The organism is Arthrobacter sp. 10N44_2 (assembly GCF_056394385.1).
Genome location: NZ_JBFTHT010000019.1, coordinates 1 through 114,245, shown reverse-complemented (window position 1 = coordinate 114,245; position 114,245 = coordinate 1). Strand labels below are relative to the sequence as shown.

General features: G+C 67.5%; 104 protein-coding genes, 1 tRNA gene and 1 rRNA gene (1 of these 106 running past the window's edge). 40 read left to right on the top strand and 66 right to left on the bottom strand.

Annotated features, from left to right (window positions below):
• On the bottom strand, positions 1-51 hold the 5' portion of the coding sequence (gene glnA, locus AC1DBX_RS17790) for a type I glutamate--ammonia ligase (protein ID WP_028275859.1). 1,290 nt of this gene lie to the left of the window's left edge; 51 of the gene's 1,341 nt are visible here — the first part of the coding sequence; it begins with the start codon at positions 49-51; the stop codon falls past the left edge of the window.
• Between the two features lie 262 nt (positions 52-313).
• Here glnA and panB point away from each other — a divergent pair, with 262 nt between their 5' ends.
• From panB to AC1DBX_RS17775, 3 genes are all read left to right on the top strand, one after another.
• The gene (panB, locus tag AC1DBX_RS17785) at positions 314-1,279 is read left to right on the top strand and encodes a 3-methyl-2-oxobutanoate hydroxymethyltransferase (protein ID WP_476873072.1); all 966 of its coding nucleotides are present in this window, start codon (positions 314-316) and stop codon (positions 1,277-1,279) included.
• A gap of 205 nt (positions 1,280-1,484) precedes the next feature.
• Entirely contained in the window at positions 1,485-1,874 is a 390-nt protein-coding gene (locus AC1DBX_RS17780) for an SHOCT domain-containing protein (RefSeq protein ID WP_028275861.1), read from the top strand.
• 23 nt (positions 1,875-1,897) lie between these two features.
• Positions 1,898-2,656 carry an MBL fold metallo-hydrolase gene (locus AC1DBX_RS17775; protein ID WP_476932356.1) on the top strand — a complete coding sequence of 253 codons (759 nt, stop codon included), beginning with the start codon at positions 1,898-1,900 and terminating at the stop codon, positions 2,654-2,656.
• A 50-nt stretch (positions 2,657-2,706) separates the two neighbouring features.
• Here AC1DBX_RS17775 and AC1DBX_RS17770 read toward each other — a convergent pair whose 3' ends face one another.
• Both AC1DBX_RS17770 and AC1DBX_RS17765 read right to left on the bottom strand, forming a co-directional pair.
• A complete protein-coding gene (locus AC1DBX_RS17770) occupies positions 2,707-4,752 on the bottom strand; it encodes a phage holin family protein (RefSeq protein ID WP_476932355.1) in 2,046 nt (681 codons plus the stop codon).
• A gap of 145 nt (positions 4,753-4,897) precedes the next feature.
• Positions 4,898-5,062 (bottom strand): SPOR domain-containing protein, encoded by a 165-nt coding sequence (locus AC1DBX_RS17765; protein ID WP_018772367.1) that lies wholly within the window; start codon positions 5,060-5,062, stop codon positions 4,898-4,900.
• A 117-nt stretch (positions 5,063-5,179) separates the two neighbouring features.
• On the opposite strand from AC1DBX_RS17765, the gene map reads away from it, so the two are divergent.
• Positions 5,180-6,058 (top strand): type I methionyl aminopeptidase, encoded by an 879-nt coding sequence (map, locus tag AC1DBX_RS17760; RefSeq protein WP_476873069.1) that lies wholly within the window; start codon positions 5,180-5,182, stop codon positions 6,056-6,058.
• Between the two features lie 98 nt (positions 6,059-6,156).
• Positions 6,157-6,960 carry a polyphosphate--glucose phosphotransferase gene (gene ppgK, locus AC1DBX_RS17755; RefSeq protein WP_223916650.1) on the top strand — a complete coding sequence of 268 codons (804 nt, stop codon included), beginning with the start codon at positions 6,157-6,159 and terminating at the stop codon, positions 6,958-6,960.
• Between the two features lie 196 nt (positions 6,961-7,156).
• On the opposite strand, the gene nrdR is transcribed toward ppgK, so the two are convergent.
• From nrdR to AC1DBX_RS17740, 3 genes are all read right to left on the bottom strand, one after another.
• On the bottom strand, positions 7,157-7,660 hold the full coding sequence (nrdR, locus tag AC1DBX_RS17750) for a transcriptional regulator NrdR (protein ID WP_028275865.1): 504 nt from the start codon (positions 7,658-7,660) through the stop codon (positions 7,157-7,159).
• 103 nt (positions 7,661-7,763) lie between these two features.
• Entirely contained in the window at positions 7,764-9,116 is a 1,353-nt protein-coding gene (hisD, locus tag AC1DBX_RS17745) for a histidinol dehydrogenase (protein WP_476932366.1), read from the bottom strand.
• A gap of 29 nt (positions 9,117-9,145) precedes the next feature.
• Positions 9,146-9,724: a hypothetical protein gene (locus AC1DBX_RS17740; protein WP_476857740.1), complete on the bottom strand. Its 579-nt coding sequence runs from the start codon at positions 9,722-9,724 to the stop codon at positions 9,146-9,148.
• Between the two features lie 195 nt (positions 9,725-9,919).
• Between AC1DBX_RS17740 and AC1DBX_RS17735 the strand changes: the two genes are divergently transcribed.
• The 4 genes from AC1DBX_RS17735 to AC1DBX_RS17720 all read left to right on the top strand — a co-directional run bounded on the left by AC1DBX_RS17735 (position 9,920) and on the right by AC1DBX_RS17720 (position 12,834).
• Positions 9,920-10,378 (top strand): flavin reductase family protein, encoded by a 459-nt coding sequence (locus tag AC1DBX_RS17735; RefSeq protein WP_018772361.1) that lies wholly within the window; start codon positions 9,920-9,922, stop codon positions 10,376-10,378.
• A 140-nt stretch (positions 10,379-10,518) separates the two neighbouring features.
• Positions 10,519-11,235 carry a DUF4397 domain-containing protein gene (locus AC1DBX_RS17730; protein ID WP_476932354.1) on the top strand — a complete coding sequence of 239 codons (717 nt, stop codon included), beginning with the start codon at positions 10,519-10,521 and terminating at the stop codon, positions 11,233-11,235.
• A 182-nt stretch (positions 11,236-11,417) separates the two neighbouring features.
• Positions 11,418-11,990 carry an RNA polymerase sigma factor gene (locus AC1DBX_RS17725; protein ID WP_476857738.1) on the top strand — a complete coding sequence of 191 codons (573 nt, stop codon included), beginning with the start codon at positions 11,418-11,420 and terminating at the stop codon, positions 11,988-11,990.
• Positions 11,977-12,834 carry an anti-sigma factor gene (locus AC1DBX_RS17720; RefSeq protein ID WP_476932353.1) on the top strand — a complete coding sequence of 286 codons (858 nt, stop codon included), beginning with the start codon at positions 11,977-11,979 and terminating at the stop codon, positions 12,832-12,834. The genes AC1DBX_RS17725 and AC1DBX_RS17720 overlap by 14 nt, the downstream gene beginning before the upstream one ends.
• Before the next feature lie 95 nt (positions 12,835-12,929).
• Here the strand turns inward: AC1DBX_RS17720 and dnaE are convergent, their stop codons facing one another.
• From dnaE to dinB, 23 genes are all read right to left on the bottom strand, one after another.
• On the bottom strand, positions 12,930-16,487 hold the full coding sequence (gene dnaE / locus AC1DBX_RS17715) for a DNA polymerase III subunit alpha (RefSeq protein ID WP_476932352.1): 3,558 nt from the start codon (positions 16,485-16,487) through the stop codon (positions 12,930-12,932).
• A gap of 118 nt (positions 16,488-16,605) precedes the next feature.
• The gene (locus tag AC1DBX_RS17710) at positions 16,606-17,574 is read right to left on the bottom strand and encodes an RluA family pseudouridine synthase (protein ID WP_476932365.1); all 969 of its coding nucleotides are present in this window, start codon (positions 17,572-17,574) and stop codon (positions 16,606-16,608) included.
• A 25-nt stretch (positions 17,575-17,599) separates the two neighbouring features.
• Positions 17,600-18,178, bottom strand: a complete 579-nt coding sequence (lspA, locus tag AC1DBX_RS17705; RefSeq protein ID WP_223916639.1) for a signal peptidase II — start codon at positions 18,176-18,178, stop codon at positions 17,600-17,602.
• Positions 18,179-18,330: 152 nt separating this feature from the next.
• On the bottom strand, positions 18,331-19,026 hold the full coding sequence (locus AC1DBX_RS17700; RefSeq protein ID WP_028275874.1) for a DivIVA domain-containing protein: 696 nt from the start codon (positions 19,024-19,026) through the stop codon (positions 18,331-18,333).
• Between the two features lie 164 nt (positions 19,027-19,190).
• On the bottom strand, positions 19,191-19,499 hold the full coding sequence (locus AC1DBX_RS17695) for a YggT family protein (protein ID WP_476932351.1): 309 nt from the start codon (positions 19,497-19,499) through the stop codon (positions 19,191-19,193).
• A 137-nt stretch (positions 19,500-19,636) separates the two neighbouring features.
• Positions 19,637-20,167, bottom strand: a complete 531-nt coding sequence (locus tag AC1DBX_RS17690) for a cell division protein SepF (protein WP_230008814.1) — start codon at positions 20,165-20,167, stop codon at positions 19,637-19,639.
• 87 nt (positions 20,168-20,254) lie between these two features.
• Complete coding sequence (locus tag AC1DBX_RS17685) at positions 20,255-21,073, bottom strand: YggS family pyridoxal phosphate-dependent enzyme (protein ID WP_476932350.1); 819 nt, start codon at positions 21,071-21,073, stop codon at positions 20,255-20,257.
• The gene (locus tag AC1DBX_RS17680) at positions 21,066-21,851 is read right to left on the bottom strand and encodes a purine nucleoside phosphorylase YfiH/LACC1 family protein (RefSeq protein ID WP_476932349.1); all 786 of its coding nucleotides are present in this window, start codon (positions 21,849-21,851) and stop codon (positions 21,066-21,068) included. The genes AC1DBX_RS17685 and AC1DBX_RS17680 overlap by 8 nt, the downstream gene beginning before the upstream one ends.
• A 114-nt stretch (positions 21,852-21,965) precedes the next feature.
• Positions 21,966-23,183 (bottom strand): cell division protein FtsZ, encoded by a 1,218-nt coding sequence (ftsZ, locus tag AC1DBX_RS17675; protein WP_028275877.1) that lies wholly within the window; start codon positions 23,181-23,183, stop codon positions 21,966-21,968.
• Positions 23,184-23,437: 254 nt separating this feature from the next.
• Positions 23,438-24,343: a cell division protein FtsQ/DivIB gene (locus tag AC1DBX_RS17670; protein WP_476932348.1), complete on the bottom strand. Its 906-nt coding sequence runs from the start codon at positions 24,341-24,343 to the stop codon at positions 23,438-23,440.
• Complete coding sequence (gene murC / locus AC1DBX_RS17665; protein WP_476859852.1) at positions 24,336-25,736, bottom strand: UDP-N-acetylmuramate--L-alanine ligase; 1,401 nt, start codon at positions 25,734-25,736, stop codon at positions 24,336-24,338. Before murC ends, AC1DBX_RS17670 begins: the two co-directional genes overlap by 8 nt.
• Positions 25,737-25,740: 4 nt before the next feature.
• Positions 25,741-26,913 carry a UDP-N-acetylglucosamine--N-acetylmuramyl-(pentapeptide) pyrophosphoryl-undecaprenol N-acetylglucosamine transferase gene (locus tag AC1DBX_RS17660; protein WP_476932347.1) on the bottom strand — a complete coding sequence of 391 codons (1,173 nt, stop codon included), beginning with the start codon at positions 26,911-26,913 and terminating at the stop codon, positions 25,741-25,743.
• A 10-nt stretch (positions 26,914-26,923) separates the two neighbouring features.
• Positions 26,924-28,468 carry a putative lipid II flippase FtsW gene (gene ftsW, locus AC1DBX_RS17655; protein ID WP_476932346.1) on the bottom strand — a complete coding sequence of 515 codons (1,545 nt, stop codon included), beginning with the start codon at positions 28,466-28,468 and terminating at the stop codon, positions 26,924-26,926.
• A 2-nt stretch (positions 28,469-28,470) separates the two neighbouring features.
• On the bottom strand, positions 28,471-30,072 hold the full coding sequence (gene murD, locus AC1DBX_RS17650; RefSeq protein WP_476932345.1) for a UDP-N-acetylmuramoyl-L-alanine--D-glutamate ligase: 1,602 nt from the start codon (positions 30,070-30,072) through the stop codon (positions 28,471-28,473).
• Complete coding sequence (mraY, locus tag AC1DBX_RS17645) at positions 30,054-31,163, bottom strand: phospho-N-acetylmuramoyl-pentapeptide-transferase (RefSeq protein WP_028275881.1); 1,110 nt, start codon at positions 31,161-31,163, stop codon at positions 30,054-30,056. The genes murD and mraY overlap by 19 nt, the downstream gene beginning before the upstream one ends.
• A complete protein-coding gene (locus AC1DBX_RS17640; RefSeq protein WP_476932344.1) occupies positions 31,160-32,737 on the bottom strand; it encodes a UDP-N-acetylmuramoyl-tripeptide--D-alanyl-D-alanine ligase in 1,578 nt (525 codons plus the stop codon). The genes mraY and AC1DBX_RS17640 overlap by 4 nt, the downstream gene beginning before the upstream one ends.
• Before the next feature lie 6 nt (positions 32,738-32,743).
• The gene (locus AC1DBX_RS17635; RefSeq protein ID WP_476932343.1) at positions 32,744-34,405 is read right to left on the bottom strand and encodes a UDP-N-acetylmuramoyl-L-alanyl-D-glutamate--2,6-diaminopimelate ligase; all 1,662 of its coding nucleotides are present in this window, start codon (positions 34,403-34,405) and stop codon (positions 32,744-32,746) included.
• Between the two features lie 213 nt (positions 34,406-34,618).
• A complete protein-coding gene (locus AC1DBX_RS17630) occupies positions 34,619-36,421 on the bottom strand; it encodes a peptidoglycan D,D-transpeptidase FtsI family protein (protein WP_476932342.1) in 1,803 nt (600 codons plus the stop codon).
• A 41-nt stretch (positions 36,422-36,462) separates the two neighbouring features.
• Positions 36,463-37,149: a cell division protein FtsL gene (ftsL, locus tag AC1DBX_RS17625; protein ID WP_476932341.1), complete on the bottom strand. Its 687-nt coding sequence runs from the start codon at positions 37,147-37,149 to the stop codon at positions 36,463-36,465.
• Complete coding sequence (gene rsmH, locus AC1DBX_RS17620) at positions 37,146-38,144, bottom strand: 16S rRNA (cytosine(1402)-N(4))-methyltransferase RsmH (protein WP_476857725.1); 999 nt, start codon at positions 38,142-38,144, stop codon at positions 37,146-37,148. The genes ftsL and rsmH overlap by 4 nt, the downstream gene beginning before the upstream one ends.
• A 218-nt stretch (positions 38,145-38,362) precedes the next feature.
• The gene (gene mraZ / locus AC1DBX_RS17615) at positions 38,363-38,791 is read right to left on the bottom strand and encodes a division/cell wall cluster transcriptional repressor MraZ (RefSeq protein ID WP_028275887.1); all 429 of its coding nucleotides are present in this window, start codon (positions 38,789-38,791) and stop codon (positions 38,363-38,365) included.
• Between the two features lie 435 nt (positions 38,792-39,226).
• Complete coding sequence (locus tag AC1DBX_RS17610) at positions 39,227-39,598, bottom strand: DUF3040 domain-containing protein (RefSeq protein WP_028275888.1); 372 nt, start codon at positions 39,596-39,598, stop codon at positions 39,227-39,229.
• Between the two features lie 294 nt (positions 39,599-39,892).
• Positions 39,893-41,149 carry a DNA polymerase IV gene (dinB, locus tag AC1DBX_RS17605; RefSeq protein WP_476870569.1) on the bottom strand — a complete coding sequence of 419 codons (1,257 nt, stop codon included), beginning with the start codon at positions 41,147-41,149 and terminating at the stop codon, positions 39,893-39,895.
• A gap of 115 nt (positions 41,150-41,264) precedes the next feature.
• Between dinB and AC1DBX_RS17600 the strand changes: the two genes are divergently transcribed.
• Both AC1DBX_RS17600 and AC1DBX_RS17595 read left to right on the top strand, forming a co-directional pair.
• Positions 41,265-41,792: a RodZ family helix-turn-helix domain-containing protein gene (locus tag AC1DBX_RS17600; RefSeq protein WP_028275890.1), complete on the top strand. Its 528-nt coding sequence runs from the start codon at positions 41,265-41,267 to the stop codon at positions 41,790-41,792.
• A complete protein-coding gene (locus AC1DBX_RS17595) occupies positions 41,789-42,883 on the top strand; it encodes a polyprenyl synthetase family protein (protein WP_028275891.1) in 1,095 nt (364 codons plus the stop codon). The genes AC1DBX_RS17600 and AC1DBX_RS17595 overlap by 4 nt, the downstream gene beginning before the upstream one ends.
• A 136-nt stretch (positions 42,884-43,019) precedes the next feature.
• On the opposite strand, the gene AC1DBX_RS17590 is transcribed toward AC1DBX_RS17595, so the two are convergent.
• Positions 43,020-43,373, bottom strand: a complete 354-nt coding sequence (locus AC1DBX_RS17590) for an Rv2175c family DNA-binding protein (RefSeq protein ID WP_026266238.1) — start codon at positions 43,371-43,373, stop codon at positions 43,020-43,022.
• Positions 43,374-43,681: 308 nt separating this feature from the next.
• Between AC1DBX_RS17590 and AC1DBX_RS17585 the strand changes: the two genes are divergently transcribed.
• Complete coding sequence (locus AC1DBX_RS17585) at positions 43,682-45,076, top strand: LysM peptidoglycan-binding domain-containing protein (protein WP_476873059.1); 1,395 nt, start codon at positions 43,682-43,684, stop codon at positions 45,074-45,076.
• A 121-nt stretch (positions 45,077-45,197) separates the two neighbouring features.
• Entirely contained in the window at positions 45,198-47,354 is a 2,157-nt protein-coding gene (locus tag AC1DBX_RS17580; protein WP_476932340.1) for a Stk1 family PASTA domain-containing Ser/Thr kinase, read from the top strand.
• Between the two features lie 145 nt (positions 47,355-47,499).
• Here the strand turns inward: AC1DBX_RS17580 and AC1DBX_RS17575 are convergent, their stop codons facing one another.
• Complete coding sequence (locus tag AC1DBX_RS17575; protein ID WP_243179595.1) at positions 47,500-48,894, bottom strand: class II 3-deoxy-7-phosphoheptulonate synthase; 1,395 nt, start codon at positions 48,892-48,894, stop codon at positions 47,500-47,502.
• A gap of 84 nt (positions 48,895-48,978) precedes the next feature.
• Positions 48,979-49,821, bottom strand: coding sequence for a lysophospholipid acyltransferase family protein (locus tag AC1DBX_RS17570; protein ID WP_476932339.1), 843 nt, complete (start codon positions 49,819-49,821; stop codon positions 48,979-48,981).
• Positions 49,822-49,933: 112 nt separating this feature from the next.
• On the opposite strand from AC1DBX_RS17570, the gene AC1DBX_RS17565 reads away from it, so the two are divergent.
• From AC1DBX_RS17565 to AC1DBX_RS17555, 3 genes are read left to right on the top strand one after another with little or no spacing between them, the layout of a single operon-like run.
• Positions 49,934-50,734 carry an alpha/beta hydrolase gene (locus AC1DBX_RS17565; protein WP_476932338.1) on the top strand — a complete coding sequence of 267 codons (801 nt, stop codon included), beginning with the start codon at positions 49,934-49,936 and terminating at the stop codon, positions 50,732-50,734.
• On the top strand, positions 50,731-51,534 hold the full coding sequence (locus AC1DBX_RS17560; RefSeq protein ID WP_476870565.1) for an alpha/beta hydrolase: 804 nt from the start codon (positions 50,731-50,733) through the stop codon (positions 51,532-51,534). The genes AC1DBX_RS17565 and AC1DBX_RS17560 overlap by 4 nt, the downstream gene beginning before the upstream one ends.
• Positions 51,527-52,258 (top strand): hypothetical protein, encoded by a 732-nt coding sequence (locus tag AC1DBX_RS17555; protein WP_476932337.1) that lies wholly within the window; start codon positions 51,527-51,529, stop codon positions 52,256-52,258. The genes AC1DBX_RS17560 and AC1DBX_RS17555 overlap by 8 nt, the downstream gene beginning before the upstream one ends.
• A 58-nt stretch (positions 52,259-52,316) precedes the next feature.
• Here AC1DBX_RS17555 and AC1DBX_RS17550 read toward each other — a convergent pair whose 3' ends face one another.
• On the bottom strand, positions 52,317-53,411 hold the full coding sequence (locus AC1DBX_RS17550) for an ROK family glucokinase (protein WP_223916600.1): 1,095 nt from the start codon (positions 53,409-53,411) through the stop codon (positions 52,317-52,319).
• Positions 53,412-53,634: 223 nt separating this feature from the next.
• Between AC1DBX_RS17550 and AC1DBX_RS17545 the strand changes: the two genes are divergently transcribed.
• Positions 53,635-55,455: an AMP-dependent synthetase/ligase gene (locus AC1DBX_RS17545; RefSeq protein WP_223916598.1), complete on the top strand. Its 1,821-nt coding sequence runs from the start codon at positions 53,635-53,637 to the stop codon at positions 55,453-55,455.
• 79 nt (positions 55,456-55,534) lie between these two features.
• On the opposite strand, the gene AC1DBX_RS17540 is transcribed toward AC1DBX_RS17545, so the two are convergent.
• A complete protein-coding gene (locus AC1DBX_RS17540) occupies positions 55,535-58,930 on the bottom strand; it encodes a pyruvate carboxylase (protein WP_476932336.1) in 3,396 nt (1,131 codons plus the stop codon).
• Positions 58,931-59,247: 317 nt separating this feature from the next.
• On the opposite strand from AC1DBX_RS17540, the gene AC1DBX_RS17535 reads away from it, so the two are divergent.
• Positions 59,248-60,129, top strand: a complete 882-nt coding sequence (locus AC1DBX_RS17535; protein WP_476857893.1) for a ParA family protein — start codon at positions 59,248-59,250, stop codon at positions 60,127-60,129.
• 114 nt (positions 60,130-60,243) lie between these two features.
• Here the strand turns inward: AC1DBX_RS17535 and AC1DBX_RS17530 are convergent, their stop codons facing one another.
• The 5 genes from AC1DBX_RS17530 to gcvH all read right to left on the bottom strand — a co-directional run bounded on the left by AC1DBX_RS17530 (position 60,244) and on the right by gcvH (position 63,458).
• The gene (locus AC1DBX_RS17530) at positions 60,244-60,840 is read right to left on the bottom strand and encodes a MerR family transcriptional regulator (protein WP_028275903.1); all 597 of its coding nucleotides are present in this window, start codon (positions 60,838-60,840) and stop codon (positions 60,244-60,246) included.
• Between the two features lie 351 nt (positions 60,841-61,191).
• A complete protein-coding gene (locus tag AC1DBX_RS17525; protein WP_230009361.1) occupies positions 61,192-61,695 on the bottom strand; it encodes a bifunctional nuclease family protein in 504 nt (167 codons plus the stop codon).
• Complete coding sequence (gene ftsR, locus AC1DBX_RS17520; protein ID WP_026266235.1) at positions 61,695-62,417, bottom strand: transcriptional regulator FtsR; 723 nt, start codon at positions 62,415-62,417, stop codon at positions 61,695-61,697. The genes AC1DBX_RS17525 and ftsR overlap by 1 nt, the downstream gene beginning before the upstream one ends.
• Positions 62,418-62,434: 17 nt before the next feature.
• Positions 62,435-62,911, bottom strand: a complete 477-nt coding sequence (locus AC1DBX_RS17515; RefSeq protein ID WP_028275906.1) for an FHA domain-containing protein — start codon at positions 62,909-62,911, stop codon at positions 62,435-62,437.
• Positions 62,912-63,071: 160 nt separating this feature from the next.
• Positions 63,072-63,458 (bottom strand): glycine cleavage system protein GcvH, encoded by a 387-nt coding sequence (gene gcvH, locus AC1DBX_RS17510; protein WP_079553886.1) that lies wholly within the window; start codon positions 63,456-63,458, stop codon positions 63,072-63,074.
• 195 nt (positions 63,459-63,653) lie between these two features.
• Here gcvH and AC1DBX_RS17505 point away from each other — a divergent pair, with 195 nt between their 5' ends.
• Positions 63,654-64,523 (top strand): Fpg/Nei family DNA glycosylase, encoded by an 870-nt coding sequence (locus tag AC1DBX_RS17505; protein ID WP_476850403.1) that lies wholly within the window; start codon positions 63,654-63,656, stop codon positions 64,521-64,523.
• A 101-nt stretch (positions 64,524-64,624) separates the two neighbouring features.
• On the opposite strand, the gene AC1DBX_RS17500 is transcribed toward AC1DBX_RS17505, so the two are convergent.
• The 9 genes from AC1DBX_RS17500 to AC1DBX_RS17460 form a co-directional block, all read right to left on the bottom strand.
• Positions 64,625-64,701, bottom strand: a tRNA-Pro gene (locus tag AC1DBX_RS17500).
• A gap of 148 nt (positions 64,702-64,849) precedes the next feature.
• The gene (der, locus tag AC1DBX_RS17495; RefSeq protein ID WP_028275909.1) at positions 64,850-66,400 is read right to left on the bottom strand and encodes a ribosome biogenesis GTPase Der; all 1,551 of its coding nucleotides are present in this window, start codon (positions 66,398-66,400) and stop codon (positions 64,850-64,852) included.
• A complete protein-coding gene (locus AC1DBX_RS17490; protein ID WP_476850474.1) occupies positions 66,397-67,077 on the bottom strand; it encodes a lysophospholipid acyltransferase family protein in 681 nt (226 codons plus the stop codon). Before AC1DBX_RS17490 ends, der begins: the two co-directional genes overlap by 4 nt.
• A gap of 73 nt (positions 67,078-67,150) precedes the next feature.
• On the bottom strand, positions 67,151-67,894 hold the full coding sequence (cmk, locus tag AC1DBX_RS17485) for a (d)CMP kinase (protein ID WP_476887846.1): 744 nt from the start codon (positions 67,892-67,894) through the stop codon (positions 67,151-67,153).
• Positions 67,894-69,003, bottom strand: coding sequence for a prephenate dehydrogenase (locus AC1DBX_RS17480; RefSeq protein WP_476932335.1), 1,110 nt, complete (start codon positions 69,001-69,003; stop codon positions 67,894-67,896). Before AC1DBX_RS17480 ends, cmk begins: the two co-directional genes overlap by 1 nt.
• 2 nt (positions 69,004-69,005) lie before the next feature.
• Complete coding sequence (locus tag AC1DBX_RS17475) at positions 69,006-70,289, bottom strand: pseudouridine synthase (RefSeq protein WP_476850401.1); 1,284 nt, start codon at positions 70,287-70,289, stop codon at positions 69,006-69,008.
• 110 nt (positions 70,290-70,399) lie between these two features.
• A complete protein-coding gene (scpB, locus tag AC1DBX_RS17470; protein ID WP_476932364.1) occupies positions 70,400-71,008 on the bottom strand; it encodes an SMC-Scp complex subunit ScpB in 609 nt (202 codons plus the stop codon).
• Positions 71,009-71,070: 62 nt separating this feature from the next.
• Complete coding sequence (locus AC1DBX_RS17465) at positions 71,071-71,949, bottom strand: segregation and condensation protein A (RefSeq protein ID WP_476932334.1); 879 nt, start codon at positions 71,947-71,949, stop codon at positions 71,071-71,073.
• 44 nt (positions 71,950-71,993) lie between these two features.
• A complete protein-coding gene (locus AC1DBX_RS17460; protein WP_018772307.1) occupies positions 71,994-72,893 on the bottom strand; it encodes a ParA family protein in 900 nt (299 codons plus the stop codon).
• A 356-nt stretch (positions 72,894-73,249) separates the two neighbouring features.
• Here AC1DBX_RS17460 and AC1DBX_RS17455 point away from each other — a divergent pair, with 356 nt between their 5' ends.
• From AC1DBX_RS17455 to AC1DBX_RS17405, 11 genes are read left to right on the top strand one after another with little or no spacing between them, the layout of a single operon-like run.
• Entirely contained in the window at positions 73,250-73,579 is a 330-nt protein-coding gene (locus AC1DBX_RS17455; RefSeq protein ID WP_028275916.1) for a hydrogenase maturation nickel metallochaperone HypA/HybF, read from the top strand.
• Positions 73,580-73,581: 2 nt separating this feature from the next.
• Entirely contained in the window at positions 73,582-74,574 is a 993-nt protein-coding gene (gene hypB, locus AC1DBX_RS17450; protein ID WP_476932333.1) for a hydrogenase nickel incorporation protein HypB, read from the top strand.
• Positions 74,575-74,629: 55 nt separating this feature from the next.
• Positions 74,630-75,688, top strand: a complete 1,059-nt coding sequence (locus AC1DBX_RS17445) for an NADH-quinone oxidoreductase subunit B family protein (protein WP_476850398.1) — start codon at positions 74,630-74,632, stop codon at positions 75,686-75,688.
• Between the two features lie 25 nt (positions 75,689-75,713).
• A complete protein-coding gene (locus AC1DBX_RS17440) occupies positions 75,714-77,507 on the top strand; it encodes a nickel-dependent hydrogenase large subunit (protein WP_476932332.1) in 1,794 nt (597 codons plus the stop codon).
• A gap of 6 nt (positions 77,508-77,513) precedes the next feature.
• Complete coding sequence (locus AC1DBX_RS17435; RefSeq protein ID WP_476932331.1) at positions 77,514-78,488, top strand: NifU family protein; 975 nt, start codon at positions 77,514-77,516, stop codon at positions 78,486-78,488.
• A gap of 1 nt (position 78,489) precedes the next feature.
• Complete coding sequence (locus AC1DBX_RS17430; RefSeq protein WP_476932330.1) at positions 78,490-79,269, top strand: DUF5947 family protein; 780 nt, start codon at positions 78,490-78,492, stop codon at positions 79,267-79,269.
• Positions 79,262-79,903, top strand: coding sequence for a DUF6084 family protein (locus AC1DBX_RS17425; protein ID WP_476932329.1), 642 nt, complete (start codon positions 79,262-79,264; stop codon positions 79,901-79,903). The genes AC1DBX_RS17430 and AC1DBX_RS17425 overlap by 8 nt, the downstream gene beginning before the upstream one ends.
• Positions 79,900-81,408, top strand: a complete 1,509-nt coding sequence (locus AC1DBX_RS17420) for a hypothetical protein (protein ID WP_476932328.1) — start codon at positions 79,900-79,902, stop codon at positions 81,406-81,408. The genes AC1DBX_RS17425 and AC1DBX_RS17420 overlap by 4 nt, the downstream gene beginning before the upstream one ends.
• Entirely contained in the window at positions 81,405-81,524 is a 120-nt protein-coding gene (locus AC1DBX_RS17415; protein ID WP_018772298.1) for a DUF6893 family small protein, read from the top strand. The genes AC1DBX_RS17420 and AC1DBX_RS17415 overlap by 4 nt, the downstream gene beginning before the upstream one ends.
• Entirely contained in the window at positions 81,521-82,105 is a 585-nt protein-coding gene (locus AC1DBX_RS17410; protein ID WP_476873043.1) for a hydrogenase maturation protease, read from the top strand. Before AC1DBX_RS17415 ends, AC1DBX_RS17410 begins: the two co-directional genes overlap by 4 nt.
• Positions 82,106-82,118: 13 nt before the next feature.
• Positions 82,119-82,376, top strand: a complete 258-nt coding sequence (locus tag AC1DBX_RS17405; RefSeq protein ID WP_230008283.1) for a HypC/HybG/HupF family hydrogenase formation chaperone — start codon at positions 82,119-82,121, stop codon at positions 82,374-82,376.
• 69 nt (positions 82,377-82,445) lie between these two features.
• Here the strand turns inward: AC1DBX_RS17405 and AC1DBX_RS17400 are convergent, their stop codons facing one another.
• Positions 82,446-83,216: a DUF6390 family protein gene (locus AC1DBX_RS17400; RefSeq protein ID WP_230008282.1), complete on the bottom strand. Its 771-nt coding sequence runs from the start codon at positions 83,214-83,216 to the stop codon at positions 82,446-82,448.
• A 195-nt stretch (positions 83,217-83,411) separates the two neighbouring features.
• On the opposite strand from AC1DBX_RS17400, the gene AC1DBX_RS17395 reads away from it, so the two are divergent.
• The 3 genes from AC1DBX_RS17395 to AC1DBX_RS17385 all read left to right on the top strand — a co-directional run bounded on the left by AC1DBX_RS17395 (position 83,412) and on the right by AC1DBX_RS17385 (position 86,404).
• A complete protein-coding gene (locus AC1DBX_RS17395) occupies positions 83,412-84,599 on the top strand; it encodes an ABC transporter substrate-binding protein (RefSeq protein WP_476932327.1) in 1,188 nt (395 codons plus the stop codon).
• A 97-nt stretch (positions 84,600-84,696) separates the two neighbouring features.
• On the top strand, positions 84,697-85,662 hold the full coding sequence (locus AC1DBX_RS17390; RefSeq protein WP_476859873.1) for a FecCD family ABC transporter permease: 966 nt from the start codon (positions 84,697-84,699) through the stop codon (positions 85,660-85,662).
• Positions 85,655-86,404 (top strand): ABC transporter ATP-binding protein, encoded by a 750-nt coding sequence (locus AC1DBX_RS17385; protein ID WP_476859874.1) that lies wholly within the window; start codon positions 85,655-85,657, stop codon positions 86,402-86,404. The genes AC1DBX_RS17390 and AC1DBX_RS17385 overlap by 8 nt, the downstream gene beginning before the upstream one ends.
• 137 nt (positions 86,405-86,541) lie before the next feature.
• On the opposite strand, the gene AC1DBX_RS17380 is transcribed toward AC1DBX_RS17385, so the two are convergent.
• Positions 86,542-87,909: a cation:dicarboxylate symporter family transporter gene (locus AC1DBX_RS17380; protein ID WP_476850387.1), complete on the bottom strand. Its 1,368-nt coding sequence runs from the start codon at positions 87,907-87,909 to the stop codon at positions 86,542-86,544.
• Positions 87,910-88,046: 137 nt separating this feature from the next.
• On the opposite strand from AC1DBX_RS17380, the gene AC1DBX_RS17375 reads away from it, so the two are divergent.
• Together AC1DBX_RS17375 and AC1DBX_RS17370 are read left to right on the top strand one after the other, a co-directional pair.
• Complete coding sequence (locus tag AC1DBX_RS17375; RefSeq protein WP_476850386.1) at positions 88,047-89,771, top strand: sensor histidine kinase; 1,725 nt, start codon at positions 88,047-88,049, stop codon at positions 89,769-89,771.
• Positions 89,768-90,487 (top strand): response regulator, encoded by a 720-nt coding sequence (locus AC1DBX_RS17370; RefSeq protein WP_223916554.1) that lies wholly within the window; start codon positions 89,768-89,770, stop codon positions 90,485-90,487. The genes AC1DBX_RS17375 and AC1DBX_RS17370 overlap by 4 nt, the downstream gene beginning before the upstream one ends.
• Positions 90,488-90,824: 337 nt before the next feature.
• Here the strand turns inward: AC1DBX_RS17370 and AC1DBX_RS17365 are convergent, their stop codons facing one another.
• Together AC1DBX_RS17365 and AC1DBX_RS17360 are read right to left on the bottom strand one after the other, a co-directional pair.
• Positions 90,825-92,270, bottom strand: a complete 1,446-nt coding sequence (locus tag AC1DBX_RS17365; RefSeq protein WP_476932326.1) for an SLC13 family permease — start codon at positions 92,268-92,270, stop codon at positions 90,825-90,827.
• A gap of 10 nt (positions 92,271-92,280) precedes the next feature.
• Positions 92,281-93,399 carry a PrpF domain-containing protein gene (locus AC1DBX_RS17360; RefSeq protein ID WP_476932325.1) on the bottom strand — a complete coding sequence of 373 codons (1,119 nt, stop codon included), beginning with the start codon at positions 93,397-93,399 and terminating at the stop codon, positions 92,281-92,283.
• 241 nt (positions 93,400-93,640) lie between these two features.
• On the opposite strand from AC1DBX_RS17360, the gene AC1DBX_RS17355 reads away from it, so the two are divergent.
• The gene (locus AC1DBX_RS17355; protein ID WP_476850473.1) at positions 93,641-94,579 is read left to right on the top strand and encodes a LysR substrate-binding domain-containing protein; all 939 of its coding nucleotides are present in this window, start codon (positions 93,641-93,643) and stop codon (positions 94,577-94,579) included.
• Positions 94,580-94,597: 18 nt separating this feature from the next.
• Here the strand turns inward: AC1DBX_RS17355 and AC1DBX_RS17350 are convergent, their stop codons facing one another.
• Positions 94,598-96,508, bottom strand: a complete 1,911-nt coding sequence (locus tag AC1DBX_RS17350) for an AMP-binding protein (protein ID WP_476932363.1) — start codon at positions 96,506-96,508, stop codon at positions 94,598-94,600.
• A 187-nt stretch (positions 96,509-96,695) separates the two neighbouring features.
• Here AC1DBX_RS17350 and AC1DBX_RS17345 point away from each other — a divergent pair, with 187 nt between their 5' ends.
• The 4 genes from AC1DBX_RS17345 to AC1DBX_RS17330 all read left to right on the top strand — a co-directional run bounded on the left by AC1DBX_RS17345 (position 96,696) and on the right by AC1DBX_RS17330 (position 100,972).
• Complete coding sequence (locus tag AC1DBX_RS17345; protein WP_028277407.1) at positions 96,696-97,355, top strand: GntR family transcriptional regulator; 660 nt, start codon at positions 96,696-96,698, stop codon at positions 97,353-97,355.
• Complete coding sequence (locus AC1DBX_RS17340) at positions 97,348-98,868, top strand: MmgE/PrpD family protein (RefSeq protein ID WP_476857878.1); 1,521 nt, start codon at positions 97,348-97,350, stop codon at positions 98,866-98,868. Before AC1DBX_RS17345 ends, AC1DBX_RS17340 begins: the two co-directional genes overlap by 8 nt.
• Positions 98,868-99,770 (top strand): methylisocitrate lyase, encoded by a 903-nt coding sequence (gene prpB, locus AC1DBX_RS17335; protein WP_476870546.1) that lies wholly within the window; start codon positions 98,868-98,870, stop codon positions 99,768-99,770. Before AC1DBX_RS17340 ends, prpB begins: the two co-directional genes overlap by 1 nt.
• A gap of 62 nt (positions 99,771-99,832) precedes the next feature.
• The gene (locus AC1DBX_RS17330; RefSeq protein WP_476932324.1) at positions 99,833-100,972 is read left to right on the top strand and encodes a bifunctional 2-methylcitrate synthase/citrate synthase; all 1,140 of its coding nucleotides are present in this window, start codon (positions 99,833-99,835) and stop codon (positions 100,970-100,972) included.
• A gap of 93 nt (positions 100,973-101,065) precedes the next feature.
• On the opposite strand, the gene AC1DBX_RS17325 is transcribed toward AC1DBX_RS17330, so the two are convergent.
• From AC1DBX_RS17325 to rrf, 13 genes are all read right to left on the bottom strand, one after another.
• Complete coding sequence (locus AC1DBX_RS17325) at positions 101,066-101,548, bottom strand: 8-oxo-dGTP diphosphatase (protein WP_476932323.1); 483 nt, start codon at positions 101,546-101,548, stop codon at positions 101,066-101,068.
• Positions 101,549-101,583: 35 nt separating this feature from the next.
• Positions 101,584-101,952, bottom strand: a complete 369-nt coding sequence (locus AC1DBX_RS17320) for a hypothetical protein (RefSeq protein WP_476932322.1) — start codon at positions 101,950-101,952, stop codon at positions 101,584-101,586.
• A 395-nt stretch (positions 101,953-102,347) separates the two neighbouring features.
• On the bottom strand, positions 102,348-102,869 hold the full coding sequence (locus AC1DBX_RS17315) for an RNA polymerase sigma factor (protein WP_476859879.1): 522 nt from the start codon (positions 102,867-102,869) through the stop codon (positions 102,348-102,350).
• Positions 102,870-102,979: 110 nt separating this feature from the next.
• A complete protein-coding gene (gene xerD, locus AC1DBX_RS17310; protein WP_476850472.1) occupies positions 102,980-104,011 on the bottom strand; it encodes a site-specific tyrosine recombinase XerD in 1,032 nt (343 codons plus the stop codon).
• 8 nt (positions 104,012-104,019) lie between these two features.
• Positions 104,020-104,682: an NUDIX domain-containing protein gene (locus AC1DBX_RS17305; RefSeq protein WP_476850379.1), complete on the bottom strand. Its 663-nt coding sequence runs from the start codon at positions 104,680-104,682 to the stop codon at positions 104,020-104,022.
• A 27-nt stretch (positions 104,683-104,709) separates the two neighbouring features.
• On the bottom strand, positions 104,710-106,503 hold the full coding sequence (locus AC1DBX_RS17300; protein WP_476932321.1) for a CTP synthase: 1,794 nt from the start codon (positions 106,501-106,503) through the stop codon (positions 104,710-104,712).
• A 100-nt stretch (positions 106,504-106,603) separates the two neighbouring features.
• Entirely contained in the window at positions 106,604-108,340 is a 1,737-nt protein-coding gene (gene recN / locus AC1DBX_RS17295; protein ID WP_476850377.1) for a DNA repair protein RecN, read from the bottom strand.
• 3 nt (positions 108,341-108,343) lie between these two features.
• Positions 108,344-109,381 (bottom strand): NAD kinase, encoded by a 1,038-nt coding sequence (locus AC1DBX_RS17290; RefSeq protein WP_476850376.1) that lies wholly within the window; start codon positions 109,379-109,381, stop codon positions 108,344-108,346.
• 22 nt (positions 109,382-109,403) lie between these two features.
• Complete coding sequence (locus AC1DBX_RS17285; RefSeq protein ID WP_459384348.1) at positions 109,404-110,216, bottom strand: TlyA family RNA methyltransferase; 813 nt, start codon at positions 110,214-110,216, stop codon at positions 109,404-109,406.
• Positions 110,213-110,551 carry a hypothetical protein gene (locus AC1DBX_RS17280; RefSeq protein WP_230010829.1) on the bottom strand — a complete coding sequence of 113 codons (339 nt, stop codon included), beginning with the start codon at positions 110,549-110,551 and terminating at the stop codon, positions 110,213-110,215. The genes AC1DBX_RS17285 and AC1DBX_RS17280 overlap by 4 nt, the downstream gene beginning before the upstream one ends.
• A gap of 9 nt (positions 110,552-110,560) precedes the next feature.
• Complete coding sequence (locus tag AC1DBX_RS17275) at positions 110,561-111,550, bottom strand: HAD-IIA family hydrolase (protein ID WP_476932320.1); 990 nt, start codon at positions 111,548-111,550, stop codon at positions 110,561-110,563.
• A gap of 4 nt (positions 111,551-111,554) precedes the next feature.
• Positions 111,555-113,675 carry a hypothetical protein gene (locus AC1DBX_RS17270; RefSeq protein ID WP_476932319.1) on the bottom strand — a complete coding sequence of 707 codons (2,121 nt, stop codon included), beginning with the start codon at positions 113,673-113,675 and terminating at the stop codon, positions 111,555-111,557.
• 450 nt (positions 113,676-114,125) lie between these two features.
• A 5S ribosomal RNA gene (gene rrf / locus AC1DBX_RS17265) occupies positions 114,126-114,242 on the bottom strand.
• Between the last annotated feature and the right edge of the window lie 3 nt (positions 114,243-114,245).

Genomic DNA, 114,245 nt, shown 5'->3' with positions numbered 1-114,245 from the left:
CACGTCGCGCTCTTCGATCGTCCGCAGGACAAACTCTTGCTGGCGGTCCATACTGGCCTCTTTCCGGTTCTTCCATCCGCCCCGGGCCCGGCATACATGGGCCCCGCGGCTGCTCACGGTTCACTTTACTAAGCATTGCCACCGATTGCTGAAGCCGGACCCCCGCGTAACACACCGTTAACACAAAGCCGGACGAATTCGCGGCGGGAGGGGGCATTGCGCCGTCGCGCAGGCCGCCCGTGTGACGTGATTCACGCCGGGCGGGGGCAACCCGCGGTAGCTGCGGCACTTCGTCTCGCACTACGCTCGTGGCATGGCCTCAAGTAACAGCTCCGATTCCAGCACGCCCGCAGAACTCGCGGCCCCCTACGGCAGCGGCCCGGCAGCGGCTTCAGCGGCCGCCTCTTCGGGCACGTCGGCCAGTGGCACAGGCGGGACCGCCGACGGCGGCGCCGGCGGGGCTGCGGAGGCGGTCCGGAAACCGGCGGCCAGGATCCGCACGCATCATCTCCAGGCGGCCAAAGTCAACGGTGAGCGCTTCGCCATGCTCACCGCGTATGACCAGTACACCGCAGAAATCTTTGACCAGGCAGGCATCGAGGTGCTCCTGGTCGGCGATTCGGCCTCCAACAACGTCTTCGGCAACGAAACCAGCCTTCCCGTGACGGTGGACGAGCTCCTTCCGCTGTGCCGCGCCGTCGCCCGCTCCGCACGGCGGGCCCTGGTGGTCGCTGACCTGCCGTTCGGCAGCTACGAGGTCTCGGCCCAGCAGGCGGTTGCCACCGGCGTCCGGTTCCTGAAAGAGGGCCTGGCCCACGCCGTAAAGATTGAAGGCGGAAAGTTCTACGCCGAGACCGTCCGCGCCATGGTCCAGGCCGGCATCCCCGTCATGGCGCACATCGGTTTCACCCCGCAGAGCGAACACTCCCTCGGCGGCTACCGCGTCCAGGGCCGCGGCGATGACGCCCAGCGGTTGATCGACGACGCCGTCGCGCTGGCCGACGCCGGCGCGTTCAGCGTGCTCATGGAAATGGTCCCGGCCGCCACGGCAGCCGCCGTGGATGCCGCCGTCGACGTCCCCACGGTCGGCATCGGCGCCGGCAGCGCCACCACCGGACAGGTCCTGGTGTGGCAGGACATGGCCGGTTTGCGCGGCGGAAAGATGGCGAAATTCGTCAAACAGTACGCCGACCTCCGCACGTCGCTCAGTGACGCCGCAAAAGCCTACGGCGACGACGTGCGCTCAGGCCAGTTCCCCGGCCCGGAACACTCCTTCTAGTTCCGCTCCAGCGGGCCCCTGACCTTCCGGATCCGGAGACTCTTTTGCAAGACCTCATCCTTCACGGGCGATGCGTTGCGCCTCAGGTGCGGGCAGGCTGACCAATAAGGTCTGCATTAGGACCTCAAGATGTTCCGCCGGCCCGGACGGTTTCATGCGCTAAGCGTAAGGTCAGGCTCCGGCGGACACGATTCGAGGAGTATCGATGGACACGAATAGCTTCTGGGACGTTCTGCTCTGGAGTTTCTGGTTCTTCATCTGGATCGCTGCGCTGATGGTGTGGTTCCGCTGCCTGATGGACTTGTTCAGCGACCACGAGCTCAGCGGCTGGGCCAAGGCCGGCTGGGTTATCCTGCTGATCTTCGTTCCCTGGCTCGGCGCCCTCATCTACCTGATCGCCCGGGGCCGGAGCATGACCGATCGTCAGATGAAGATGCTGGCCCAGCAGCAGGCTGCCCAGCAGGAGTACATCAAGCAGGCCGCAGGCTCGACGGCCAGCCCGGCCGGCCAGATCGCCGATGCCAGGGCGCTGCTTGATTCCGGAGCCATCAACCAGACCGAGTTTGATTCCCTCAAGGCAAAGGCCTTGGCCTGACACGAAAACGGGCTACGCCCGACATGAGAATCACCTGGCTTGGTCACTCCACGGTGGTTCTGGATCTCGACGGGGTTCGGATCCTCACCGATCCGCTGCTCCGTTCCCATGCCGGGTTGCTCCGACGCCTGGCACCGCGTCCGGACCCGGTCTCGTGGGACCGACCGGACGCGGTGCTCCTCTCTCACCTGCACCACGACCACGCCGAGTTGCGTTCCCTGCGCATGCTGCGCGGGGCACCGCTGATGAGCGCGCCGGCGAACGTGGCCTGGCTGCGTCGCCGAAAGCTGGCGCACACAGTTTCCTTGGGCGACGGCTGGACCCCGGTAGGCAGCGGCGTCCAGATTCGCCAGGTGCCGGCCGAACATCGCAGCCGGCCAATGCCGCACCGGCCCAACGACGCCAATGGCCAGCTCGTCCGCGGCCAGTCGGGCATTGTGTGGATCGCGGGTGACACGGGCTTGTTCCCGGAGATGGCCGCGCTCCCCGCCATGGCCGGAGGGCCGATCGATGTCGCTCTGGTGCCGGTCTGGGGGTGGGGACCGAGGCTCTCGGCGGGACACCTGACTCCGGAGACCGCCGCCCGGGCTGTCGCGATGAGCGGCGCACGGTTCGCCCTGCCGGTGCACTGGGGGACGCTGCACCCTCCGTTCGTCACCTACTTTGCCCGGAGCTGGCTCGAGCGGCCCGGCCACCGGTTCGCCACTGCCGTGGCGGAACAGGCTCCCGGCTGCACGGCAGTCGTCCTCGCTCCCGGCCAGACCTGGATTGCGCCCTCGTAAGCCCAGGGCCTCGAATTGGACCCGCCCCGGGAAATCCCTCCGTTGGTCGCTCAGCCGCGGGACGCCGTCGTGGCGCGCTGGCCACAGGACTCAAGCATCGCCACCAGCACCCGGTGGAGTTCCCCGGCACCCTCGATCCGCTCGGGCAGCCCCGCCATGAGATCGGCCGGGCCCATCAGCACGGCGCGGTCCTGCCAACCCCCCAGTCCCCCGTGGGATCCCACGAGGCCTTCGAATGCTGCAACGTCGCCGGTCACGGGATCCACCGCGCTGTTGACATAGAGATCCGGCGCCTCGGGGTGCATCAGCGCGAGATTCAGCACCCGCGCCGCATGCGGCCCGAAACCGGCCAGCGGGTCGGTGCCCTCCACTGCCCCGCTGGTGATATTGACGCGCCCGCCGCTTCCGATCGCCCACGCCCCGCCCTCCTCATCGATGCCGGCCACGAACCCGACGCCGGGATGGCCCGCCAGGCCAGGGACCAGGGAAGGCCACCGATGCTCGAGGGCCTGGAGACTCAGGCGCCGGTCACCGCGCAGGTACACCAGGCCCAGGTTGCCCGAGCCCAACACGACCACCGGATCCTCCGCGCCGCCTGGGCCGGAAGTCTGCTGTGCCGGCGTCTCTTGTGCCTTGGTCAGTACCTCGTCGGCACGGCCGGCGAGCTTCCCGGACAATCCGCCGGAGGCAACGTCGCCGGCGATGGAGTCCGCGCGCCCGAGCCCCTCGACGGACGCGTCCACGTTCTGAACGTGTTCCTGCATCAGTTCCGCGCACAGATCACCAAGCGCCTGGCCATACCGGTCCGCGAACGGCGTGCCCTGGGACTGGCCGTGGTCCGAGAGCACCACCAGCCGGTAGCGGCGGGGAGCGGACCCGGCGAGTTCGGCCAAGGCACCGAGCGTGCGGTCCAAGCCATCCAGGGCTGCAAGCGACTCGGGGCGGAACATGCCTGCGTGGTGGGCGATCTCGTCGTAGTCAACGTAGTCGACATAGATGCACTTCGTGCCGCGACGCAGCTCCTCTGCCACCAGCGCCGTGTTCAGGTCCCGCAGCAGACCGTTGGTGACTGCCCGCAGCAGGGCGAAGGTCCAGTCCCGCCGCACCCGCGGATTGAGGTCACGTTTGACCTGTCTCCGGGCCTGCCAACGCTCCTTGAAGATCTCGGCGACGGTCCGCGTGAAGCTGCGCATGAAGCCGTTCGGGGTGGCAAAAAACCAGGCGAACGCCCGGCGGGTTTGGGTCGAGCCGCGCCGGACCTCTACCCGGCTCATCGTCAAAAACGAGCGGGGCGCGTCACCGGTGAACAGGTTCGAGATGGAGACGCCGTCGTCGCAGAGCAGTCCCTGGCCGGTGCTGTGCCTGTCCTCGATCACCCGGGCGTCTGCCGGACGGTTGGCCACCAGGACGCGTTGGAGCTCACGGTCATACCACCGGAAGGCCGGGATCCCGGCGACCGTGCCGTGCAGAATGCCCATCTGGCTCGCCGGCGTCGTGCAAGGCAGCTGGGGAGTCCATTCACGGAACTGATAATCCCCCGAGGCCAGCCAGCGGCGGAGATGGGGCACTCCCCCGGACTGGATAGCCCACTGCAGCACCGGGAAGGGGACCCCGTCGAGCTGGACGAACAGGACACCGTCCACCTCCGGATCGGTCACCGTTTCCTGCCGGCGTGCCCGTCCTGCCAGCGACGTGATGAGGCCGTCATCGGTTCCGGCTGTGGTGGCCCACGAAATGAGCGTGCCCACCACGGCACTGACCCAGGTAGCGGCGAGGGCTGTCAACGGCGTCGACTCGATGCCGGGCACCAGACGGATGGCGACGTACATGATCAGGGCCTGCCCCACCAGGGCGGTAAGAAGTACTGCCACCCAGCCCACCCTGGCCGAGATCTCCACCAGCACGGGGCGCAGGACCAGGCCGACGAGGCCGGCTGCCGCCGCCACGGCGGCGTATGACCACCAGCTGGCCGCAGAGAACCCCGGAAGCAGGGCGCCGGTGATAATGAGGGCTACAGTCGAGGCAGCCCAGGCAAGGGCCAGCCTGGCGAGGTCTGATATTCGGGCGCCGCGGGTGCGGGCAACGCGCGTCGGCATTTTCCCAGTATGGCTGTCGGCAACCGGCTCGCACCCACCCTCACAGGGTGAGAATCACGGGCCGGGAGAAAATCAGTCAGCCTGCGCGGTGTCCGGTCCGCGATCGCCGGGGGACGTTCCCGCGGGCGCAGCAGGTCCGTACGGGCTAGTCGTCCTCGTCCTTGTCCCAAGCCTCATTGCGCGCCTTGACCTTTTCCAGGGCGTGTTCGGCTTCCTCACGGGTCTTGTACGGTCCGATCAGCTGGCTCCAGTCGGACATCGCGTCTTCCTCGATCTCGTGGGTGTTGACGTTGTACCAGTATTCGGGCATCGGGGCTCCTTCATGGCCCGGAGCGTGTCCGGGTGTCTTTTCCGGGGTGTCTTTTCCGGGGTGTCTTTTCCGGGCTGTATTTTCCGGGGCGAGCCCGGGGGCTTATATGATCAATCTATGCCTTCTCTAGCCTCAACTGCACCCATCGGCACGCTGGTCCCGGGGACAGTGAGCCCGCAGCTTCCCGTGCCGCCGTCCATCCCGCGTCCGGAATATGTGGGCAAGCCGGCTCCTGCGAAGTTCACAGGCTCCGAGGTCAAGTCGGCGGAGACCATCGAGAAGATCCGGATCGCCTCCAAGATCGCCGCCCAGGCCATCGTGGAGGTCGGCAGGCACATCGAACCCGGCGTCACCACCGACCAGCTGGACCGGGTGGGCCATGAGTTCCTGCTGGACCACAACGCGTACCCCTCCACCCTCGGATACCGGGGCTTTCCGAAGTCCCTGTGTTCGTCCCTCAACGAGGTCATCTGCCACGGGATCCCGGACAGCACGGTGGTCCGGGACGGCGACATCCTCAACATCGACATCACGGCCTTCATCGGCGGCGTCCATGGCGACACCAACTACACCTTCCTGGTCGGCGACGTCGACGAGGAATCCCGCCTCCTCGTCGAGCGCACCCGGGAATCGCTGACCCGCGCCGTCCGGGCCGTGGCTCCCGGACGCGAAATCAACGTGATCGGCCGGACCATCGAGTCCTACGCAAAGCGCTTCGGCTACGGCGTGGTCCGCGACTTTACCGGGCACGGAGTTGGCGAAGCCTTCCACACCGGGCTGATCATTCCGCACTATGACGCGGCCCCGGCATACAACACCACCATGGAAACCGGTATGGTGTTCACGATCGAGCCGATGCTGACCCTGGGCACCGTTGACTGGGACATGTGGGCCGATGACTGGACCGTCGTGACCCGCGACCGCAAGCGCACCGCCCAGTTCGAGCACACCCTGCTCGTGACGGAGTCCGGTGCCGAGGTCCTCACGCTGCCCTGACCGCCTGCTCCACACGCTAGTTCCCGTAACCACCCCGCTCTCTCACCACCGGCCCTGCCCGGTCACTACAGCCCGCCCCTGCCACGAACGGAACGACATTGGCCAAGAAGGACGAAAAGTCGAAGAAGAACGCCCCCCTGATCGGCATTGACATCGGTGGGACCGGAATCAAGGGCGGGATCGTGGACCTGAAGAAGGGGAAGCTGATCGGTGACCGCGTGCGCTTCCCGACGCCGCAGCCCTCCACTCCTGAGTCGGTGGCCGAAGTCGTCGCGCAGGTTGTCGCGGAGCTCTCGGCCCGCTCCGATGCCCCCGACGCCAGCAGCCCCGTGGGCGTGACCTTCCCCGGCATCATCCAGCACGGCGTGGTCCATTCGGCCGCGAATGTGGACAAGTCGTGGCTGGAAGCCGACATCGACGCCATGCTCACGGCGCGTCTCGGCCGCCCGGTGGAGGTCATCAACGACGCCGACGCCGCGGGACTCGCCGAGGCCCGCTTCGGTGCCGGCGAGGGAGTCGCCGGCACGGTGCTGGTGATCACCCTTGGCACCGGCATCGGCTCGGCGTTCATCTTCGACGGCAAGCTGGTTCCCAACGCCGAACTCGGTCACCTGGAGATTGACGGCTTCGACGCCGAGACCAAGGCCTCGGCCGTGGCCCGTGAGCGCGAGGGCCTCAGCTGGGAACAGTACAGCGTCCTGCTGCAGCGCTACTTCTCCCACGTGGAATTCCTGTTTTCCCCCGAGCTCTTCATTGTGGGCGGCGGCATCTCCAAGCGTGCGGACGAGTACCTGCCGCACATGAAGCTGCGCACGCCGATCGTCCCGGCCGAGCTGAAGAACGACGCCGGGATCGTGGGCGCGGCCATCGAGATTGCCCTCAAGCACAAGCTGGCAAAATAACGGCCCATCGCGGGATTAAAACCAATTGAGCTATCACTCCGGGTCGTTCTGACCGCTGGGAACGACCCGGAGTGATAGCTCAATTTCTTTGTGGAGCGGTGAGGTGGAGCCGGTGGTGGCTGCGGCTTCCCCTCCGCTGCCACCACCGGAGTCTGTGGTGGATCCTGGGACGCCGTCGCCAGGACAATCAGGACATTTACGACGGCGCCTGCAGCGGCCGCTTGTCCGGGCTCTTGCCGTCCCGGCCCTTGGTCTCTGCCTCATGGCGAAGCAGGGAAATCGCCGATTCGAAGTCCTCGAGCGATTCGAAGGCCTGGTAGACGCTGGCGAACCGCAGGTAGGCGACCTCGTCGAGACGCTGCAGCGGCTCCAGGATCGCCAGCCCGACTTCGTGGGCCTCGATTTCGGCGGCGCCGGAGCCCCGGATCGCCTCCTCGACTTCCTGCGCCAGCAAGGCGAGATCGTCTTCGGTGACCGGGCGGCCCTGGCAGGCCTTGCGCACGCCGTTGATGACCTTGCTGCGGCTGAACGGCTCGCCGACCCCGGAGCGCTTGATGACGGTCAGGCTCGTGGTTTCCACGGTGGTGAACCGGCGGCCGCATTCGGGGCACTGCCGGCGGCGCCGGATGGCGGAGCCGTCGTCGGCGATCCGACTGTCCACGACGCGCGAATCAGGGTTCCGGCAGAACGGGCAATACATGTCGGTTCCTCCCCTGTCGCAATCCGCTGTGACCTCAGTTTACGACTAGATGTAGCTGAATAACAAGCCTGTAATTACTACATGTAGTGGTCTGGGTCCTGAACTACCGGGCGGCGAACCGCACCGTGACGGCCTCGCCATGCGCCGGCAGGTCCTCCGCGCCGGAGAGGCTGACGATATGGCCGCTGACCTGCTCCAACGCGGCCCGGCTGTAGTTGATGACCTGGATGGCGCGCAGGAACGTGGTCACATTCAGTCCGGAGGAGAAGGCCGCGGTGCCGCTGGTGGGCAGCACGTGGTTGGAGCCGGCGCAATAGTCCCCCAGGCTCACGGGGCTGTAGTCCCCCACGAAGATCGCACCGGCGCTGCGGATCCGGCCGGCCACCCGGGCGGCGTCGGCGGTCATGATCTCAAGGTGTTCCGCGGCGTACGCGTCGCAGGCGGCAATGCCCTGCTCCAGGTCCTCGACCAGCACCACCCCGGACTGCGGGCCCGAGAGCGCCTCGCGGACGCGGCTGGAGTGCTTGGTGGCAGCGGCCTGCCGCTCAAGCTCCACGCGGACCTCTGCGGCGAGGGCTTCGGAGTCGGTGAACAGCACCGATGCAGCCTTGGGGTCGTGCTCGGCCTGGCTGATGAGGTCCGCGGCCACAAGGGCAGGACTGGCGGTGGCGTCCGCGAGGATCGCGATCTCCGTGGTACCGGCCTCGGAATCGATCCCGACAACCCCTTTGACCAAGCGCTTGGCGGTGGCCACGAAGATATTGCCCGGACCGGTGACGACATCCACGGGGTCGATCCCGGGGAGGTGGCCGCCGTCGGACGCGTCGGCCGGGATGCCGTAGGCGAAGGCCGCAATGGCCTGTGCTCCGCCGATCGCGTAGACCTCCTCGATGCCCAGCAGGCAGGCCGCAGCCAGAATCGTGGGGTGCGGGAGGCCGCCGAAGTTCTTTTGCGGCGGCGAAGCCAGGGCAATCGATTCGACGCCGGCGGCCAGGGCCGGGACCACGTTCATGATCACCGAGGACGGGTAGACTGCCAGGCCGCCGGGGACATAGAGCCCCACGCGCGCCACCGGCACCCAGTTCTGGCTGACGACGGCGCCCTCGCCGAGTTCGACGTCGATGTTCGCCGGGCGCTGGGCGTCGGCGAAGGCGCGGGCCCGCTTGATGGACTCCTCCAGGGCCGCGCGGACGGCGGGATCCAGGTTCTCGAGGGCTGCACGCAGCGCCTCGGCCGGGACGCGGGGATGCGTCTGCTCGACGCCGTCGAAAGCCAGTGCCAGCTCCCGCAGTGCGCCGAAACCCCGCGCGCGGACGGCGGAGATGATATCCAGGACCGTGCCCTCGGCGTCGGCCATCGTCCCGGACTGTGCCCGGGGCACGGCTGCGCGGAGTCCGGCGAGAGACAGGTGCGCACCGCGCACGTCCACCGTGCGGAAGTTAAGGGCGGCGGTCATCGGGGTCACGGGGCTGTCAGGAGTTAGGCTCACCCGATCATTTTACGTGCCCCGCCGCGGCGGGGTTTGCCGCCGTTGCCCGGGAAGAGGCTGTTCAGGAAGATGGCCAGGGCGATCGCTGCCGGCCAGATGGCGAGGACCGCATAGGAGCGCAGGGAGAAGGCGACGCTGGCGCTGGCCGAAGTATCTGCCGGCGCTCCCCACCATTGGGCGCTGAGCACACCGGTTCCCCACGCGATGAGCGCACCGGCAGCGCCGGCGAGGACCACGAGGACAACAGTGCCGGGGCCGGGCTGCTGGTGCTTGTTGCCGGCGACGAACGACCCGGCAATGCACCCTGCAAGCAGGCACAGCCCCGCCAGCACAAGGTCACGGGGCAGCCAGGTGGCGGTGTTGGTGCCGGCGGCGAGGTCAGGGTTTCCGGTCAGGAGATTCAGGCCCGACGGCGCCAGAAGCCACCAAAGCAGCCCCACCGGGATGCCGGCGGCCGCGATGACCGCGGTCTTCCGCCATGTCCCCCCGGCACCGGGCTGCCCCTCGGGACGCCGCTCGGGCTGTGCGGGCTCCCCGGCGTGGTGGACGGGGCCGTCGACTGCGGACTGTGTCATGCAACAAACCGTAACAAGGATTCCCGCGGCGCATGACGCCGGCCGGCAGCACATGACGGGAGACGTAAAGAAAATGCCGCACTCGATTCCCCTGCGCAATACGCTGGCAGAGTAGAAGTACGACACGCACGTGCAGCAGGGAGTTGGATCGCAGTGGCCACAGATGAAGGTATTTTCGAGGGAACATTCAGGGAAATGTTCCGCCGGCACGCGGCGGGCGTGGCCATCATCACGGCCAATCACAACGGCGTCCCGTTCGGATTCACGGCGACCTCAGTGGCCTCTCTGTCCGCCAAGCCGCCGCGCTTTACGTTCAACATGGCCAGGACCTCCAGCTCGTGGCCGGCCGTGGCGAACACGACCTACATTGGCGTGCACATGCTCGGGCTGGAAAACCAGGAGCTCGCCGACCGTTTCGCCCGGGCCGGCAACCGGTTCGACGGCGACCACTGGGAGCTCGGACCCCACGAGGTGCCCGTGCTCAAGGGCGTCAGCGGCTGGCTGATCGGCAAGGTCCAGATGCGGCTCTCCTTCGAGAACAACGCGGTCGTGGTGGTCGAGGTGGTGGAGGGCCAGGTCGGCGACGACGGTGTTCCCCTGCTCTACCACTCCGGGGCCTACAGCCAGCCCGTTCCGCTCGACTACGAGATCTGACAGACGCCTCTACGGGCCATGGCAAATTAACACGGCACATTAAAACTTCCCCGGTGGTGCATCCGGCGACGGCCTTCGGCCGGTAATAAGGGTGTAAGCACAACCACCGCCCCCATGTGGGCCCCGATGAGGAGTTGGAAATGCGCAAGACACTCTCTGCAGCCACCGGAGCAATGACGCTGCTGGCAGCACTGGCCCTGGCCGCCCCGGCCCAGGCCGGGACCTGGCATCACCGCGACGAGGGAACGGCAAAACTGTCCGTCCTCCACGGCGTTCCGGGCCTTACCGTCGATGTCTGGGTCGACGGCAAACTCGCCCTGGACAACTTCAAACCGGGCACATTGGCCGGGCCGTTGAACGTCCCCGACGGAGACCACAAGGTCGCCATCACCGGCGCCGACGCCACCAGCGCCGACCACCCCGTGATAGGCCCGGTCACAGTGGACCTCGAAGAAGGTCGGGACTACACAGCGGTCGCACATCTGGCCGCTGACGGGACGCCCACGGCCACCCTTTTCACCAATGACACCTCCGCCAGCCCGGATGGAAAGGGCAAGCTGACCGTCCGGCACGTCGCTGCGGCGCCCGCCGTCGATGTCCTGGCCGGTGGCAACGCGGTCATTGAGGGACTCACCAACCGGCATCAAAAGACCCTCACTCTCAAGGCCGGAACCGTCCCGGCCTCGGTCGCAGCCGAGGGAACCACTGCCCCGCTGATCGGTCCGGCCGGCATCAAGGTCACTGCGGGGAAAAACACCATCGTCTACGCCTGGGGAAGCCTCGCCGACAACAACCTTGGGGCCGCCGTACAGGTAGTGGACTCCTCATCGCGCGGACACAAAGGCCACCACGAGTAAGCCAACCGGAGCTCCAGCAGGCATCCTGTTTTCTCGCCCGGTGGGGTCGCATCAACCGCGGCCCCACCGGCACGCACACAGCGACAGCCCGGAAGGCTGACCCAGTTCGACCATGGCGGAGTCCCCGCGCGAGCGGCATAATGTGGTGCAACAGGGGCCACTGCCGCTCAAAGGAGCACCTGATGGAGGCTGCCGCATCGCACGATTGGGACTCCGGTCTCGACCACGCATTTGCCGGCGGCGACGAACACGTCCTCGCGGAGGCGTACCGACGGTTCAGTCCGCTCGTCTACACGCTGGCGCTAAGATCCTTGGGAGAGCGTGCCGCTGCCGACGACGTCACCCAGGAGGTCTTCATTCGGGCCTGGAAATCACGGACCACATTTCGCCCGGAGGCGGCGCGGCTGCCGGCATGGCTGATCGGGATCGCCCGCAATGCAATCTCCGACGCCTTGTCCGCTCGCTCCCGCCAGCGCCATCTCGAACAAGCAGCCACTCTCTTGGTCGTTGACCCCGCTTCCCGCCCGGACGCCGGGGACGTAGAAGAGGTCGCCGACCGCCTGACGTTGGACGAAGAACTGGAGCATTTAGGGGATCCACAGCAAGCAATAATGCGGCTGGCGTTCTATGAAGACCTGACTCACGACCAGATCTCGTCGCGCCTCAACTTGCCGCTCGGTACTGTCAAAAGCCACATCCGGCGCAGCCTCACCCGCTTACGCACCCGCCTGGAGGTGGAACATGGAACACCTTGACGCCGAACTTCTTAGTCTGCTGGCCCTTGGCGAGCCCCTGGGCACGGACGCCGACGCCGACCACCTCGCCAGCTGCCCCACGTGCAGCGAAACCCTCCGAGGCCTGCAACATGCCGTGCACGTTGCCACCCTCGACACCGCAGGCATCGAACTCGAGCAACCCGGCAGCCAGAACTGGGCCGCCATCCATCAGGCCCTCGGCCTCTCGCCGGCCCTCGCAACGGATCCCTTGAGCCAGCCCAGCTCAGGGCACCCTGCCCCGGAGGAACCAGCCGCACCGGAGAAACCTGCCGCGGCGGAGGCGCGCCCGAACCACGGCGGCGGCACAAAGCCGGCACCGATACCACTGCGGCCCCGCGCCAAAGACAGGCGTGGCCGTCCCGGTCTGTGGGTTATCGCGGCTGCGGCCGGAATCGTTCTTGGCACGGCCGCCGGATGGACCGCTGCCGGAGTTCTCGGACACACCGGCACTCCCACACCCACCTCCACCCAGTCGGGTCCCGCTTCGACAGTCGTCGCCCAAACGTCCCTGACTCCGCTGCCCGCACATACCGGGAGCGGAGACGCCCGGGTGGAGCAACTCCCCGATGGAACCCGGCACCTGATCATCCGGCTCTCCAACGACCACATCACCGGATTCCGGGGCGTGTGGGTCGGCTCTGCCGACCTGTCCAGAATGGTCAGCCTGGGTGTCCTCGACAATGAATCCGGCATCTTCACCATCCCGGACGGCATTGATCTGGCCCAGTACCCCATCGTGGACGTCTCCAACCAGCCATACAACGGGAACCCGGCCCACTCCGCCGACAGCATCGCCCGGGGAACGCTCAACCCGAAAACATGATCCTCGGATGCTGTGCGTGAACCCTCGCGGGGCGGCGATACTCAGGGTGCCCTGGATCGCTCAGCCTTGCCTGGCCGCCAGCAACCCCCTGCATGTCAGTTATCCAAACAGGTCGGGCCGAGCAGCACCTTCAGATCGCCGAACAGTGACGGGCTCGGGTTGACGCGCAGGTGCACCGGCAGGCCCATGACCTCCACCCGGGTGTCGCCCTGCAGGTGCAGGCGGACCTCCGAATTTCCGCGGTGGGTGCGCAGCACGTCGCCCAGCTCGGTGACCACGGCCTCGGTGGCCTTGTGCGTGGCCATGGTGATCACCACGGGCCCGTTCTGGCTGTCGCTGAGGTCCGGCACGGAGAGTTCCATGCAGTTCAAGGTGACGGCGCCGTCGTCGCGCCGCTGCAGCCGGCCCTTGACCACCACGATCAGGTCCTCCGCGAGCACCGAGGCGATGGGGCCGTAGACCTGGCCGAAGAACATGACCTCCATGGAACCGGCGAGGTCCTCGATTTCGGCCCGGGCGTAGGCGTTGCCGCTGGCCTTGGCGATCCGCCGGCTGAGCGAGGTGATCATGCCGGCGATGGTCACGATCGAGCCGTCCGGCGGGCCGTCTTCGGCGATGATCGAGGTGATCGACCGGTCGGCGTGCTGGCTCAGGAGCCCTTCCAGTCCTTGCAGCGGGTGGTCGGAGACGTAGAGGCCGAGCATGTCGCGCTCGAACGCCAGTTTGTCCTTCTTCTCCCATTCCGGCAGGTCCGGGATCTCGGTGCTGAGCGACGCCTCGGGCTCCTGGTCCTCAAAGCCGGCGAAGAGGTCGAACTGGCCGATCGCCTCGTTGCGCTTGAGGGTGATGACGGAGTCGATCGCTTCTTCATGGATCATGGCCAGGGCCCGCCGGGGGTGGCCGAGCGAGTCGAAGGCGCCGGCCTTGATCAGGGATTCGATGGTGCGCTTGTTGCAGACCACTGCCGGGACCTTCAGGAGGTAGTCCTTGAAGGAGGTGTAGGCGCCTTCTTTTTCGCGCGCCGCCACCATGGCTTCGACGGCGTTCACGCCGACGTTGCGGATGGCGCCCATGCCGAAGCGGATGTCGGTGCCCACCGGGGTGAAGTTGAGGGCTGACTCGTTGACGTCGGGCGGCAGCACCGTGATGCCCATGCGCCGGCATTCGTTGAGGTAGATCGCCGACTTGTCCTTGTCGTCGCCCACTGAGGTCAGCAGGGCAGCCATGTACTCCGGCGCGTAGTGCGCCTTCAGGTACGCGGTCCAGTAGGAGATCACGCCGTAGGCGGCCGAGTGCGCCTTGTTGAAGGCGTAGTCGGAGAACGGCAGCAGGATGTCCCAGAGGGTCTTGACCGCGGCCATGGAATAGCCGTTGTCCTGCATGCCCTGGGAGAAGCCGGCGAACTGCTTGTCCAGCTCGGATTTCTTCTTCTTGCCCATGGCGCGGCGCAGGATATCGGCCTGGCCCAGGGTATAGCCGGCGAGCTTCTGCGCCACGGCCATGACCTGCTCCTGGTACACGATCAGCCCGTAGGTCCCGCCGAGGATTTCGGACAGCGGTTCCTCGAGCTCCGGGTGGATCGGGATGACTTCCTGGATCTTGTTCTTGCGCAGCGCGTAGTCGGTGTGCGCGTTGGCGCCCATGGGTCCGGGCCGGTAGAGGGCCAGTACGGCGGAGATGTCCTCGAAGTTGTCAGGCTTCATCAGCTTGAGCAGGGACCGCATGGGGCCGCCGTCGAGCTGGAAGACGCCCAGTGTGTCTCCGCGGGCGAGCAGTTCGTAGGACGCCGTGTCATCCAACTCGAGCGTCTCGAGGTCGAGTTCGATGCCGCGGTTCATTTTGATGTTTTCCAGGGCATCGGAAATGATCGTCAGGTTTCGCAGCCCGAGGAAGTCCATCTTGATCAGGCCGAGGCCTTCGGATGTCGGGTAGTCGAACTGGGTGATGACCTGGCCGTCCTGGAAGCGGCGCATGATCGGGATCACGTCGATGATGGGGTCCGAGGACATGATGACGCCGGCGGCGTGCACGCCCCATTGCCGCTTCAGGCCCTCGATGCCCAGCGCCGTCTCGAAGACCTTGGCGGCCTCCGGGTCGGTGCTGATGAGCTGGCGGAAGTCGCCGGCCTCGCTGTAGCGCTTGGACTGGGGGTTCTGAATGTCGGCCAGCGGGATGTCCTTGGCCATGACCGCCGGCGGCAGCGCCTTGGTCAGCTGCTCGCCCATGCTGAACGGGTAGCCCAGCACACGCGAAGAATCCTTGAGGGCCTGCTTGGTCTTGATGGTGCCGTAGGTGACGATCATCGCCACGCGCTCGTCGCCGTATTTGCGGGTGACGTAGTCGATCACTTCGGAACGGCGCCGGTCATCGAAGTCGACGTCGAAGTCAGGCATGGAGACGCGGTCCGGGTTGAGGAAGCGTTCGAAGATCAGGCCGTGGTGCAGCGGGTCCAGGTCGGTGATGCGCATCGCGTAGGCCACCATGGAGCCGGCGCCGGAACCACGTCCGGGACCGACCCGGATGCCGTTGTTCTTGGCCCAGTTGATGAAGTCGGCGACGACGAGGAAGTAGCCCGGGAAGCCCATCGAGGTGATGACTTCGAGCTCATAGTCGGCCTGCTTGCGGACCTTGTCCGGGATGCCCTGGGGATAGCGGTAGCGGAGTCCCTTGTCGACCTCCTTGACCAGCCACGACGTTTCGTCCTCCCCCTCCGGGCAGGGGAACCGGGGCATGTAGTTGGCGCCGGTGTTGAAGGAAACTTCGCAGCGTTCGGCGATCAGGAGCGTGTTGTCGCAAGCCTCGGGGTGGTCGCGGAACAATTCGCGCATTTCCTGCGGTGACTTCAGATAGTAGCCGCTGCCGGAGAAGGCGAAGCGCGAGCCGCCGTTGTCGTAGGTCGGCTCCAGGAGGGTGGAACCGGACTGGATGGCCAGCAGGGCCTCATGCGCCTTGGCGTCATGCTCGTGCGTGTAGTGCAGGTCGTTGGTGGCCACCAGCGGCAGGTTCAGGTCCTTGGCCAGGCGCAGGAGGTCACCGGTGACGCGCCGCTCGATGTCCAGGCCGTGGTCCATGAGCTCACAGAAGTAGTTCTCCGCCCCGAAGATGTCGCGGAACTCCGCCGCGGCCTCCAGGGCTTCGCGGTACTGGCCGAGCCGCAGCCGGGTCTGGACCTCGCCGGACGGGCAGCCGGTGGTGGCGATGAGCCCTTCCGAGTAGGTGTTCAGCAGCTCCCGGTCCAGCCGGGGCCATTTGCCGAAGACCGAGTCCAGCGAGGCGATCGAGGAGGCCCGGAAAAGGTTCCGCATGCCCACGTTGTTGTAGCTGAGCAGGGTCATGTGCGTGTACGAGCCGCCGCCGGAAATGTCGTCCTTGCGCTGGTGCTCCTCGCCCCAGCGCACACGGGTCTTGTCCGTGCGGGCGGTCCCGGGAGTCACATAGGCTTCGACGCCGATGATGGGTCTGATGCCCTGGTCTGTTGCGCGCTTCCAGAAGTCGAAGGCGCCGAACAGGTAGCCGTGGTCCGTCGTGGCGAGGGCCGGCATGCCGAGCCGTTCGGTTTCGTCGAACAGCTCACCGAGCCGGGCGGCACCGTCCAGCATCGAGTACTCGGTGTGGTTGTGGAGATGGACAAACGAGTCGTTGCTGGAAGTCACCGCACCATTCTAGTGCCGTGCCACGACGGCGGCGTGCAGCCACGGCGGTGGGCACCGAACGGCGGCAACGGGCGGCCCGGCAGAACCCCGTGGATTCAGACCGCCCGTGCCGTGCGGCTCAGGCGTTTCCGGACTCCAGGACCGTCAGCGCGTACTGCAGGTCCTGCGGGTACTCGCTGGCGACGGTAACCCGCTCCCCTGTCCGCGGGTGGTCGAAGGACAGTTCCCGGGCGTGCAGCCACTGCCGGGTGAGGCCCAGGGTGGCGGCCAGCCTCGGGTCCGCGCCGTAGGTGAGGTCACCGGCGCAGGGGTGGCGCAGGGCCGAGAAATGCACGCGGATCTGGTGGGTGCGGCCCGTCTCAAGGTGCACCTCCACGAGTGAGGCCTTCCCGAAAGCTTCCAGGACCTCATAGTGCGTCACCGAATCACGGCCGTCCTCGGTCACGGCAAACCGCCAGTCATGGCCCGGGTGCCGGCCGATGGGCGCGTCGATGGTGCCCGCCAGCGGATCGGGAAGGCCCTGGACGACGGCGTGGTAGACCTTGTCCACGGTGCGCTCCTTGAATGCGCGCTTGAGCACGGTGTAGGCATTTTCGGTCTTGGCCACCACCATGACACCGGAAGTGCCGACATCGAGCCGATGGACGATGCCGGCGCGCTCCGGGGCGCCCGACGTCGAAATCCGGTAGCCGAGCCCGGCGAGGCCACCCACCACCGTGGGTCCCACCCAGCCGGGCGAAGGGTGGGCGGCGACACCGACCGGTTTGTCGATGACCACAAATTCGTCATCGTCCAGCAGGATCAACAGGTCGTCCACTACTTCCTCCACGATTTCCAGGGGGTCCCTGCGGTCCGGCACCACGACCTCAAGCACGGTGCCCAGGGTGAGTTTGAGGGACTTTCCGACCTTCCCTGCGTTGCTGGTGACGTTGCCTTCGGCGATCAGGACTGCGGCCTGCGAGCGGGAGATGTCCATCAGCCGGGCCAGTCCGGCGTCCACACGGGCACCGGCGAGGTCCTCCGTGACGGTGAATCGGTGGTGCCCGGCGGGTGCGGTGCCGGCTTCGGCGGCCATATCGGCCGCCATATCAGCGGCGTTTCCTGAGGCAGTGTCAGACATCGTTAGCCACCGTATCCTTCGTATGGCGCGAGCCGTCCAGGGAGATTCCGCGGAGCGTGAGCAGGCAGATGATCACGACGGCGGAGACGACGGCGGAGTCGGCGATGTTGAAGATCGCGAAGTTTGGCAGCTGGATGAAGTCCACCACATGGCCCATCGCGAAGGACGGCTCGCGGAACAGCCGGTCCGTCAGGTTCCCGAGTGCGCCGCCGAGCAGCAGTCCCAGCGCCAGGGCCCACCAGAGCGAACCGAGCTTGCGCAGCTGCAGCAGGATCGCGACAGACACGGCCGCCATGATGATTGTGAACACCCAGGTGACGTTCTCGCCGATCGAGAACGCCGCCCCCGAGTTGCGGATGTAGAACCAGTGCAGCAGCGGGGGAAGCACGGGGATCCGCTCACCCTCGGTCATGGTGGTCGTGACCCAGAGCTTGGTGAGCTGGTCGAACACGTAGGCGAAGACCGCGAAGGCAGCGAAAAGGACAAACAGCTTTGCCCGCCGCGGCCGGGCGCGCACGGGCTGTGCCGCCTCGACAGGCTGCATGGCGTCTGGTGATGGTGCGTCAGTCATAGGGCTTTCGATCGGGAGCCAGTGCGGGGACCGGGTTCAGGTACCGGCAAGTGCCGGGCACCTGGGCCGGTGCCGGCACGTTGCGGGAAAAGGGAAAAGCCGGCGGCCGAGGAATCCTCAGCCACCGGCTTTCAGAATACTTGCTTTTTGCCCTAGCTGGCTTCGCCAACCTCGGGGGCCGCGACGGAGCCGCGGGCGTCCAGGTCGCGGAGCTGGCCTTCGATGTAGGCCTTCAGGCGTGAGCGGTAGTCGCGCTCGAAGCCGCGAAGCTGCTCGACCTTGCGTTCCAGGACGGAGCGCTGCTGCTCGAGGGCACCGAGGATCTTGCGGGACTTTTCCTGCGCATCGTTGACGAGGCTGCTGGCCTCGATCTGAGCTTCAGCGATGATTTTGTCCCGCTGCTGCTCGCCGTCGGCGACGTGCTTGTCGTGCATCTGCTGCGCCATGGCGAGCAGGCCGGCGGCGGACTCCGACGCCGGGGTGGCGGCGCTGCGCGCCGGCTCGACAACCTGGGCGGCCTTGGCGGCCTGCTCGGCTTCCTTCTTCTTAGCGGCTTCTGCGGCCGCCTTTGCCTTGGCCTCGGCCTCGGCCTTGGCGGTGTCTTCCTTCTCGGCCTTGACGGGTGCCGGGACCTTTTCCACCACGGGTGCGGCGGCTGCGGAGCTGGCAGGCGTGCCGGCGCCGGATTCGGCGAGCTTCTTGCGCAGCTCGTCGTTCTCCTGGTTCAGGCGCCGAAGTTCGACGACGATCTCGTCCAGGAAGTCGTCAACCTCGTCCTGGTCGTAGCCTTCGCGGAACTTGGTCGGCTGAAAGCGCTTGTTGACAACGTCTTCTGGCGTCAAAGCCATCTGGTCACCTCGTTGGTCTAGTTAGTCAGTAGGCCTTCCGGCCGTCAAACTACGGTACCTAAATATGGTCTGGTTCCTCTAATTCAACACCGCAGTGTCAAACCGGAGTTTACTTTCGGTTTGGGCCCGGGCCGGGCAGGTCGCTGCCCGGCTGCGGCTGCGGCCTATGCCGCGATCGGCTGGGCGTACACCAGGCCCTTGACGATCCACATCGCCACGCTCACGGCCACGAACAGCAGCAGGAAGCCTATGTCCAGCGACATTCCGCCCAACCGCAGCGGCGGGATGAGCCGGCRGAGCAGTTTGAGGGGCTTGTCCGTGACCGAATACACAGCATGAGCGGTCACGAGTGCCAAACCGCGCGGCCGCCAGCTTCGGGCAAACATCTGCACCCAGTCGTAGACCAGACGGATGATCAATGCCACGAAAAAAAGCAACAGAACGATATAGACGAGCCCCAAAACAATTCCCATGAGCTAACTCATATCTCCATGTTCATTCCGGATACCGAAGTGTCCTAAGGAAAGTGTCACTTCTATTTCAACACGGATAATTCCGCACGGATGCCAGGCGGGTGTCCCCGCCTGGCATCAGTACCGAATATTCGGGCCTAGCTCTGGTTGAAGAAACTTGCCTGCGTCTCGCTGACCTTCTTGTCGTCGCCAATGACTTCGACGTACGACGGCGAGAGCAGGAAGACCTTGTTCGTCACCCGTTCGATGCTGCCGCGCAGGCCGAAAACAAGACCGGCGGAGAAGTCCACGAGGCGCTTGGCGTCAGCCTCGCCCATGTCGGTGACGTTCATGATGACGGGGATCCCGTCGCGGAAGCTTTCGCCGATGAGCTTGGCGTCGTTGTACGACCGCGGATGGATGGTCGTGATTTGCCGGAGTCCGGTGGTCTCTTCGCGGCTCGATGCCGCACGCTTGATGGGTGTCACAGGTGCGCGATATTCCTCTTCAGCGGCGTGGGGCTCCTCCCGGGGGACCTCGCGGACGGGCGCCGGAGCACGTCGTTCCTCGCGGTCCTGCTCCATGGATTCGTCCTCATCCTTGTGCGGTGTGGGGTGCTCAGACTCGTAGTGTTCGTCGCCGTCGGCGAGCCCAAGATAGATCATTGTCTTGCGCAGAGCGCCAGCCATGGTCGACTCCTAATCTTGTCCGTAAGCGGGCCGCTTAGTGACTAGACAGCCTTGGAATCCCCGCCATTACCTTCCAATATGTCGAACTTACCGCAGGGCCGGACGCGGACCGAGAATATCGGAGCCAATGCGCAGGTGTGTCGCCCCGAAGCGGACGGCCTCTTCGAGGTCCTGGCTCATGCCGGCGGATATTCCCGTGGCGTAGGGAAATTGCTCGGCCAGGCGCCCGGAAATGCCCGCCAGCTTTTCGAAGGCAGCCGCCGGGTCCGCCCCGAGCGGGGCAACGGCCATGACGCCGGCGAGCCTCAGTCCGCCGGCACCGGCGACCTGTTCGGCCAGCGCGGTGACTTCGCCGGGCGCCGCGCCGCCGCGGTGGGCCGCTGCTGCGTCGCCGGCCTGCTCGGCCAGGCTGACCTGGATGAAACAGTCCAGGGGCGGGCGGCCGGTGCGGTCGGCTTCGACGGCCATCGCCTTGGCCAGGGCCGAGGCGACGGCTTCCCGGTCCACGGAGTGCACGGACGCGGCGTACTTCACCACGGATTTGGCCTTCTTGCTTTGGAGTTGACCGATGAACTGCCAGCTCAGGCCAAGGTCCTGAAGCTGCGCCGCCTTTTCCGCGGCCTCCTGGTCCCGGTTCTCCCCGACGTCGGTGACCCCCAGCGACGCCAGCCGCCGGACGTCCAGCGCAGGATGGAACTTGGTGACGACGATCAGGCGCGGCGGCGCCGCCTGCCGGCCCGCGGCGGCCACGGCGGCGTCGATCCGGCGGCGGACGGCCGCGAGGTTCGCCTCCAGCTGGGCCAGACGGGGGCCTTCCAGCGCGTCCGTTCGGTTCTCATGGTTCTCCCCCGGCGCCGTGACGGGCTCGACGGCGTGTGCGTCCGGGCGCTGCGCCGGTTCAGTCATGGCCATACTCCCTTTTCCCGTCAGTCCCGTCAGTCCCGTCAGTGCCGTCAGTCCCGTGGGTGCCGTCCGTCCACGCCAGCCCGGCGAAGCGGCCGGTGTGGCTGTTGCGGCGGTAGGAGAAGAGGGTGTCGTCCTCGAGGGTGCATCCCCCGGAGTATTCGATCGCGACGCCCGCAGCTTCCAGCTGGCTCCGCACTCCGGCTGGCAGGTCCAGACCAGGGGTGCCGGTCGAGGTGGTGCACCAGGTGGCAGGCACGGCCGCGGAAACGTCCGCGCGCAGGCTGCCGGGGACTTCATAGCAGCGCCCGCAGACCGAGGGGCCCACCCAGGCGCTGATGCGGTCCGCACCGAGCTCCCGGAGGCGGGCCACAGCGGCTGGCACCACCTCGGCGGCGACGCCTGGCCGTCCGGCGTGGACGACGCCCAGCACCGGCGCCCCGGCCGGATCCTCGCCGACCAGCACCACCGGCACGCAGTCGGCCACCAGGACGGCCAGCGGCTCAGTCAGGGAGACCATGGCATCGGCCGTGGGCGCGGCCGGACCTTCACCCGCGGAGTCCGCGGCCGGGGACCCAACGATGGTGGCGACGTCACTGCCGTGGACCTGGTTCATGTACCGGAAGGAGCGCCCGCCGAGCCCGGCGGCCGCTTCGAGCTCCGCGCGCCGGCGGCGCACCGCCACGGGGTCATCACCGACATGCAGTGCCAGGTTCCCGGCTCCGGCGTCGGTGAAAGCCACCCATACGCCCGGCCGGACTTCAGCCCGCCAGCAAAACAATCACAACACCGCCATCAACATGTCCGGAATACCTGCGTTCATACAATCCACCGTAACCCGCCGCAAAGCAGCATGGCACCGCCGGACGGCGGTGCCATGCTGGAGCGGAACTATTTACTTCAGGAAGTCCGGGACATCCAGGTCATCGGAGTGCCGGCCGGACAGGTCCGGCTCCACGACGGCCGGAAGGTCGACGTCGAAGCCCGAATCGGCCGGTACGGCAGAGGGACGCTGCTGGCCCCAGCCGCCGTAGCCGGAGGCGCCGACGGTGGCGTGCAGCGGCTGGACCGGGGCGGAGGCGGGTGCCTGCGCCGGGGCGGGGGCGGCGGACGCGGGACGCTGCGGCGCGGCCGGCAGGGACTGGTCCATGGACGGCGAGGTGGCCTTGACGTCGTCGAAGCCGGCGGCGATGACGGTGACGCGTGCCTCGTCGCCGAGGGCGTCGTCGATCACGGCGCCGAAGATGATGTTGGCCTCCGGGTGGGCGACTTCCTGGACCAGGCGGGCTGCCTCGTTGATTTCGAAGAGGCCAAGGTCCGAGCCGCCCTGGATGGACAGCAGCACGCCGTGCGCACCGTCGATCGATGCTTCCAGCAGCGGGGAGGCGATGGCCAGCTCCGCGGCCTTCACGGCGCGGTCTTCGCCGCGGGCAGAACCGATGCCCATCAGCGCGGAACCGGCACCCTGCATGACGGACTTGACGTCGGCGAAGTCGAGGTTGATCAGGCCGGGGGTGGTGATGAGGTCCGTGATGCCCTGGACACCGGAGAGCAGGACCTGGTCGGCGGAACGGAACGCGTCCAGGACGGAGACGTTGCGGTCGCTGATGGAGAGCAGGCGGTCGTTCGGGATCACGATCAGGGTGTCGACTTCATCGCGCAGGGCGTCGATGCCGGCCTCGGCGGAGCCGGCACGGCGGCGGCCTTCAAACGTGAAGGGGCGCGTCACGACGCCGATGGTCAGGGCGCCAAGGGACCGTGCGATCCGGGCGACGACGGGGGCGCCGCCGGTTCCGGTTCCGCCGCCTTCGCCGGCGGTGACGAAGACCATGTCTGCGCCCCGGATGACCTCTTCGATTTCATCGGCGTGGTCCTCCGCGGCCTGCCGGCCAACTTCAGGGTTCGCGCCAGCACCGAGTCCACGGGTCAGCTCACGCCCGACGTCGAGCTTGACGTCGGCATCGCTCATCAACAATGCCTGGGCATCGGTGTTGATGGCGATGAATTCGACGCCGCGAAGACCGACCTCGATCATGCGGTTGACTGCGTTCACGCCACCGCCGCCGATGCCGACGACCTTGATGACGGCCAAGTAATTCTGCGGAGCTGCCACGTTACGTGTCCCTTGTTCGTGTACTAATGCGAAAACTGATCGAGTCCTGCTTGAAGCTTTGAACCTTAACCTTCGACTTGAAGGTTATAGTTATGTCAAGTAACTCATGTCTGTGACGGTATTTCCTATGCAGGGGACATTCAATAACCGGCGCCGCGTGTCGCGCGATTACCGGGCAAATAGCCCCTGTAAGTAGTCCCGCGGGCAGCTGGACGTCCGCTGGACATCCGTGACGCGGCGGATCCGATTGCCGGCTACCGCGTGACTGGGTGCCGGGGCACGCTGACATCGTAGACCTTCACCGGGTTTTTGGCGTCGGCCGGGACCTTCAGGAGGGCAGAAAGGACCCGTGCCTTCAGCTCCTTCTCCCCCGCGTTGCCCCAGACGATTGTTTGCCCGTCGACGAGTTTGAGTTCGACGGCGTCGGCCGACGCGGCAGAGGCGTTGGAGAGCCGCGCCAGCACATCCGCCGGCAGGGCCCCCAGCACTGCCGTGATGGCCTGGAACAGGTCCTTCGGCAGCGTTCCGCTGCCGCCGTCGATCACCGGCAGCGATACCGAGGCCGCATCGGCGGTGGTGCTGAGCTGGACACCGTCGACGTCCACCAGCTGGAATGTCTTGCCCTGCTTGACCAGGGCCACGGGAATGCGCTCGGTGACGTGCACCTGCAAGGTGGCGGGCGGCAGCGCCTTCGCGGTGACGTCCTTGACCTGGACCAGCGGCTTGAGCAGGGCTGTGACCTCCTCCTCGCTGATCTGCGGCAGCGGCTTGCCCTGAAGGGGCGCGAGGGCGGCCTGGACCTGATCCGGGTGCAGCATCTTTGTACCCTCCACCGTGACCGTGCGCAGGGCCAGCACGGGCGAGTAGACGGCGGCCGCGACGATGCCCGCCATCAGCACGGCCACGATCCCGATGGTGCTGAGCAGGATCCGCCGGCGGCGCTTGCCCTTGGGCTCGGGGAAGGACAGCACCTTTCCGGGCCCGTTGTCCGGGGCGGCCTGCGGGTTCTGCGGATTGCGGGACCGACCGACGGCGGTGTCCTCGGCGGTGTCGGCGGCGGTCTTGGACGCAGAAATGACATCCGTGCCCGTCCCGGCGGACGGCGGCCGGGAGCCGGATCCGGATCCGCCACGATAGGTGGGGCGCCTGGTGCTAGGCACCGGCGGCCTCGGCCGTCAGGGCCTCGACAATCAACGGCCCGTAGGCCGTGACGTCACCGGCGCCGGCGGTCAGCACGATGTCCCCGGGCCCGGCGGCCGCCAGCAGTGCCTGCACAGCCTCCCCGTCGGGTCCGACAAGGCGGCCGCCTGAGCCCAGGTGTTCGGCGATCAGCCCGCTGGTGACCCCTGGAATGGGATCCTCGCGGGCAGGATAGATGTCCAGGACCAGGGCCGTGTCCGCGGTGTTGAGCGCTTCGGCGAACTCGCGGGCAAATTCCCGTGTCCGCGAAAACAGGTGCGGCTGGAAGAGCACGTGCACCTTGTGCTCCCCGGCGACGGCCCGTGCCGCGGACAGGGCGGCGCGGACCTCCGTGGGGTGGTGGGCATAGTCGTCGTAGACGCGGACGCCGCGGCCCTCCCCCTTGAACTCGAAACGGCGCGAGGCGCCGGAGAAGTGGGCCAGTGCCGCCGCGGCGGTGTCGGGCGCGACGCCGAGTTCGATCGCCACGGCGAAGGCGGCGGCAGCGTTGAGTGCGTTGTGCCGGCCCGGAACCTGGAGTTCGACGCCGAACGTGCCCGCCGTCGTCGAGATCCCCATCCGGCCGGGTCCCGCGTCGTGCAGCCGGATGGCGGCGTCGTCGGCGGTTCCGTAAAGCACCACGCGGGTGTTGCCGCGGGCCAGGGTGCGCTCGGCCAGTGCCCTGGCCCCGGGGTCGTCAGCGCACGCCACCAGGACGCCGTCCGCCGGGAGCAGGGCCGTGAAGCGGTCGAAGGAGGCATAGACAGCCTCGGCGGTGCCGTAGAAGTCCAGGTGGTCCGGCTCGACGTTGGTCACCACGGCGATCGTGGGGCGGTAGTTCAGGAAGGAGCCGTCCGATTCGTCGGCCTCGGCGACGAAGATGCCCGCCGTGCCGTGTGCCGCATTGACTCCGAGCGCCGGCACGTTGGCGCCGATCGCGAAGGACGGGTCCAGTCCGGCGCCCTGCAGCAGCACCGTGATCATGGAGGTCGTGGTGGACTTGCCGTGCGTTCCGGCGACTGCCACCACAGTGTCATCCGCCATCGTGGCGGCCAGCGCCTCGGAGCGGTGCAGCACCGGGAGTCCGGCGGCGCGGGCCGCCGCGAGCTCGGGGTTGTCGGGCCGGATCGCCGAGCCGGCGACCACCGTCTGGGCGTCTCCCAGGTTGCCGGGAGCATAGCCGACGGCGATCCGCGCCCCGGCGGCCGCGAGGTCCGCCATGACGGGCAGCGACTTGGCGTCGGAGCCGCTCACCGGGATGCCGCGGGCCACCATAATGCGGGCAACGGCGGACATGCCGACGCCGCCGATGCCGATGAAGTGGACGCGGCCGAGGGATTCCAGGGCATGCGTGCCGTGTTGGGGCTGGGTCATTGCTCTACTGCTTCCTGCCGTGCTGGTTCGTGCCCTGCTGTTTCGGACGCTGCCGGTTCCCGCTGCGCTCGTTCGAGGACGCGACGCCGAGGATGAGATCGGCCATGCGCCGGTCGGCGTCGCGGATGCCGAGCTGTTCGGAGCTGGCTGCCATCCGGTCCAGCCTGTCCGCGTCCAGCAGCAGGGGAATGATGTTCCCGCTGATCCAGTCGGCGGAGAAGGCCTTGTCATCGATTATCAATGCGCCTCCCGCGGCGACCAGGCCCGCGGCGTTCAACGCCTGCTCGCCGTTGCCGATGGGCAGGGGCACGAAAACGGCAGGCACGCCCACGGCGGCCACCTCGCAGACCGTGGCGGCTCCGGCACGGGCCAGCAGCAGGTCCGCCGCGGCGTAGACGGTTTCCATCCCGTCGACGTACTCCACCTGCCGGTAGCCTGGCGCGGCGAGCGGTTTGCCGTCGGCGTCGTGGACGGACTTGCCGCGACCGGTGATGTGCAGGGTCTGCACGCCGGCGTCGGCGAGGGCCCCGACGGCCGCGGCGAGGGACCGGTTGATGCTCTGGGCGCCCGAGGACCCGCCCGTGACGATGAGCGTCGGCCGGTCCGCGTCCAGGCCGAGCGCCTGCCGTGCACCGGCCCTGGCGGCCGCGCGGTCGAGGCCGGAAATTTCGGGGCGCATGGGCATGCCTACGTGCCGGGCGGCGCGGCCCAGTTTGGTCGCGGCGAAGGCCACTGCCACGTGGGCGCCGAGGCCTGCGCCAACGCGGTTAGCCAGACCGGGACGGGTGTTGGCCTCGTGGACCACGATTGGGATCTTCCGGCGCCGGGCAGCGAGGTACATCGGAGTGCACACGTACCCGCCGACCCCCACCAGGACGTCGGCGCCTGCCTCGTCCAGGATGGAACCCGCCTGCTTCACCGCACCGGCCATCCGGCCCGGCAGCCGGAGCAGATCCGCGGAAGGCCTGCGCGGGAGCGGGACACGGCTGATGGTGGCAAGGTCCAGGCCGGCCGCCGGGACGAGCCGCGCTTCCATTCCCCCGGGCGTCCCGACAGCCAGGAGCTGCACTCCGGGGCGGGACTGCCGGAGGGCGCCGGCAATTGCCAGCAGCGGGCTGATATGGCCGGCGGTTCCGCCGCCGGCAAGGACCACGGACAAGGGCGACTCGGTGTTCATGAAGGGCTGTTTACGCTTTCGTACGGTTCTTGGTGGCTGGGCTCTTGGCGGGGTTCTTGGTGGCGTTCTTGGTGGCGGGGCTCTTGCCCGCGGGGACCTTGGGCCGGGCGGCCGTGCGGGCGGCGGACCGGCTGGAGGCCGTGCTGGCGGCGGACCGGCTGGCGGCAGTCCTTGCAGCCCGGGCAGCGCGGGCCCTCCGGACGGAATTGGCGAAGGCGGCCGGGCCGAACCTGAGCATCTTTTTCGGCTGCATGCCGGGGTCCATCTGGGCCCGGGCCAGGGACAGGACGACGCCGATTGCGCACAGCGACATCAGCAGGGCCGAGCCGCCATAGGAAATGAAGGGCAGTGGGACACCGATCACCGGTGCCAGCCCGGTGACCACGGCCATGTTGACGCTGGCCTGGCCCAGCAGCCAGACCATGATCGTGCCGGCCAGGACGCGGTGGAAGACATCGTGCTGGGCGACGACCACCCGGTAGATGGCGGTGCCGAGGATGGCGAACAGGACCAGGACGACGATCGTGCCGACCAGTCCGAGTTCCTCGCCGATGATCGCGAAAATGAAGTCGTTGTGCGCTTCCGGGATCCAGCTGTACTTCTGCCGGCTCTGGCCCAGTCCGACGCCGAACCAGCCGCCGGACGCGAGCCCGTACAGGCCGTTGGTGGACTGGTAGTTCAGGTCCGAGCCGTCGGCGCAGGTCTGGCCCGTCCATGACAGGATGCGGCACATCCGGTTCGGGCTCGTGACGGCGAGGATCGTCGCGCCAAGGGCCAGGACCGCCCCGGCGAAGCCGAAAAGGTACAGCCGCACGCCGGCGAAGAACAGCGCGGCGGCCACGATGATCATCACGATCATGGCCGTCCCGAGGTCGTTTCCGGCCAGGATGAGGCCCAGGACCGCAATGGCGCCCGGGAGCACGACCGGAATGAGCGCGTGGCGCCATTCGTGGAGGAGCTTGGCCTTGCGGTCAAGCACGGTGGCCATCCAGAGCGCGAGGGCAAGCTTGGCGGCTTCGGAGGGCTGGAACGTGAACGGACCGACGTCGATCCAGTTCTGGTTGCCCAGCGCGCTGCGTCCCACGAGGAGCACCAGGCCCAGCAGCGCAATGGCCAGGAACATGAGCGGCCAGGCGAAGCGCCTGAGCCAGACGACGTTCACTCGGGAGAGGACAAGCATCGCGAAGACGCCAATCGCGGCGAATCCGCCCTGTTTGAGGGCGGCGGAGTACGGCGACTCCCCCGCGGCGATGGCTTCCACGCTGGAGGCCGAGAGGACCATCATGATCCCGATCGCCGTCAGCGCCAGGGTGGAGCCAAGGATTAGGTAGTACGTGGATCCGTTGCGCGACTTGCCGGTGCCTTCCAGCGCGGACCAGAATCCGCGGCTCCAGGCACGCACCCGGGCCGCGGGGGTGACGGCGGGGCCGCCGGCCGTTGGCCGTGCCGCCGAAGGGGCCGGACGGCCGGCGGGCGTGCCGCTGGTGGCCCCGCCTCTACTGGCCCCGCCGGCGGCGGGTCGTGCCGCCGTCGTACGTGTGGGCGTGCTGACCATTGTTACTCCTCGCTGGTCTGAGCCTGCCCTTCCACGAGCTCGCGGACAGCTTCGATGAAGGCATCGCCACGGTGAGCATAGGAAGAGAACTGGTCCATGGAAGCAGCCGCCGGGGCCAGCAGCACAGTGTCCCCGGAGGCGGCCAGCTGCGCCGCCGAGGCAACGGCCTGGGCCATCACAGTCTCGCCGAAAATCGGCGAAGGGCCTGCGTCGGCTTTGGCCGTACCGGCAGTCTGCACGTCTTCAGTCTCGCCCTTGCCCTGCCCGATCACGGGGACATCCGGCGCGTGTCGCTTCAGGGCGGCCTGCAGATCGCTGGAGTCCGCGCCGATCAGGACCACGGCCTTGAGCCGGCTGCCCTGTTCCTGGATCAGGGAGCCGTAATTCACGCCCTTGGACAAACCTCCCGCGATCCACACCACATTCTGGAACGCGGACAACGAGGCGGCGGCGGCGTGCGGATTGGTGGCTTTGGAATCGTTGATCCACAGCACACCCTCATGCCGGGCCACCAGCTGGATCCGGTGGTCTCCCGGAAGGTAGTTCAGCAGGCCCTGGCGCACAGCCGATGGCTCCACCCCGTAGGCCCGTACCAGGGCAGCGGCTGCCAGCGCGTTGGCCACCATGTGGCGCGGCGCCACCGGTCCGAGGTCGGCGATCGAGGCGAGTTCGGCCGCGCTGTCCTTGCGTTCGGCGATGAACGCCCGGTCAACCAGCAGCCCTTCCACGACGCCGAGCATGCTGATGGCCGGGGTCAGTGTGGTGAATCCCACGGCCCGGCAGCCTTCAACCACGTCCGCGTCCTCGACCATGCGTTCGGTCTCGATCTGCTCGGCGTTGTAGATGCAGGCCTTCTGCGTGTTGGCGTAGACCTTGGCCTTGTCGGCGAGGTAGGAGGCGTAGGAGCCGTGCCAGTCCACGTGGTCTTCAGCGACGTTGAGGCACACGCTGGCCACCGGCGACACCGAGTGGCTCCAGTGCAGCTGGAAACTGGACAGTTCCACCGCGAAGGCGTCGTAGTCCACGGGATCGCGCAGGGCGTCCAGGATCGGGGTTCCGACGTTGCCTACGGCGATCGCTTTCAGGCCGGCGGCCTGGAGCATGGATTCGGTCAGGCCGACCGTGGTGGTCTTGCCGTTGGTGCCGGTGATGGCCAGCCAGTCGGCGGTCTTGCGGCCCTCGCGTTCGCGGAGCCGCCAGGCGAGCTCGACGTCGCCCCACACCGGAATGTGCGCCCGCGCCGCTGCGGCGAGCAGGGCCTGGTCCGGGCGCCAGCCCGGGGACGTGACCACCAGGTCCGGCTTTTGCCCGTCGATCTTCGGAACGGACTCCACCGCTTCCTCGCCCAGCAGGACGTCCACGGCGCCGACGATCCGGAGTGTGTCGGCCTGGGCCAGCGCCTTGGCGCTGGTGGCGGCATCCACCACCACCACGCGGGCGCCGAGTTCAATGAGGGTGTCGGCGGCGGCGAAGCCGGAGACGCCGATGCCGGTGACCACGACGCGCAGTCCGGCCCAGTCGGAATCCCAGGTGGTGAGTCCCTGCAGCCGGGGCGAGGTGGTGAGCGGGGCGGGGATGGGACCGGTCACAGCAGCACCACCCATTCGGCGTAGAAGATGCCCAGGCCGGCGGCGACAAACAACCCGGACAGGATCCAGAACCGGACCACCACCGTGACTTCGGCCCAGCCCTTGAGTTCGAAGTGGTGCTGGAGCGGTGCCATCTTGAAGAACCGTTTGCCCTTGGTGATTTTGAAGTAGCCCACCTGGATGATGACCGAGAGCGTGATGAGGACGAAGAGCCCGCCGATGAAGGCCAGCAGCAGTTCGGTGCGGGACAGGATCGCGAAGGCTGCGACGGCGCCGCCGATGGCAAGGGAGCCGGTGTCGCCCATGAAGATCTTTGCGGGCGAGGTGTTCCACCACAGGAACCCGACCATCGCCGCGCTCAGGATGGCGGCCAGCAGGGCCAGGTCCAGGGGGTCGCGGACCGAGTAGCAGCCGCTGCCGGCCTGCCGCGGGGATCCGCAGGCCTGGTTGCTTTGCCAGATGCCCATGAGCGTGTAGGCCCCGAACACCATGACGGAAGCGCCGGCGGCCAGGCCGTCGAGGCCGTCGGTGAGGTTCACGCCGTTGGTCGCGGCCGTGACGATCAGGTTGGACCACAGCACGAACAAGATGGCGCCGAGTACGGTTCCGGCGAACGCGAGGTTAAGCCACGGAATATCGCGCACCAGCGAGATCTGGGTGGACGCCGGGGTCAGGCCCGCGGCATTCGGGAAGTTCAGCGCCAGCACGGCAAAGATGATGCCAACGGCGCCCTGGAGGATCAGCTTGGCCTTGGCGTCCAGGCCCAGGCTGCGCTGCTTGGAGATCTTGATGAAGTCATCCAGGAATCCGACCAGCCCCATGCCCACCATGAGGAAGAGCAGGAGAAGCCCGGAGGCGCTTGGCCCCGGTGAGTGCGGGTTCATCATCCACATGATCAGGTGCGTGAGCCCGTAGCTGACCAGGACCGCCACGACCACCACGGTGCCGCCCATTGTGGGCGTGCCCCGCTTGGTGTGGTGGGAGGTGGGTCCGTCGTCCCGGATGAATTGTCCGTAGCCCTTGCGGACCAGGAACCGGATGAACAGCGGGGTGCCCACAAACGCGAGGAGCAGCGCCATTCCGGCGCCCATCAGCAGTGCAATCACAGCTGTGCACTCCCTTCTGTGGCGGTTGCGGCAGTTCCCTCAGCAGGTCGCTCGGGAGAGTCTTGGGTGGCATGTGGGGGTAATGCTATCCGATCCCCCAAGTGGCGCAGCCCGATGCCGTTCGATGACTTGAACAGGACCAGGTCGCCGGGCTGGAGCTCGGCTTGGAGAAGCTCATAGGCCTCGTCCGCCGTCTCGGCGAAAACGCATTCGTCGCCCCAGGAGCCTTCGTTGACGGCGGAGACATACAGCGACCGCGCCTCCCGGCCCACCACGACGAGCCGGGAGATGTTCAGCCGCACCACCTGGGTGCCGACTGCCATGTGCTCGCGGATGGAATCCGGGCCCAGTTCCAGCATGGCGCCCAGGACCGCCCAGGTGCGGCGGCCGCGGCCCAGCTCGGCCAGCGTCCGCAGTGCTGCCCGCATGGACTCCGGGTTGGCGTTGTACGCATCGTTGATGACGGTCACGCCGTCGGGACGCTCCGTGCGTTCCATCCGCCAGCGGCTGGCGGCGGTCTGCGCGCTGAGCGAGGCGGCGATCTGCGCCCCGGGGATGCCGGCCGCGTGCGCCGCAGCCGCGGCCGCGAGGAGGTTGGCCATGTGATGGGCGCCGATCAGCTTGGCGGCGACGTGGTGCCGGGTTGGCCCTTGCTGTGCTTTCCCGTCCGTCACGTCGGCGGGCAGGTAGAGCTCAAATTCCGGGTGGCCGTCGGCGTTCAGTTCCACATCCGCGGCCCTGACCACATTGGCCTGGGCCACGTCGGCCTGGATGGTGTTGTCCTGGCCTGTGCCGGCCGCGCGTGAGGTGTAGCCGAGCACGCGGGCCCGGGTCCGGGTGGCCATCGCGGCGACGCGGGAGTCGTCCAGGTTCAGCACGGCGGTGCCCCCGGCCGGGAGCGCCTCCACGAGTTCGCCCTTGGCCACCGCGATGTTCTCGACGCCGCCGAACTCCCCGGCGTGGGCGGAGCCGACGCCGAGGACGACGCCGATCTCCGGCCGGACCATGTCCGCGAGGTATTGGATGTGGCCGATGCCCGTGGCACCCATCTCGATGACGAGGTAGCGGGTGTCGAAGTCGGCTTTGAAGACTGTGAGCGGCACGCCGATCTCGCCGTTGTAGGACCCTTGCGGCGCAACTGTGGCACCTTCGGCGCCGGCGGCCGCGAAGATTCCGGCGAGCAGGTCCTTCGTGGTGGTTTTGCCGGCGGAGCCGGTGATGCCGACCACGGTGAAAGCGGCGCCGGCCGCGGCGCGGCTGGTGCGGATCCGGCGGACGGCTTCGGCGGCCAGCGCGCCCATGGCGAGGACAGTGTCCTCAACGACGACGGCGGGATAGTCCGTTCCGGCGGCGTCGGCCACTTCGCGCTCAACGAGCGCCAATACGGCGCCCCGGTCAAAGGCTGCGCCGACGAAGTCGTGTCCGTCGGCGTTCTCCCCCGGTTTGGCCACATAGAGGGAACCCGCCGTGGCCTCGCGGGAGTCGGTCACCACGGAGGCGGGGGTAATTCCCGGTTCCGCGGCGAGCCGGCCGTCGGTTATGTCGGCGATTTCCGCCGCTGTAAATGCAATCATCTCGGTTTAGGACTCTATCCGGTGGTCTTCGAGAACGGTGAATCCCCGTGCTGTCAAGGCGTTCCGAAGCTCCACCCGGTCATCCAGTGCCAGGTTGATTCCCTTGACTTCCTGCCAGACCTCGTGACCGCGCCCGGCCACGAGGATGGTGTCCCCGGCTCCGGCGAGCTCTACGGCCTTCAGGATGGCGGCGTCGCGCGGGAAGACCTCCAGGACTGTGCAGTCCAGGCCTTCGTCGTCCTTGGCCGCGAGGGCCCCGGCAAGGACGTCCGCGCGGATGGCCGCCGCGTCCTCGTCGTGGGGATCGTCGTCGCTGACAATCACGGTGTCCGCCAGCCGCGCCGCGATGGCACCCATCGCGGGGCGTTTGCCCTGGTCCCGCTGTCCGGTGGCGCCGAAAACGATGATCACTCTGGATCCGGGTTCCGGGGACCGGACGGCTTCGAGGGCACGGGACAGTGCGTCGGGGTTGTGCGCAAAGTCCACCACGGCGGCCGGGGCCGTGGACACGAGCTGCATCCGGCCCGGCACGGCAACGGTGAAGGGATCCGCGGCGTCGAGGGCGGCCTGCACCGCGGCCGGCTCGTGGCCGCCGGCGAGGACCATCACCGTGGCCAGCGCGGCATTGGCGACGTTGAAGCCGCCCGGCAGGCCCGTGTGGACGCGCAGCTCGGCGCCGTCGCGGTGCCGGAGGACGAAGTCTGAACCGAGGCCCCGCGGAGCAGTCCGGACCACAGTCCAATCCGCGGTCCCGTCGGCGTCAGCCGGCCCGGCGCCGTCGGTCCCGGCCGTGGCCAGGGTCGTGACCGGGATTTCGGCGGTGGCCGCAAGCTTGCGGCCCCAGTCATCATCGATGGTCACGACGGCGGCGCGGGCGCGTTCCGGCGAGAACAGCCGGGCTTTGGTCTGGAAGTATTCCTCCATGGTCCCGTGCAGGTCCAGGTGGTCCTGGGTGAGGTTCGTGAAGCCGGCGACGTCGAACACCACGGCGTCGACACGGTGGAAGGACACGGCGTGCGAGGAAACCTCCATGGAGGCGGCATCGAGCCCGCGTTCGCGCATGAGCGCCAACAGTGCGTGCACATCCGTGGATTCGGGAGTGGTCAGCAGGCTCGGGATCGGCTCCCCGCCGGCCAGGATCTCAATCGTCCCGATCAGCCCGGTCCGCTTACCCAGCGCCCGCAGCAGGGCATTGATGAAATAGGTGGTGGTGGTCTTGCCGTTAGTGCCTGTCACCCCGAAGAGGGCCGGTGCCCCGGCGCCGTCGGGCCTGCTCTGGTAGATGAGCGCGGACAGCTGGCCGACCACGCTGCGCGGCTCGTGGGCCAGCAGGACCGGGACGGCGATGTCATGGCCCAGGGCCAGCAGGCGCGCCCCGGCGTCGTCTGTCAGGACCGCCACGGCGCCGGCGTCGACGGCCTGGGACACGAAGTCGGCCCCGTGCCGTGTGGCGCCCGGCAGGGCCACGTACAGGTCTCCCGGGCGGACCGACCGGGAGTTCAGGGAGATCCCGGTGACCTGGACGGAGCCGGATGCACCGGGAACGGCGATGCCGATCGCCGCGCCAATGTCTGCCAGCGGCACTGCGGCAACCGCAGTGGGCCGGAAGCCCTGGGTGGAGTCATGGCCGGACGGCGCGGAAGCATCGGGGTCGGTGAGCTCTGACAAGTGGATCTCCGTTGTGGTGCTAGTGGATCGGGCACTGAACTAATCGGGCACTGAATGAATCGGGCACTGAAAAAAATCGGGCACTGAATGAATCGGGCACTGAAAAAAATCGGGCACTGGTAGATCGGGACCTGCGCACGCGGAAATGCTCCGGCGCGCAGGCAATGGGTGTGGCGTCGGCTGGTGACTTCCGGGTGCCAGGTGGAACAGGCGCTACTTGGCGTACTGCGGCAGCCGCGCGGGTTCGCCGGTGGAGGGCTGGACGTTGAATGTGCGCAGCGTCTGGCTCATCACCGAACGGAACACCGGTCCATTGGTGATTCCGAAGATGCTTCCCTTGGGCCGTTGCAGGACCACCTCAACAATAAACCGCGGATCGTCCATGGGCGCCATTCCGATGATGGAGGCTGTATAGCCGCAGAACCCTGATTTGCCGTCGTCGCAGGGCGATTCGGATGTGCCGGTCTTGGCGCCCACCCGGTACCCGTCGATCGCGGCCTCTTTGATCTCGCCCTCGGTTACGGCGCTCTCAAGGATGTCGCGGACCTGTTTGGCGGTTTCCTTGGAGACGACCTGCTGCGGGGCTTTGGCCGGGACTTTTTCCTCGGCACCGTCCGGGTTGATGTAGCTGTCGATCAGCCGGGGCTGGAGCATCACGCCGTCGTTGGCGATGCTCTGGTAGGCCCGGACAGTCTGGAGGGTGGTTTGGGCGACGCCCTGGCCGAAGAGCACTGTGTATTGCTGACGCCCGTCCCACTGGTCGGCCGGGGTCAGGATGCCCTTGGATTCGGCCGGCAGACCGATGTCGGGGGCATCGCCGATGCCGAACTTCCGCAGCCAGTCATAGCGCTGTTGCTTGCTCAGCCGCTGGCCCACCATGACTGTGCCGGTGTTCATGGAATAGCCGACAATGCCCGCCAGCGTCCGCTGCTCGGTGCCGTGTTCGAACGCGTCACTGAAGGTCTGGCCGTCCACTGTGTAGGTCGGTGGAATGGTGAACCTGTCCAGCGGGCTGGACTTCCCTTCCTGAATCGCAGCTGCGGCCGTGATCATCTTCTCCACCGAGCCGGGTTCGTAGGCGGCGGTGACGGCCCGGACCCCGCGGTCCTCGGCGGCAACCTTGCCGGGGTCGTTCGGATCCGGGGAGTCGGTATCGGCCATGGCCACGATGTTGCCGGTCTTGACGTCCTGGACAACGATCACGCCCCACTCGGCGCTGAGCTTGTCCTTCTGGCTTTGGATCGCCTGTTGGGAGAAGTACTGCAGGTCCGAATTCAGCGTGAGTTTGATGTCCTTGCCGTTCACCGCCGGCGTCAATTGGTCCACGCCGACCGGGATGCGCAGTCCGTCGGCGCCGATTTCAAAGAGCCGCTTGCCCGGTGTGCCTTTGAGTACCTCGTCCTGGGTCTGCTCGAGGCCCGCCTGTCCGGTGCTGCCGTCCTTGAGGAAACCCACAATTCCGCCGGCCACGGAGCCGTTGGGGTAGACCCGCTTGCTGGTGCCTTCGGTGACGATGCCGGGAATCTGCAGCTTGGAGACCTTGTCCTCGACGTCCGGTTTCAGGTCCTTGGCCACGATGTAGTAGCGCTGGGTTCCGGTCAGGGCATCGCGGAGGGTGCCGCGGTCCATGCCGAGCACGGCGGCGAGTTCGGAGATGCCCTGGTCCCGGGTGACCTTGACGAGCTCGTCCTTGCCGTTGATGGTCTCGAACCGGCGGAAGGTTTCGGTCTTGGTGTTGACTGTCTGGTCCACAACGACGTTGTAGCGGATGACGCTGCTGGCCAGGACCGCGCCGGAGGAATCGAGGATGCTGCCGCGCTCCGCGGGCAGCACGGTGGGCGTGAGCCTGTTGTTGAGGGCGGCCTCAGCCAGTCCCCCGATGTCCAGGCCCTGGACCATGAACAGCTTGCCGCCGACCACCAGCAGGAGCGCCAGCATGATGCCAAGCCCCACGCGGAGCCGCCGGGTGGGGTTTGGGGCTTTCGCCTTGCTTGCCCTGCCGGAGTTCTTCGCCACGGTGAGTCCTTGCTGCTTGCCTTGCTGGTGGTCAGTGAACGTTACTGCCCCGGCGTCTTCTGTGCGGGGGCGGGAACCGAGCCGCCGTGGAGTTCCACGGCGGGGGCGGCGGGTTTCGGTGCGGGTGCGGGCTTCACAGCTGCCGGCGCCTTGTCTGTGTCCGCCGGTTTGGTGTCTGCCGGCTTGGTGTCCGCCGCCTTGCGCTGGGCGAGAGGCTCGTTCTCCGTGGCCGGCGGGACAACCGTGAGCTGCCCGGCGACGGCCGGTGCGGCGATGACGGCGCCCGGGGCATCACCCTTGACGGCCGGCTTGGCCTTGCCGGTGACATTGAGGGTGGAGAGGTCGATCTGGCCCTTGGCGACCGAAGCCACCATACCCAGCTCCGTGGCCTTGGCCGCCAGGTTCTGCGGGGCGTCGAAGTTCTGCACCTGCTGGGTGAGGTCCTGGTTCTGCTTGGTCAGTGTGGTCTGTTCACTGCGGAGCTGGACCAGCTGGTACTGGGCTGAGGAGACGGAGATGTTCAGGACCAGCACGGCCATGAGGGCAATCGCCAGGAGCCCGAAGCAGAGCACCACGAACGGTGCGCGGCGCTTGCGCGGCACGGAGCGGACCACCGACAGCGGGGTGCGTGCCTTGCGGGGCTGGTCAAGGCCGGGGCGGAGGCCGGGCAGGGCACGGGCAGTGGCGCCCTGGGCAACGGGGTAGCTGTTGACGGCGGCGGTGCTCATGCGGCTCTCCTGGCTTTGATGCGTTCGACGGCGCGCAGCCGGGCGGAAGCTGCGCGGGGGTTTTCGGCGATTTCAGCGGCGGTGGGTACCTCGGTGCCCTTTGTCAGGGTTTTGAGTTCGGCTTTGTGCTCTTCGAGCTCGACCGGGAAGCCGAGCGGCGCCGACGACTTCGATCCGGCCTGGAAGAAGCCCTTGACGATCTTGTCTTCCAGGGAGTGGTAGGACATGACCACCACACGGCCGCCGAGGGCGATGGCCTCGATCGCTGCCGGGATGGCGCGCTCGAGGACGTCCAGTTCCTCGTTGACCTCGATCCGGAGCGCCTGGAAAGTGCGCTTCGCGGGGTGGCCGCCGGATTTGGCGGCACCGGCGGGCACCACGGCCCGGATCTGGTCGACCAGTTCGCCGGTGGTGGTGAAGGGCTTTTCGGCGCGCGCGGCCACGATCCTGTTCGCGATGCGGCCGGCGAACTTCTCTTCGCCCCACTTCCGGATGATCCGGACGAGTTCTTCTTCGCTGTAGTTATTGACGACGTCGGCGGCCGTCTGGCCCCGGCTGGTGTCCATCCGCATGTCCAGGGGCGCATCGAAGGAGTAGGCGAAGCCGCGTTCCCGCTCGTCCAGCTGGAGGGACGATACGCCGAGGTCCATGAGCACTCCGTGGACTTCGGTGAAGCCCAGGTCTTCGAGGACGTCCGGGATCTCGTCGTAGACGGCGTGAACGAGGTCGGTCCGGTTCTCGAAGGGCGCCAGCCTGGACCCCGCCAGTGCCAGGGCTTCCTCGTCGCGGTCGATGCCGATCAGGTGAAGGTCCGGGAAGCGCTGCAGGAGGGCCTCCGAGTGTCCGCCCATGCCGAGCGTGGCGTCGATCACCACGGGGGTCTCGCCGCGGCTCCGTGCGGCCTCGATGCCGGGGGCCAACAAATTGATGCACCGGTCCTTGAGGACCGGTACATGGCGTTCGGACGTCGGCTTCGCCTGGTCGGGATCCGTCATGCCTTCGTCCTTTCGTTGGCCTTGTTTGTTTTGAGCTTTGCTAGTTGCGCTTTGCTAGTTGCTTGGTACTGCTCTTACGCAACGTTCCTTGGTCCAGATCCCCATCCGCGCCTATCCTGCGCCGGCCTGGCTCCGGGGAAGTGAGCCAGGACAACAACCGGATGGGCGGCTGGAGATCTCGATCAAGGAACGTTGTTTGCTGGTGGATCAGTGGGGGTTCAGAGAATCCCCGGGATGGCGTCGTCTGTTTCCGAGAAGGCGGTTTCCTTTTCGGCCAGGTACTCATTCCAGGCTTGGGCGTCCCAGATCTCTGCCCGGGATCCTGCGCCAATGACGGCGAGTTCCCGGCCAAGACCTGCATACTCCCGGAGCGCCGGCGGAATCGTCACGCGCCCCTGCTTGTCAGGTACCTCGTCCGAGGCTCCAGAGAGGAAAACACGGATGTAGTCACGTGCCTGCTTGGAGGAAATTGGAGCCTCCCGCATCTGCTCGTGAACCCGGCCGAATTCCGCCTCACTGAAGACGTAGATGCAACGCTCCTGGCCCCTTGTGAGAACCAGCCCGCTGGCAAGTTCCTCTCGGAACTTCGCGGGGAGGATAATTCGACCTTTTTCATCCAGACGCGGCGAATGTGTGCCGAGAAACACGGCCCACCGCCTGTCTGTTTTAGGAAGTCCAACGTCCCCTGTGCTGCCACTACCCTCTTACGTCCTCCACATTACTCCACATCGCTCCACAGTCAACGACACGCCCGGGATGTTTAGACAATTCTGTGGATGTTTATCCCCCTCCTTCCCAGCATTTGCAGGGAATCGGGGCTGGTGGGGGAAAGTGGAGCGATTTTTGCCTGCTTGCCTCCCACCCCGCACCGATTGACGGGGCGTACCGGCGCGGGAGCGAATAATTCGGTGCGGTTGTCCCTTTTTCGGCGCAATCGAAGCCAAATTCCAGCAAGGCTGCAGCAAAGGCGCCGGAAATTACCGCGTTAAATGGCGAAAGACCCGCCGAAGCGGGTCTCGCGCCGCTCCCCGGCGGACCGGTGGCGGGAAGTGGAGGACTTTACGGGGCCGTCACTGAGCGGTTTAGGACTCGCCCCCGTGCCGTTCGTCCCAGCGCTGCTCGAGGTTGCTCATGAACGAGCTCCTGGGCTTGCCCTGCTTGCGTCCGCCGGCTGCCCTGGCCTTGCCGACCGCAGAACTGCGCATCGTGGCGAAATAGACGCCGGCGCCCATCACAACAAATCCGAGGACCCCGACAAAGATGTTCTGCATCGACACCCCGACCAATAACAGCAGCACGCCCGCGAGAGTCGCGAGCACGCCGATGACGAGGTGGCGGGTGGACCATGAGCGTCCGGGGACCGATCCCATTGAGCTTGCAAACTTTGGGTCGTCCTCATGCAGCTGCTTCTCAAGTTGCTCCAGCAACTTCTGTTCGTGTTCCGAGAGCGGCATCACGACCTCCTCAAGTCTGCCAACGTCCGGGCATGACGTGGCCATTGCCCTAATTCCCTAACGCCCGGGATTCCGAAGTGGTTCCCCCGTCACCGCCATTGGTGAAAAGGGGGCCAATTCAGCTCTCCCGCGCCGGTCTTAGCTGGCCAGGTCGCCCTAACGGTCGATCCAGTAGTCCTAAACCTAGGTATTAATAAGGATAGATTGTTGCGGCCTGTTCTGAAAGACAGTCTTAAGGCCCTTTCGCCGCCGGAACCCTTGGGAACGGGCGGCCCGACGGGGTTCAGGCCGGGTTCACTCAAGGGCGCCCCCGGAATCCAGGAGCCGGGCCGGAAGGACGGACTTATTGCCGAACTTCCGGGTGACAGCATCGAGGGCTTGTTCGGCGGCCCGCCAGTTGTCGTCCCGTCGGTCAAGACTGAGCTGAAGCGGGGCATCGGCGGCCTCTTCCAGCTGCTCGGCGCGGATGCCGACCAGCCGGACCGTCATGGGCCGCTGACCCACCGATTCCAGGAGCTGCACTGCCACCGCGTACAGGAGTTGGGCGCTGTCGATCGGTGTGCTCACGGTGCGGCTGCGGGTAATAGTGGAAAAGTCGGCGTAGCGCAGCTTGAGCGCCACGGTGCGGGCGTGCATACCGGCACTGCGGAGGCGCTCCGCCGTCCGGTGCGAAAGGCGCAGCAGCTCCCTGTGAAGCAGCGCGTCATCCGCGGTGTCAGTGGCGAACGTCTCCTCGGCACCAATGCTCTTTTCCAGGCGGACCGGCGTCACGGGCCGCGGATCGATGCCCCAGGAGAGCCGGTAGACATGCTCCCCCGATGCGCCCAGCAGCTTGCGCAGCGAGGGCAGCGGCGACGCTGCGACGTCCGCCACCGTCCTGATGCCCCGTCGGGCCAGCACCTCCACGGTCTTGCCGCCGACTCCCCAGAGCGCACTGACGGGAAGGCTGTGTAGGTAGGGGACGGTTTCCTCCGGCCGGATCAGCAGCAGCCCGTCCGGTTTGCAGCGGGTGGACGCGATCTTGGCCACAAACTTGCTGGCGGCGATGCCCACTGATGCCGTAATGCCCAGCTCCCGGAACACGCGGGCCCGGATGAGTTCGCCAATCTCCCGTGGCGGCCCGAGCCTCCGGATGGCTCCCCCGACGTCCAGGAACGCCTCATCCACGCTGAGCGGCTCGACGAGGTCGGTGATGGAACCAAAGATTGCCATGATCTGGCCGGACACTTCGTAGTACAGCTTGTGGCGGGGCTCGATGATGACAGCCGAGGGGCACATGCGCGCCGCCACCACCATGGGCATCGCCGATCTGACGCCGAAGGCGCGGGCCTCATAGGACGCGGAGAGCACCACGGAGCGGTCCGCCGGGTAGCCCACAATCACGGGCTTTCCCTTCAGCTCGGGCCGGCTGCGCAACTCCACGGAGACAAAGAAGGCGTCCATGTCCACGTGCATGATGCTGCTGCGCCGCAGTTCCAGCAGTGAGTCCCCGCCCAGGCTGCCGGCAGGCTGGATCTGGGGCTGCGCATTCGAGGGCCCGTTGGGGTGCATATTCCTCTGCGCTCCCTGCTGATTCTCTGCGTCCGGCCCCACGTCTTCAATCCTATGCCCGGGGACTGACTAAACTGGAGGCTGATTCCGCTTCAACCCCAGGAGGAAAGTCCCTGTGAAGGTATTTGGACAGCGCAAACGTGCCGCAGCCGCCATCGCGGCGGCTGGCGCGCTATTGGCCTTGGCCGCATGCACGCCTGCCGGCACCGGGAGCCCGGCGGCGTCGCCGGCGTCGACCCCGGACGCCTCTGCGCAGTCCTCCACCACGGCTCCCCCCAGCCCTTCCGCGGAGCCCGGCACGTCAGCCACGGTCGGCGCCCTCGTACCCGGCTTCCCGCAGAAACTCCTGCCGCTGATGCCCGGAGCCCAGGTGGTCTCCAGCAGCTTCGACAAAACCACGGTGCCGGCAACCGCGGCACTGGTCGGCAGCATCACCGCCCCGGCCGCCGATGTCCTGGCTTTCTACGCCAAGGGGCTGCAGGCGCAGGGCTTCAAGCCCGTACCCGGGGAAACCGTCGGTGCCCTGCCTTCCAAGGACTTCCTGCGCGGGGACAACGAAACCGTGAACATCTCCGTCATGCAGACAACAGGGGTGTCCACGTTCACGATCGGTGCGAACGTCGCTGCCGAGTCCGTCAAGTGAGTCTCGCCGAACAGCTGCGGCTCGAGCAGGCGGATTACGTGGCCGCCGTCGCCGGCAAGCTCACCGAGTTCCTGACCAGCCGACAGGCCATCATGGCCTCGATCTCCCAGGACATCGATCCGCTCATGGGCTCGATCTCAAACCTGGTCACGGGCGGAAAGCGCCTGCGGGCGCTCATGTGCTACTGGGGGTGGCGCGGCGCCGGCGGAGAAGCCGGCGCGGCCGAGGTGGTCACCGCCGGCTCGGCCCTGGAGCTGTTCCAGGCCGCGGCCCTGATCCACGATGACATCATTGACCGCTCGGACACCCGCCGGGGCGGACCCAGCGTCCACCGCAGGTTCATTGAACTGCACGAGGCCCAGGGCTGGGCGCTGGACAGCGAGCGGTTCGGCCACGCGGCAGCGATCCTGACCGGGGATCTCTGCCTGTCCTTCAGCGAGGAATCGTTCACGGAGATCGGACACCGTGCCGCCTCCGGCAGCCCGGCACGGCTGATCTTCAACCTCATGCGTGCAGAAGTCATGGCCGGGCAGTACCTCGACATCCTGGAAGAGGTCGCCGGGCCCCGGCGGGACCGCGCCGGGGCCGTCAGCCGGGCCCAGTCCATCATCCGGTTCAAGTCGGCCAAATACTCCACCGAACACCCGCTCGCCCTCGGCGGCGCCCTGGCCGGCGCCGGCGACGAGCTGCTGCGCGGCTATTCCGCGTTCGCGCTGCCGCTCGGTGAGGCGTTCCAACTGCGGGACGATGTCCTTGGCGTCTTCGGTGACCCCGTCACCACCGGCAAACCTGCCGGGGACGATCTCCGTGAGGGCAAGCGCACGGTCCTGGTGGCCTTCGCCCTGGACCAGGCCTCCGCGGCCGAATCAGAGTTCATCGACGCCAAGCTGGGCAGCCCCGATCTCGGCGACGCGGACATCGAGGAGATCCGGCGGATCATCGTGGACTGCGGCGCACTCCAGGCCACGGAAGTGCTCATCGAGGAGTTCGGCAAGGCCGCCTTCGCCGCCCTGGACCTGCTGCCGCTTCAGGAGCTGCCCAAAACCGCGCTCCGCAGGCTGGCAGAAGCCACGGTCAGCCGCGCCGCTTAACCCGGCCCTCACGGCAGCAATGCCTTTTTAAACGGTGCCTGGAAACGCGGCGGGCCGTGCACGGCGCTTGCGCTGTGCACGGCCCGTCATGGCACGTCCGGGGGATGCTGCCGGCGCAGTTGCTGCCGGTCTGCTTTTACCAGGCCAGTGATTGCGCCCTGCGGCGAATTTCGGTCTTGCGCCCTTCCCGCAGGGCGTCAATGGGCCGGCCGCGGAGGGAATCGTCCGGCGTAAAGAGCCAGTTGATCAGTTCCTCATCCGAGTATCCGGCGTCTGAGAGAACAACAATGGTGCCTTTCAGGCTCTCCACCGCATGCCCGTCCTGGATGAAAGCCGCAGGCACGGACCGGATGCGCCGGTCGCCGATTCTCACGGCCGCCAGCGCACGCTCGTCCAGCAATGCATGGACCTTGGTGATAGATACGTTCAGAAGCTGTGCGACATCGGGCAGGGGCAGCCATTCGCCCACGAGGCTTTCTACATTACTCACGCATAAAGATTGCCACGGCCGGTGCCCCGCCGCCTAGTCGGCATCCGCAGAATTCACGCTGCGGTCATGGCCGGTCCCGCCGCGCCGGAATGCCGCCCGGCTTCACCGGGGGACTCCCCTGGAACGACTTTCGGGCGACACTCCACCGGAAACGGGTTTGCGGAATGTCAAACGGTTCTTGTGCTAATTGCCAATTCATGAGAGATTCACATAGATCACATTTGTAACAGAAATAACTTTTGTCACACTGGTAACACCAGTTCTACCGGCCTGACCGCAGCGTTGCCGCTGAGAAGAGGATCTTTCCAATGACAACCTCACGTTCGCCACAGCTCCGTCCGGGGCGCAGCCTGCCGCTCATCGCGGCGACGACGGCGGCGCTTCCCGCCGTCGTGCTTTCCTCCCTGGCGATCGCCCAGCCTGCCGCAGCCGAATCGCGGGTGCGCTCGGTCCCGGCAACGCTCGCGGCCGCCATGCGTGCCCAGGCGAAGGCTGACGCGGCGACATCCCTGAAGGCGGCAGTGATCCCGGCCGCCTCCGTCCCGGTGACGCTGCCGAGCGCCTTGCGGCCCGCGCAGACGGCCGCTCCGGCCGTCTACACGATCGCCCGCGGCGACACCATCAGTGCCATTGCCGGCCGCTACGGCCTGGACACGTTTGCCGTGCTCAAGCTGAACAACCTGCAGGCGAACACCATCATCTACCCGGGGCAGAAGATCAAGCTCACGGGCTCGACGCCGGCGCCGGCAGCGCCCAAACCGTCCGCACCGGCGAAATCGACGCCGACAACGCCCGCCTCGGGCGGCGGCAGCGTGTACGTCGTCAAGTCCGGCGACACCCTGAGCGCCATCGCCACCCGCCACGGCGTTGGCCTTTCCGAGATCTTCAAGTGGAACGGGCTCGGCATGAGCTCCGTGATCTATCCCGGCCAGAAGGTCAAGGTCGGCGGCGGTTCCAGCACGCCGGCCCCCTCCGCACCCGTGACGGCCGCCGCACCCAAGCCGTCGGCGCCCGCGCCCGCCAGTTCCGGCTCCTACACCATCAAGGCCGGCGACACCCTCTCCGGCATCGCGGCCCGCAACGGTGTCAGGCTCTCGGACGTCCTGTCGGCCAACCGGCTGACAATGTCGAGCATCATCTACCCCGGCCAGAAGCTCGTCATCCCCGGCGCGTCGACCATCGCACCGGCATCGAGCACGCCTGCCACCACCACGCCCCTCGTGCCCAGCACGTTCCTCGGGTTCAGCTACCCGGCCGCGGTGGTCAGCTCGGCCAACCAGAACAAGGCGCTGCTCAATGCCTCTCCGGTGCCCACCCGCCAGCAGATGAAGTCGATCGTCGCGGACACGGCCCGGCGCATGGGCGTGGACGCCAGCCTTGCACTGGCTTTTGCCTTCCAGGAATCCGGCTTCGACCAGCGTGCGGTGTCACCGGCCAATGCGATCGGCACCATGCAGGTCATCCCGTCCTCCGGCGAATGGGCCTCCGATCTGGTGGGCCGCCAGCTGAACCTGCTCGATCCCTACGACAACGCCACGGCAGGCATCGCGATCATCCGCCAGTTGGTCCGCACGAGCCCGGATGTGGACACCGCAATCGCCGGCTACTACCAGGGCCAGTACTCGGTGAGCCAGAACGGCATGTTCGAGGACACCAAGGGCTACGTCGCCGCCATCAAGGCCAACCGGCAGCTGTTCGGCTAAACCCGGCCGCTCGGCCAACTACAGACTCCAGCACAGGCTCCCTTTCGGCGGAGCGTGACGCTACGGGCCCGGATCGCATGTTGATTCGGGCCCGTTTCTGTCCAGCGACTACGATTGTAAGGTGCAGGAATACGTGTCGGATGCTCTCGTAGGGAACCTGGTGGACAACCGCTACCAGGTTCAATCCAGGCTTGCCCGCGGCGGGATGTCCACCGTGTACCTCGCCACGGACCAGCGCCTTGAGCGTGATGTCGCGCTGAAGGTGCTCCATCCCCATCTGGCTGACGACCCGCAGTTCCTCGATCGGCTGGGCCGCGAAGCCAAGGCTGCCGCCCGGCTCTCCCACCCACACGTCGTGGGCGTCCTGGACCAGGGCGAGGACGGCCGGCTCGCCTATCTGGTCATGGAATTCATCAAGGGCCACACGCTGCGGGATGTCCTCAATGACAAGGGCGCCCTGTCGCCGCGGCTGGCCCTGGCGCTGATCGATCCGGTCGTCGAAGGCCTCGGCGCCGCGCACGCCGCCGGAATGATCCACCGGGACATCAAGCCCGAAAACGTCCTGATCGCCGACGACGGGCGGATCAAGCTCGGCGACTTCGGCCTGGCACGCGCTATCTCGACGTCCACCAGCACGGGCGCCCTGATCGGGACCGTCGCCTACATCTCCCCCGAACTTGTCCTGGGCAAACAGGCAGATGCCCGCAGCGACATCTATTCCGTCGGGATCATGCTCTACGAAATGATCACGGGCCGGCAGCCGTTCGAAGGCGACGTGCCCATCCAGGTCGCCTACCAGCACGTCAATTCCACCGTCGCAGCGCCCTCGCTGGAGGTGCCCGGGCTGGCCGCGGAGATCGACGAACTCGTCCAGTGGTGCACGGACCGGGACCCGGACAAGCGCCCCGTCGACGGCAGCGCCCTGTTGTCCGAGCTCCGGCACATCAGGACCAACCTCAGCGACGCCGAACTCGACCTCCAGCCGCCGGCGGCTCGCAGCACCCTGCCGGCCGTGGCAGCACCGCCAACCCGGCCGCCAGGCGGTACCGGTCCGGCGTCGGACGCGCAGGAAACGGCCCACGTGCTGCCGCCCACCGGAATGCCCACGGAATTGCAGACTGAGGTATACGGCAGCCTCGCCCGGCCCACCGAGATGCTTTCCCGCACCAGCGGCAACCCGACCACTGTGATGTCCGGTGCCCCGCGGCGTCCGGCCTACGGACCGTTGTCCACCCCGGACGAGGCGGCCTACGACGGCGCTGGGTATGACGGCACGGCGGAGGGCGCGGTTGCCCCCAGCAAACGCGCCCAGCGCAAACTGGACCGGGACGAGGAGAAGGCGCGCCAGCGAGCCGCCGCCACGCCCACCAGGACCCTGCACGAGGGCAACCCCCGGCGCCGCGGCTTGCTGTGGATCGTCCTGCTCGTCGTCGCGGCGCTGCTCGCCGCCGTCGCCGGCTGGTTCTTCGGCATGGGTCCGGGGTCGCCGGGAACGATTCCCCCGGTGGCGAACAAGACCGTTGCCGAGGCCCAGGACCTGCTCCGCACCGCCGGCTTCCAATCCACGGTGAAGGATGTCTTCGACGACGACGTCTCGCCCGGGCTCGTGGTCGGCTCGGAGCCGACCGCCGGGGAGGTCATCCGCAAGTTCCAGCCCGTGTCGCTGGCCGTGTCCAAGGGCCCGGAGCTGTTCCCGCTGCCGGAACTGGCCGGCAAGAGCCTGGACGAGGCCAAGACCACGCTCAACGGCGCCCAGATGGCTTTGGGCCCGATTACCGAGACCTTCGACGAGAAGGCGCCTGCCGGAACCGTCCTTGCCCAGGCTCCGCGCAGCGGCAACCCGGTCAGGCACGGGACGCCCGTGGGCCTGACCGTCTCGAAGGGCCCGCAACCCATCCCGGTCCCGGATGTTCGCGGGCAGGCGCAGGACGCCGCTGTTAAGGCCCTGGAAGCCGCCGGCCTGAAGGCCGTGGTGGCCCCGGAGGCAGTCAACGACAGGAACGTCCCCGAGGGCGCGGTGCTGTCGCAGGACCCGGCCTCCGGCAACCTGACCAAGGGCGGCACCGTCACCTTGACCATCTCGAAGGGCCCGAAGCTCGTCGAGGTGCCCAGCTTCATCGGCAAGCAGGCCTCGGAGGCCCAGGAAGCCCTTGAGAAACTCGGCTTCAAAGTCCAGGTCGACAACATCCTCGGCGGTTTCTTCGGCACGGTCCGGGACCAGAATCCGGTGGACACGAAGGCCCCGGAAGGCTCGACCGTCACGCTCACCGTCGTCTGACCAGCACCCCGCTCCGACTCCTGCCATCGCACAAGAAAGCTCCGCCCGGCTGCAGTAGCCGGGCGGAGCTTTTTCTCAGAATGCGTTCTGTGGGAAACGTTCTGTCTGAATGCGTTCTGCCAGATACGTTCTGTCCATCAGTGCGTCAGCGCTTGGAGAGCGCTCCGGCCACCAGGAACGCCATCTCGAGCGACTGCATGTGGTTCAGGCGCGGATCGCAGACCGACTCGTAGCGGTCCAGGAAGGCTTCCTGGTCGATCGGGTCGGCTCCGCCGAGGCACTCGGCGACGTCGTCCCCCGTCATCTCCACGTGCAGGCCGCCGGGAACGGTGCCGAGCGCGTGGTGGACTTCGAAGAATCCGCGCACTTCGTCAATGACGTCGTCGAAATTGCGGGTCTTGTAGCCGTTGGGCGAGGTGACCGTGTTCCCGTGCATGGGGTCGGTGACCCAAAGGACCTGGGCCCCGGAGGCGGTGACGCGCTCGACGATCGCCGGCAGCTTCTCGCGGATGTTGCCCGCACCCATGCGGGTGATGAAGGTGAGCCGGCCGGGCTCCCGGTTCGGATCCAGCTTGTCGATCAGGCGCAGGGCGTCGTCGCCGCTGGTCGACGGGCCGAGCTTGACGCCGATCGGGTTGCGGACGCGGGAGAGGAAGTCAACGTGTGCGTGGTCCAGCTCGCGGGTCCGCTCCCCGATCCAGAGGAAGTGCGCGGAGGTGTCGTAGGGCAGCCCCGTGCGCGAGTCGATGCGGGTCAGGGCGCGCTCGTAGTCCAGCAGCAGGGCCTCGTGGCTCGCGTAGAATTCCACCCGCTTCAGGGCCTCGAAGTCGGCACCGCAGGAGGCCATGAACTTGATGGCGCGGTCGATGTCCCGGGCCAGGGACTCGTAGCGGGCGTGGGCCGGGTTCTCGGTGAAGCCCTTGTTCCACTGGTGCACCAGGCGCAGATCCGCGAAACCGCCCTGGGTGAAGGCGCGGATCAGGTTCAGCGTCGAAGCGGAGGTGTGGTAGGCCTTGAGCATCCGGCCGGCGTCGTGGGCGCGGGACTCGGGCGTGAAATCGTAGCCGTTGACGATGTCGCCCCGGTAGGCCGGCAGGGTGACGCCCTCGCGCGTTTCATCGTTGGAGGAGCGGGGCTTGGCGAACTGGCCAGCCATGCGGCCCATCTTGATGACGGGCATGGCAGCGCCGTAGGTCAGGACAACGGCCATCTGCAGGATGGTCCGGACGCGGGCGCTGATCTTGTCCGCCGTCGCGGCTTCGAAGGTCTCGGCGCAGTCGCCGCCCTGGAGCAGGAACGCCTTGCCCTGCGCGGCGGCGGCGAGCCGTTCGCGAAGAATGTCCACTTCGCCGGCGAACACGAGGGGCGGGAGGACGGAAAGTTCCTTGACGGACGCCTCGAACACAGCCGGGTCCGACCAGGTGGGCTGCTGCGAGGCCGGGAGCTCCCGCCAGTTGTCCAGTCCGGGATAGTTGGCGGCTCCGCTCTGGGCGGTGCTGGTCAGCGGGGAAACTGGTTTCTCAGATAGCTCGGTCACTATCTAAGGATAGTTGCCCCATCAAGGTTCGGGGGCCCTGCCTGTCATTGACAGCCCGGCTGCCGTCATATGGCACCCGTGGCCCGCTCATGCGGGGCCGGGAACCTCCGGCCCCGCGTCCCCGGCAGCGGCTTCATTCGGGGTTTCCGTTGGGGCCGTGTTTGGGGCTTCGTTTGGGGTATTGCCGGCGGCCGCATCCTGCACCGCGTCAGGGCCCGAAGGGGTTTTGTCCGGGGCCGCGTCCTGCGCTTTGCCCGCCAGGCGGAGCTTCACGACGGCGGCGTACTCATCCAAGTATTCCTGGCCGGAGAGGCGCATGAGTTCGTACATGATCTCGTCGGTCACTGAACGCTGGATCAGCCGATCATCCTCCATGCCGTAATAGCGGCTGAAGTCGAGCGGTTCGCCAAAGATCATGCCGATGCGGCGGATGTTGGGCACGCGCTTGCCGATCGGCTGGACTTTGTCCGTTCCGATCATTGCCACCGGGATGACCGGGACGCGGGCCTGCAGCGCAAGGCGCGCAACCCCCACCTTGCCGCGGTAGAGGCGCCCGTCGGGGCTGCGGGTCCCCTCGGGGTAGATGCCCAGGAGGGAACCCTTCTTGAGCACGTCCATGCCGGCGTTCAGCGACTGCGCGGACGCGGCGCCTCCGGACCGGTCCATGGGGAGCTGGTTGGTGAGCCGGAAGAAGGCTGCGGTCAGCCTGCCCTTGATCCCGGTGCCGGTGAAGTATTCGGATTTCGCCAGGAACGCGACCGGCCGCGGCACCATGACCGGCATGAAGATGGAATCCGAGAAGGAGAGGTGGTTCGAGGCAAGGATCGCGGAGCCCTCGGCAGGGACGTTGTCGAGGCCCTTGACCCAGGGCCGGAACAGCAGCCTGAGCACCGGCCCCAGGACAAACGTCTTCATGAACCAATAAAACACTCGGTGACCTCTCCGGAAGGCGTCTGGCCTGCGGCCCGAACCGGGTCCGGCCAGGCTTCAATGGACACCTTACTCTAGTGAGTTTTGGCGCTAAGGGTGACACGATGGGCTCATGACTGAAAGCAGCACTCCCCCTGCGCCTGCCGCTTTCAGCTACCCGGGCCACGGTCCCAACGCCCGGACCGGTGTGGCCATCTGCCACGGCTTCACAGGCAGCCCGCTCAGCGTCCTGCCGTGGGCCCGCCACCTCGCCGCCCAGGGCTTCGCCGTCTCGGTACCGCTACTGCCCGGGCACGGCACCCACTGGCGGGATCTCGCCCGGCAGGGCTGGCAGGACTGGTACAGGAGCTTTGAAACGGCGTACCTGGACCTGGCCGCCCGGACTGATGACTGCTATGTCGCGGGACTGTCCATGGGCGGCACGATCGCCCTGCGTACCGCGGCCCGCCACAGCGTGGCCGGCGTGGCCGCCGTCAACCCCGGCCTGAGCTTCTATGACCGCAGGGTCCGGATCGTGGGACTGCTCAAGTACTTCCAGCGCACCACCACGCCCGTCCAGGAGGACAATTCCACGGCGGCCACCACCGACGACGGTGACTACTCCCTGACGCCGCTGGCCGCCGTCCACCAGTTGCGCCGGCTGTTCGCCGCGACCCTCCGGGACCTGCCGTCCGTCTCCGCCCCGGCCCTGGTGTTCAAGTCGGACACCGACGCGGTGGTCCCGCCGTCGTCCCTGGCGCTGCTGCGCAGGCGGCTCGGGTCCCGGGAACTCACGGTGGTTCCCCTCCCGAAGAGCGGGCACGTTGCCACCCTGGACGCCGATGCGCCGCTACTCTTTGAAGAATCAGTGCGTTTCTTCCTGCAGCACGCCCACGCCATTTCGCCGCCCCGCGCCCCCTCGGAGTCCCCATGAGCATCCTCCCGGACCATTCGCCGTTCAGCAGCCCGTTCACCGGAACCATCCCCCGGACCGGGGTCGTGGTCTCGCACGGCTTCACCGGCAGCCCGCACGGTGTGCGGGACTGGGCGTTGTCCCTGGCCGGTGCCGGGTTCGCCGTCCGGCTGCCCCTGCTACCGGGGCACGGAACGAGCTGGCAGGAGCTGGCCAAGACCCGGTGGCAGGACTGGCATGCTGCCTTGGACGCGGCCTACCTGGAGCTTGCGGAAGAATGCGACGTCGTGGTCGTGGCGGGGCTGTCCATGGGCGGCGCCCTCGCGTTGCGGATCGCGGCCACCCGCCCCGTAGCGGGGGTGGTGGTGGTCAACCCCGGCCTGGTCATCGATGATCCCCGCGCCCCGCTGGCGGGCGTCTTGAAGTTTGTCCTCAAGAGCACCCCGGCGATCGCCAATGACATCCTCAAACCGGGCATGGATGAGTGCGCCTACCCGCGCACTCCGGTGGCCGCCGCGCACGAGCTCAACAAGATGTTCAAGGACACCGTGCGGCTGCTGCCCCGCGTCACGGCTCCGGTCCGGGCCTACCGTTCCACAGTGGACCACGTGGTGTCCGAATCCAGCATGGAGGCCCTGCGCCGCGGGTTGACCAACGCCCCGCTTGAGGTGGTCCGGCTGGAAAACAGCTACCACGTCGCTACCATGGACAACGACGCGCCCGAGATCTTCCGTGGCACGGCCGAATTTGTCCGGTCCGTTGCAGCCGCAGCCGGTCCGGGCGCCGCCCGCGCCAGCCGGAAGGACACGGCCAATGACTAAACCGGACCCCGACGTCCCTGACCCCGAGACCCCTGACCCCGACGACGCCCGGTCGCCTGGCGCTGACGCATCCGGCCTCCGGCGTCCGGGCACCACCCCGCCCCCTGAGGCGCAGGACCCGGCCGCCGCGGACGAACCGCTTGCCGATGACGACGCCGTGTGGCTGGATCTCGTCGCCAGGCTGGAAGGGGTCGGGACAGGCGGGGACGAGGCAGTTGGGGGAACTGACGGCCCGGCCGGCGAAACCAACAGCGCCGCCGTCACCGGCGCTGGCTCCGGCGCTGGCACCGGCGCTGGCTCCGATGCTGGCTCCGGTGCGAACAGGTCGTTCAGCGATTTCGACCCGCTGGGCCTCGCCGGCGTCGCGCCGATCGAACTTTCCGCCAGGGAGCGGCTCGCCTCCGCCCCGGGGAACCCGGCCGCGGGCAGCAGTGAGGCACCGGACACCGCATCCGGCCCCCGGGACTACGAGGCCGACGACGACGATGGCGTGTTCGTCCCGGAGGAGCCGCCCAGCCTGGCCGGTGCAGATCCGATGACCGTCCTTGCCTGGATTGGCGCGGTGGGCGGCCCGATTGCGCTCGTGTTCTCGGCGATGTTCTGGCGGTCGGCCCCGACGCTAGCGATCGTGGGCATGGTGGCCGCGTTCGCGGCCTCCGTGGTGTTCCTGATCATGAAGCTGCCGGGCGAGAAGGACGAGCACGACGACGGGGCGCGCATCTAGTCCACCCGGTCAGGGCGCCAGGCACCGCGCTGGCTGGTTCAGGGCCCAGGAAGGCACGCTACTGGGTGTGCATGCGGCTGCTGACCCGGGAGAGGTCGGCGGCGCCGATCAGCCCGGCGTTGGGTCCCAGGGCCGCAAGTTCGATCTCCGCCGCGGGGCGGAAGCCGCGGCCGGTGAGGTTCCGCGCGAAGGCCTTTCGGGCCGGCGCGACGAGCAGCTCGCCGGCGTCGCACAGTCCGCCGCCGATCACGAACTTGCCTGGGTCCAGTGCCGCTGCGAGGTTCGCCAGGCCAAGGCCCAGCCACTCCCCGACGTCCTCGAGGAGTTCGCGGGAGGTCTGGTCCCCGGCCTTGGCCAGCTCCGTCACGATCACGCCCGTAATGCGTGCCACGTCGCCGTCCACGGCCTTGAGCAGTTCCTGGGCAACCGGGGAATTCGCGGCGGCCAGTTCCCTGGCCTCGCGGCCGAGCGCATTGCCCGAGGCGTATTGTTCCCAGCAGCCGCGGTTGCCGCACTCGCAGCGGTGCCCGCCCGGCATGATGATCTGGTGGCCGAACTCCCCCGCCACACCGAAGCGGCCGCGTTCGAGCCGTCCGTCCATGACCATGGCCCCGCCGATTCCGGTGCCCAGGGTGATGCAGACCAGACGGTCCTGTCCCTGTCCGGCGCCGAAGCGCCATTCCGCCCAGGCGGCGGCGTCGGCGTCGTTGGTCAGCAGGACGGGGCGGCGCAGCAGCCGCTGCAGGTTCTCGCGCAGCGGTTCATTGCGCCAGGCCAGGTGTGGGCTGAAGAGGACAGTGCCGCCGTCGAGGTCCATCCAGCCGGCAGCGCCGATTCCGACCGACCAGATCCGGTGTCCGGCGCCCAGCTCTCCGACGAGTTCGACAATGACCTGTTCCACGGCGCGCGGGTCGTTGCCCGGGGTGGAGCGTTTGGCCTGGCTGAGGATCCTGCCCTCGGCGTCCACCACGCCGGCAGCAACCTTGGTTCCCCCGATGTCGACGCCGATCGCCAGGCCCTTGCGGCCCAGCCGCAGGTGTGAGCGGAGGTCGTGCCCGGCCGTGGCGGCCGCGGCTCCGGCCAGGGTCCTGCTTCGCCAGGCGGCGGTCCGGCGGCGCAGGCCGGGCTGCCGGCCGGGTGTTGGTGTCTGCATGGTGCCCCATTCTATTCGCCGGGGCCGCAACGGCAGCGAAAGCCCGGCCGAATGACGCGGCAGCAGAGCGCCGCGCACGTGCCCGCAGCATCCCCGACTGGCGGAACGGCGGCCCCGACCGTAAAGTTACTCGCCAGTAGGTGTCGCAGAACACACCTTCGGGGGGCCGCATACTAGGCTTAGCGGTACCCCTTGCGGGCCTATGGATACCAAAGGAGCTGTCGTGCGAGAAATCATTGTCCCGCCCCTGGTGAATGTCGATCCGGACACCAATGTCACCGATCTCGTGGTGCGCCAGGCGGCCAAGGCCTCCAACCCTGCGCTGTTCTCGCGGCTCGACGCGGCCGGCCAGTGGCAGGACGTCCGCGCCACGGAATTCCTGGCCGACGTCTCGGCCCTCGCCAAGGGCCTCATGGCCAGCGGTGTGGCCGCCGGCGACCGGGTGGGCATCATGTCCCGCACCCGGTATGAATGGGCCCTGATCGACTTCGCCATCTGGTTCGCCGGCGCCGTCTCGGTCCCGATCTATGAAACCTCCTCCCCCTCCCAGGTGGCCTGGAACCTTGGCGACTCCGGCGCCGTGGCCGCGTTCGGCGAATCGGCGCACCACGAGGACATCATCCGGCAGGCGGCCACCTCCGAGGGCCTCACCGCCCTGGGGCATGTCTGGCAGCTCGAGGGCGACAGCCTGGACGAGGTCCGTGCGGCGGGAGCCGGCGTCAGCGATGCCGAGCTCGAAGCACGCCGCAGCCAGGCGTCCCTGAACGATGTCGCCACGATCATCTACACGTCGGGCACCACTGGCCGACCCAAGGGCTGCGAGCTGACGCACGGCAACTTCGTGGAACTGTCCGAGAACGCGCTGGTCACGTCGCTGGGCACGATCGTCCACGAGCAGGCGCGGACCATCATGTTCCTGCCCATGGCCCACGTCTTCGCACGCTTCATCTCTGTGCTGGCAGTCGCGGCCGGCGTCACGGTGGCGCACACCCCGGATATCAAGAACCTGCTGCCGGATCTGCAGAGCTACAAACCGACCTTTATCCTCGCCGTCCCGCGCGTTTTCGAGAAGGTCTACAACTCGGCCCTGACCAAGGCCGAGGACGGCGGCAAGGGCGCCATCTTCCACCGCGCCGCGGACACCGCCATCGAATTCTCCCGGGCCCGGCAGGCCGGCAAGGTCGGGCTCGTGCTGAAGCTCAAGCACGCCGTGTTCGACAAGCTCGTGTACAGCAAGCTCCGGGCCGCCATGGGCGGGAACGTCTCCCATGCCGTTTCCGGCGGCGGGCCGCTCGGTGAACGGCTGGGCCACTTCTTCCAGGGCATCGGCATGCAGATCCTGGAAGGGTACGGGCTGACTGAAACCACGGCGCCGATCACCGTCAACACCCCCGACCTGATCAAGATCGGCACGGTCGGCGCCCCGATTCCGGGCAACTCCGTCAGGATCGCGGACGACGGCGAGATCCTCGCCAAGGGCGTGTGCGTCATGCGCGGCTACTACAAGCGCGATGACCTGTCCGCTGCAACCTTCGAGGATGGCTGGTTCCGCACCGGCGACATCGGCCAGCTGGACGAGGCGGGGTTCCTGACCATCACCGGGCGCAAGAAGGAAATCATCGTCACGGCCGGCGGCAAGAACGTCGTCCCGGCCCTGTTGGAGGACCAGATCCGCGCGGACGCGCTCGTCTCGCAGGTGCTCGTGGTCGGTGACAACCGCCCGTTCATTGGTGCCCTGGTGACCCTGGACGAAGAAGCGCTGCCCGGCTGGCTGGGCCGCCACGGGCTCCCGGCCTCGACCTCGCTCGCCGAGGCTGCCGTCAACCCCGCCGTCATGGCCGCGGTCCAGGAGCTCATCAACCACGCCAACCAGTCCGTGTCCCAGGCCGAGGCGATCAAGTCCTTCCGGATCGTGCCGGCCGACTTCACCGAGGCCTCCGGACATCTGACCCCCTCCATGAAGGTCAAGCGGGCCCAGGTGCTCAAGGACTTCGAGAACGTGATCGAGGAAATGTACAGCGCCAAGCGTCCCACCCTCGCCTAGGCTGCAACCGACGGGCCTTCCGGGCGTACGCCGCACGCACCCTTCTGTGTTGATGGGCTACGGTGTTGCCGCGCTGCCGCTATTCGACGACGAGCAGCAGATCCCCGCCCTGGACCTGTTCGATCCCGGCGACGGCGAGCCGCGCGACGGTGCCGGCCACCGGCGTCGTGATGGACGCCTCCATCTTCATGGCCTCGATCGTGGCCACCGTGTCGCCGGCCTTGACGGTGTCCCCGGCCTTGACAGTCAGCGTGACGGCACCGGCGAACGGCGAGGCAACCTGGCCCGGCTGGGAGGCGTCGGCGCGTTCGGCGGCCTTGACGTTGCTCACCACTGAACGGTCGCGGACCACCACGGGCCGGGACTGGCCGTTGAGCGTGCACATGACCGTGCGCATGCCCTTCTCGTCCGGCTCGGAGACGGCCTCGAGCGAGGCGATCAGCCGGACGCCCTTCTCGAGCTCGATCTCGTGCTCGGCGCCGCGCTGCAGCCCGAAGAGGTAGTCCCGCGTGTCCAGCACCGAAAGGTTGCCGTAGGCCTCCACGCTCTTCTGGTAATCCTTCGTGGGACCGGCGAAGAGCAGGCGGTTGAGCGTGCCCCGCCGGGTCTTGGAATCGCCGTTGAGCGCGGCGCTGTCCTCGGCGCTGATCTCGACGTCGCGGACCTTGACGGTGCGGCCCTGCAGCGCCTTCGTCCGGAAGGGCTCGGGCCAGCCGCCGGGCGGGTCACCGAGCTCGCCGGAAAGGAAGCCGATCACAGAATCCGGGACGTCGTACTTTTGCGGGTTCTCGTTGAAGTCTTCCGGGTCGGCGTTGAGGCCCACCAGGTGCAGGGCGAGGTCGCCCACCACCTTGGACGACGGGGTCACCTTGACCAGCCGGCCGAGGATCCGGTCCGCCGCGGTGTACATGTCCTCGATCGCCTCGAAACGCTCGCCCAGGCCAAGCGCCATCGCCTGCTGGCGCAGGTTGGAGAGCTGGCCGCCCGGAATTTCGTGCTGGTAGACCCGGCCCGTGGGCCCCGGCAGTCCGGACTCGAACGGCGCGTAGACCCGGCGAACGGCCTCCCAGTAAGGCTCGAGGGCGCAGACGTTCGCCAGGCTGAGACCGGTGTCGCGCGGCGTGTGGGCCAGCGCGGCGACGAGGGCCGAGGCCGAGGGCTGGCTGGTGGTTCCGGCCAGGGAGGCCGATGCCACGTCCACGGCGTCCACGCCGGCATCCACGGCCGCGAGGAGCGTGGCCAGCTGGCCGCCGGCGGTGTCGTGGGTGTGCAGGTGGACGGGGAGGTCGAACCGCTCCCGCAGCGCCGAGACCAGGCGTGCCGCGGCAGCCGGACGCAGCAGTCCAGCCATGTCCTTGATCGCCAGGATGTGCGCCCCGGCGTCGACGATTTTCTGCGCCAGCTCCAGGTAGTAATCCAGGGTGTAGAGCGTTTCCTCCGGGTCCAGCATGTCCGCGGTGTAGCAGAGGGCAACCTCGGCGACGGCGGTACCGGTCTCACGGACGGCCCGGATGGCCGGGGCCATCTGGTTGACGTCGTTGAGGGCGTCGAAGATCCGGAAAATGTCGATGCCCGTGGCGGCGGCCTCGTTGACGAACGCCACCGTGACCTCTTCCGGGTAGGGCGTGTAGCCGACGGTGTTGCGGCCGCGGAGCAGCATCTGCAGGCACAGGTTCGGCATGGCCTTGCGCAGGGCGGCAAGCCGGTCCCAGGGGTCTTCGCCGAGGAAGCGCAGGGCGACGTCGTAGGTGGCCCCGCCCCAGGCCTCGACCGAGAGCAGCTCGGGGAGCATCTTGGATTCTGCGGGACCAGCCGCCACGAGGTCCCGGGTGCGCACCCGGGTGGCGAGCAGGGACTGGTGCGCGTCGCGGAACGTGGTGTCCGTGACGGCCACGGCGTCCTGCGCGCGCAGTGCACGGGCAAACCCTTCCGGGCCGAGTTCCTGGAGACGCTGGCGGGACCCTGGCCGGGCCGCTGCGTCATCCAGGGCCGGAAGCTTGTCCGCCGGGTCCGTGTGGACCTTGAGTTCGCCGTTGGGCTTGTTGACCGTGACGTCGGCAAGCCAGGTCAGCAGCTTGGTGCCGCGGTCGGCCGAGACCCTTGCCTTCAGCAGCTGGGGCCGTTCGTCAATGAACGAGGTGGCCACATCCCCGGCGACGAAGTCGGGATCGTCCAGGACAGCCTGCAGGAAGGAGATGTTGGTGGACACGCCGCGGATGCGGAACTCGGCGAGGGCGCGGCGGGCCCGGGCGACGGCGGCCGGGTAGTTGCGGCCGCGGCAGGTCAGCTTGACCAGCATGGAGTCGAAGTGCGGGCTGATCTCCGCGCCCGAGTAGACGGTGCCGCCGTCAAGCCGGACGCCTGCGCCGCCGGCCGAGCGGTAGCCGGTGATCTTGCCGACGTCGGGCCGGAAGCCGTTGGCCGGGTCCTCCGTGGTGATGCGGCACTGCAGGGCGGCACCCTTGAGCTGGACGCTCTCCTGGGACAGGCCCAGGTCCGCGAGGCTCTCACCGGCGGCGATGCGCAGCTGCGCCTGGACGAGGTCGACGTCGGTGACTTCCTCGGTCACAGTGTGCTCGACCTGGATCCGGGGGTTCATTTCGATGAACACGTGCTGGCCGGCCCGCTCACCCACCGTGTCGACAAGGAATTCGACGGTACCGGCGTTGACGTAGTTCAGCGCCTTCGCGAACTTCACGGCGTCGCGGTACAGCGCCTGCCGGATGCCTTCGTCGAGGTTCGGGGCCGGGGCGATCTCGATGACCTTCTGGTGGCGGCGTTGGATGGAACAGTCACGCTCGAAGAGGTGCATCACGTTGCCCTCCGCGTCGGCCAGGATCTGGACCTCGATGTGGCGCGGGCGCAGGACGGCCTGCTCCAGGAACATGGTGGGGTCGCCGAACGCGGCGTCGGCTTCGCGCATGGCGGCCTGCAGGGCCTCCGGGAGCGCCTCGCGGGTGTCCACGCGGCGCATGCCGCGCCCGCCGCCGCCGGCGACGGCCTTGGCAAAAATGGGGAAGCCGATTTCATCCGCGGCGGCGATCAGTTCGTCCAGGTCCTTCGACGGCTGGCTGGACTTGAGGACCGGGACGCCGGCCTTGCGCGCGGCCTCGAGGGCGGCAACCTTATTACCGGCGAGTTCCAGAACCTCGGCCGGCGGGCCGACGAAGGTGATGCCGGCCTCCTTCGCGGCCCGCGCCAGGCGCGGGTTCTCGGAGAGGAAACCGTAACCGGGGTAAATGGCGTCCGCCCCGGACTCCTTGGCGACGCGCACCACCTCATCAACGTCCAGGTAGGCCCGGACCGGATGTCCCTCCTCGCCGATCAGATACGCCTCATCGGCCTTCTGGCGGTGAATGGAGTTGCGGTCCTCATGGGGAAACACAGCGACAGTCTTGGCACCCAGCTCGTAGCTCGCGCGGAAGGCGCGAATCGCGATTTCGCCGCGGTTGGCCACCAGAATCTTAGAAAACATACTTCTCCTGCTTCATCGCGGGCGTATCGGTAAGTGCTCACAGTGTCTAGGACCTGTGCGGGCAAACACAAATCATTGTGGCGACTGTCACAGCATTATCCGTCACGGACGCCGCGATGGGCAGGGCCTTGGCCTTGGAGCTTTCCCCGTCCGTCCGATTGGCGAGGTTCTGGCGCCCCACGCCGGATGAAACGGGTTTCGCCGGAGCATCAACATATGATGAGTGGGTGGGTGGCGCATGCACGCCCCGGCTCCGAAGAACGCAGGAGCCGGCACGACCCCGTCTCGGCAACCGGCGTTAGGTATTGGTTTTTCAAGTGCAAGTAGTGAGCATCAGCAGCCTCAAAGGCGGTGTCGGCAAGACATCCGTGACCACCGGACTGGCGTCGGCGGCATTGGCCGCCGGCATCCCCACCCTCGTCGTCGACCTTGATCCGCATGCTGACGCCAGCACGGCCCTGGGCGTGAGTCCGGACGATCAGCTCGATATCGGCAGGATGCTGAGGTCGCCGCGGCGGGCACATCTGGCGGACAACGTGGTCCCCAGCGGCTGGGTGGAACACGCCCGGATCAACGGCCGCAGCAACGCCAACGGCAGTGCCAACGGCAGGATTCAGTCCGGCGCGGCAACCTCCGTCCTGGACGTGGCCGTCGGCTCTGCCTATACCGGCATCTACGACCGCCCCGACCTGGGCCGCCGCGACCTTCGCCGGCTTTCCACGGTCCTGGCAGGCGCCACGAACTACGAACTCGTCCTGGTCGATTGCCCCCCGTCACTGAACGGCCTGACCCGGATGGCGTGGTCCGCAAGCGACAAGGTGACCCTGGTAGCCGAGCCCGGGCTTTTCTCGGTGGCCGGCACGGAACGCACCATGCGCGCCATCCAGCTCTTCCGGCAGGAATTCGCCCCCAAGCTGTCCCCTGCCGGCATCGTGGCCAACCGGGTGCGCAGCAGTTCGGCCGAGCACACGTTCCGGCTCTCGGAGATGGAATCCATGTTCGGCCAACTGCTGTTGAGCCCGCATATCCCGGAGCAGGCCAACTGGCAGCAGATCCAGGGCGCCGCGCACTCCATCCACCACTGGCCCGGCGACTCGGCCAAGAATGCGGCAGGGCTCTTCGATGCCCTGCTGCAGAACCTGCTGAACCAGGGCGGCGTGGCCCCGGCCGGCGCTGTCCGCGACCGCAGCCTTCGGTAGCCCCGGACTGCCGTACACAGCCCAACAGAAATGAGGCCGCCTTTCCTGTCCGGGAGGCGGCCTCATCTTGTTGTACTTAGTTTCTGTGCTCAGTCACGTCTGCAGCTGTGGGAGCTAGCCGATCTTGCGGGCCGCCCGGCGTTTGCTCAGCTCGTCGTCGGGAAAGGACTGGTCCGCGGCGTGTTCGCTGGGAAGAGCTGCGAGGCTTCCTTCAACTTCGCGCCATACGCGGCCGACGGCGATGCCGAACACCCCCTGGCCGCCCTGGACGAGATCGATGACTTCATCTGCCGATGTGCACTCGTAGACGCTGGCGCCGTCGCTCATGAGCGTGATTTGGGCGAGGTCCTCGACGCCGCGCTCCCGCAGGTGTTCCACGGCGGTGCGGATCTGTTGCAGGGAGACGCCCGTGTCCAGGAGCCGTTTGACCACCTTGAGAACCAGAATGTCGCGGAAGCCGTAGAGCCGCTGCGAGCCGGAGCCGGCCGCACCGCGGACGGCGGGCTCAACGAGTCCGGTGCGCGCCCAATAATCGAGTTGGCGGTAGGTAATGCCGGCCGCCTTGCAGGCGGTGGGTCCGCGGTAGCCCGCGTCCTCGTCCAGAACGGGGAGATCCTCGGTGAACAGCAGGCCTTGGGCACCGCTGGCGGGCACAGCAACGCCGGCCGTTGAGGCCTGCTTCAGCTCGCCTGCTTCGCCTTTCGGACTCACGTGGACCCTCCTTATCGTGGGTTCCCCTGGGTTTGTTGCATCGGCAGCAATAGATGTGAACTGCTGCATGACACCGGATGAATATTTCATCCGTGTAATTCAGCCGGACTGCACCTTCCAGTGTGACTTGCGCGGCTACCGTATGCAATGGGAACTTGTACCTTCGACGTTAGGCCTGCCGGGGCCCAAGGTCAAAGACGTTGGGGCTATTCCAAGGGCGTGTCGAAAGTTTCATCCTCGACTTTAACGTTTGGTGCCGCCACAGCTGTCACGCACGTATCAGAAACACCAGCAGTCACAGGCACGCCCGCAATCGCGGCAGGTTCCCTGGCGCCGGTTGCCTGGGCCGGCTCAGCCGCCGAAGTCTTCGGGTTCGACGTCGTCGAGGAACTCGCGGAAGCGCCGCAGTTCGACTTCCTCGTCCACGGCGGGTCCGGGGTGCGTGTCCTCGCCCTCGTCGTGTTCGGTGATCCGGACGCCGGCCTCGTCCATGACGGCGTCGGCGCACCAGATCCGGCACTTGGCGCGCAGGGCAACGGCCAACCCATCGGAGGCCCGGGAGCTCACGGTGGTGCCGTTCTCGAACTGCAGCTGCCCGTAGAAGATGTTGTCCTCCACCGCCACGATGTTGACGCTGACGATCGTGTGGCCCAGGGCCTCGACAACGTCCACCAGGAGGTCGTGGGTCATCGGCCGGGGCGGGATGACCCCCTGCTGGGCCAGGGCGATGGCGCTGGCCTCCGGGGTCCCGATCCAGATGGGCACGTGGCGCTCACCATGGATTTCCTTGAGCAGGACAAGCGGCTGGTTGGACGGCAACTCGATCCGCACGCCGACAATCTCCACCTCAATCATCAGATGTCCATCCTTGAGATGCGGTCGTGGACCAGCGCCTGGTGCAAGGACAGGCAGAGGTCGCTGATTTCCCGGGCCGCCTCGGCGGCGCGGGCGTGGGAGGCTGCGTCCTTGCGGGAGGTCAGGGTGGCCACAGCACGCTCCACGAGCCCGAATTCGCGGTCGGCAGCCGCCTGGAAGGGCCGCAGGTGGCGGGGTTCCAGGCCATGGCTCTCCAGCTGGACGCAGGCCCGCGCGACCTGCAGCGCGTGTTCGTCGAATTTGCCGTTGACGTGCCCGATCAGGCCGTAGCTCAGGAGCGATTCCAGCAGTGGGACGCTCGCCCCGGATTCGGCGCGCAGCTGCTCCTCGCTGAGCCTGCGTGCCCGGCTCTGCAGCTCGGAGGCGAGCTCCTCGGAGACAATCCGCGGGGACAACGTGACGCCTGCCGGCAGGTTCTCCGGCCGTTCGCCCCGGTCGATCGCATCCAGGTAGTCCTTGATGACCTTCAGCGGCAGGTACTGGTCACGCTGGAGTGAGAGGACGAAGCGCAGCCGTTCGACGTCGTTCTCGGAGTACTGACGGTAGCCGGCAGGTGTCCGCTGCGGGTTGATGAGTCCCTTTTCTTCAAGGAACCGGATTTTTGACGCAGTCATGCTGGGGAAGTCGTCGCTCAGTTGAGCCAGGACTTCCCCGATGTTCAGAACCTGGGGTCCGCGCCGATCCGCATGTGCCGTGGCCACAGGCAACTACCCCGGAATCAGACGTTGCCTGCTGCGCGGGCAGGGCTGAGGTAGAAGGTGAGGCGGAATTTGCCGATCTGGACCTCGTTGCCGGACTTCAGTTCCACCGAGTCCACGCGGTCGTGGTTGACGTAGGTGCCGTTCAGGCTCCCGGTGTCCACAACCTCAAAGCTGCGCGCAGTGCGGCGGAATTCGACGTGCCTGCGCGAGACAGTGACGTCGTCGAGGAAGATGTCGGCGTCCGGGTGGCGGCCCGCCGTGGTGACGTCGGAGTCCAGCAGGAACCGCGCACCGGCGTTGGGGCCGCTGTGCGCGACGAGCAGGGCCGATCCGAAGGGAAGGGCCTCAACCGCTGCCCGTTCCTCAGTTGAAAGCTTCGGCGTGAAATTGGGTTCGTCGCGCACCGGAGTGAGGTTGATCGACGTGGTCTCCGAAGCCTTCACTCCACCCGTGCCGTAACCGTCACCGGTGTCGTTCCGTTCGTGCCCAAACATTGAGTCCTCCTCATTCGTTGCAGGTGTCCCCCCTGCAAACAACGCATGCCGTCCGGAAAAGCCTTGCAGTCCCGGTAATGAGGCCCTTCGGCGGGGCGCGGCTTTGTTTTGTTATCCCAACAACACTCGCCGGCGGCCCCGGCCCGAATGACCTCTGTCTTTAGCCTACCTGCTGTTCATACTCGGATGCACTGAGCAAGGACTCGACCGCGTCGGCTTCCGCGAGCTTGATTTCGATCAGCCAGCCTTCACCGTACGGATCGGAGTTGATAAGGGCGGAATCGGTGTCCAGCGACTCGTTCCTGGCCACCACCTCGCCCGTCACCGGGGCGTAAATGTCGCTGACGCTCTTGGTGGATTCGACCTCTCCGACGACGTCGTTGGCCTTGATGGTGGTCCCGACCTCGGGCATCTGGGCGTAGACGACATCCCCGAGGGCGTCCTGGGCAAAATCAGTGATGCCCACGCGCACAACCCCGTCGGCGTTGGGGGCCGAAACCCATTCGTGTTCTGCGGTGTAGGACAGGTCTTCGGGAATGATGCTCATGACGGGCCTTTCATCGGGTCAATCACCTGGCGGCGGCAGTCGTTTGTTCTAGCCGCCGCTGAAAGTATAGGCACATCGGGCAGGGGCCGGGGAGGCATCTGCGAAGATGGTGCCATGGCAGAACATGCTCCGCTGAAGGGCGGGAATGTGAACAACCGGGGCGCCGGGACCGTCCGGACACGTGAGGGCTAGGCCGTGCCTGAGCTTCCTGAAGTTGCGGCCCTGACGGACTTTCTGGACGAGCACCTGCGCGGAGCAATGGTGCGGAAAATCCAGCCGGTCTCCTTCGCCGTGCTCAAGACGGCAGACCCTCCCTACTCCGACCTCCAGGGCAAGGCCGTCAGCGGCGTGCAAAGGTTCGGCAAGTTTGTCAGCCTAGAAGCGGACGGGCTGCATTTTGTCTTCCACCTCGCCCGGGCCGGCTGGGTCCGCTTCACGGACTCCCCCACCGACGCCCAGCTGAAAATGGGGAAGGGCCACATCGCGCTGCGGCTGACGTTCTCGGGCGATTCCGGCCCGGTGGGCATGGACCTGACCGAGGCGGGCACGAAGAAGAGCCTGGCGGTCTATGTGGTCCGTGATCCGCACGACGTGCCCGGCATCGCGGCGCTCGGACCGGATCCGTTCAGTCCGGACTTCGACGTCGATGCCCTGGCCGGGATTCTCGGCTCCAGTTCCCAGCAGATCAAGGGCGTCCTGAGGAGCCAGGGCATCATCGCCGGGATTGGGAACGCGTACAGTGACGAGATCCTGCACGCCGCCAGGACTTCGCCGTTCGCGATCGCCAGGTCGCTGGACCGGACGGACGTTCAGCGCCTCTACGACGCCATCCACACCATTCTGGGAACGGCGGTGGCGGAGGCCAAGGGCAAGCCGCCCAACGAACTCAAGGACACCAAGCGGAGCCACATGCGGGTCCACGGCCGGACCGGCGAACCGTGTCCGGTGTGCGGGGACACGGTCCGGGAGGTTTCCTTTGCCGATTCCGCCCTGCAGTACTGCCCGGCGTGCCAGACCAAAGGAAAGATCCTGGCCGACCGCCGGACGTCCCGCTTCCTGAAATAGCGGATCACCGCGGACCTTCCTGGGAACACCACGGAGCGGATGTGTCCGGGAAACAGAAAACCCCGCCATTCCTTCATCAGGAATGGCGGGGTTTCAGCTGTTGGTCGGGCTGACAGGATTTGAACCTGCGACCCCTTGACCCCCAGTCAAGTGCGCTACCAAGCTGCGCTACAGCCCGCTGGTTCCTCCGTTCTCCGCCCGGAAGTCTTCCCGGATTCGCTCCAGGTTTTCTTCCAAGCAGTCCGGCCGAACCACCTCCAAAAGCTTACACGATCCGGGAGGGTGCCTGTGACAATTTCAGGCTGTCCCGGCAAGGTGTGTCGGAATTAACGTTTCTTGCCACGCTTTTCGCGCACGCGCATGTTGACCTCAATCGGCGTGCCCTCGAAGCCGAAGGTCTCCCGGAGGCGTCGGGTGATGAAGCGGCGGTATCCCGGATCCAGGAATCCGGTAGTGAAGAGCACGAACTTCGGCGGCCGGCTCGAGGCCTGGGTGCCGAACAGGATGCGGGGCTGCTTGCCGCCGCGGACCGGGTGCGGGTGCGCTGCGACAAGTTCGCCCAGGAACGCGTTGAGGCGTCCGGTGGGGATGCGCTTGTCCCAGCTTTCCAGGGCGGTGTCCAGGGCCGGAACGAGCCGGTCCTTGTGCCAGCCGGTCTTGGCCGAGATGTTCACGCGCGGCGCCCAGGCCACGTGTGCCAGGTCCTGCTCGATTTCGCGTTCCAGGTAGCGGCGGCGCTCGTCGTCGAGGAGGTCCCATTTGTTGAAGGCCAGCACCAGGGCGCGGCCGGATTCAACGGCGAGCTGCAGGATGCGGACGTCCTGCTCGCTGAGCACCTCGTCCACGGCCAGGAGCACGACGGCGACCTCGGCCTTTTCGAGCGCGCTCTGCGTGCGCAGGGAAGCGTAGAAGTCCGCGCCCTGGGCCATGTGCTGGCGGCGCCGGATGCCGGCGGTGTCCACGAAGCGCCACGTGCGTCCGCCGAGTTCGATGAATTCATCGACCGGGTCGCGGGTGGTGCCGGCGGTATTGTCCACCACCACACGCTCGGAACCGGCGAGCTTGTTCAGCAGCGAGGACTTGCCGACGTTCGGGCGGCCGATCAGGGCGATGCGGCGGGGGCCGCCGGAGCGCTCGAGGCCCTCAATCAGGGAATACTCCGGGAGGGTGTCCATGACGTGGTCCAGGAGGTCCGCCACGCCGCGGCCGTGCAGGGCCGAGACGGGGTACGGTTCGCCGAAGCCCAGGCCCCAGAGGGTGGCCGAGTCGGCTTCCTGGGCGAAGTCGTCCACCTTGTTGGCCACCATGATGACCGGCTTCTTCGACTTGCGCAGCATTTTCATGACGCCTTCGTCGGTCGCGGTCGCGCCCACGGCGGAGTCGACGACGAACAGGACGGCGTCGGCAAGTTCCACGGCCATCTCGGCCTGCTCCGCCACACGGGCGTGGATGCCGCGGGCATCGTGCTCCCACCCGCCGGTGTCCACCACGGTGAAGTTGCGGCCGTTCCAGTTTGCCGAGTACATGACACGGTCGCGGGTGACGCCGGGGGTGTCCTCGACCACGGCCTCGCGGCGGCCCAGGATCCTGTTGACCAGGGTGGATTTGCCCACGTTGGGCCGTCCGATGATGGCGAGGACCGGGTCCAGCTTGACCGGGCCGTCAAAGTCCTCGTCGTCGAAGTGGCCGCTCAGCAGCGCGGCGTCGTCTTCGTCGAGCTCGTAGTCGTCCAGCCCGGCACGCAGTGAGGCCGCGCGGAGTTCCGCTTCGTCATCGTCCAGGGCGGCAAGGTTTTCAGCCACCTGGTCGGTGCCGGTGGGCGTGTATTCGTCTTCGCCGGCGCCAAAATTGCCGGAGGTTTGAGTCGTATCGCTCATTGCACTTTCCTTAGGTGGTGATCTGCCGGCGTCCCGGCGACTTCTTCATGACGTTCATGCGGTGATTCCGCGTGGGGCAGGGGCTGCCCGGTTCTTAGTACTGAGTCCTGGACATGGCGCGCTAATGCGGCCCGGATTTCGGTTCCCGCCCTGTCCATTGAAACACGCCCGGTCTCGCCGGGCCTGCGGCTGACGTTGATGGCCCCGCCGAAGCTGACATGCAGACGCCGGCGCGGTGCGGGCACGGTGTCCAGGTGTTCGCCGTCGATTCTTGTGCCCAGGATGGCCACGGGGACCACAGTGGCGCGCGAGTTAAGCGCCAGCCAGGCGACGCCGTTGTTGATCGCGGCGGCCTCACCGCTCCCCCGCGTGCCCTCGGGAAGAATCCCGACGCACCGTCCGGCGTCGAGCAGGCTCCGGGCCGTGGCCAGCGCCGCACGGCCACCGCGGCGGTCGACGGGCAACTGGCCCGACGCGGCCAGGACGCGGCCGAGGAACCCGGTGAACATCTCCTGCTTGACGAGGATGTGCATCGGCCGGGGCGAGGCGCCGAACATGACGGGCCCGTCCAGGAAGCTGATGTGGTTTCCCGCGAAGATCACGGGACCGGCCGCGGGGACGTTGGAGCGTCCGCTGACCGAGGTGCGGTAGACGAGGTGGTCCAGGAGCCAGCCCACGGGCCGGCTCCACGCCGTCGTCCACTGACCGGGCAGGGAGGCCGGCGCTGTCCCCGGCAGTCCGGCGCGCCCCTCAGTCACCGTGGACGGCCCGGAGCGGAACGGGAGAGTGGTTGACCACGGTGTCCACGATGTCGAGGGCGGCCTGGACCGTCTCGTCAAAGTCCAGGTCGGAGGAGTCCAGGGTCACGACGCCGTCGGCGGCCGTGGTGAAGTTCACTACGGTGGAGTCCTTGGCATCGCGGTGCGTGACCTGGGCTGCCAGCTGCTCGGCATTCTGGCTGCCGCCCAACTGGATGCCGCGGCGGCGCAGCCGGGCTTCCTCGCTGGCGGTCAGCAACATCCGCACCTCGGCATGGGGCGCGACGACGGTGGTGATGTCCCGGCCTTCGACCACCATGCGGCGGTGGTGCTTTTCGATCAGCTCGCGCTGCCGGCGGATCAGTTCAGTCCGCGCGCCCAGGGTGGTGGCGACGGCGCTGACTGCCGCGGAAATGGCGGGTTCACGGATGGCGAGAGTGACATCGTGCCCGCCGACGCGGACGTACTCTTCCTGCGGGCTGGTGCTGATTTCAAGCGGCAGGGTCTCTGCGGCGGTCTCGACGGCGGCCCCGTCGTCCAGGTCCGTGCCGCTATGCAGGCAGAACCATGTCAGGGCGCGGTACATCGCGCCGGTGTCGAGGTAGGCCAGTTTCAGCCGGCGGGCCACCTCTTTGCTCACGCTGGATTTGCCGGAGCCGGAGGGGCCGTCGATGGCAACCACAAGGCTTTTTCCGGGGCGGACTACGTCCACTGTCTCGATGAGTTCCTGGGTCATTACTGGAGTACCCGCCATCCACGGTCGTTGAGGGCTGCTATCAAAAGGTCGTGCTTGTTGGGCAGGGCGGAAATTTCCACCATGCCCACATTCTGCCCCGAAGAGTGGTCGAGGCGGAGGTCTTCGACGTTGACGCCGATCTCGCCGATCTCGGTCAGCAGCTTGGCGATCTGTCCGGGTGTGTCATCCACCAGCACCGTCAGCCACGAGTATGCCTGCGGGGGGCCGCCGTGCTTGCCCGGGATCCGGGACTGGCCGGCGTTGCCTTCGCTGATCAGCTGGGCAAGGTCCAGCCGGGCGCCGGGAGCGGCCGGTGCCTCCAGGGTGCCGATCAGCCGGTTGAGGTCCTCGCGGACTCCGTGCAGGATTTCCACCACTTTTTCCGCGTTCGCGCCCAGGATCTGGACCCAGAGCGTGGGATCGCTTGCGGCGATCCGGGTGACATCCCTCAGCCCGTTGCCGGCCAGGGACAGGGCGTGCAGGGGCGTGCCCTGCAGGCGGCTGGCCACGAGCGAGGACATCACCTGCGGCAGGTGTGAGACGAGCGCCACGGCTGCATCGTGCTCGTCGGCAGCGAATTCGGACACGACGGCGCCGAGATCGCCGGCCAGCGCACGCGCCACCCGCAGGGACTCCGGCAGTGTCTCCTCCGCCGGGCACACGACCCACGGCATGGAGGTGAACAGCTCGCCCCGGGCCGCGACCGGGCCCGATTTCTCGCGCCCGGCCATGGGGTGGGTCCCCACGTAGCGGCCCAGGTCCGCACCGCGGCTACGGAGATCGGCCAGGATCTGCGCCTTCACGCTCGCGATGTCCACCACGACGGCGTGCGGGTAGTCCTGGAGCGCCTTGGCCACGACGTCCGCCGTGACATCCGGCGGCGCGGCCACGACGACGAGCTCCGGCGCCTCCCCCTTGAGGCGCGCCAGCGGCAGGCCGGCGCCGATGTCGACGGCGACGGCCTGGTTGGTCGGCGAGGGATCCGAGAGGAACACGGGGACGCCCCGCCCGCGCAGCCCCAGCCCGATGCTGGTGCCCAGTAGCCCGGAGCCCAGGACGAGCACCGGGCCGTTCAGGTGGCCGCGGCCGTGCGTGCGGAAGGCGGACATGCTTACAGCCCCACGGAGGCCAGCAGGTGGCCGACTTCCTGCTTGCCGAGGTTGCGGATGCTGCCCTGGCGCTGGTCGCCGAGCCCGATGGGGCCGACCTTGACGCGCACCAGGCGCAGCACGGGGAAGCCGACGGCGTCGAACATGCGCCGGACGATCCGGTTCTTGCCCGAGTGCAGCACGACCTCGATCAGCACGTGGCCCGGGGTCGAGTCGACGAGCTTGAAGGAGTCCACCGAGGCGATGCCGTCCTCGAGTTCGACGCCGCCCTTGAGTTCGGCGCCCACGCCCTGCGGGAAGGGCCCGCGGACCTGCACGAGGTAGGTCTTGGGCACTTCATAGGACGGGTGCGTCAGGCGGTTGGCGAGCTCGCCGTCGTTCGTCAGCAGCAGCAGCCCTTCGGTGGCGACGTCAAGCCGGCCCACGTGGAAGAGGCGTTCGCCGTGGTGGTTGCGGACAAAGTCGCTGATGCACGGGCGGCCGTCCGGGTCCTCCATGGTGGAGACAACGCCCTTGGGCTTGTTGAAGACCATGTAGACCATGTTCTCGTCCAGCTGGATGCGCAGTCCGTCGACGTGGATCACTGCCGTCTTCGGGTCGACGCGCACGCCGAGTTCGGTGACCACCTGGCCGTCGACCTCGACGCGGCCCTCGGCGATCATTTCCTCGCAGACCCGCCGTGAGGCGACGCCGGCGGAAGCCATGACCTTCTGGAGGCGGGTGCCGTCGGCGTCGTGCAGCTCAGACTGCGGCACCTCGGCTCGGGGTCCGCGCTTGCGGGCCGGCTTGCGCACGGGCCCGAGGTTCTGGCCGAAGCGTTCACTGCCGAAGACGCGGGAACCGGTGGCCTTGGCCGCTCCGGCGCCGACGCGCGGCTTGGGTTTGAGGGCGCCGGGAGTGCCGGGGGCCTTGCCGAAGCCGGGCTTGCGGGCTGCTGCCTTGCGGGCGGCCTCCTTGCCGGAAGGCGCTTTCGACTTCCAGTCAGCGGAAGCCGGGCGGGCGGCCGACGGCGCGCCGTCCGGACCCTGCAGGTCCGGATCGATGAAGGCCTCTTCGCGAGGCTTGGGGTGCTTGAAGGGGCGGTCTCCGCCGCCCTTGTAGCCGGCTCCGCCGCTGCGGCCTGCGCCGCCCTGGGAGCTGCGGCCTGCGCCGCCCTTGTAGTCGGCTCCGCCGCTGCGGCCCGCACCGCCCTGTGCGCCGCGGCCTGAGCCTTGCGCTGAGTTTTGTCCGGCACTGTTACGTCCCGAACTGTTACGTGGTGAACCCTGGCGTCCCGCCTGTGTCATGACCCGTCCTTCGTTTGTTGGCCGACGGCCGCTGTCTCCCGACAACACCCGCCGACTGGGCAAAATGATTCTGCCCTAGTGGATACTCGTGCGCAGGCAGTTGTTCCTGCCTACATTCTTCCAGCGTCGTAAAACTCTTCGATGCCTTCAAGCCCCGGAAGGTGGGGTGAAAGCTGTGGCAATTCCGCCACCGAGCCGATTCCCATTCGCTCCAGGAAATACGACGTCGTGCGGTACAGGATTGCTCCGGATTCAGGATCGGTTCCCGAATCCTCGACCAGCCCCCGCTGCGTCAGCGTCCGCACGACAGAGTCAACGTTGACTCCTCGAATTGCAGACACCCGCGCCCTAGATACGGGCTGGCGGTAAGCGATGACGGCGAGCGTTTCGAGCGCCGCCTGCGTCAGCCTGGCCGTCTGTCCTTCCAGCACGAATTCGCCAACGATCTCGGCGAATTCAGCGCGGGAATAGATCCGCCAGCCTCCGGCGATATTCCGCAATTCAAAACCCCGGGCGGTGGCGCTGAAGCCGTTCAAACTGGCATCGTCCACATCCGGGGCATTAACAGTATAACCGTTATACTCCCGCTGCAGTTCAGCCAGCAGGGTCTCTACGACGTCGACCGTCAGGTTCAGCCCGGCTGCCAGGGCCTGGGCCGTGGCCGGTTCGTCGATCACCATCAGGACCGCTTCGAGGGCCGCGCGGGCACCCCCTGGCAGGCTCGCGACGTCCGGCCCGGCGTCCGGGCCGGCCTCGCGGGCAGCGTCAGGGAGTCGTTCGTTCACGGTTGGTCCTCGTATTCTTCACTCAGGTTTTCGCTGCTCCACCCCTGGGTATCGGCCGTCCAGTGCACCGTCAGTTCCCCCAGCGGCAGCAGCTGGTCAAAGCCCACTGCCCGGTCGCGGAACAGCTCCAGCAACGCCAGGAACCGCGCCACCACCACCAGCGTGGATTCGGCGTCGGCGATCAGGGCCCGGAAGCTCAGCGGCGTGCCCAGCCGCAGCCGGTTCCCCAGCAGCTCGGCCTGTTCCTTGACGCTGACGGGCGCACCGTGCAGGTGCTCGAGGCCTACTTCGGCGGGGGCTGCCTCCTTGGATTTGAGGGCCGCCTCGGCCAGGGAGGCGAACTGGGCAGGGGTGTGCCGCCACAGCAGTTCCGGAAGCAGGGCAGCGAAGTGTCCCTCAAGGGCAACCTGCCGGGGATAGCGCCGGGCCTCAAGCTCGAGTGTGGAGCCGATCATGCCGGCCACCTGCTTGAACGCCTTGTACTGCAGCAGCCGGGCGAACAGGAGGTCCCGGGCCTCCAGCAGGGCAATGTCCTCATCGTCCTCAACCTCGCCCGCGGGCAGCAGCCGGGCCGCCTTGAGGTCCAGGAGGGTGGCCGCGATCACCAGGAATTCGCTGGCCTCATCCAGGGCCCACTCCTCCCCCAGCTGCTGCAGGCCCCTGATGTACTTGATGAATTCGTCAGTGACCGTGGACAGCGCCACCTCGGTGATGTCCAGCTGGTGCTTGGAGATCAGGCCGAGCAGGAGATCGAACGGGCCGGTGAAGTTGGCCAGCCGCACTTCGAATCCGGGCTTTTTGACGCCCTGTTCTGCTGGGTCCTCCGGCCGCGCGGCCCGCGCGGATTCCGCGCGTGTGTCGAGCTCCGCAGGCATGTCGAGATTCGCTGGCGGAGAAAAGGCGCCTGCCACGACCCTGGCTAGGGCGCGCCGCCGCGCGAGATCAGCTCTTTGGCCAGGCGGCGGTAGGCGTCGGCACCGACGTGGTTGCCCGCGTAGGTTGTGATGGGCTCGGCCGCGACCGTGGCGTCGGCAAATTTGATCGAGCGCTTGATGACGGTTTCGAAGACCTTGTCGCCAAAGGCCTCCACGAGGCGGGCGATCACCTCGCGGCCGTGCAGGGTCCGGGCGTCGTACATCGTGGCGAGCACGCCGTCGACCTGCAGGCGCGGGTTGAGGCGGTCCTGGACCTTGTCGATGGTTTCCACGAGCAGCGCCACGGCGCGCAGGGCAAAGAATTCACAGATCAGCGGGATGATGACCCCATGGGCGGCGGTCAGCGCGTTGACGGTGAGCAGGCCGAGCGAGGGCTGGCAATCGATCAGGACGACGTCGTAGTCGTCCTCGACCTTTTTCAAGGCCCGGTCCAGCACCTGTTCGCGGGCCACTTCATTGACCAGCTGCACCTCGGCGGCGGAAAGGTCGATGTTGGCCGGGAGCAGATCCACGTTTTCCACGCCGGTCTTCTGGATGGCGTCGCGGATGTCCACCTTGCGGTCCATCAGCACGTTGTACACCGTGAGGTCGAGCTCGTGAGGATTGGTGCCCAGGCCGGCGGACAGGGCACCCTGCGGATCGAAGTCGACCAGGAGCACGCGGCGGCCGTATTCGGCCAGGGCGGCGGCGAGGTTGATCGTGGACGTGGTTTTGCCCACCCCGCCCTTCTGGTTCACCATGGCGATAACCCGCGCAGGACCGTGGGAGGACAGCGGCGCGGGCTCCGGAAAGTCGCGTTGGGGCCGCCCGGTGGGGCCCATGACGGCGTCTTCCAGATCGAGTTCGGTGCCTTCCAGAGTTGCTGAACCCTGTTCGCTGCTCACGTATCTATCCACACTTTCGATGACGGTGATTGTCGTGCTTCATTTTGCCGCCTCCGGGCTCCCGGAGCCCAGCGCGTTCCTCCCAAGGTTACAGCGCCCGACACGGTATTCGCCGGACCTTGACACTGCGCCGGAGGCTGTGCCTTGACGTTCGAGTTGAAGTCGAAGGTTGCTGCCGGGCTGTCACGGCGGCCCGGGCGTGCCGGCAGGCACGCCCGGGGGGACGCCGAGGGGACGCCCGCAGGCGCGCAGCGAGGGGCTGAAACAGGCAGGCGGGCCCGCGCTCCGGCGGCCCCGGAGATATTGAAGTTTGTACCCCGCAGGCCTACATTGAAACGACGAGGTGGCAGCGGCTCATGCACGAACTTTCGATCACGCAAAGTCTTGTAGAGGCGGTCCTGGACCGGACCGGTGGCCGCTCCGTGACGGGCGTCAACCTGCGGATCGGACCCTTGAGCGGCGTCCTCCCGGACGCCGTGCGCTTTTGCTTCGAAGTCGTTTCAGCTGACACGCCGCTGGCCGGGGCAACCCTGACGATCGATGAATCCGAGGGCCGGGCCAGATGCCGCAGCTGCCGCGACGAGTTCGTCCTTGAGGACATGTTTCTGCTCTGCCCCTGTGGCAGTGCCGATGTCGAAGTCGTCAGTGGCCGGGAGCTCCTGGTCACCTCGGTGGAGGTTGCGTAGACATGTGTGCGACGTGCGGATGCGGCGACGACGCCGGCACCAGAGTTTCGGACCTCGACGGCACTGTGCACGACATCTTGCCCGCTGCTGCGGCCCCGCACGAACATCCGCATCCGCACGATCACGGCCATCCCCACGATCACGATCACGGCCATCCCCACGATCACGATCACGATCACGATCACGATCACGATCACGATCACGGCCATCCCCACGATCACGATCATGATCACGGCCATCAGCATCCCCAATCCCCCGGGACAGCCGACGCCGGGCACAGCCCCGCGGCGGAGGGACGGACCCTCATCTCCCTGGAGGAGAACCTGCTCGCCAAGAACGACCTCCTGGCCGCACGGAACCGGGGTTGGCTGGAAGGACGCGGCATCCAGGCCTTCAATGTCATGAGTTCCCCAGGGGCCGGCAAGACCACGCTCCTGGTCCGGACCATCAGGGAACTTGCCGGTGAGCTGGAAATTGGTGTGATCGAAGGGGACCAGGAGACCTCGCTGGACGCCGACCGGATCCGCTCCACCGGGCGGCCGGTGATCCAAATCAACACCGGGGCAGGCTGCCACCTGGATGCCGGGATGCTGCAGCGGGCGCTGGGCGCGCTGGATCCGGTCCCCGGATCGACACTCTTCATCGAAAACGTGGGCAACCTGGTGTGCCCCGCATTGTTCGACCTCGGCGAATCGGCCCGGGTCGTCGTGATCTCAGTTACGGAGGGCGATGACAAACCGCAGAAATACCCCCACATGTTCCTGGCTGCCGACCTGGTGATCATCAACAAAGCAGACCTGCTCCCCTATGTGGAGTTCGACGTCGAGCGTTGCGTGCGCCAGGCGCGCCTGCTGAATCCCGGCGTCGACGTCCTGACCCTGTCAGCCACCACCGGCGACGGCATGGACGGCTGGCTGGAGTGGATCCGGAAGAATCCCCACCCGGCGGCGGCTGCCGCCGGGAGTGCGCCGCGCTCTGGCGGACTACGCGTTTGACCGTTGACGCAACATTCGAGCCGCGGCCACAGGGCGGGCTCCGAAGGAGGCAACGATGCCTACAGCTACTGCATTGAAAGCGGAAGAAACCTTGATCCACGTCCTGTGGATCAATGCCGGACTCAGTTGCGACGGTGACTCCGTGGCCCTGACGGCGGCAACCCAGCCAAGCGTCGAGGAGATAGCCCTTGGGGCGCTTCCCGGACTACCCAAGATTGCCATGCACTGGCCGCTGATCGACTTCGAATGCGGCCCGCAGCAAGGCGCCGACGACTTCCTCGAGTGGTTCCGCAAGGCGGACCGCGGCGAGCTGGAGCCGTTTGTGCTGGTGGTGGAGGGGTCCATCCCGAATGAAAAGCTGCACGCCGCGGGCGGCTACTGGGCGGCCTTCGGCAACAACCTCGACACCGGACAGCCGATCACCACCAGCGAGTGGCTGGACCGGCTGGCGCCCAAGGCGACGGCGATCATCGCCGCCGGGACCTGTGCGACCTACGGCGGCATCCATGCCATGGCCGGAAACCCCACCGGCGCCATGGGGGTGCCCGACTATCTCGGGTATGACTGGCGCTCCAAAGCCGGGATCCCGATCGTGTGCGTCCCGGGCTGCCCCATCCAGCCGGACAACCTTTCCGAAACCATGACGTACCTGCTGTATCAGGCCACCGGACAGGCCCCCATGATTCCCCTGGATGAGGCGCTCCGGCCGACCTGGCTGTTTGGCCAGACGGTGCACGAGGGATGCGACCGCGCGGGATACTACGAACAGGGCGACTTCGCCACCGAATACGGGTCCCCGAAGTGCATTGTCAAGCTCGGCTGCTGGGGGCCGGTGGTCAAGTGCAACGTGCCCAAACGCGGCTGGATGAACGGAATCGGCGGCTGCCCCAACGTGGGCGGCATCTGCATCGGCTGCACAATGCCGGGCTTCCCGGACAAATTCATGCCGTTCATGGACGAACCTCCCGGCGGCAAGCTGTCGACCGCCTCGATCATGCCGTACGGCAAGACCATCAGGACACTGCGGAACATCACGAAGCACACGCTGGACCAGGAACCCCGCTGGCGCAAACCCGGTAATGATCTGCTGACCGGCGCCAAGCGGACCTGGTAGGGACGCTAGGCAGAGAGGCAATGCAATGACTTCGACGATTCCGATGCCCCCAGCGGACGGTACCGCGGGCGAGAACCTGGTAGAGATGGCCTGGGACCCGATCACAAGGATCGTCGGCAGCCTCGGCATCTACACCAAGGTCGATTTCAAGAACAACCAAGTGGTGGAATGCCACAGCACGTCCTCGATTTTCCGCGGCTATTCCATCTTCATGCGCGGCAAGGACCCCCGGGACGCACACTTCATCACGAGCCGGATCTGCGGAATCTGTGGCGACAACCACGCCACCTGTTCCTGTTACGCGCAGAACATGGCCTACGGCGTGAAGCCGCCCCACCTCGGCGAATGGATCGTCAACCTGGGCGAGGCTGCCGAGTACATGTTTGACCACAACATCTTCCAAGAGAACCTGGTCGGCGTGGACTACTGCGAGAAGATGGTCTCCGAAACCAACCCGTCGGTGCTGGCCAAAGCCGAGAACACGCCGGCCCCGCAGGCAGCCGCGCACGGCTACCGCACCATCGCGGACATCATGCGCTCGCTGAACCCGTTTACCGGGGAGTTCTACCGCGAGGCACTGCAAGTGAGCCGGATGACCAGGGAAATGTTCTGCCTGATGGAGGGCCGGCATGTCCATCCCTCCACGCTGTATCCCGGCGGCGTGGGCACCGTGGCGACGATCCAGCTGATGACGGACTACATCACCCGGCTCATGCGGTACGTGGAGTTCATGAAGAAGGTCGTGCCGATGCACGATGACCTCTTCGACTTCTTCTATGCGGCCCTGCCCGGGTACGAGCAGGTGGGGCTGCGGCGCACCCTGCTGGGCTGCTGGGGGTCCTTCCAGGACCCGGAGTTCTGCAATTTCGCCTACAAGGACATGACGGAGTGGGGCCGGAAGATGTTCGTCACGCCCGGCGTCGTGGTGGACGGCAAACTCGTGACCACGGACCTGGTGCGCATCAACCTGGGGATCCGGATCATGCTGGGCTCGTCCTACTACGAGGACTGGGGCGACCAGGAAATGTTCGTCACCCGCGATCCGCTGGGCAACCCGGTGGACCGCCGGCACCCCTGGAACCAGCACACCAACCCGCGGCCGCAGAAGCGCGACCTCGAGGACAAGTACAGCTGGGTGATGTCACCGCGGTGGAATGACGGCGAAAGCAACCTGGCGCTGGATACCGGCGGCGGCCCGCTGGCCCGGCTCTGGTCGACCGCTCTTGCCGGCTTCGTCGACACCGGCTACCTCAAGTCAACGGGCAGCAGCGTCCAGATCGAGCTACCCAAGACTGCGCTGAAGGGCCCGGTGACCCTGGAATGGAAGATCCCGCAGTGGAGCAACACGCTGGAGCGGAACCGCGCCCGGACCTATTTCCAGGCCTACGCGGCGGCCGCCGCCCTGCACTTCGCCGAAAAGGCGCTCGAGGAGATCCGGGCCGGCCGCACCAAGACGTGGGAGTCCTTCGAGGTGCCGGAGGAAGCCATCAGCTGCGGCTTCACCGAAGCCGTCCGCGGCGTGCTCTCGCACCACATGGTGATCCGCGACGGCAAGATCGCCAACTACCATCCCTATCCGCCGACGCCGTGGAACGCCAGCCCGCGCGACTCCGAGGGAACACCGGGCCCGTATGAGGACGCGGTGCAGGGCCAGCCCATCTTCGAGGAGAACGACCGCGATCATTTCAAGGGCATCGACATCATGCGCACCGTCCGCAGCTTTGACCCCTGCCTGCCGTGCGGCGTCCACATGTATCTCGGCGACGGGCAGACGCTGGACTTGCTGCACTCCCCCACGCAGTCGCTCACCGGTGAGTAGCCCGCCATGGACCGGGAGAATCTGTTGGGCTCGGCAGGTGAACGGATCAGTTCCCTCCTGGACGCGCTGGGCTCGGGCGGTCCGGTGGCCCGGGACCGGGCGGAAGAACTGGTCCGGCAGGTGACGGAACTGTACGGTGCCGGGCTGGAACGGATCCTGCACGTGCTCGATTCGCAGGGTGCGCTCGGGCCCGGAACGCTGTCCGCCCTCACGTCCGACCCGTTGGTGTCGGGCCTGCTCCTGATCCACGGGCTGCACCCCGTGGACCTGCCCGGCAGGATTGCCGGCGCCCTGGACTCGGTCCGGCCCTACCTCGGCTCGCACGGCGGCGATGTGGAACTGCTCGGCATCAGCGAAGAAGGCGTCGTCCGGCTGAGGCTGCTGGGCAGCTGCCAGGGCTGTCCGTCGTCGTCGGTGACGCTCAAGCTCGCCGTCGAGGACGCGATCGAATCTGCGGCGCCCGAGGTGACCGGCATCGAAGTGGAGGAAGCGGCTCCCGCCGCCGTTCCCGCCCTCATCCCGGTCGGCGCCCTGCGCTCGCGGCTGGACGGGCTGGGCGGCCCGCCCGACGGCGGCATTCGCAGTGCCGCGCCGGACTGGGCGGTCCCCGACTCAGGCACGCCGGCCCCAGGCACGTGGCAGGCGGTCCCGGCCCTCGCTGAGCTGGAGTCCGGAGCCGTGGCCGGCTTCCTGGTGGCGGGCGTGGAGGTGCTCACGTGCCGGATCGGCCCGGACGTCTACGCGTTTGTGGACCGCTGCCCGCGGTGCACCCACACCATGCAGGGCGCCTCGCTGCAGCGGGCGCTGGCTGCCCCGGTGGGCGGGGGGCTGTTGCGCTGCCCGCACTGCCGCAGCCACTTCGACGTCCGGAAGGCCGGGGCCTGCCTCGAGGACAAGGGGCTGCATCTTGATCCCCTTCCGCTGCTGCTCCGCGACGGGGTTCCCTCCGTGGCCGTCCCCACCACCGCGGACCCTCTGTGAGATGCCGGCACATGAATTCCGCGGCACGGGAACGGAGCAGGGCATGACGGCGACGCCGGGAACCGGGAGTCAGCCGCCCGGCAGCGCCGGAAACAACAGCGCCGGAAACAACAGGGCCGGAAACAGCGCGTCGGCGCTGGCCGTGCTCCGCCGGATAGCGTCCACCCGCCCGGCCCAGCCTGCCGGCGAGCGCTGCGAGATGTGCGCGGAGCCCATCCCGGAAGTCCACCAGCACGTGGTGGATCTGGAGGGCCGCTCCCTGCTGTGCACGTGCCGGCCCTGCTATCTGCTGTTCACGGACTCGTCGGCCCATCTGCGCTACCGCTCCGTCCCTGACCGCTACCTCTCATTCGAACCCTTCGAGCTCGGCCAGGCCCAGTGGGACGAGCTGGAAATCCCGGTGGGGCTGGCATTCTTCTTCTTCAACTCGACTCTTGGCCGGACGGCCGCTTTCTACCCGAGCCCCGCGGGCGCCACGGAGTCCGAACTTCCCCTGGCTGCCTGGGCGTTGGTCGAGGCGGCCAACCCGGCCATCACCGTGCTCGCCCCCGACACGGAAGCCCTGCTGATCCGCGCCCCCGGCCCCGACCGGGACCGGGCGGACTGCCACCTGGTCCCCATCGATGCGTGCTACGAGCTGGTGGGCCGCCTGCGGCGGGTATGGAAAGGCTTCGACGGCGGCCAGGAGTCCCGCCAGGAGCTCGCGGGATTCTTCGACCGGATCAGCCGCCGCAGCAGGCCGGGCGCCCCCGCGGCAGACTTGGAGGGACGCCATGGTTGAGCTCGAATTCAGTGTGCTGGACATCGCCCCGGAGCCCTACGCGGCCGCACCCCAGCTGACCGCGCGCCTGCGGATCCAGGAGAAGAGTGGCGCCGCCGTCCATGCCATGGCCCTGCGGTGCCAGGTGCGGATCCTGGCCCAGCGCCGCGGCTACGATGCCAACGAGGAAGCCGGGCTGCTGGAACTCTTCGGCACCCGCGGACGGTGGCCCACCACACTCAAGCCCTTCATCTGGATGCACAGCGGCGTCCTGGTCCAGGGATTTGCGGACAGTGCCGACGTTGACCTGCCGCTGCCCTGCACGTTCGACTTCGACGTCGCAGCGGCAAAATACCTGAACTCCCTGCGGGACGGGACGGTCCCGCTGGAGTTCCTCTTCTCCGGGACGGTCTTCACGCGCGGCGCGGCGGGCTTCGGCGTCGAGCAGATTCCCTGGGACCGGGAAACCCGGTACGCCCTGCCCGTGGCGGCCTGGCGCTCGCTGATGGACGCATTCTTCCCGAACCAGGGATGGATCCGCCTGGACCGCGACGTCCTCGCGGCCCTGGCCAGGTACAAGGCGGTCCACGGCTTGATTTCCTGGGAGGCCGCTATCGAGGGGCTGCTGGCCGGGGCGGGCGACCCGGTGCCGTGAACACCGGACTCAGCCTGGCCCGCGCCGTCGCCGACGCCGTCCTCTACGAGGGATACCTCCTGTACCCCTACCGCGCCTCGTCCGCCAAGAACCAGGCCCGCTGGCAGTTCGGCGTGCTCGGGCCGCCGGGCGCGGCTGAATCCGGTGCCGGCGAAGCGCCGGACATGGCAGCGGATTGCCTCCTCGAGCCGGGACCCGCGGCCCGGGTCGACGTGCACCTGCGCTTCCTGCACCTCCAGAGACGGTCCGCCGAACGCGCGGATGACGGCGGATTCACGCCCGTCGACGAACTCACCGTCGGCGCCTCCCGGTGGCTTAGCTGGGACGAGGCAACGGATCAGGAGATCACCCTCGGGCCGTACAGCCTCGGCCAGCTTGCCGCCGGCGTGTCCGCGCCGGTGAACGTGCCGGCGAACGAGGACATCGAGCCCGTGCTGGATTCCGCCGGCGCCATTGCCGGCCGGCTCGTGCGCCGGCGGCGGGAGCTTCGTGGCGAGGTGCGCCTGCTGGCGGCGCAAGTGGTGGCGCCGGGGCAGGCCGCCGGAGCAGATGCCGCGGCCGGGCCGGCCCACGGGCCGCTGTGGCGGCTCAGGGTCACGGTGGAGAACACGGCGGCAGCGGCCACCGACACGCGTTCCGCCATCGAGTACTCGTTCATCGGAGCCCATGTCCTGCTCGCCGTCCACGATGCCGACTTCCTGTCGGTGATTGATCCGCCGGGATGGGCAGCGGCGGCGGCCGCTTTGTGCAGCCAGCACCGCTGCTGGCCCGTGCTCGCCGGCCCTGAAGGGCAGCGCGATGTCCTGCTCCTGTCCCCGATCATCCTCTATGACCATCCGGCGGTGGCACCGGAAAGCACCGTGGAACTGTTCGACGCGACGGAGATCGATGAAATCCTGACCTTGCGGGTGCTCACCCTGACCGATGCGGAAAAGGCGGAGGCCCGGTCAACCGATGCCCGGGCCGCGGCGATCATCGAACGCTGCGAAAACATGACGGCAGAGGAGCTCCAGCAGTTGCACGGCATCCTGCGGAACCCGCACGCCGGTGCGCCCCTCGGACCCGGGAGCATCGGAGGCGACGGCTTCCCCGGCCCCGCGGTCCCGGCCTATCCGGAGTTCTCAGTTCCGGAATTCTCGGTTCCGGGCGCCTCCGACGCGGACACCGGCACGCCGTGGTGGGATCCGGCCCGGGACGCCGCCGTGGATCCGGGATCGGACACCGTCTTCATCGACGGCGTCCCGATCTCACGCGGCAGCAGGGTGCGGGTTGTCCCGCTGCGCCGCGCCGACGCCCAGGACCTCTTCTTCGCCGGCAAGTCGGGGCGTGTCACCGGAGTCCACTTCGACGTCGACGGCGGAACGCACGTCGCGGTGGTCCTCGAGGCCGACCCCGCCGCCGAACTGCAGGAGTGGTACGGACGGTATCTGTATTTCGCCCCCGAGGAACTCGTGCCGCTCACCGCGGCGCCGGCCCCGGACAACGGAAAGGAACCATCACCATGAAAGCTCTGGGCATCATGACAGTCGTGCTCTTGCTGGCCGCGGGCCTGGCAGCAGCCGTCGTCGGCCTGCGTTCAATTCCGGACATCAAGCGCTACGTGCGAATGCGGAGCATGTGAGGCCCGGTGTGAGCGGGGTCCTCGTGGCGGGCGTGGGGAACGTGTTCCTTCGCGACGACGGATTTGGGCCGGCCGTCGCCCGCCGGCTGGCCGAGGAGGTGTCCGGCCTGCCCGGCTGGGCGCCGGAGGAGGTCCAGGTGCGGGACTACGGGATCCGCGGGCTGCACCTCGCCTACGATCTTCTGGACGGGGTGGATGCGCTGGTGCTCGTGGATGTGCTCCCGGCCCCGGCGGACGGGAGCGCAGGCGCGGGAACGCTTCGGATCCTGAAGATCCGGGTGGAGGACCTGGAAAGCGGCGGTCCGCTGACGCCGGCCGGCCTGCGGGCCAATCCGGCCTTCGATCCGCATGGCATGGACCCGCTGGCTGTCCTCCGCCGTCTGCGTGTTTTGGGCGGATCGCTGCCGGAGACCTACCTGGTCGGCTGCATCGCGGGGCGAACGGACGAGGGCATGGGACTGTCCGAGGACGTGTCCCGCGCCGTTCCGGCAGCCGTGGAAGCAGTCCGCACCCTGGTCACAGCCCGCATCACGAACGCAGACGCAGCGCCCGCGAGCGCGGCTCCGGATGAAACAGGCTGAGGAGGAACCACGGATGTGTCTGGGAATACCGGGCCGGATCATCGAAGTGATCGACGGCTACAACGGGCAACTCGCCCTCGTGGATGTGGCCGGAGTGGAGCGCAAAATCAACATTGGCCTCCTCGATGACGGCCCCGTGGAGAGCGGCACGTGGGTCCTGATCCACATGGGCTTCGCCCTGGAACGCGTGGACCAGGAAGGCGCCGACCGTGCGATGACGGGACTTGAGCTCATGGGACGGGGCCCGGACCCCACCGACACGGTCCCGTAGCCTTCACTCCCCCACTGAAGGAACTCTCCCACTGAAGGAACTCCCCCACTGAAGGATCTGAAGGCGCCGCTATTCGAGGGCGATCGCTGCGCCGCGGTGCTCCACGCCGGAATTCGCGATCTTGAGGTGGCGCGCAAAGTAGTGCTGGAGCCGGTGGAGCTGGGCGGCCGAGAGCCGGTCGCACACCCAGTCCCAGTGGAGGGACACCATGTCCCCGGGCATGAGGTCAGCGATGAAGCCGGACCCGGCCACGGCGTACTTGGCCGTCTCGATCACCGGTTCCCCCAGCGACAGCGCCATCCCGTCCCACGCCAGGGGCCGCGAGCGCACGAGGGCGCTGTCCGCTTCGACGGCCACCACCTCGCCCCACCGGATGCGGCATTGGTCAAGGACATTCAGGGCCGTGGATGAGCGCCTGTCATCGCGCAAGAGTCCCGTCCACGGATAGATTTCCAGGACGTGGAAGCTGTGATGCGGGACGCCGCCGGCCAGGACCCCTTCCATCAGATGCGGGAACTGATGCCCGGTCCGTGCGCGGAACCGGTCCTCCATGGAATTGCCGATGCTGCGCACACCCACGGAGTCCAGCAGCGTGTTTCCCACCCAGTAGGCCTCCACCACCGCGTAGTCCAGCGGGTCCGGGTTGCCGGTGGCACCTGCGATGAGCTCCAGGTACGGCCAGGCGCCGGCGAACCCCTTCGCAAGTTCGCGCAGGCCCGCGTCGGTCACCCCGGACTGGCCATAGTGCAGCAGCGCGTCGCTGTCAGGCGGCCCGCAGCTGCCCCGCGAATTCGGCGGATACGCGTAGCGGACAAATAGTTGGGCGCCGTTGATTTCCATCCCGTGGCCTCATTTCACAGGGGATATCAGCGAGGCTAGCACCGGCGCCCATCGGCGAACAATGCCCGTCGTGACCGGCATTGACACCCCTGCGCATTCGGCGGATGCTGTGAGGAAATGCCGCACCGGGACCATTGCTGTGGCCGGCGCGGAGCGAATGGCCGTTGCGCGCGGTCCTTCCCGGGAGGTAGGCCGATGAGCGTCCCCGAAGCCAACCGACGATCTGTCCTGGCAGCGGCCCTCTACGGCGGAGGGGCGCTGTTCCTCGCTTCCTGCGCCGCGGCCGGCACGGCGCCACAGTCGTCGCCGCAGTCAACGCCGCCGGCAGGGGCTGCCGGTACTGCGCCCCCGGGTTCCGCCTCCGGCCCGGACGGGATCCAGGTGACGGACCAGCGCGGGACGGTCCTGAGTTTCGACCGCCCGGTCACCCGTGTGGTGACCATTCCCATGCCCGCCGCCTCCCTGCTGGCCGCCGTCGACCAGGGCGCCGGCCATCTGGCCGGGATGCACAACGCCTCATGGGTCGCCATGCGCGACGGCGCCATGGGCACCATGTACCCGGAGGCCCTGAACATCCCGCACGACATCGCCACGACCGACTTCACGCCCAATGTCGAAAGCATCCGGGCCCTGAACCCCGACGTCGTGGTCCAGTGGAGCGATGCGCAACTGACGGCACCCCTGGAACAGGCCGGGATGAAGGTCCTGGGCATCACGAACACCGGCACGCAGCAGGACGTGGACACGTGGACCGCGCTTTTCGCAACGATGCTGGGCCGGCCGGACCGGGCCGTGCAGATGAAGGCGCGCAGCGACGGGCAACAGAAGGCCATCCAGGCCGAGGCCGCCGCCCGCGGCACCGGCGGCCCGGGCATCATCTACTTCAACAGGTTCAGCGGCGGCCTCAAGGTGGCCGGAAACGGCAGCTACAACGACTTCTACATCAAGCTCATCGGGGCACACAACCCCGCCACCGGCCCGCAGGGCCTTCAGGGCAAGGGCATGGTGGGCGTGGACGTCGAACAGGTCCTCGCCTGGGATCCGGAAATCATCCTGCTCGGGAACTTCGACGCCGCGATGCCCGCCGACGTCTACGCCAACCCGGTGTGGCAAAGCGTCTCCGCGGTGCGCTCCCGCCGCGTCTACAAGGTCCCGCTGGGCGGCTACCGCTGGGATCCCCCCGGCCAGGAATCGCCACTGATGTGGCGCTGGCTCACAGATGTCAGTTTCCCCTCCGGCAACCGCTCCACGCTGAGGGACGAGACAAACGACTACTTCGACTTCCTGTACCGCTACCGGCCATCGGCGCCGGAGCTGGACAAGATCCTCTGGACCGAAGCCAACGGCACCTCGGCCAACTACCGGCAGTTCGATGCTTCGTGAGGCCCAGCCTCTGACCACGGGACCCCCCGGCGGCCGGGGACCGGGGCTGCGCCAGGTCATCGGTCCATGCCTGCTCTCAGGAGCAGTCCTGGCGGCCGTGTCGGCGGTTGCACTCGCCAGCGGCCGCTACAGCGTGTCCCTGGACCATGTCGTGCAGATCCTGGCCTCCCGAATAGTTCCCTTCGGCCCGGGCCTTCCCGCGGCCGAGGAAAACGTGGTGCTGCTGATCAGGTTGCCCAGGGTCCTGCTGGCCCTGCTGGTCGGTGGCGCCCTCGCAATCGGTGGCGCGGCCCTGCAGGCCGTGTTCCGCAACCCCCTGGTCAGCCCGGAGGTCATCGGCGTCTCCTCGGGCGCCTCCTTCGGCGGTGCCCTGGCCCTGCTGCTGGGCCTGGGCCCCGTCGCCCTCGTGGGCGGATCGTTCGGCTTCGGGCTGCTGGCACTGGGAATCGTCTTCCTCATCACGTCCGGGCGGGGCGGCGCCCACATCCTCATGGTGGTCCTCGGAGGAATCGTCACGGCCTCCTTCTTCTCCGCCCTGGTGGCCCTGGTGACGTATCTGGCGGACCCGTTCACCACCTTGCCCGCCATCGTATTCTGGCTGCTTGGCAGTGTCTCCACCGCCACCTGGGCGAAAGTGCTGGTGGCCCTCATTCCCATCGCTGCCGGCGGCGTCGTCCTGCTGGCCCTCCGGTGGCGGATCAATGTGCTCTCGCTCGGCGACGACGACGCCACCGCCCTGGGGCTCCGGCCCCGCCCCCTGCGCTGGGCGGTCCTCGCCGCCGTGGCTCTCATGGTCGCCGGGGCCGTCGCCGTCAGCGGCGTCATCAGCTGGGTGGGGCTGGTCATCCCGCACCTCGCACGCATGTGGGTGGGACCGGACCACCGGGTGCTGCTGCCGGTCTCCTTCCTGCTGGGCGGGGCCTACCTGATCGCCATCGACACCATCGCGCGCACCGCCACGGCCGGGGAAATCCCGTTGGGCGTCCTGACCGCCCTGATCGGCGCACCGGTGTTCTTCGTGCTGTTGCGCCGGAACCGGGAGAGGATCTGGGACGGTGCTTGAGCTGCGCGGGGCCGGGTTTGGCTATTCGCCGCAGAACTGGGTGTTCAAGGATCTCAGCTTCTCGGTGCCGCCGGGCACCGTGACCGCGGTCCTGGGGCCCAACGGCAGCGGCAAGACGACCCTGGTGCGCTGCGCGGCCGGCATGCTGGCCGTACAGGAGGGTGCGGTGCGCAGGTCCGAGACGGCGGGCTATGTTCCCCAGGCGCGCGGCAGCACGTTCGGCTACCCGGCCCTGGACATGGTGGTCATGGGCCGTGCCCGCCACATCGGCGTTTTCCGCTCCCCCGGCAGCCGGGACAGGGCCGCCGCGCTCCGCGCCATGGACCGGGTGGGGATCGCCGCCCTGGCCGACCGGCTGTTTCCGACGCTGAGCGGGGGCGAGCAGCAGCTGGTCCTCATTGCACGGGCTATCGCGGGCGGTTCGCGGCTCCTCGTCCTGGATGAGCCGTCCACCGGGCTGGACCTGAAGAACCAGGTCCGGGTCCTCCAGCTGCTGAGGGAACTCGTGCGGACCGGGATGTCGCTGCTCGTGAGCACCCATCACCCGGACCACGCCCTGTTCCTCGCGGACTCGGTGGTCCTCATGGGCGCCGCGGGTGTGGTGACCGGGCCTGCCGGGCCGCTCCTCGCCGATGCGCAGCTTTCCGCGCTGTACGGCGTCCGTGTCAGCACCCTGAACTACGACGACGCCGGGACGCCCCGCCGCACGGTGGTCACCCCCTTCGGCGCCGAGGAGGGCTGAACCGAACGCCCAAGCGCCCGGCAGCTGGGCTGCCGGGCGCTTGGGGCGTCATCGAGCGGTAGTGCGTCCTGTCAGTTTAGGGCCGGGGTGCGGCCCTGGCCGGTTCCGGCGTGGTTCGGGACGGTTCAGGCGCGGGTTCAGGCGTGTGCCAGGACCGGTTGTGCCGGCTGTGCGGGCTGTTCGGCGGCATCCTGTGCGCCGGAGTGGCCGGCCAGCATCGTCTCTTCGTCGAACGGCTCGGCACCGGCCAGGACACGGTCCACGCGTCCGCCGTCGATCTCCTTGACCCAGGTGCCGATCAGCACCGTGGCGACGGCGTTGCCGGTGAAGTTGGTCAGGGCGCGCGCCTCGGACATGAACCGGTCGATGCCGACGATCATGCCCACGCCGCCCAGCAGTTGGGGTGCGTGCGCCTGGAGTCCGGCGGCCAGCGTGGCCAGGCCGGCACCGGTGACGCCGGCGGCACCCTTGGAGGCGATGATCATGAAGACCAGCAGGGAAACCTGGGCGCCAAGGTCCAGCGGCGTGCCCATGGCGTTGGCGACGAACAGTGCGGCCATGGTCAAGTAGATGGCGGTCCCGTCGAGGTTGAAGGAGTACCCGGTGGGGACCGTGACACCCACGACGGGCTTGGACACGCCGAGGTGTTCCATCTTCGCGATCAGGCGGGGCAGCGCGGCTTCGGAGGAGGACGTGGAGAAGATCAGCAGGTATTCGCGGCCGAGGTACTTCATGAGCTTGAAGATGCTGACGCCTGCGACCGCCTTGAGCAGGCCGCCGAGGATCACGACGATGAACAGGGCGCAGGTGATGTAGAAGGCGCCCATCAGGGTCGCCATGCTGATGATGGCCTGGAAGCCGGTGGCACCGACCACTGCGGCGATCGCGCCGAAGGCTCCGACCGGGGCCAGCCACATGATCATGATGAGGATGCGGAACACGAGGGCCTGGCCGTAACCGACGGCCTTGAGGATCGGGGCTCCCTGCGGGCCCATCTTCTGCAGCGCGAAGCCGACCAGGATCGCGGCGAGGAGGGTCGGCAACACGGGAATGTCGCCCGGGATGATGCCCAGAAGGAAGTCAACGGTGCTGTCGACTGCCGCCTTCTTGTTCGGATCATAGGGGGCGAGCTTGAGGCCCTCGCCCGGGTGGATCAGGTTGCCGACCACCAGGCCGATCCCCAGGGCGAACGTGGACATGACCACAAAGTAGGCGAGCGCCAGGCCGCCGACCTTGCCGACCGTGGCGGCCTTGGCGATGGAGCCGATGCCCAGCACGATGGTGCAGAAGATCACGGGCGCGATCATCATCTTGATGAGTTTGATGAAGCCGTCGCCGAGTGGTTTGAGGGATTTGCCGACCTCGGGGAACAGCAGGCCGATAACGGCACCTGCAATCACGGCTACGATGACTGCGATGTAGAGGTAGTGGGACTTGTCCAGTCCCTTGCGCTTCTTGGCCGGAGCGGCGGCCGGTGCTGCTGACTCTCCTCGTTGAGAGGCCATGGTGTTCTCCTTGGATAGGCTGGACTTGGTGCGGTCCTGGCTGTGGTCCGCTCTTGTCCTTCTTGCGTGTAACCCCATCATTGATGAGAAGGTGACGCGCATCACCCTTGCGTTCATATTGGTCATGGAAGGTGTTGATGATCCGGCGCTGGAGCATCGCCCGCAGGCTGTTTGCGGCCAACCTGCTGTTCGTGGTGGCCCTGACGGCCATCGTTGGCACGGCCGTGTTCGTGGACGCGCGCGATCACGCCTACGACGAGGCCGGACGCCGGATGGCCGGCATCGCCACCGCCGTCGCCGACGCCCCCTTCGTCCTGGCGGCGGCGGACTCGGCCGATCCCACGGCCCTGCTGCAGCCGTATGCCCTGAAGACCATGAACGACGCCGACGCGGATTTCATCACGATCATGGCCCCGGACCGCACGCGCTGGACCCACCCGCGGGATGAGGAACTGGGCAAACCGTATATCGGCTCCATTGACGCGGCCCTCCATGGCCAGGTGTTCACGGAAGTCGTGGCCGGCACCCTCGGCCCGTCGGTGCGCACCATCGCCCCGGTCAAGGATGCCGACGGCAAGGTCCGGGCGCTCGTGGCCGCGGGCGTGACGGTCCGGACGGTGGACGTCGCACTCTCCGGCCGGCTGCCGGCGCTGCTGGCCATCAGCCTGGCGCTGCTGGCCGGCGGGTCGGCGGCGGCCTGGCTCCTGGGACGGTACCTGCGCCGGGTGACCCGCGGCTGGGGCCCCGAAGAGCTGGGCCAGCTCTTCGCGTACTACGAATCGGTGCTGCATTCGGTGCGCGAGGGCGTGATCCTCATCGACCCCAAGGGCAAAGTGGTGATGTACAACGACCAGGCCGCCGAACTGCTCGGGTTGAGGAAGCAGTCCGCCGACGGCGGTCCCACCTCCGGCGCTGACCGCGGGGTTGCGGGGGGCGGCCGCCAGGCGGCGCCCTCCCTCGCGGAGTTGCCGCTGGCCCCCAGCCTCAAAGAGCTCTTCGAATCGGGGCGGACCGCCCTGGATGAGATCCACCTGACCGGCTCGCGGATCCTGGTGGTCAACCAGGGCCCCGCGGTGGGACCCGAATCTGCCAGCGCCCGCCCGCGCGGAGCGAAGTCCGGCGCTGCCGGCGCTGGCACTCCTGTTTATGGAACGGTCGCCACCATCCGGGACCGTACCGAGATCGAATCCCTGGGCAGTGAACTCGAGACCATGCGCACGCTCTCGGACGCGCTCCGCGCCCAGACCCATGAACACGCCAACCGGCTCCACACCATCGTCTCGCTCATGGAACTGGGCCGGGGCCCCGAGGCGCTGGACTTCGCCACCAAAGACCTGGAACTGAGCCAGCGGCTCACGGATGACATTGTGAGCTCCATCGAGGAACCCGTGCTCGGCGCCCTGATCATGGGCAAGGCAGCCGAAGCACACGAACGCGGCGTCGAACTGACCCTCAATACCAGCGGTTCCACGGCCGTGACCGGACTGGCCGTGCAGGACCTCGTGGCCATCCTGGGGAACCTGCTGGACAATGCCATCGACGCCGCGGCCGAGGCGCCGGCACCCCGGCTCGTGGAGCTGACCGTCGAGACCACCGGCTCCGCCCTGGAGATTACCGTGGAGGACAGCGGCCCCGGGATCGATCCCGCGGCCGTGGAGGACGTCTTCCGGCATGGTTTCAGCACCAAGGCCCCGGGACCGTTCGGACGCGGCCTTGGACTGGCCCTGGTGCGCCAGGCGGTACAGCGGCTGGGCGGTACCATGACAATCACCAGCCCGGCCGGGGCGCTGTTCCGCGTCACTCTGCCCGTCACAACACCGCCGGTCACTCCGCTGCCGGTCACTACCGAGGGACAACCATGAGCGAGATCCGGGTACTCGTCGTCGAGGACGAGCCCATCGCTGCCGCAGCGCACGCCGCCTACATAGAAAGGCTGGACGGTTTCACCCTGGCGGGCTCCGCGCCCGACGGCCAGTCCGCCCTGCGCCTGCTCACCGAATTCTCCGCGGCAGGCAATCCGGTGGAGCTGGTCCTGCTGGACATGAACCTCCCGGACCTCCACGGGCTGGACATCGCACGCCGGATGCGGGCGGCCGGACTGTTCGCGGACATCATCGCCATCACCGCGGTGCGGGAACTGAACATTGTCCGCAGCGCGGTGGCCACCGGCGTGGTCCAGTACCTGATCAAACCGTTCACCTACGCGACCTTTGCGGACAAGCTCGCCAGCTACCGGCTGTTCCGCGAGCAGCTGGCCGCACCCCTGGCCGGGGAAGCCGGAGCCCGGGCGTCCCAAAGCGATGTGGACCAGGCCTTCGCCAGCCTCCGTGCCCCGTCCGAGCTGTCGCTGCCCAAGGGCCTGGCCGTATCCACGCTGGAATCCGTCCAGGACTACATCAAGCAGCAGGCCGAGGCGGTGTCGGCCAGCGAGGTCATGGAGGCGCTCGGGATGTCCCGGGTCACCGCCCGGCGCTACCTCGAATACCTCGCCGACGCCGGAACGGTCTCCCGCGCCGCCCGCTACGGCGCCCCCGGGCGGCCGGAGAACGAATACCGCTGGAACCGGCCGCGGACGTAGGCCTGCCGCTCCCCGTTACCGTCACCGGGAGGGCACTTGCCGGCAATCCCGGGAAACACTGCCGCGAAATGCCGTCCCGGCGGTTTCCTTGTGGCGGGATGATCGCGAATGCTTAGTGCCATGCGGCCGCTGTTGACGTGTCAGGGCAGCGGGGCGGCGCGCGTTGCGAATAGGCGATGATCCGGGTGATCATCATTCGCCGCCCCACTGCGGTCTGGTGCCGGCGGACACTGTGTGTCCGGGCCTTCTGCGTGGTTACTTGCCGCAAACGAAGACTTCATTCAATGCGGCGGGGTCGGCCCGGCTATCGGTAGCCGCACCGCCGGTGGCCGCTCGGTTACATGATGCCGGTGGGAACCAGCAGGACCCAGGCGAGGGCCGGGGCTACGAGCACCACTCCCCCGGCATACGCCATCAGCTGCCGGTACACTCGCTGCCTGTCATTGTCGCGGGCGTTGGCGACCACCAGCGCACCGTCGGTGGAGAAGGGCGAGACATCCACCACCGTGGCAGCTATAGCCAGCGCCGCGACCGTTCCTGATGCGCTCAGCGAGCTGGTAGCCAGGAGCGGACCGGCCAGGGGAATGAACGCGGTCAGCAACGCCGTGGAGGAGGCGAAGGCTGAGCCGACGCCAATGACATAGCAGAGGACCAGCGCCACCAGCAGCGGTGCGCCCAGTGCCAGAGCCTGCTCGGCGAGGGTGTCGATGACGCCAACGTGCTGGAGCAGGGAGACATAGGTGATCATGCCGGCTACCAGCAGGACGGTGGACCAGGAGACACCGCCGATGAACGTCTGGTGTTCTTTGATATTGACCAGCGCCAGCAGGAGCCCGGCGGAGAGTGCGACAAAGCCGATCGGCAGGTGGAAGCCCAGGGTGCACACGAGCATCACCGCGATCAGTGCCAGCGTGAGGATCTGCTGCCCGCGAGGGCGGCTGGTGCGGGCGGTGTCGACGTCGGCATGCTGGCCGCCTTCGCCGTCCCGCAGCCTGCCCAGGAGGGCGAACAGGACGATGGTGAGCACGGAGAGAATGAGGTTAAGAGCGAAGCTGGCGATGAAGAGTGCGCCCTGGGAAATGGGAAATCCGTTCTTCAGGGCGATATCGTGCACCAGCACGCCGGCGACGGACAGCGGGGAAAAGCCGCCGGCGTGGGCTCCGTTGATGATGAATGCGCCCATCAAGACGGGATGGATCCGGGACTCGTAGGCGAAGCCGATGGCCGCCGGCGCCAGCAGCGCGACGGCGGCCGGCGAGAAGGTGCCCAGTGACGTGAGCGCAGCAGCGATCAGGAAGAACACCCAGGGCAGCAGCATCGTCTTGCCCCTGACGAGGCGTACACAGGTCTGGACGATGATGTCGATGGTGCCGTTCCGCTGGGCCATGCTGAAGAAGTACGTGACTCCGATGATCGTCACCACGATGCTGGCGGGGAACTCTTCGAGGATCTGCTTGTCCGTCATTCCGAGCATGAAATAGCCGACGCCGAAGGAGGCAACCAGCCCCATCACGCCGATGTTCAGCGGCCATTTCGTGGCGACGATGAACAGAATGACGAGGATGACGAGCGGGATGATTTGGACAGCGGTCATGGAGTGCTCCGGTTGCGGGGTGGCCGAAGGGTTGAAGATATCACCCCCCAGCACGAGCGCAATCAAAGCCAGGAACGCGAACCCGGCGGCCGCCACCAGTAGGATTCGGCGGCGGCGGGTTGGACGCGGGGCATCGTTGTCCCGGGTCTGGTCCGCAGCGACAGCGGTGCGGTGCTCAGTCTTGGTCATGATGGTCTCCTCAGCGGGTGGCTCCCGCGAGGGAGGCAGCGACGGCGCTGCCGGGGACCTCGGGGAGATGGATGATGGTTGTGGCGATGGTGCGGGCCGTGCGGTCGACGCCTACGAGGAGCGTCCCGTCGTGCTCCTCGCTCCAGGTCTCGATGACCCCGGCGGGGGTGCGGAGCCGGAGCGTGCTCCCCAGGGAGTCGCCCGTAATGGTGTGCAGCACGGTGCCGGGGGTGCGGGCGGCCAGGGTCAGGGCGATGCTGCCGGTGATGGCCAGGGCCGGGTGGGGCTTGCCCATGGAGAGCATCATGACGTTGGCGTCGCAGTCTGGGTCAGCCTGGGCGGCCGCGGCGACGATGGCGAGCTTGGGGATGGCCCGGGCCGCTTCGGCTGTTGTGCGGACCAGCCCCATCCGCACCGCCGCCTGCCGCCGGATCTGCTCCAGGGTATCCAGCTGCAGCTCCACTCCGGCGCGCCAGCTGTCGTACCTGGCCGGGTCCAGGCCCAGTTCTTCGGCGTTGACGATCACGACGGGCGCTCCGGCGTCGACCATCGACACAGTCCAGCGGGTTCCGCCGGCGGTGAGGGTGTCAGTGGCGGCACCGGTGGGCAGCAGCGCACCGGTGGTCCTGCCGGCAGGGTCCTGGAAGCCGAGCCCCACAGCGTAGCCGGGGAAGGGTACGCCTGGCGTCCGGGCGTCCGGAACGGAGGCCAGGGCTCCGGCAGGGGTGGCCACGCGCTGGACGATGATTTGGTTGGTGTTGGTGTTGCGGGTGACGATCCGGGTGACGTCTCCGTTGGGGAGCACCCAGCCCTTCTCGATGGCGTACAGACCCACCACCGCCGAGCCGTTCCCGCAGTTGCTGCCCCAGTCCACCGCGGCCTCTTCGACACCGACTTGGGCAAAGGTGTACTCAACGTCGACGTCGCCACTGACGGGCCGGTGCACGATCACGGCCTTGCTGGTGGTCGAGGTGGCGCCGCCGACGCCGTCGATCTGGCGCGGATCCGGGCTGCCGAACAGCCGCGGCAGCAGCACATCCAGGCTGGTGCCGCCCGCCTGAAGATGCTCCGCTTCGAACACCCAGCACTTGCTGGTGCCTCCGCGCATCCATTGGGCTTCGATCTTCATGGTGTTTCCCGCTTCTCCTCGTGCCTCAGACTTGAATGAGGACCTGAAAAGAGATTGAGCCAGATCACAACTTTAGACAATGTTGGATTTTTTCAGGGGGATGTAGGATTGCTTAACTCAGAGAGCGCTGGAGGATTATTCCCCAGCTGCAAAGCGTCCGTTGCCAGGAAAAGTGCTCGAAGTCCTCAAGGGAGGCCTCGTCCCGGCAGGGAATGAACCAAAGGCGAGGAAGGGTGAAGCGTTGCTAAAGGACGAAGGTCAGGATTTGTTCGACATAAGGCGGCTGGCGCTTCTGCTGGAGGTGGTGGAGCAGGGCTCGATCACCGCGGCGGCCGAGTTGATGATGTACACGCCCTCGGCCGTCTCCCAGCAGCTGCGCAAGCTCGAACAGGAAGTGGGGCAGCCTCTACTCACCCGTCGCTCCCGCGGGGTGGTGCCCACCGAGGCCGGCCAGGTTCTGGCCGGCCACGCCCGCAAGATCGTCTGGCAGATGCAGGCAGCCCGGTCCGACCTGGGCCAGATTGCCGGCCTCAGACGCGGTTCCCTGACCGTGGGTACATTCCCAACCCTGGCCGGATCCTTCCTGCCCATCGTCATCCGGACCTTCAAGAAGCGCTACCCGGCCATCAGCCTCTCTTTGCGCAGCGCCCGCTTCGACGAACTCGTCGCAGATCTGCAGTCCGGGGTCACGGGTCTGTGCCTGCTATGGGATTACCCCTGGAACCCGTTCCGGGACGATTCCATCCGCGTAACCGAGGTCTTCCGGGAGAGCACCGTTATCCTGGTGGCCCGCAGCCACCCACTCGCCGAGCGGGAGCAGGTACGCATGGAAGACCTGCGCAACGAGTCCTGGATCGTGCGCGCCGAGGCCCACCCCGTCGTGGAGGTGCTGCAGCGTTCCGCTCACGACGCCGGATTCGAACCGGAGATTGCCTTCCTGGCCAACGACTACCAGGAGGCCCAGGCCATGGTCAGCGTGGGAATGGGCGTGGCTATGGTGCCCAAAACCGCCGTGGCACTTCAGCATCCCGACGTGAAGGTACTGAGCCTGGGTTCCGCGGCCCCGCTGCGGAGAATACTGCTGGCGCAGCGGGAGGACAAGGTCTATGCCCCGGCCGAGGTGGCCTTCCACTCCACCCTGTTGGAAATCGCCCGCGAACGGGCCGGCGACTATCACTAGACCACGAGGCTGCTCCGGTCACTCCGTAGGGCCGGGGCGCAGGGTGTCGAGCAGCGCGTCGATCACGCCGGCGTCCTCGATCGTGGAGGGCACCACGTAGGTCTCGCCGTCGGCGATCTGGCGCATGGTCTTGCGCAGGATCTTTCCCGAACGGGTCTTCGGCAGGGCATCCACCACGGTGACGTGCTTGAAGTCCGCCACGGCCCCGATGTCGCGCCGGACCAGGGCGATCAGGTCCTTGACCAGGACTTCCTCGGGCACGTCCACCCCGGACTTGAGGACCACGTAGCCGCTGGGCCGCTGGCCCTTGAGCGGGTCGGCAAGGCCGATCACGGCGCATTCGGCAACTGCCGGGTGCTGGCCGATCACCTGTTCCATGGCGCCCGTGGAGAGCCGGTGTCCGGCGACGTTGATGATGTCATCCGTGCGGCCCATGACGAAGACGTAGCCGTCCTCGTCCCGGTAACCCGAGTCACCGGTGGCATAGTAGCCCTCAAACGCCTGGAGGTAGGAGGAAATGTAGCGGTCGTCGTTGCGCCAGAGCGTGGTCAGGGTGCCAGGCGGCAGCGGCAGGCCGAGGACGATGTTGCCTTCCGTGCCGGCCTCGACGTCCCCGCCCGCGCCGTCGACGACGTTGAGCCGGAAGCCGGGCATCGGGACGCTCGGCGACCCGGCTTTGATCGGCAGTCCGCCGAGGCCTCGGGGGTTGGCGCAGATGGCCCAGCCCGTCTCCGTCTGCCACCAGTGGTCGACCACCGGAACACCGAGCACCCGGGAGGCCCAGTGGAAGGTATCGGTGTCCAGCCGCTCGCCGGCCGCGAACAGGGTCCGGAGGCTGGCAATGTCGTATTTGTCCAGGAACCGGCCCTCAGGGTCGGCCTTGCGGATGGCCCGCAGCGCTGTGGGCGCGGTGAACAGCACGTTGACCTTGTGGTCCTGGATGACCCGCCAGAACGCGCCGGCGTCGGGCGTCCCTACCGGCTTGCCTTCGTACAGCACCGTGGTGGCGCCGGCCAGCAGCGGACCGTAGACGATGTAGGAGTGGCCCACCACCCAGCCGACATCCGAGGCGGTCCACATGACGTCGCCGGGGCCGACGTCGTAGAGGTTTTCCATGGTCCATTTCAGGGCCACGGCGTGGCCGCCGTTATCCCGCACCACGCCCTTGGGCGAGCCGGTGGTGCCCGAGGTGTAGAGGATGTACAGCGGGTCCGTCGCCTTGACGTCCACCGGCGCGGCCGCCTCGGCGGCGGCCATCTCGGTGTCCCAGTCGAGCCACCCGGGGTGCTCGGCCGCCATGGAGGCCACCGTCGAGGCGAAGCCGTCCCTGGCCTTGACCAGCACCGGGGTTTCGGCGGCGCCGGCGATACTGAGGGCCTCGGCGACGGCGGGCAGGTACTCAATCCGGCGCGACGGCTCGATGCCGCCGGACGCCGTCACCACCGCCGCGGGGGCTGCGTCGCGGATGCGGGCGGCAAGTTCCTTGGGGGCAAACCCGCCGAAGACGACCGAGTGCACGGCGCCGAGCCGTGCGGTGGCCAGCATCGCGATCACGGCCTCGGGGATCATCGGCATGTAAATCACCACGCGGTCGCCCTTGCCGACGCCGCTGCGGCGCAGGACACCGGCGAACCGGGCCACGAGGTCCGTCAGTTCCGCATAGGTATAGCTCTGCCGGATGCCCACCATCGCGGAGTCGTAGACCAGGGCATCCTGCTGACCCCTGCCCTGGGCGACGTGCCGGTCGAGGGCGTTGTACGACGTGTTCAGGACCCCGTCCGGAAACCAGTCGTAGAGCGGCGCCCGGCCCGCATCGAGGGCCTGCCGCGGTGGCGTCTGCCAGGAGATCCCTTCCGCGGCCTCCAGCCAGAACTCTGCGGGATGTTCCAGGCTCCGTTCGTAGGCTGCCCTGTAGCTCTTGGTGACCATGACGTACATCCTGTCCACGACGTTGTGATGCAGCCATGGTAAACCGGGGCGGACCGGCGATACAAGGGTCATGTATACACAACTCGGCTATTTATTCACCACAGGCGGCAATTGCTGGGCAAAGAGCCGTTGCGTGTATACACTGATATTGTTCCATCCCGACACAGCCGCCACCGAAGGAGGCAGGATGCGCGCCAGCGACAAGGCCTACGCGGCCCTCCGCGACGACATCATCGAATGGCGCCTCCTGCCCGGAACCGTGCTCGCGGAGGTGGAACAGTCGGCGCGCCTCGGCATCTCCCGCACCCCGCTGCGGGAGGCCCTGAGCCGGCTCACGGCCGAAGGGCTGACGACGACGGCGGGCGGCCGCGGCGTCGTCGTCACCGACATTTCCCTGGACGACATCGACGAACTGTTCGAACTGCGCGAAACCCTCGAGGGCAGGGCCGCCGCCCTGGCCGCCGAGCGCGGCGACCCCGCAACCTTCGATGCGTTGCGGCGCGAACTGCTCCAGGCCCCGGAACTGATCGGCGGACAGGATCCGGCCCTGCACGACTATTACGGGCTGGTCGGACGGCTGGACGCGGCCATCGACGCCGCCATTTCCAACGCCTACCTCGTCCAGGCCATGCGCAGTCTCCGCGTCCACCTCGTGCGCGTCCGGCGCCTGGCCGCCGACGACGCCGCCCGGCTTACTGCCGCGGCCGCCGAGCACGCTGCCATCGCCGAGGCGATCGCCGCCGGCAACCCGCGCCTGGCCGAGGCCGCCACCACGCTTCACCTGCACCGCAGTCTTTCGCACGTCAAAGCCACCCATACACCTCAGCAAAGGGAGCACCATGGTTAAGGAACACCACGTCCGCGTTTACAAGAGCGAGGAAAACCTGGGCCGCGAGGACCAGCTCGCCTACAAGATCGCCAAGGTCGCCGCGGATCCCGTGGAGGTCACCGATGAGGTCACCGACATGGTGATCAACCGGATCATCGACAACGCCTCGGTGGCGGTTGCCTCGCTGAACCGCGCCCCGATCGTCGCGGCCCGGGCCCAGGCCCTCACCCACGGTCCCAGCACCGGCGGCAAGGGCGCCAAGGTCTTCGGCATCGAGGAACGCGTCTCCCCCGAATGGGCCGCCTGGGCCAACGGCGTCGCGGTCCGTGAACTCGACTACCACGACACCTTCCTGGCCGCGGACTACTCGCACCCGGGTGACAACATCCCCCCGGTCCTGGCCGTCGCCCAGCACGTCGGTTCCAGCGGCCGGGACCTGGTCCGCGGCATCGCCACCGGCTACGAGATCCAGGTCAACCTGGTCAAGGCCATCTGCCTGCACAAGCACAAGATCGACCACGTGGCCCATCTCGGCCCGTCCGCGGCCGCCGGCATCGGCACCCTGCTGGGCCTCGACGTCGAGACCATCTTCCAGTCGGTCGGCCAGGCGCTGCACACCACCACCGCCACCCGGCAGTCCCGCAAGGGCGAAATCTCCACCTGGAAGGCGCACGCCCCCGCGTTCGCAGGCAAAATGGCCGTCGAATCCGCGGACCGGGCGATGCGCGGCCAGACCTCGCCCGTACCGATCTACGAGGGCGAAGACGGCGTGATCGCCTGGATGCTGGACGGCCCGGACGCCTCCTACACCGTGCCGCTGCCTGAGGCCGGCGAGGCCAAGCGGGCCATCATGGACACGTACACCAAGGAACACTCGGCCGAATACCAGGCCCAGGCGTGGATCGACCTCGCCCGCAAGCTCAACGGCGAACACCCCGAGGTCACGGACCCGGCCAATGTCGAATCCGTGCTGATCAAGACCAGCCACCATACCCACTACGTGATCGGCTCCGGCGCCAACGACCCGCAGAAGTACGATCCCACGGCCAGCCGCGAGACGCTGGACCACTCGATCCCGTACATTTTCACTGTCGCCCTGCAGGACGGCACCTGGCACCACGTGGACTCCTACGCCCCGGAACGCGCTGGCCGCCCCGACACCGTGGAACTCTGGCACAAGGTCACCACGGTCGAGGACCCGGAATGGACCCGCCGCTACCACTCCCTGGACATCGCCGAGAAGGCCTTCGGCGGCACCGTGGAGATCACGCTCAAGGACGGCACGGTCATCACCGATGACATCGCGGTCGCCGACGCCCACCCGCTGGGCGCCCGGCCGTTCGCCCGGGAGCAGTACGTCAACAAGTTCCGCACCCTTGCCGCCGGCCTCGTGGCCGACGAGGAGATCGAGCGCTTCCTCGCCGCCGCCGCCCGGCTCCCCGAGCTCGCCGCCGGCGAGCTGGACCAGCTGAACATCCAGGCCGCCGACGGCGTGATCGACCTCGCCGGCGCCCCGAAGGGACTCTTCTAATGTTGTATTCGAAAGTCACCCCGGAACAAAAGCGGATCCGGTTCCGCGAAATCCTCGCCTCCGGCACCATCGCCCAGTTCCCCGGCGCGTTCAACCCGCTGTCGGCGCGGCTGATCGAGGAGAAGGGCTTCGCCGGGGTGTACATTTCCGGCGCCGTCCTCGCCAATGACCTGGGCCTGCCGGACATCGGGCTGACCACCCTCACGGAGGTCGCCACCCGCGCCGGGCAGATCGCCCGGATGACGGACCTGCCGGCAATCGTCGACGCCGACACCGGCTTCGGTGAGCCCATGAACGTGGCCCGGTCGGTCCAGGAACTCGAGAACGCCGGCCTGGCCGGCTGCCACATCGAGGACCAGTTCAACCCCAAGCGCTGCGGCCACCTCGACGGGAAGAACGTCGTGGACCTGGAAACCGCCACCAAGCGGATCCGGGCCGCGGCCGATGCCCGCCGCGACCCGAACTTCCTGATCATGGCCCGGACCGACATCCGCGCCACGGACGGGCTCGGGGCCGCCCAGGAGCGCGCCAAAGCGCTCGTGGAGGCCGGTGCGGACGCGATCTTCCCGGAGGCGATGAAGGACCTGGCCGAATTCCAGGCCATCCGCGACGCCGTCAACGTCCCGATCCTGGCCAACATGACCGAATTCGGCCAGAGTGCCTTGTTCACCGTGGAGGAGCTGGCCGGCGTCGGTGTCAATATGGTCATTTATCCGGTGACGCTGCTCCGTAGTGCCATGGGCGCTGCGGAGCGTACTCTGGAATCGATTAAGGCCGACGGAACCCAGGAGGCACAGGTTGGAAGCATGCTGACCCGTGCGCGTTTGTACGATCTCGTTGATTACGAGGCTTACAACCGTTTCGATACCGGAGTCTTTAATTTCCAGATCCCCGGTAAGTAAGCCCCGCATAGAACCTCCGGCACGTGCCGGTATACAGGCGTTAGGAACAAAGGAGTTTCAGCATGGCTGAACAGGACATTAAAAAGGGCCTCGCCGGCGTCGTGGTGGACTACACCGCAGTCTCCAAGGTCAACCCGGACACGAACTCGCTGCTGTACCGCGGCTACCCCGTCCAGGAACTGGCTGCCAAGTGCAGCTTTGAGGAAGTCGCGTACCTGCTCTGGAACGGCGAGCTGCCCGACGCGGCGCAGCTGGCGGAGTTCACCGCCCGGGAACGCGCCGGGCGTGCCCTGGATCCGGTCGTCAAACAGGTGATTGACGCGCTGCCCACCACCGCGCATCCCATGGATGTCTGCCGGACTGCCACGTCGGTGTTGGGGGCCCGGCACCCCCTCGCCGAGGACGCCTCGCGCGAAGCCAACCTGGCCAAGGCCATCGATCTGTTCGCCGCGATGCCGGCCGTGGTGGCCTACGACCAGCGGCGCCGGCACGGCCAGGACGTGGTGGAACCCCGCGAGGATCTGGGCTACGACGCCAACTTCCTCTGGATGACGTTTGGTGAGGAGGCCGTCCCCGAAGTAGTCGACGCGTTCAATGTCTCCATGATTTTGTACGCCGAGCACTCCTTCAATGCCTCGACCTTCACGGCCCGGGTAATCACCTCCACGCTCTCGGACCTGCACTCAGCCGTGACCGGCGCCATCGGGGCCCTCAAGGGATCGCTGCACGGCGGTGCCAACGAGGCCGTCATGCACACCTTCGACGAGATCGGCATCCGGCCGGAGGAGTCCCTGGAGGACGCCCACGTCCGGGCCAAGGCTTGGATGGAGGACGCCCTGGCCCACAAGAAGAAGGTCATGGGCTTCGGCCACCGCGTCTACAAGCACGGCGACTCCCGGGTGCCCACCATGAAGTCGGCGCTGGACAAGATGATCGCGCACTATGGTCGGCCGGAGCTGCTGGGCCTCTACAACGGGCTCGAGACGGCGATGGACGAGGCGAAGGGGATCAAGCCGAACCTCGACTACCCGACCGGACCCACGTACCACCTCATGGGCTTCGACACCGCCACGTTCACCCCGCTGTTCGTCGCCAGCCGCATCACAGGCTGGACGGCGCACATCATGGAGCAGCTGGATTCGAACTCCCTCATCCGTCCCTTGAGCGAGTACAACGGCGTCGAGGAACGGCACCTGGCGTAGCAGGGCTTCCTGCGGGACGCACGGGACCGGACAGCCGGCACGGGCCGGCCACCTATTCGTAGGTGGCCGGCCCGTGCTGTTTGCCCGCGGACTTCAGCGCCGCGGGATCCGGACCGACGCAACAGTCTCGTTGTCCTCGTTGAGGACCACGACGACGTCGATCGTTTCGCCTGCCAGCGCCGGAGGCAGCCAGTGCCCCGCATCCTGCCACATCCGCTCCAGCGGCAACGCCGCGGAGTCGAACCATTCGGGCGTGATTTCCGGGCTCTCGGCGGGTTCGCCGTGCCACCGCCGGGTGGTGAAGAGCCGGCACGACATGTTCCAGTCAGCCCGGGCCGGAAAGATGAACTCGACAACGCCGGCGTGGGCCAGGTCCTCTTGGAGCACTATGATCCCGGCTTCTTCCCAGACCTCGCGGACCACGGCCTCGGCGTCGCTCTCCCCCGGCTCAACGTGGCCGCCGATTCCCACGATCTTGCCGATGCCAAAGCCGGTCCTTTTCATGCCCAGCAGCACCTCGGTGCCGCTCTCCGCCTCACGGAGCGGGAAGCAGAGAGTGACTGGCGTGAGCTTCATGTGCTCAACCCTATAGCTGCCGCAGGCTGCCGGCGCTATCCGGCGGCCGGGCCGTCGCCGACAAGCTGCGGCCTCAGTTCGACCGGTATCCCCTTCTGCGCGAATTCCTTGTCCATGGCCTGCTGCGGCGTGAGGCTCTGGTTGTTCGTGGCTTGGAACTCCCAGTTGTAGACGCTGGACCACTCCTGCCGGACATCGCAGAGGAATCGGCCGTTCTGCAGTTTGGCGATCTTGAACCAGGCGTTGCCGCCGTCGAGCTGGAGCGCCCGGATCCCGTCACCGGAAATGGAATAGGCGAGCCAGCCGCCGGCGCAGCCCAGCACCGTGTAGTAGCCCTGGTCGGCGGGGGCAATCGGGATGATCGCGCGCTGCTGGTCATTGCGCTGCTGGTCAATGTTGGCCAAGGTGCATGCGACCCCGCCGGTGCTCAAAGCGGCTGGACCCGCTTTCGTGGGAGACGACGGGGCGGCTGGTGAGGCAGCGGACGGGGTTGGGGACGACGGCGATGGGCTGGCGGAGGCAGTCGGGGCCGGGATGCCCGTCTGGGCCGGCCCCGGCGCTGGTTGCGGCATCAGATTGCCGCCGACAACCACCGCGCCAACGATGGCTGCAGCGGCCAGTACAGTCGCGGCCGCAGCCCGCACGGCATTCCGTCGTGCCGGAGCGCGCCCTGCCAAAAGGACGACATTCGGATCCGTGGAAAATACGATTGAGCGGGCAGAGTCGCTTCCCGGCTCTGCTCCCGGCGCTCCCACCCGAGGTTTTGCATCCCTCATGAGCTGTTCGATGCGGTCCATGGCTAGTCCTTCCGTTCGGTCATGAGATGTGAGGGGGCAGCTTTCGCAAACGCCCGGCGTGCCCGGTGGAGGCGAACCGCAGCGGCGGATGAGGAACATCCCAGCGTCTGCGCCAGTTCAGCGATGGTCAGCTCGTCCCAGTAGCTGAGCATGAGGACCTCGCGGTCCCGCTCCCTGAGCTGCACCAGCACCTCTGCCACGGCGCCTCGTTCTTCATTGTTTGACTCGGGGATTTGGCTGCGCGCATCGTCTTTCAGCCTTTCGACAAGTTCCTGGCGGCGACGGCGGCCCTTGTACTCATTGCCGACCACATTCCGGGCCGTTGCCAACAGCCAGCCAATGCCGGGCGGTTCCGACAGCTCCTTCTCCCAGGCAATTCTGAAGACGTCCGCGGCCAGTTCCTCGGCGCGGTGCCGGTCACTGATACGGCAGGCAATGTAGCGGTAGACCCGCGCGGAGTGTTGGGTGTGCAGATCAATGAACGCTTGCTCTTTGGCAGCCAACATGGTGGTTCCCCCGGACATCGATGACTTCTTCTTGCTGTGTAAGTGTCCAGTGAACGGCATTTTCTTACACAGGCCCGCAAAAAAGTTTGCCGGCACCGGCGCGGTGCGGGGACCCGGCGGACTACGCCTTAGCCCAGGGCGCGCGGGTGCGCGGCGGCGTAGATCTCCCGCAGCGTATCGGCCGTCACCTGGGTGTAGACCTGCGTGGTGGTCACCGAGGCGTGCCCCAGCAGCTCCTGCACCACCCGGACGTCGGCACCGCCCTCCAGCAGGTGGGTGGCGAAGGAGTGCCGCAGCGTGTGTGGCGAAACGTCCTTGGTGATGTGGGCCTTGTCCGCCGCCGCCTTCAAAATGGTCCAGGCGCTTTGCCGGCTGATCCTGCCGCCGCGGGCGTTGAGGAACAGGGCGGGGGTGCCCTTGCCCTTGGCGGCCAGCAGGGGCCGGCCACGGACGAGGTAGGCGTCAAGGGCTCGTGCCCCGTAGGATCCGAGCGGGACGAGGCGTTCCTTGGACCCCTTGCCGAAGAGCCTGACGATCGCGGGCCCGTCGCCGGCATCGGACCCGCCGGAGGTGTGCAGGGAAATGTCGTCAACGTCCAGGCCCACGGCTTCGCTGATGCGGGCACCGGTGGAATAGAGGAATTCGAGCAGCGCGCGGTCGCGCAGGCCCGTTGCCGTGTCCGTGCCGGCCGCCTCGAGGATCCGGGTGACCTCATCGACGCTGATGGCCTTGGGCAGCCGCTTGCCGGGCATGGGCGGGTGGACGTCGCTGGCCGGGTCGGTGGACGTGATGCCTTCGAGGGCCCAGAACTTGTGGAGTCCGCGCACCGCCACCACCGTCCGGGCCGCCGAGCGGATGCCCAGGGCGGAGCCGCCGTCGGACCCGTCGGAGAGCGCCTGAACGAATCCGGTGACGTCGTGCCGGGTAATCTCCGCGGGGCGTTCCCGGCCGGCGTGGGCCAGATGCCTGGCGTAGCGGGCCAGGTCCCGCCGGTAGGCGGAGAGGGTGTTGGCCGCGAGGCCCCGCTCCACGCCCATGTGCTGCAGGTAGTCAGTGATTGCGCGGTCGATCGCCGTCAACGCCCTGGCGGGCGGGCGCTCGGGAGCGGCTGCCTGCGCCGGGGCCGGAAGTTGCGCCGGGGCCGGCGGTTCGGCGATCAGCGGCTCCACTAGCGCTGGCTGGGATGGGCGGGCCAGGGCGCGTCGGCCGGGCGGAGACTTTCGAAATTGCCCGCGCGGGCGGCGGCAGCGGCCAGGACGCCGACGACGGCGGACGGGTTGTGGAGGCGGCCGTCAAGGACCGCCTGCACGGCCTCGTCCAGCGGGGTCCAGCGCAGTTCGATTTCGGCTTCCTCGTCCGTGCGGACGTGCCGCTCATGTCCCGGCACCTCACTCAGGCCGCGGGCCAGGTAGATGCGGATGGCCTCGCTGGAGGAGCCCGGGGAGTTGAAGAAGTCCGCCAGCACGTTCCAGCGGTCCGCGACAAGGTCCGCTTCCTCGGCCAGTTCGCGGGCGGCCCCGACGACGAAGTCCTCCCCTTCGACGTCAAGCAGCCCGGCGGGGATCTCCCAGAGGTCCATGCCGACGGGGTGCCGGTACTGCCGGAGCAGCAGCACGTCGCCGTCGTCGTTCATCGGGAGAACCGCCACCGCGCCTGGATGGTCGATGTAGTCCCGGACCAGGGTGTCGCCGTCGTCGTTGAGCTGGAAACTGTCGCTGACGACGTCCCAGATCCTGCCCTCGTACACCTTTCGGGACGACAAAAGACGGCGCGGGCTCGGCTCATCCGAAACCTGCCGTGCAGCATTGGGGGTCTCAGACATACCGGGCATCGCGCCGTCCTTTGATTCAGTTGGAAATTACTTGGACACTGCTGCCGACGAGGGCTTGGGCGCAGGTGCCGGGGCATCGGCCTTTTCACTCGGGCTGCTGCTTGCAGCGTTCGCGGCGTCGCCGGCCCGCTGGTGGCCAAGGGCAGCCTCAATCAGGCCCGCGAACAGCGGGTGCGGGCGCGTGGGCCGCGAGCTGAGCTCGGGGTGCGCCTGCGTGGCCACGTAGTACGGGTGGACGTCGCGGGGAAGTTCCACGAACTCGACCAGTTTGCCGTCGGGCGACGTTCCGGAGAACGACAGGCCCTTGGCGGCGATCTGATCGCGGTACTTGTTGTTGACCTCGTAGCGGTGCCGGTGCCGTTCGCTGACCTTCGTGGCGCCGTAGGTCTCGGCGACGACGGAGCCTTCGTCGAGCTTGGCCTCGTACAGGCCCAGGCGCATGGTGCCGCCGAGGTCGCCCTTGCCGTCAACGATGTCCAGCTGCTCTTCCATCGTGGCGATGACGGGGTACTTGGAGTCCGGCTCGAACTCGGACGAGGACGCTCCCTCGAGGCCGACTACGTTGCGGGCATACTCGATCACCATGCACTGCAGGCCCAGGCACAGGCCCAGGACCGGGAGCTTGGTTTCGCGGGCGTACTTCAGGGCGCCGAGTTTGCCTTCCAGGCCGCGGATGCCGAAGCCGCCGGGAACGCAGATGGCGTCGACGCCGGCCAGGGACTGCACGGCGCCCTCACGGGTTTCGCATTCGTCCGAGGGGACCCAGCGGATCTTGACCTTGGTGTCGTTGGCGAAGCCGCCGGCGCGCAGGGCCTCCGTGACGGACAGGTAGGCGTCAGGCAGGTCGATGTACTTGCCCACGAGCGCGATCTCAACTTCGTGCTTCGGGTTGTGGACGGCGTCGAGCAGCTTGTCCCAGCTGGTCCAGTCCACATCCTTGAACGGCAGGTCCAGGGCGCGGACGATGTAGGAATCCAGACCCTGGGAGTGCAGGGTCTTCGGGATGTCGTAGATGCTCGGTGCGTCCGGGCAGCCGATCACGGCGTCGATGTCGACGTCGCACATGCGGCCGATCTTGTCGCGCATCGGCTGCGGGACTTCTCGGTCCGACCGGATCACGATTGCCTCGGGCTGGATGCCGATGGAGCGCAGCGCGGCAACGGAGTGCTGCGTCGGCTTGGTCTTCAACTCCTGCGACGGGCCGATGTAAGGCACGAGGGACACGTGGAGGAAGAACACATTTCCGCGGCCGATGTCCTGGCGGACCTGGCGGGCGGATTCGAGGAACGGCTGGGACTCGATGTCGCCCACCGTGCCGCCGATTTCGGTGATGATGACGTCGGGGGCGTTCTTGCCCTCGGCGGGAAGCCGCATGCGCCGCTTGATCTCATCGGTGATGTGCGGGATGACCTGGACGGTGTCGCCGAGGTATTCGCCGCGGCGTTCCTTCGCGATGACGGTCGAGTAGACCTGGCCGGTTGTGACGTTGGCCGATCCTTCGAGGTTTTCATCGAGGAAGCGCTCATAGTGGCCGATGTCCAGGTCCGTCTCGGCGCCATCGTCAGTGACGAAGACTTCGCCGTGCTGGAAGGGGTTCATCGTGCCCGGATCCACATTCAAATAGGGATCGAGCTTTTGCATTGTTACAGACAGACCGCGTGCCCGCAGGAGGTGGCCGAGGCTCGAAGCCGTCAGTCCCTTACCGAGCGAGGACGCTACACCACCGGTGACGAAGATGTGTTTGGTCGTCTTGGACGAGCCCGGAAACCGGGAATTTACACGAGAGTTTGATCGCTGCACCACGGGGTTTGAGCTTATCATCAATTCGGCCTTCCACGGGTTCCTTGGCGGGATCCCGATGTGATTGTTGTCCTAGCAGCGGTCCTTGCGGGAGTCCCTGCGGAGGTCCTTTCGGGCCCGCCTAGCTTTGCGGGAGGAGTTTGGCGTCGTCCAGCAGCTCCTGGGCGTGGGCCTGGGCTGATTCGGAGTCCTCTTGGCCGGCCAGCATGCGGGCCAGTTCGCGGACGCGCTCGGCCTCGTCCAGCAGCTGCACGTCGCTGGAGGTGAAGCCGGTGGCGGTAGCCCCGTCAGCGCCCCGCACGGAGGTCTTGGTGACCCTGATGTGCTGGTTCGCGAACGCGGCCACCTGCGGCAGGTGGGTCACCACGAGGACCTGGACGTGCTGGGCCAGCATCGCCAGCCGGCGCCCGATCTCGACGGCGGCACGGCCGCCGACGCCGGCGTCGACCTCGTCGAAGACAAACGTCGGGACGGGATCGACGGCGGCAAGCACCACCTCAATGGCGAGCATGACGCGGGAGAGTTCACCGCCCGAGGCGCCTTTGCCCAGCGGCCGGGCCGGCGCGCCGGAGTGCGGCTGAAGCAGGAAGGAGATCTCGTCGGCCCCGAACGGTCCCAGCTGGCCTGCGGGCTCCACATTGATGACCAGGGTGGCATCGGCCATGGCCAGCGCCGTGAGCTCAGCGCTGACCCGCGCGGAGAGGTCCTTGGCGGCCTTGGTGCGGGCCTTGCTGATCCCGGCGGCCTTCTTCCGGAGCTCGGTTTCGGCCCGTGCGACTTCGGCGTCCAGCGCTTCGATCCTGGTGGAGTCGTCCTGGAGTTCCTCGTGCCGGGCCCGGGCCTCCTCCGCCCAGACCAGCACCTCGTCGATGCTCGGCGCGTACTTGCGGACCAGCTTGGCCAGCGCGGCCCGTCGGTCCTCGATTTCGGCGAGCCGTTCCGGGCCCTCCGTGTCAAGGGCGGCCTGGTAACTGGCGAGTTCAGCGGCGACGTCGTTGAGCAGGAAACCGACCTCGGCCAGGCGCGCCGCGGCAGAGCCCAGCTCCCCGTCGTGTTCGGCCACGTGCTCCAGGGTGCGTTTGGCAGCGTCCACGAGGGTGGTGGCGTCGGCTTCTTCACCGAAGTCCTCGGCGATGAGGGCCTGGTGGGCGGTGCTGGCCGCGATCCGCAGTTCCTCTACGTTGGCCAGTTTCACGGCCTCGGCCTTGAGGGCCTCGTCCTCCCCCGGCTGCGGGTCCACGGCGTCGATCTCGGCCAGGGCAACGTGCAGCGACTCGGCCTCGCGGAGGCGTTCACGCGCGGCACTGCGCAAGGAGTCCAGCTCGCCCTGGCTGGCATGCCAGTGCGCGTAGAGGTCCTGATAGGCGGTCAGCGCGCCCGCAAGGCTCTCGCCAGCGAATTTGTCCAGGGCGCCGCGTTGCGCCACCGGGCTCTTGAGCCGGATCTGGTCCGACTGTCCGTGCACCACCACGAGGGTTTCGCCGATTTCGGCCAGCACCCCCACCGGCGCGGCGCGTCCGCCCAGATAGGCCCGGCTGCGGCCGTCAGCTCCGACGCTGCGGGCCAGCAGCAGTTCCACACCGCCGTCGAACTCCTCCACCTCGGCCCCGGCTTCCCTGCACCGCGCGACGGCAGCGTGGCCGGCGTCGAGCTTCAGCACAGCCTCCGCCGAGGCGCTCTTCGCGCCGCTGCGGACGGCGCCGGCGTCGGACCTGGCACCGAGGAGCAGCCCGACGGCGGTCACCACCATGGTCTTGCCGGCACCGGTTTCACCGGTCACCACGCTGAGGCCCGGGCCCAGCGGCAGGGTGGCGTCGGTGATGACGCCGAGGTCGCGGATACGCAGTTCTTCAAGCATGGTTCACTTCTCGGTTGTGGGATCTGGCAAGGGATCGGGCGCGTCACCGGGTTCGGCGTGGCGCGGCGAGGGAAGCGGCGGCATGGGACGGGGCGTGCGGATGATCGGGAGGGGGCCGGTGTGGATGGCCCGGGTTTGGGGCACGGGCCCGCGCCAGCCCTGGATGGGGAGCTGGAATTTGCGCACGAGCCTGCCGGAGAAGGGGGTCTGGTGCGTCCTGGCCAGACGCACGGGCGTTGCGGAGCGGGTCACTTCGACGCGCGCGCCGGGCGGCAGATCCACCGAGCGGCGGCCGTCGCACCAGAGGACGCCCTGGGCGTCGGTGCGGTTCAGGATCTCGACGGCGAGCCGGGACCGCGGCGAAACCACGAGCGGCTTCGCGAAGAGGGCATGGGCGCTGATCGGCACGATCAGGAGGGCCTCGACCTCGGGCCACACCACGGGACCGCCGGCGGAAAACGCGTAGGCCGTGGAGCCTGTGGGCGTGGCCAGGACGACGCCGTCGCAGCCGAATGAGGTCAGGGGGCGTTCGTCGACTTCGGTGACCACCTCCAGCATCCGTTCCCGGTTGCCTTTTTCGATCGCGGCCTCATTCAGGGCCCAGGTGTGCCAGATCTTCTGGCCGCGGACCCAGACCTGGACGTCGATCGTCATGCGCTCTTCCACCGTGTAGTCACGGCTGGCGATCCACTCGACGGTCTGGGCGAGGTCGGCCCGTTCGCTCTCGGCCAGGAACCCCACGTGGCCAAGGTTCACCCCAAGCAGCGGCACGTCGACTTCGCGGACCAGTTCGGCAGCCCGGAGGATGGTGCCGTCTCCGCCGAGGACCATGACAAGTTCCACGTCGGGCAGCTTCACGTGGTCGTGAAGGACCTCGACCGGGTGGTCGAGCCGGCCGAAGAAGCGGACCATGTCCCCGAGCTCGTTCTCCTGCAGCACGGGGACCAGCCCGGATTCGTGCAGCAGCGCACACGCTTCCCAGGCAGCCTTGAGGGACTCCTCGCGCCCTGTGTGGGCCAGGATCAGGACACGCCTGCTCATCAGGTTCCGCCTTCTGGTGGTACTAGTGGTTCGGCCAGATTGTTCCGAGCAACGCAGCAACAGCTGCGTCCCGCTCCTCGATCTTAGGCGGGACTTCCGACATCGCGCGTTTTATCCACAGGAAGTATTCGACATTGCCGTCCTGGCCCGGCAGCGGGCTCTGGGCGAGGCCTGACAAGACCAGGCCCGCGTCCACGGCGGCGGCAGCCACCTTGCCCACGGCGAGCCGGCGTTCGCGTTCCGAGGTGACCACGCCGGTCCGGCCCAGCCGGTCCTTGCCGATCTCGAACTGTGGCTTGACCATGAGGACGAGGTCGCCGCCGGGCAGGGTGCAGGCCGCGAGTGGCGCCACCACAAGCGTCAGCGAGATGAAGGACAGGTCAGCCACCGTCAGGGCGGCCGGTCCGCCGATTTCCGCGGCCGCCATGTAGCGGACGTTGAGGCCTTCGTGCACGGAAACCCTGGAGTCATTCCGGATTTCCGGCACCAGCTGGCCGTGCCCCACGTCGACTGCCACCACGTGGGCCGCACCGCGCCGAAGCAGCACATCGGTGAACCCGCCGGTGGAGGCGCCGGCGTCGAGGCACCGTTTGCCTGCGACGTCGACGGCGGGAAAGGCATCCAGCGCGCCGGCCAGCTTGTGCCCGGCGCGGCTGACGTAGCCGTCCTCGGCCGAGGCCGTGACGTCCAGCGCGGCGTCCTCCGGGACCTGCAGGGACGCCTTGGCGAGGACCTCGCCCCCGGAGCTCACCTTGCCCTCGGCAATGAGCCGGGCGGCATGGGTCCGGGACCTGGCGAGCCCCCGGCTGACGAGTGCCTGGTCAAGCCGGCTCACGATCCCCCGTTCCCCGCGGCATGGATACGGCGCGCCACGCCGGCGTGGCCGGCCACGTCTTCGTTCAGGGCCTCCAGCAGGGCATCATGCATGCCCGCATAGACTTCGCCGTGCCCGGACACAGGCATTTGCCGCACGGCCCCGAGGCGGTCCAGGACAGCGTTGACGGCCGGATCCAGGACTGCTGCCGCGTGCTCTGGTGCGGCGTGCCCGGACAGCTCCGCCGGGAGCTGCTGCGACGGCAGCTCGGGCCAGGCGACATCGGCCGCAGGGGTCGGCGCCTCAGCCGGCTGTTCGTCTGGGGCCTGGTCCAGTCCCTGGTGTAGCTCGCTCATGTGTCCAGCCTAGTGATCGGACCACTCGAGGACCGGAGCCAGCGCGCTGGTCGTCTCGGGGTTTGCGGCCCACCAGGCCGAACAGGCGGCACGCCACGAATCGAGGTCGGCGGGGTCGCCGCTGATGTGGACCGACTGCCCCCGCACGACCGCCGAGGCCGTGCCGCTGCGGAACCGCCCGGCGTCGTGCTCTACGGCAGGGTATGGCGCGTACAGGCCGGTCAGATCATTGATGAGGAAATCGGGGCGTTCCACGGATCGTGCCGCGAGGATCGATTCCCTCGTGTCCACTCCGGTCAGCACGGCGACGGTGGCGAAACCGGCGTTGTTGCCGCCCAGGATGTCGGTGTCCAGGCGGTCGCCGACGACCAACGGCCGGTCGGCCGCCAGCCGCTTGGCGGCAGTGTGGAACAGTGGGGCTTCGGGTTTGCCGGCCACGATCGGACTCTTGCCGGTCGCGGCTGCCACGGCGGCGACGAGCGTCCCGTTACCGGGGGCAATTCCACGCGCCTGGGGAATGGACCAGTCCGTGTTGGTGGCCACCCACAGGGCGCCGCCGGCGACGACGTACGATGCCTCGGCGAGGTCCTTCCAGCCAAGTTCCGGACTAAAGCCCTGAACGACGGCGACGGGGGCATCCTCCGCGCCGCGGACGGGAACCAGGCCAACCAGTTCAATTTCCTGGGCAAGTGCGGCACTGCCCGTGATCAGCACGTGTGCCCCGGCCGGCAGCATCGACGCCAGCAGCGCTGCCGCTGCCTGCGAGGAACTCACCACCTGGTGGTCCTCGGCGGGGGCGCCGAGATCGCGCAGGTGTTGGGCCACCTGTGCCGGGGAACGGGATGCGTTGTTGGTGACGTAGCCCAGCCCGACGCCCACCCCGGCCAGCCGGCGCAGCGACTCGACGGCCCCGGGAATGGCGTTGGGGCCGGCATAGACAACGCCGTCAAGATCGGAGAGCAGGGCATCAAAGGTGGCGATCAGGGCGGTTCCCGTCATGCGATTAGTCCTCCACATTTTCGTGCTGCGCCGGCTCTGAGTCAGCGGAGAGTTCCTGGTCCGCGTCATCGTTCAGTTCCAGGTCGGCCTCGTCGATCGCTTCGCCGTCGGCTTCGTCATCAGCTTCGTCATCAGCTTCGTCGAGCACGTCGGATTCCACTGAATCCAGGTCAGACTCGGCGTCGTCAGACTCGAAGTAGCCGGCTTCGGCGTCGTCGGCTCCGTCGTCGCTGGCGAGCTCATCGCCCGCGTTCAAGCCGGCCACTCCGGCTGCGGCGCCGGTGGCTTCTGCCGCGGCACCGGCACCGGCGGCACGCGGTGCGCGCTCTTCGGTTCCGGCGTGCGTGTCGGCATGCTCCTGCGCGCGGAGGCGGCGCTGCCGTTCCTCCTCGCGGGCTTCTTCTTCCTCGTCCCAGCCGAGATCGATGATGTCGGGTTCCTCGTCAGCCCCGAGGCCCAGCGCGTTTTCGGCCACGGTGGCCTGGCGTTGCCATTTGGCGGCTTCGGCAGCGCGGCCGGCTGCCGTCAGCGCGTCAGCATAGGCACGGAACAGCCGGGGGCTGTAGGAAAAGGCGCGGTTGATGTCCAGCTGCGGGATTTCCAGTTCGGAAACCGCGGCGTCGAGCTGCCCGAGGTCGGTGCGGGCCCCGGCTGCAACGATGGCCAGTTCCACCTTGCCGGGGGCGTCGAGATCCTTGGCTTCGTCGGACCGGGCCATGTCCAGTGCACGGTCCGGGCGGCCAAGGCCGCGTTCGCAGTCGGCCATGACGGGCAGGTGCATGTTGGAGCCACTGATCCGGCGGTAGGTCCGGAATTCCCGGAGGGCTTCACCATAGTGGCCGGCTGCGTAGGCCGTCAGGCCGACAGCTTCGCGGACGGACGCGAGGCGTCCGCCACGGCGGCTGGCTGCCAGGGCATGCTGGAAGGCAAGCTCAGGTTCTTCGTCCAGGAGCCTCCCGGCCATGACGAGGTGGCGGGCCACCCATTCGGCGCTGGTGCCTTCGAGGGTCTTGATCTGGTGCTGCGTGGCGCGGTCAAGCTCCTTGCCCGTGACGTCCTCGTCGATCTGGGGTGAACGCTCCCGGTCCGGGCGGTTGGCGCTGCGGAGGTCGCGGGCATTGGGCACGCGAACCGGACGGTCCTCGGGGCGGTCGCGTCCGTACTGGCGCGGGCCTGAGTCGCCACGGTCGAAGCCCCGTGCGGGACGATCCTCGCGGGTGCCGAAGGGCTTGCGGTTCTCGCCGCTGCCGTACGGCTTGCGGTCACGGTCGCCACCGCCGCCGAAGCTGCGCTGGCCGCCGCCTTCACGCGGGGCACGGTCACCATACGGCTTACGGTCACGGTCGCCACCGCCGCTGTACGGCTTGCGGTCACCATAGGACGGGCGGCTGTCGCCACCAAAGCTGCGCTGATCCCCGCCGTCACGCGGGGCACGGTCACCGTACGGCTTACGGTCACGATCGCCACCACCGCTGTACGGCTTACGGTCACCGCCGCCGCTATACGGCTTACGGTCACCATAGGACGGGCGGCTGTCGCCACCAAAGCTGCGCTGTCCCCCACCTTCACGGGGAGCACGATCACCGTACGGCTTACGGTCACGATCGCCACCACCGCTGTACGGCTTACGGTCACCATAGGACGGGCGGCTGTCGCCACCAAAGCTGCGCTGACCCCCACCTTCACGCGGAGCACGATCACCATAAGGCTTACGGTCGCCGCCGCCGAAGCTGCGCTGTTCCCCGCCCTCACGCGGAGCACGATCACCATAAGGCTTACGCTCACCACCGCCGCTGTACGGCTTGCGGTCACCATAGGACGGGCGGCTGTCGCCACCAAAGCTGCGCTGACCCCCGCCCTCACGCGGAGCACGATCACCATAAGGCTTACGCTCACCACCGCCGCTGTACGGCTTACGCTCGCTGTTTCCGAAGCCGCGCTGATCCCCGCCCTCACGAGGAGCACGATCACCATACGGCTTGCGGTCACGGTCTTCCCTGGAACGGAATCCGCGGGGATCGCCGCCAGAGTTGCTGGTGCCGCGGAAAGGGGCTCCACCGGAACTGCGTCCGCCCGAGTTGCCGGGGGCCTTGCCGCCGCGGTTGCCATCATTGTGCTCAGCCATGCTGGAATCCTCCTGTTGTGAGCTGACCACTGGCGCAATCGCAGCCGCTCTGTTCCGTGTTTCGTTTCCTACGCAACCCGAAATCAAGCGCTTCGAAGTCCGTACATCTCCCCCAATTCTAGGCGAGCAACCCGCCACCGGCTAACGGCATCAGGTCGACGGGGGCCCGCGGTGGGAAGTCTCACAACCTCCCGGGGCACTTCTGTCGGCGGCCGCCGGCTGGCGGGCAGTTGGGTGGTCGACGGCGGCTGTGACGCTCCCCCACCTTGGGCGGGAAGTCCGGTGACGCTCCCTCACGTTTGGCGGGGTGTGGCGGGATGCTCCCGCAGGTTTGGCGGGGTGTGGCGGGATGCTCCCGCAGGTGTTGCCGGGGTCCCGGCCCTGCCGGAGAGGGGGGTTAAATGCGGGAGGACCCCCACGTGTGGTGGGGGTCCTCGACCGTTAATGGTGTTCCGGCGGTGACCTACTCTCCCACACCCTCCCGGGTGCAGTACCATCGGCGCTGTGGGTCTTAGCTTCCGGGTTCGGGATGGGACCGGGCGTTTCCCCCACGCTATGACCGCCGTAACC

Bases quoted from the DNA above. Each gene is read 5' to 3' on its own strand.
- AC1DBX_RS17685 (WP_476932350.1), bottom strand. From the start codon at position 21,073: ATGACTGAACCGGCGCAGCGCCCGGACGCACACGCCGTCGAGCCCGTC.
- AC1DBX_RS17710 (WP_476932365.1), bottom strand. From the start codon at position 17,574: ATGGCGGCCGATATGGCCGCCGAAGCCGGCACCGCACCCGCCGGGCAC.
- AC1DBX_RS17540 (WP_476932336.1), bottom strand. From the start codon at position 58,930: ATGTTTTCTAAGATTCTGGTGGCCAACCGCGGCGAAATCGCGATTCGC.
- nrdR (WP_028275865.1), bottom strand. From the start codon at position 7,660: ATGTATTGCCCGTTCTGCCGGAACCCTGATTCGCGCGTCGTGGACAGT.
- AC1DBX_RS17435 (WP_476932331.1), top strand. From the start codon at position 77,514: ATGGACCGGGAGAATCTGTTGGGCTCGGCAGGTGAACGGATCAGTTCC.
- AC1DBX_RS17305 (WP_476850379.1), bottom strand. From the start codon at position 104,682: ATGCCCGGTATGTCTGAGACCCCCAATGCTGCACGGCAGGTTTCGGAT.
- AC1DBX_RS17375 (WP_476850386.1), top strand. From the start codon at position 88,047: ATGATCCGGCGCTGGAGCATCGCCCGCAGGCTGTTTGCGGCCAACCTG.
- AC1DBX_RS17345 (WP_028277407.1), top strand. From the start codon at position 96,696: ATGCGCGCCAGCGACAAGGCCTACGCGGCCCTCCGCGACGACATCATC.
- AC1DBX_RS17585 (WP_476873059.1), top strand. From the start codon at position 43,682: ATGACAACCTCACGTTCGCCACAGCTCCGTCCGGGGCGCAGCCTGCCG.
- AC1DBX_RS17455 (WP_028275916.1), top strand. From the start codon at position 73,250: ATGCACGAACTTTCGATCACGCAAAGTCTTGTAGAGGCGGTCCTGGAC.
- rsmH (WP_476857725.1), bottom strand. From the start codon at position 38,144: ATGACGGATCCCGACCAGGCGAAGCCGACGTCCGAACGCCATGTACCG.
- AC1DBX_RS17475 (WP_476850401.1), bottom strand. From the start codon at position 70,289: ATGACACAGGCGGGACGCCAGGGTTCACCACGTAACAGTTCGGGACGT.
- AC1DBX_RS17380 (WP_476850387.1), bottom strand. From the start codon at position 87,909: ATGGCCTCTCAACGAGGAGAGTCAGCAGCACCGGCCGCCGCTCCGGCC.
- AC1DBX_RS17465 (WP_476932334.1), bottom strand. From the start codon at position 71,949: ATGCCTGCGGAGCTCGACACACGCGCGGAATCCGCGCGGGCCGCGCGG.
- AC1DBX_RS17770 (WP_476932355.1), bottom strand. From the start codon at position 4,752: ATGCCGACGCGCGTTGCCCGCACCCGCGGCGCCCGAATATCAGACCTC.
- AC1DBX_RS17740 (WP_476857740.1), bottom strand. From the start codon at position 9,724: ATGACACAGTCCGCAGTCGACGGCCCCGTCCACCACGCCGGGGAGCCC.
- AC1DBX_RS17330 (WP_476932324.1), top strand. From the start codon at position 99,833: ATGGCTGAACAGGACATTAAAAAGGGCCTCGCCGGCGTCGTGGTGGAC.
- AC1DBX_RS17725 (WP_476857738.1), top strand. From the start codon at position 11,418: ATGGAGGCTGCCGCATCGCACGATTGGGACTCCGGTCTCGACCACGCA.
- AC1DBX_RS17765 (WP_018772367.1), bottom strand. From the start codon at position 5,062: ATGCCCGAATACTGGTACAACGTCAACACCCACGAGATCGAGGAAGAC.
- AC1DBX_RS17395 (WP_476932327.1), top strand. From the start codon at position 83,412: ATGAGCGTCCCCGAAGCCAACCGACGATCTGTCCTGGCAGCGGCCCTC.
- panB (WP_476873072.1), top strand. From the start codon at position 314: ATGGCCTCAAGTAACAGCTCCGATTCCAGCACGCCCGCAGAACTCGCG.
- cmk (WP_476887846.1), bottom strand. From the start codon at position 67,894: ATGACCCAGGAACTCATCGAGACAGTGGACGTAGTCCGCCCCGGAAAA.
- AC1DBX_RS17555 (WP_476932337.1), top strand. From the start codon at position 51,527: ATGACTAAACCGGACCCCGACGTCCCTGACCCCGAGACCCCTGACCCC.
- AC1DBX_RS17735 (WP_018772361.1), top strand. From the start codon at position 9,920: ATGTTCCGCCGGCACGCGGCGGGCGTGGCCATCATCACGGCCAATCAC.
- AC1DBX_RS17730 (WP_476932354.1), top strand. From the start codon at position 10,519: ATGCGCAAGACACTCTCTGCAGCCACCGGAGCAATGACGCTGCTGGCA.
- AC1DBX_RS17415 (WP_018772298.1), top strand. From the start codon at position 81,405: ATGAAAGCTCTGGGCATCATGACAGTCGTGCTCTTGCTGGCCGCGGGC.
- AC1DBX_RS17560 (WP_476870565.1), top strand. From the start codon at position 50,731: ATGAGCATCCTCCCGGACCATTCGCCGTTCAGCAGCCCGTTCACCGGA.
- AC1DBX_RS17400 (WP_230008282.1), bottom strand. From the start codon at position 83,216: ATGGAAATCAACGGCGCCCAACTATTTGTCCGCTACGCGTATCCGCCG.
- AC1DBX_RS17325 (WP_476932323.1), bottom strand. From the start codon at position 101,548: ATGAAGCTCACGCCAGTCACTCTCTGCTTCCCGCTCCGTGAGGCGGAG.
- AC1DBX_RS17445 (WP_476850398.1), top strand. From the start codon at position 74,630: ATGCCTACAGCTACTGCATTGAAAGCGGAAGAAACCTTGATCCACGTC.
- AC1DBX_RS17300 (WP_476932321.1), bottom strand. From the start codon at position 106,503: ATGATAAGCTCAAACCCCGTGGTGCAGCGATCAAACTCTCGTGTAAAT.
- AC1DBX_RS17565 (WP_476932338.1), top strand. From the start codon at position 49,934: ATGACTGAAAGCAGCACTCCCCCTGCGCCTGCCGCTTTCAGCTACCCG.
- AC1DBX_RS17440 (WP_476932332.1), top strand. From the start codon at position 75,714: ATGACTTCGACGATTCCGATGCCCCCAGCGGACGGTACCGCGGGCGAG.
- hisD (WP_476932366.1), bottom strand. From the start codon at position 9,116: ATGACCGCCGCCCTTAACTTCCGCACGGTGGACGTGCGCGGTGCGCAC.
- AC1DBX_RS17430 (WP_476932330.1), top strand. From the start codon at position 78,490: ATGCCGGCACATGAATTCCGCGGCACGGGAACGGAGCAGGGCATGACG.
- ftsW (WP_476932346.1), bottom strand. From the start codon at position 28,468: ATGGTCAGCACGCCCACACGTACGACGGCGGCACGACCCGCCGCCGGC.
- AC1DBX_RS17690 (WP_230008814.1), bottom strand. From the start codon at position 20,167: ATGGCTGGCGCTCTGCGCAAGACAATGATCTATCTTGGGCTCGCCGAC.
- lspA (WP_223916639.1), bottom strand. From the start codon at position 18,178: ATGACTGACGCACCATCACCAGACGCCATGCAGCCTGTCGAGGCGGCA.
- AC1DBX_RS17315 (WP_476859879.1), bottom strand. From the start codon at position 102,869: ATGTCCGGGGGAACCACCATGTTGGCTGCCAAAGAGCAAGCGTTCATT.
- AC1DBX_RS17370 (WP_223916554.1), top strand. From the start codon at position 89,768: ATGAGCGAGATCCGGGTACTCGTCGTCGAGGACGAGCCCATCGCTGCC.
- gcvH (WP_079553886.1), bottom strand. From the start codon at position 63,458: ATGAGCATCATTCCCGAAGACCTGTCCTACACCGCAGAACACGAATGG.
- AC1DBX_RS17280 (WP_230010829.1), bottom strand. From the start codon at position 110,551: ATGAGCGAGCTACACCAGGGACTGGACCAGGCCCCAGACGAACAGCCG.
- hypB (WP_476932333.1), top strand. From the start codon at position 73,582: ATGTGTGCGACGTGCGGATGCGGCGACGACGCCGGCACCAGAGTTTCG.
- AC1DBX_RS17365 (WP_476932326.1), bottom strand. From the start codon at position 92,270: ATGACCAAGACTGAGCACCGCACCGCTGTCGCTGCGGACCAGACCCGG.
- AC1DBX_RS17360 (WP_476932325.1), bottom strand. From the start codon at position 93,399: ATGAAGATCGAAGCCCAATGGATGCGCGGAGGCACCAGCAAGTGCTGG.
- AC1DBX_RS17290 (WP_476850376.1), bottom strand. From the start codon at position 109,381: ATGAGCAGGCGTGTCCTGATCCTGGCCCACACAGGGCGCGAGGAGTCC.
- recN (WP_476850377.1), bottom strand. From the start codon at position 108,340: ATGCTTGAAGAACTGCGTATCCGCGACCTCGGCGTCATCACCGACGCC.
- AC1DBX_RS17610 (WP_028275888.1), bottom strand. From the start codon at position 39,598: ATGCCGCTCTCGGAACACGAACAGAAGTTGCTGGAGCAACTTGAGAAG.
- der (WP_028275909.1), bottom strand. From the start codon at position 66,400: ATGAGCGATACGACTCAAACCTCCGGCAATTTTGGCGCCGGCGAAGAC.
- AC1DBX_RS17525 (WP_230009361.1), bottom strand. From the start codon at position 61,695: ATGATTGAGGTGGAGATTGTCGGCGTGCGGATCGAGTTGCCGTCCAAC.
- AC1DBX_RS17275 (WP_476932320.1), bottom strand. From the start codon at position 111,550: ATGACGGGAACCGCCCTGATCGCCACCTTTGATGCCCTGCTCTCCGAT.
- AC1DBX_RS17350 (WP_476932363.1), bottom strand. From the start codon at position 96,508: ATGGTCACCAAGAGCTACAGGGCAGCCTACGAACGGAGCCTGGAACAT.
- AC1DBX_RS17340 (WP_476857878.1), top strand. From the start codon at position 97,348: ATGGTTAAGGAACACCACGTCCGCGTTTACAAGAGCGAGGAAAACCTG.
- AC1DBX_RS17405 (WP_230008283.1), top strand. From the start codon at position 82,119: ATGTGTCTGGGAATACCGGGCCGGATCATCGAAGTGATCGACGGCTAC.
- murC (WP_476859852.1), bottom strand. From the start codon at position 25,736: ATGACCCAGCCCCAACACGGCACGCATGCCCTGGAATCCCTCGGCCGC.
- AC1DBX_RS17660 (WP_476932347.1), bottom strand. From the start codon at position 26,913: ATGAACACCGAGTCGCCCTTGTCCGTGGTCCTTGCCGGCGGCGGAACC.
- AC1DBX_RS17515 (WP_028275906.1), bottom strand. From the start codon at position 62,911: ATGTTTGGGCACGAACGGAACGACACCGGTGACGGTTACGGCACGGGT.
- ftsL (WP_476932341.1), bottom strand. From the start codon at position 37,149: ATGAGCACCGCCGCCGTCAACAGCTACCCCGTTGCCCAGGGCGCCACT.
- map (WP_476873069.1), top strand. From the start codon at position 5,180: ATGCCTTCTCTAGCCTCAACTGCACCCATCGGCACGCTGGTCCCGGGG.
- prpB (WP_476870546.1), top strand. From the start codon at position 98,868: ATGTTGTATTCGAAAGTCACCCCGGAACAAAAGCGGATCCGGTTCCGC.
- AC1DBX_RS17640 (WP_476932344.1), bottom strand. From the start codon at position 32,737: ATGATTGCATTTACAGCGGCGGAAATCGCCGACATAACCGACGGCCGG.
- AC1DBX_RS17780 (WP_028275861.1), top strand. From the start codon at position 1,485: ATGGACACGAATAGCTTCTGGGACGTTCTGCTCTGGAGTTTCTGGTTC.
- AC1DBX_RS17425 (WP_476932329.1), top strand. From the start codon at position 79,262: ATGGTTGAGCTCGAATTCAGTGTGCTGGACATCGCCCCGGAGCCCTAC.
- AC1DBX_RS17480 (WP_476932335.1), bottom strand. From the start codon at position 69,003: ATGTCCGCCTTCCGCACGCACGGCCGCGGCCACCTGAACGGCCCGGTG.
- AC1DBX_RS17700 (WP_028275874.1), bottom strand. From the start codon at position 19,026: ATGGCTTTGACGCCAGAAGACGTTGTCAACAAGCGCTTTCAGCCGACC.
- AC1DBX_RS17775 (WP_476932356.1), top strand. From the start codon at position 1,898: ATGAGAATCACCTGGCTTGGTCACTCCACGGTGGTTCTGGATCTCGAC.
- dinB (WP_476870569.1), bottom strand. From the start codon at position 41,149: ATGCACCCCAACGGGCCCTCGAATGCGCAGCCCCAGATCCAGCCTGCC.
- AC1DBX_RS17720 (WP_476932353.1), top strand. From the start codon at position 11,977: ATGGAACACCTTGACGCCGAACTTCTTAGTCTGCTGGCCCTTGGCGAG.
- AC1DBX_RS17270 (WP_476932319.1), bottom strand. From the start codon at position 113,675: ATGGCTGAGCACAATGATGGCAACCGCGGCGGCAAGGCCCCCGGCAAC.
- murD (WP_476932345.1), bottom strand. From the start codon at position 30,072: ATGGGTGGTGCTGCTGTGACCGGTCCCATCCCCGCCCCGCTCACCACC.
- AC1DBX_RS17550 (WP_223916600.1), bottom strand. From the start codon at position 53,411: ATGCAGACACCAACACCCGGCCGGCAGCCCGGCCTGCGCCGCCGGACC.